An 81,588-nucleotide genomic window follows, 5' to 3' on the forward strand; every position below is an offset into this window, starting at 1 on the left:
ATCGCCGGTGGCCTATCCCCCAGCGGCCCCCGATGCACTGGCAGCCGATGCCTTGCGCCGGGCGTTGCGGTTGCAAGGGGCCGGAAAGCCGGTTGTTGCCCTGCCGGACTCAGCGGCTGCCGTGCTGAATGGCAATATGAAGGCGGCACGGGAAGCGTGTGAGAAGCGCCTCGGCCAGCCCTTGATCCTGAAACCCGGTGCCGCCAAATTGGATGTCAGATTGGAGCGTGATCCCGCATGATGGACCCTGACAGACCCCGCATCGACAAGCATAACAAACAGAAATGCCCGATCTGTGGCAAACCCTCGGCCACCGATACCAAGCCGTTTTGTTCCGGGCGCTGTCAGGATGTGGACCTGCACCGCTGGCTGGGCGGCGTCTATCGCATCGAAACGGACGAGGGCCCCAATGACGCGGTCTCCGGCGAGGACCCGGATCGCACCGATCAGGACTGAGAATATCAGGTGCTTAAGGGCGAGGACATTTTCACGCCTTTGCTCCAAACAAGGCTTGTCAGACCGGTGCAATTCTCATAGAACCCTCTGCATTCCGGTGGAACAAGACCGACCCACCAAGCGCGTGCCCGGGTAGCTCAGTCGGTAGAGCAAGCGATTGAAAATCGCTGTGTCGGCAGTTCGATTCTGTCCCCGGGCACCATTTTTTTTAAAATGGTGCCCTTTGTTTAGATGATAGGTTCGAACGAAGTTTGAACCGGCGCACCATTTTTCACTGAATCATTGTCATACCTGGTCACGCCCGCGCAGGCGGGTATACAGGGCCACAGGCACAAAACTAAACCCGCCGCCCTGGATCCCGGATCAAGTCCGGGATGACATAGTATTAGCCAAATGCGCCCTCACCCTGAGGGGCGCAGCGTCTCGAAGGGTGGCCTTCCTGTAACCACCCCACTTACAGCCCCTCCTTCGAGACGGCGCTAACGCGCCTCCTCAGGATGAGAATGGACCCCTAAACCGTCGTCTCTCCCGCGCAGGCGGGAGTCCAGGGCTACAGGCACCAATCGCGCTTGTTGCTCTGGACCCCGGATCAGGGTCCGGGGTGACGAAAAAGTGCACGCTTCTGCCTCTCTGGGTCCTCTGCGCCTTCTAAGCGTCCTTTGCGGTAAACCTTCAAGAGCGGCAAGGCTCACACCCTCGTCTCTCCCGCGTAGGCGGGAGTCCAGGGCGGCCAGCGCATACGAATATGATACCGCAATAAATCAAACATTTCAATAATTTATACATTAATTTATAATTTGTTCTTTTTATATATTGACAATTTTTAGTTTTTTGTAAAATAATATGCAACTTCTGTAACGCATGGTGTGACAGATGCCGTTTTGAAGAGAAGGGCAGGGGGTCTTTCTCATACTACAAATTGGAACAAAAGTGGGGTAAATATGTTTGGTTTCAAATTGAACAACGTCTTGCGGTCGTCCTCTGCCGCCAATGGCGATGATGTGCTGAATATGAAACAAGGTCTGAACAAGCTGGGCCATTATGAGGCGCCCGCCTATGGCATGACACCATACCCAGACACGCCAATGTTCGATGGGATGAAGGCGTTTCAGAAAAGGAATGGCCTGACGGTTGACGGCTATGCCCGACCGGGCGGCCCGACGGAGAAGACGCTCAATTCCCATCTTGCAAACACGGCACATGATTTGGTCCAGAGGAAGGATCTGAACCAGTATGAATATCCCGACAAGTCCAAACGCCCTGGGAAGGTTTCCACTTTATTTGCCTATGATCCAGAACTGACGGACCCTTTTTACACGCCAAAGCCTAAGGTTAAGACAGCCATCCAGAAAGTTGACTGGAATGGCCGCCCGCTGCGTCTGGGGGGCGGCGTGGGGCAGGGGCAGGTCAATCGGGGCCAGGATGTTGTCGGCTTGAAGAATGCGCTGGCCTGGACCGGCCATTACCCGGTTGAAAAGGCCCATCTAGGGAACCCGACGACCGACGAAGATCTGAATTGGGGGCTGAGAGGCTTTCAACGGGACTTCGGCCTGAAGACCGACGGTTTCTCTCGTCCGGGCGGAGAGACCGAGGTGCGACTGAACGACCTGATCTCTCCCTTGATCAAGAGGGCCTCGGCGACGACAAGCGAATTTCGACCAGATGAACCGACAACTGGCGCCAATCTGCTGATGCAGACTGGAATGAGTACCGATGCCAGAACGGAGGATGCAAAGTCTGGCTCGGTGCAAGTGTCGGACGCTTCGGGCTATCGACCATCAGGGTGGCAAAATCCAACGAAATGGGCGTTGGAGGAGGCGGGAAAACAGACTCAAGGCGCAGCGGAGGAGTTGGTTGGCGATGTCAAGCACGCGGCGAATGAAGTCGGGGATAGAGTGAGAGGTGGCGCCCTGGATGCGGCCGAAGGCGTACTGCGCCTCGGTGCCGACGCGGGCCGCGCCGCTGGCCTGGACAACGCCGCCGACAACCTTGATCACTTCCTCGACGGAACCGGAAAAGATCGCACTTACTCCCGAGACAAAGCCCGTGAACGCCCCTTCATCCGAGAGGCGGAACAGAAGAATCAGGAACGGTTCGTGGATAGCCTTACAAGAGATAAAACAGTTGCTTTGGACGACGGCACGACAATAAAGTACAACTATCGGCAGCAACTTTTAGGCCTGAAGGATGGAGATGTGCGTCAGATAGTCCCGCAAAAGCCTAAAGGTGCATTTGGGTCAGCTGACCGTTGGACAAGAAACACCTCAACGTTTGATCATGTTTTGGAAGGAAACCTCGATGAGGCGCTTGCATTTGGAACGAACAAAGTGTCTTCGGATATCAAAGACGGTTTTACTGCTTCTAGACATGGTGACGCATTAACTGTTACCGGCGTCATCAATCATAACTGGAATGATCGATATGACTTTGATGGAGAATCATCTCCCGATCCAATAATGAACGCACTAACAGATGAAGGTCGGGCGGCAGAGTACGATAGTAAAGCTGCTTGGGCTCAGAAGATGACAGTAAAGTTTCGAATTGTCGGTGGGGATTTAGTCCAAGAGAATGTCGAATGGCAGGATTTAGAACCTGAGTACGGTCCGTGAAAAACCCCTTCTTGATCCTCAAACGAAGTGCAGTCGCGATTATCGTGATCGCTCTTGTTTATGTTGCGTGGGGGCCGGTCTGGCGCGGCATGAGTTGGGCCGCTTGGAACTGGATTGAGGTCGATTTTATTGCGACATGTCGTGTCTTTGAACATGATTTTCGCGAGAAGAATAACGACTTCGAACTTCTATACGGCCTGTATTCCAAGGAATTTCTGCGAGAAGTTGCACTTTTATGGGACGAAAGATATCCAGATATAGAACTCCAAGTTCGTAAGGACGGGACATTGGCGGTGCCCCTTGGATTCTATCTGCCGTACGCGGATCCATTTTGGTCAAAATTCACAGGCAGCGGTGCGGAAGTGGGGGGACGCGGCTACATTGTATCCGCACAAGCAGCCTACAGGATTTTCCATCGTCGCCTCTTGGACGGTCAAAACATGTCCGATTTTCGGCAATATGCAGAACGCGTTCGGGATTGGGAGGTATCTGATCAACAGAGCAAACTACACTCAGACACATGCGGGTTCATGGAGGAGGTCATCACGGTGGGCGGCAAGCTTGCATCGGATGATGCCGATACCCTGCAGTGATGAGACGATTTCTGGGATTTGGCGCAGGGCCATTCTGAACGTGTAAACCTGACCTGACATGAAGATCCCTATAAGCCCAAGCGCCCTGCGAAGGCGTCCGCTCCATTTGCCTATGATCCAGAACTGACGGACCCTTTTTACACGCCAAAGCCTAAGGTTAAGACAGCCATCCAGAAAGTTGACTGGAATGGCCGCCCGCTGCGTCTGGGGGGCGGCGTGGGGCAGGGGCAGGTCAATCGGGGCCAGGATGTTGTCGGCTTGAAGAATGCGCTGGCCTGGACCGGCCATTACCCGGTTGAAAAGGCCCATCTAGGGAACCCGACGACCGACGAAGATCTGAATTGGGGGCTGAGAGGCTTTCAACGGGACTTCGGCCTGAAGACCGACGGTTTCTCTCGTCCGGGCGGAGAGACCGAGGTGCGACTGAACGACCTGATCTCTCCCCTGATCCAAAAAGTCTCAGCCAATGCTGCCGAACCTCGCTCTGCCGCGCCCACTTTTGATGCGCCTGAGGCAAAAGTGGCGGCAGCGAATTCTCCTGACCCATCAAACACCCCGAGCCCAGTGCAACTTGCACAGGCACAAACTGCACCCTCTGGAAATGCAGGGGCTCCAGGAACAAGCCCAAGCACGCTGCCACGGATACCAACTTATAAGGGACCTTCCGGCACCCCCTCAACGCGGGTGACGCAATCCGATTGGATTGGTTTTCATTCCGCATTAGATGCGCAGGGGATTACAGATCCCCTGGAGAGAGAAATCTACGGTTCTATATATTCCGCAGAAGGTGGGGGAAAGCGCGATGGCACCACGGTCGCTGGGATCACGGCTGATACGCTTAACAAGTTTCAAGAACGTGTAAAACTAGACCCTAAACTGAAATGGGTAGGCCCTCGCCTCCAAGCGGCTGGTATAAAGCCTGGAATGACCCCTGATCAGCTTTCATCGGAACAGCAAGTCGCCTATTACAAGATTTATATAGACAGTGCTGTCGGTCCATCTAAAGCATCGGATGGAAAAATCAGTGGTGCAGAAGTCTTTAAAACTACGATTGGAGACAAGAGCACAGTCATCGCCGTTGCGGACACCGTGTTCCGAGAAGGAGGGCCAAACGGCACAAAACTAATCCAAGAGGCAATAAACAAGACTTATCCGGAGCAAGGTCGCCAGAAATCTGTGGTTGAAGATTCAATATTGGGGTCCGAGTCGCTCAAAGCGATGGGCGACTTGGCAAAGGACCCAGCGACACGGAAACAGTTCATCGACAATTTGATGGATGGTAGGAGTGCTTTCCGCGCCACGGATCCCAATATTAATGGCGAGAATGCGCGACTGGATAGTTATCGGCTTCCCTAAAAGCGAGACTTCATCCCGGGTAGAACGGATGGATAGACTTGTGCGTACCATTCATCCAGCTTGGGCCAGGGCTTACCTGATGAGCCCTGTTGCCCCACGTCGAAAAAATTCCCGACATACCACTCCTCTTTGTCCGGGCGTTTTCGGGCAAATAATACTTCGGCTTCCAAAGTGCCATCCCAGCACTGTGACAACGGACTATTGTTCCGGGGGTAAAGAGGGATGTCATCCGTTTTATTTTTTGAAAGCAATGGGCTTTGAGTCTCGCATATCACCATGAAAGCAATGATAGCAGTATCATCAGGCCGAAGATGAAATAAATTGCCCCCCCAAAGGTGGTAGGGAAGATCAGGATCAATCAGCCAGGTTCGATCAACAACCCGCTGGTCAGTTTTATAGTAGATCATCCAGTTGTCGGGATCAAAGCCTGGTCCAGTGAACGTTGCAATGCCAACCCCAGGTTTGCCAGGATAATTCTGCAATGCATGGCAGATTGGGTGATTGAAGACCTCTTCCGCGTCGGTTTCGGAGGGCCATCCAGCGTCGAGATCGGACCAGGCACCGCAGGCCATCATGGTGTCGACTAGGCATTGTGGGGAGCGCAGTTTACCAATGCAGGCGCTGGAGAACTTCTTGCCGTCCCCCGATACAAAGTTCCACCCGTCGCCCGGTGGTGTACCAACCGGATAGCGTCCATCAAACTCCGTTGGCCACCCCCCGATTTTGCCATTTTGATTTAAAGGTGTGTCTTCTGCCCAAGACACAGACAGCCCAATGCATTGAACCAACCCGATCAGGAACAGAGCAAGGCAGGTACGTCCAAGTGTCATCGTCATACTTCCTATGATTGCAGGCAGGTCATCTTTGCAAAAGTATCTTCCGGTGTGAACATAAAACTGTGCTGAGGGATCAATCGCCAAAGATGCCATAGCGACTTCTCCAAAAACGGGTTAGAACTTTCCCCTATAGTCTTCGCGCTGGGCCATCACCCGTTTCAGAACCTCTTCATAGACTTTTGAGAGCATGTTGTTATGAAACGACTGAAAGAAGTGGCCACAGGATGGAAAGGAACAGGCCCGGTGTTCATTATAGAGGCTCCAATACAATCCTCCTATAGCGTAACGGGTCTGGTTCATCTTTCCTTCAATTTCACTCCGGGTCATAGAGTTTGGATCGATAAAGTCCGATGCGTAGTCAATGATAGCATTTTCTAAACACAAAGCGGTATCGAGATGACCAGCCCGTATTGCTTCCGTGTTTGGTTTTGATCGAAGTTCAAGCGAGATCGCCCAGCAATGTTCAATGATTTCATCTGCCGTTAGGTCCGGCAGTGGCTCATCAGCGGAGGCAGGTATCGTAGAAGCGCACAGGTTCATTAGAAACGCGGTGAGGATGGTAATACGTCTGAAGGTCAATGGTTGGGTTCCAAGACTAGTAAGACTGCGCCGGAAGGATTGCAGGAAGAGTGTAGGCTGCTTTGCAAAACCTGTCACCCGGCCCACATACGGAAAGATGGTGTTTTGAGCAGGATAGAGCTTTAGTCTCTGTTGCCACATTGCAGACTGATCCGTCCTTAGAGGCTGATGTCGTTCATGATGCCATCGAACCCACCGTGTCATGGGATCAGTGCGGGTGTTGATGTTGACGTGTTTTCTCGACGGGGAGAAAGGGTGAATGAGTTGCAATAACGTTCTGAGGCAGCAAACCAAGCGTCTTAAGATTTCAAACACACTGGGTGCTGCGACGCTGGCTATTGCAGCGATGTTTCAGCCAGCGCCAGATAAGGCACTTGCCGAACCCCCGCCAGACCCCGATGCGCGGATTATGTCGGATATGTTCTTTCGGTATATACCAGAAGGGACGGTTGCAGATTGCCTTGTAACCTTCACCTATGACAAAAGTCGGTCAGATCCAGATGCTGACTTTTCCGACTTGGGGAAATTCGTTTTTCAAGCTGTGTTCGACTTTGCCCGGCATGACGATTTTCGTGTGATTGGTCAAATGTCAGGGCGGGAACAATACGAAAGTTATATCTTCCCTTCAGATTGCGCAGAGTCCACCTCGAAGGCTCAAGCCATTGCGGATCGAGCAAACACGATGCAAAGCGAAGTTCACATTGTTTTGACCACCCCAGATGCCACGCTTCTTGCAAATTTTGGAGATCGTCCGATGTGGGAGTGGGAAGGCTTCAAACCAGATGAGTTGAGACTTCGTAAAGCAGCGATGGCATCGCCTTGCCGTTCTGATGGCTGGCGTCACGTCGCCTCATGGTACTCAAACGAGTCGACCCAATCGCCTATCGATAAGAATAGGAAGAGTGATCTTTTAAACCGCTCCAAATTAATGTCCGCTCTTGCGGCTGTCTTGGCGGGTGCAGACATGTCCAAAACCGTTTCCTCGGCTTATGACTCAGCCAAAGAGCAGGCTTTCGTTGAGGCAATGCTTTACGCACAACTCTCTGCAACAGAATGCGATTAGTTGAATGAGAGACACAAGCGTAGTGCGGTCCTTGCTTTAGCTCTTCTTCACGAATTCGGATTTCAGGCCCATGGCACCGATGCCGGGGATTTTGCAGTCGATGTCGTGATCGCCCTCAACCAGGCGGATGTTCTTAACCTTGGTGCCGACCTTAACGACAGAGGACGAGCCTTTGACCTTCAGGTCCTTGATGACCGTGATGGTATCGCCATCCTGTAATTCATTGCCATTGGCATCGCGCCAGACTTTTGATGCGCCGGTGCTGGCATTGGCGGACCATTCATGGCCACATTCCGGGCAGTTGAAGAGGCCTTGAGCCTCATAGGTGTAAGTGGACGCACAGGCGGGGCAGGGGGGCAGGTCGCTCATAAGATCAGATTTCCGATATAGAAGATGAGATTGAGGGTCTCTATAGCGGCATTCGCCTGCGGTTGACCACCCGGTCGGGCAATAGGTCGCAAGGGTCGTTCTGTTGAGATTGACCAACGGCATAATTGGAGTAGGAATAGCCTGTTCTTCCATACCGGGTTTTTCAGGAGCATCCCATGGTGATTGAGCGTGGATTTCAGTTTTTGTTGAGCCCTGGTCCGACGCCGGTGCCTGATCGCATTCTGAATGCGATGCATCGTCAGTCCGTGGACTTTTCCGGTCCTGAATTCATTGCCCTGTGTGACGCGGTTTTTGAGGATGTGAAGGCGATTTTCCAGACCAAAGGGATCGTGCATCTGTATGGGGCCAATGGTCATGGGGCCTGGGAAGCGGCATTAAGCAATATTCTTTCACCCGGCGACACTGTGCTGATCCCGGAAGTGGGTGTGTTCTCAGAGGCTTGGCGAGCGATGGCGCAGGCCTTGGGGCTGGTCTGTGAAACGGTTCCAAACAGCTGGCGCAAAGCCATTGATGCGAATGCGATTGAAGCGGTTCTGCGCGCGGATAAAGCTCATAAGATCAAGGCCGTGCTGTTCGTGCATGTCGATACCGCCACCAGCCTGAAAAGCGATGTGCTGGCGGCGCGCAAGGCGATTGATGCGGCAGGGCATCCGGCCTTGTTCTGTGTCGATACGATTGCCTCTCTTGGCACGACGGCCTTTCCAATGGATGACTGGGGCGTGGATGTCACGGTCGCGGCGTCTCAGAAAGGGTTGATGATGCCTGCAGGCTTGGCGCTGGTCGCGGTCAATGACAAGGCAATGGCGGCGGGTAAGTCAGCAAAGATGCCCCGCCGCTATTGGGATTGGCAGGAACGGGTCGCGGGTGAGCATTATCAGCGATTCTGTGGCACGGCGCCCGAACATCACATTTTCGGATTGCGCGAAGCCCTGAACATGATTGCGGAAGAAACCCTGGACGGTGTGATTGCGCGCCATGCAAGGCTGGCGCGATGCGTTAGGGCGGCGGTTTCTGTCTGGTGCGAGGCAGGGGGCATGCGCTTCAATGCAGAAAATCCGGCTGATCGCGCGGATTCAGTCACGGCCATTCTGACGCCAGAGGGGATTGATGCAGAAGAAATCCGTGCCACAGGCCGGGACATGAACCTGCATATCGGGTCCGCCATTGGGCCCTATCGGGGCAAGGGCTTCCGCATTGGTCATATGGGTAATATTAATGAGCCGATGATCCTGGGCGCGCTGGCGGGGATTGAAACCGTGCTGCGCCGCCATGGTGTGCCTTTGGGTCAGGGTGCAATGGATGCCGCAATCGCGTCCCTGAACAGCCCTGTTGCTGATACCCTGTCTCAGGCTGCGGAATAGCCCCGACAACACGATTTCAATCGGTCGAATGCAGGGCTTTCTCTTTTTTCTTTGCCTTTTCGGCGGGATTGTAGGGTCGGGTGATGGTTTTTGTCAGGCCGCCGCGCAGTGGGATTTTGACAAAGTTACCCATTAATTCCAAACGTCCCGTGATCTCCCGGCGCATCCGATAGGTTTCGCCCTCTGTGAAGGTATCCCCGATCATATAGACTGGTACGATATCGGTGTGGTTCTGGCGGGGTAGCAACAGGTCCATCACGCCATCGCCATTCCAATCGACCGTTAGCGCAATGTTGAGCATCGTTGATCCAATTTTGTGGGTGGAATAGCCAGATTTTCGGCCCCGCTCGACAATCTTTGGTGAGGTGCCATCCCAATGATACAGGATCAGGATGCCCCCGATATGTGGGGTTTGTATGACTGCGATATCCGGGTTGCCATCCCCATCATAATCCGCAACCCCCGCCGGGTTCAGCCATCGATTGGAAGTGCCGATGGGGGCTGCTTCTGCCAGGGGTACCAGCGTATCGTCCTGGATGCCATACAGGGCAATAGTGGACCCGCTGGTCAGGTAGGATTTGATTGTCAGGATTTCCAGTTGCCCATCGCCATTGGCATCAACAAGGCGCGGCGTCAGATCCTCAAATACGCTGTCATCGGGCAGGTCATAGCGATAGGTCTTGCCGTCCCGCTCTGCAATCAGGCTTCCGGCCTCAATCGCATCATCCAGAATACCATGGGCATAGCGTTCTGTCGGTTCGGCATACCACGCCCGCAGGCCGGTTGCTTCCGCGACACCGCCGCCGGGCAGGCGCTCTTGGGCCACTGCTGTCATGGGCAACAGTATCACCATGAGGATGAAAGGTAAGACTGACTTCATACGCCAAGCTTAAGCAGCGTTTTGCTGTCCGTCACTTGCTTCTTTTGCAGGTTCGGTCTTCATCGCCTCAATCTTCCGAATGAAGCTGCCGATCCGGGGGCAGATATCTTCGCGCCAGCGCCGACCGTTGAAGATGCCATAATGCCCGACATTCTTCTGCAACATATGATCGCGCAGAGACTCCGGGATATTGGCACAGATATCATGAGCGGCTTCGGTCTGATCCGGGGCGGATATGTCGTCCAATTCCCCTTCAACCGTCAGCAGGCCAACCGTCGTGATTGCCTCTGGCTTCACCAGGCGATCATTCCACATTATCGTTCCCGTGGGCAGGGAATGGCGTTTGAAGACATGCTCTACCGTTTCCAGGAAGAAATCCGCATGCACATCGGCAACAGACATGTATTCATCATAGAAAGCCTGTGTCCGCTCGGCAGACTCATCGTCACCTTTGCGCAACTGATTGAACATTTTCACATGCGCGCCCGCATGGCGGGCCGGGTTCATGGACCAGAAGGAATGAAGCTGTAAAAAGCCAGGATAAACCTTGCGATTAGCACCGGGATAGCGGGCCGGCACGCGGTGGATCATGTTGCGTTCGAACCATGCCATTGTGCGGTTTTCCGCAACGCGGGTGACAGCCGTTGCCGCCGCCCGTGTGTCGATGGGACCGCCCATCAGAATCATGCTGGCGGGCAGGGTGGGGGATTTTTCTTCTGCCAACAATGCGACAGTCGCCAGGACCAGCGGGGCTGGCTGACAGACTGCCATGATATGGACAGGCGCGTCGCTTTCCTGATGCAGATGGGACAGGAAATCGCGCAGATATTGAATATAGGTGTCGACGCCAAAGCGCCCTTCCTCAACCGGAATATCAGCGGCATCGCGCCAATCTGTGATCCAGACATCGTTTTCAACGATCAGGGCGCGCACGGTATCGCGCAGCAAAGTGGCATGGTGACCGGACATCGGGGCCACCAGCAGAATCCGGGGCTGACCCTTGAACTTTGCAGGCTTGCTGAAATGAACCAGATCGCCAAAGGGCGCTTCCAGGTCTGGTTCGATGGTGACAGGCACATCCTGGCCGTCAATTTCAACGGTGTCGATCCGCCATTCCGGCTTGCCACGAATAGCAATAAGACTTTCCAGCACTGTGGAGCCTGCGGCCAACATCCGGCCAACGGGAGTCCAGCTCATCGGGTGAAACGGGCTGTCGAAGGTGATGCGCGTTGCTTCCGCCATCCACCGAAGCGGCATTAGCGCGCGAGACCGCGCATCATGGAATGAATAGAGCATCAGGTGTCCTTAGTAACGATTAGAACGGTCCCTATGATATAGGTTTATGCTGCAGGTGCGAAAGGAAAAAATATTATCCTGAAATAACAGCGCTTTACCTCAGAAAGTGAGGGATTTTATCTGTTTGATCTGTGGCAGTTCCTGAAGTTTTGTCAGCAGGTCCGGTGTCAGGGCCTCATCAATTGAAATCAGCGCGATGGCATCGCCGCCGGCATCCGCCCGGCCCAGATGGAATGTGGCAATATTCACCCCGGCATCGCCCAGAATGGAGCCAATGCCCCCAATCAGGCCCGGCTTATCATGATTGGTGATATACAGCATATTGGGGGACAGTTCTGCTTCTATTGCAATGCCCTTGATATTGACCAGCCGCGGCAGTTTCCCGCCAAACAGCGTGCCCGATACGGATCGTGTAAACCGTTCTGTTGTCAGGGTCAGCCGGATCAGGGTCTGGTAATCGCCGGGGCGGTCATGAATGACTTCAGACACGTCTATGCCGCGTTCCCGGGCAAATACCGGGGCATTGACCATGTTAACCGCTTCGGAAAAGGGCTTCATCACCTCCGCCAGGGCCGCCTGAACCAGGGGCTTTACATTCAGCTTGGCGACATGGCCTTCAAATTCCATCGTAATCGCTTTAATCGCTGATTCGGTGACTTGCCCGGCAAAGGCCCCCAATTGACAGGCCAAAGCCATGTAGGGCTGAAGGCGCGGGGCGTCTTCGGCAGAAATTGAAGGCATATTCAGCGCATTGGTGATCGCGCCGGTCAGCAGGTAATCTGACATCTGCTCCGCGACCTGCAGGGCGACATTTTCCTGGGCCTCTTCTGTCGCAGCACCCAGATGCGGGGTGGCAACGACATTTTCCAGGGCAAACAGCGGATTATCCCGCGCGGGTTCCTCAACAAAGACATCCAGGGCGGCCCCGGCAACCTTGCCGCTTTCCAGGCCGTCTTTAAGTGCTTTTTCGTCAACAATACCGCCCCGCGCGCAGTTGATGATGCGAACGCCTGTTTTGCATTTTTCCAGGGCGGCGGCGTCAATCAGATTGCGGGTTCCATCGGTCAGTGGGGTATGCACCGTGATGAAATCGGCACGACCCAGCAATGTGTCCAGATCAACTTTTTCGACCCCCAGATCACGGGCGCGCTGGGGCGATAGGAAGGGATCAAAAGCCACGACCTTCATTTTGAGGCCCTGGGCGCGGTCTGCAACGATGGCACCGATATTCCCGGCCCCGATCAGACCAAGGGTTTTGCCAAACAGCTCCACCCCCATGAATTTGGACTTTTCCCACTTCCCGGCCCGGGTGGATGCATCGGCGGCGGGGATTTGGCGGGCCAGAGCCATCATCATGGAAATGGCATGTTCTGCTGTGGTAATGGAATTACCAAAGGGCGTGTTCATCACCACCGTGCCAAAGCGGGTGGCGGCGGCCAGATCGACATTATCGACGCCAATGCCCGCGCGCCCGACGACCTTTAACCGGCCATTCCCTGCCGCCAGCACAGCGTCTGTCACCTTTGTGGCGGACCGGATCGCCAGGCCGTCATAATTCCCGATGCGGGTCAGCAAGTCTTCAGCGGACAGGCCTGGCTCAAAATCAACCTCGATCCCCCGCTGACGAAAGATATCGACGGCGCGGTCGCTTAACTTATCGGAAATCAGGACTTTCGGCATGGGGTCAGCCTTCCTTTGTGATCATGGCATAGGCCCAGTCGAGCCAGGGCATCAGCGCAGCGGTGTCGCTGGCTTCCACAGTGGCACCGCCCCAGATCCGCAGCCCGGCCGGGGCATCGCGATAGCCATTGATATCCTTTGCGACATTCTCCTTGTCCAACAGGCTTGCCATCCGCTTGGGGGCCGTGGCGCGGGCTTCCCCCTCCAGCGGGCACAGGTCTGACAGTTTCAGGCAGATCGACGTGTTCGAATAGGTGGCGGGGTCCACTGGCAGGAATTCGATCCAATCGGTCTTTTCAACCCAGTCCTGAATGACCGCCAGATTGGCCTGGGAGCGGTCGATCATGCCCTGTGCACCACCAACGCTTTCTGCCCAGCGCAGGGCGTCCAGCGAGTCCTCAACACACAGCATAGAGGGCGTATTGATGGTTTCCCCGATGAAAATCCCGTCGATAAGTTCACCGCCCTTGGTCATGCGGAAGATCTTTGGCATTGGCCAGGTGGGTGTATGGGTCTCCAGACGCTCAACGGCGCGCGGCGACAGCACGATCATGCCATGGGCCCCTTCACCGCCCAGAACCTTCTGCCACGACCAGGTTGTGACATCCAGCTTGTCCCAGGGCAGGGACATCGCAAAGGCCGCAGAGGTCGCATCACAGATCGTCAGTCCACTGCGGTCCTCAGCAATCCAATCCGCATTAGGGACACGCACCCCACTGGTCGTGCCGTTCCAGGTGAAAACGATATCCCGATCCTTTGCCGTTTTGGTCAGGTCCGGCAGAAGGCCATAATCTGCTTCAATGGCCTGGACATCGCTCAATTTCAATTGCTTGATCACGTCACTGACCCAGGTTTTGCCAAAGCTTTCCCAGGCCAGCATATCAACGCCGCGCGGCCCTAACAGGGACCACAGTGCCATTTCCACCGCGCCGGTGTCTGACGCAGGCACAATCCCTATTCTGTAGTCTGCCGGAATGTCCAGAATGGCGCGTGTGCGGTCAATGACCTCTTTCAGCTTTGCCTTTCCTGGACCGGATCGATGGGATCGCCCGACCAGGGCATCTTTCAGCGCGTCAGGGCTCCATCCCGGACGCTTGGCGCAGGGGCCAGAAGAGAAATTGGGATTAGCGGGGCGGGTATTTGGTTTCTGGGTCACAGGCGGGGTCTCCAAGGACGGGCAAGGCGGGATCGTTGCTGATGACTGTCACGGGCAAAACCCTCATGCCAATCAGCTGCGCGAAAGCTAGGCACGCCGTGGCGCGTCGTCAATGCCCAATGTGTCGCAAAATAAGGAAAATATGTCGCATATATTCTCAGCGCTGTATCGCCGCGATCAAGGCCTTATACAGGCGCAGTTGGGCTGGCTTTTGTGGCATATATTCTGGATGCCATTGGACGCCGACCATGAATCGATCCCCGGTATGTTCAATCGCCTGTGTCACCCCCCGCGGGTCCTGGGCGACGATACGCATCCCATCGCCAGGGGCGTTGATCGATTGGTGATGCAGACTGTTCACCCGCAGGGATGACCGCTGAAGGATGGATTGCAGTTTTGTATTTTCCTGGACAGTAATGCTGAGTTTCGGGAAGACGGTTCGAATGCGTGGCAGGTCCGGATAATGGGTATAAATATCCTGAATCAGGTTGCCACCACGCCATAGGGCCAGCATTTGCGCGCCCCGACAGACGCCCAGAATGGGCAATGGCTGGTCTGTGGCCGCTTCCAGCAGCGCGCGCTCTAATGCGTCCCGTTCCGGGTCGTACCTGATTTTCAGATCCAGGGTGCCGCCATACAGGGTCAGGTCGATATCGTCTCCTCCCCCGATCACCAAACCATCCAGACTTGAAATACAGTCTTTCGGGTTCGGGACACGCGATGCCGTCAGCCGCTTGGCCCGGCCCCCGGCTCGCCAGATCGCCAAGCGCTGAAATTGCCAGGAACGCCATCCGCGCAAGTGACTGGTCGTGACCCCGATGATAGGGCGCGTCATGGGCAATAGGCCTTCGCCAGGTCAGTAGAAAAGACTTCGACGTCATCTGTCAGGGGAAGCGGGGACAGGTCCTGAAAAGATTCACATGCCTTATCCAACCCATCAGAATCCGCAGCAAGGCGTTCAACTGTCACCCAGCGTGACCACTCTGCAAGTGGCCCCGCCTCCTGGCCACTGAACAGCGCATTTGGCAATCGCCAATGATAGGCGGGTCGTGCCTTGATGCGTGGGTCATCCACGGCGCCAGAAACCCGCGCCGCACGCAGATGACTAAACAGGGGTAACATGTCCAATTCGCGGTTTCGCGTTGGATTGAAAGACAGATAATCACCAATCATTGCATTCAGATCCGGCGTGTAATCTGGGGCGCATACCCGCTTGATATAACTTGACGGGAAGGGGTCTATATAGGGGAAAATCCTTCTGGTTCCGTCAACTTGTATAGCACTTCTCAACCAGGGGCTTAATAACAGATAGGCCTTTAGTGTCGGCAATATATGCCCAACGGTCGTGCCGCTGGTTTCCACATTCATGTGCAGTCCAAAGGCATACAGCAAACCTTCATCGGTTCCAGCCGCCCCAGCCTTGTGCAAGGCGCGATAAAGATCTTCTATTTGGTTCAGCTCCGTCCAGGGAATGGGGGGGCAAACCACTTCGCACGGTATCAGGTCCCCGCCCAGATCACCGATCAACCGGCTGGCTTCGGTATCCAGGTCCCGCAGCCAGTTGGCCATTTCGGAAAGCCAGGGCTTGCGCTTTTCGACATCACTCAGCTTCTCATTTGGATGTGCGTATTGAGCATCCAATTCGACCAGGAAAACCCCATGGCGGCCTTCCTGAATTTCATAGCGATGGGGATCTACTTCGACCACTTTTCCGCCAAATCGCTGTGTGACAAGCGTGGCAGCATCGCGTGGTTTTAAGGCGGCGAATTCGATTTCAATTCCCACACGCCGATCCTGTATGCCGTCAGAGGTGCGACAGGGGGGGGCGAGGGCGGATTTCATGGTTTGGTTCACTATCATCTCTGCACCATCTTACAGAATGTGCTGGTGATTTAAAGATCGAACCAGAAGGGCGCAAACAGGCTAAAGGCCAGCCAGCACAAGATCAACAAGGGTGCGCCAGCCTTCAGAAAGTCCTTAAACTTATATCCGCCAGGGGCCATGACCAGAAGGTTTGTCTGATATCCAACCGGGCTGGCGAAGGAACAGTTAGCGGCAAAAACCACTGCAACTGCAAAGGCTTCCGCTGGAACGTTAATGGTGTGCGACACAGCAACCGCAATCGGGGTGAACAGAACCGCCGTGGCCTTCGTCGATAGCACATTGGCCAGAATTGCCGTCAGCAGAAAGAAGCCGGACAGGACAATAGCGGGGCTTGTTCCGCCCAGCACATAGACCAGCCCCTGAGCCAGGAAACTCGCCCCGCCACTTGCCTGCATCGCAGCGCCCAGCGCCAGGGCCGCGGCGATCAACAGAATGATCTTATGGTCAATGGCCCGGATCGCTTCTTCTGCTGTCATCGCACCACAAATCACCATCGCCGCCGCCCCGGTCAGGGTGGCAACCTCTGTCGGCAGAATGCCGGTTGCTGCGGCGGCAATCGTGGCCAGGAAGATCGCCCCGGCGCGTTTCGCGTGATGCGGCTGGGGCAGGTCTTCGGCAGACCATTCCATCAAAACCACTTCCTGGCTGCCGCGCAGGGCCTCAATATCCGACCGGCGCCCTTGGATCAGGAGAATATCGCCTGGCTCCAAAGGGATTTCAGTGGGTCTGGTGCGTGCCATGCGGCTGCGCCGTTCCACCCCCAGCACGACACAGTCATGGCGATATCGAAACCCGATCGTATCCAGTGTCCGCCCCACCATGCGGGATGCCGGGGTGACCATGACTTCCGCCACCGACTGCGCGCCTGATTTCCAGGGGGCATCGGCATCAATCATGCGGGCAAGACCGCTGCGCATCATGATGTCGGGGGTGATCGCACCGGGATTTTCCTTATGAAACTGCAACAGCCGGTCGCGTGTCGCCGCAACGATCAGCACGTCATCGGGCTGTAGCGGGATTTCATCATAAGGGGGAAGGCGAACCTCGCCTTCGCTCTCAACCGACAGAACCGTGATATTGTTCAATTCTGGAAAGAATCCGGCAGAAGGCGTCATGCCGTCCAGTTTGCCATGATGTCGCACAGTGATCTGTGCTTTGAACTGTTTTGCCTCGCGTTGCGATGCCTCAATCTTGCTGGCGCGCTCCGGCAACAGCTTGGGCAGGATGAAAACAACATAGACCATGCCGACTGCAGCTACGACCAGTCCGGGAACCGTGAAGCTGAAAAAGCTAAATCCGGGCTCCCCCAACTCGATCATCGCGCTGGACACCAACAGGTTGGTGGACGATCCGACCAGCGTGGTCATGCCCCCCAGAATAGCCGCGAAGCTGAGCGGCATCATATATCGGCCAGACGGTCGGTCTGAGCGTACCGCAAGGGCCTGCATGATCGGTATGAACAGGACGACAACGGGAATATTGTTCAGCACCGCCGAGACACTGCACACCATCAACAGCGTCAAACCAATGGCGGCAATCGGGCGTCCCTGAGATACGGCATTGACCAGTTTCGCAGCACTGTCCAGCGCGCCTGTCCGGTTCAATCCTTCGCCCAGAATCAGCAGCGCCAGCACCGTCAGCATGGCCGGATTGGCAAATCCGGTCAGCAGGGATTTTGCGCTTAGCAGGTTCTTCCCGTCCGGGCCTGGAACCGGCAACAGGTGGAACACCACCATCAGCGCACAGATCACCGCCAGCGACGTCACCTCCAGCGCCAGCTTTTCCGTGGCATAGAAGTATAGGGCACCCCCAATAAGAATGAAGACCAGGATCATTTCCAGCGTCTTCACATCGGTAAAATCCATAAACCAATTCCCCTTTGGGTCGTTCCTGGCGTGAATGCCATCGGCACGGCGCTGCACCTTAAAGCCTAGCGTTATGTCCCAGCATGGACAATCGGTACGATGCGGCCTGAAGTCCGTGAATGAAATCTATCGCATCCCGGAGCAAGGGTCGCATATTAGTCACTGGGTGTCGCATCTGGGAAATTTATATTGACCCAGCTTTGACTCCGTCTATCCTTTTATAAGCATCATCATGCCTTTCAGCTGTGCTGTATCGGGCAAGTGTGGTTAAGAATGGAAGGGGCCCCCAATGGCGAAGTTCAGAACGCATTTTGAATTGGATATCCAGGATATCGATTTCATCGAAGTGTCCCTGACCCGGCGTGTGGGTGATTTGACCCGCCGTGTCATGAATGCCCGTCAATCCGACTCGGAAGAGGGCACGAGTTCCGCTGACCTGATGCAGGAAATTCAGCAGATTCGCGGCCTGTTGGGGAAAATTCACGAACAGAAAATCTGGTTCGACCCGAAAGTCTATCAGCCACGCGGCTAGACGGGTCTCAACCCGCCCCGAATCCTTTTCCGGGGGTGGAATGCTGGTCCATTTTGCAAAGTGAGAGGCTTGGGTCCCCGGCACCATAAATGCTAGGGTGACGCATAGGTTCAGCAATGAGGATGGCACAGTATGGTTCGGTTGATGATTTGGGTTGTGATTGCTCTGCTGTCATTTTCCACGGCCCAGGCTCAAACGACGTCCACTGCACAGAAGGAACGTGTGGTTGGGCAATTCGGAGATTGGAGGATCCTTTGCGATTCCGCCGATAACAGCGATTGCTACATGGTCCAGAACGGGTCAGATGCCACTGGAAAACCCATCGTGGAATTTAGCCTGATCCGGCTGCAATCCGACCCCAATATTCCAGCCGGGGGTACGGTTATTGTGCCCTTGGGCACGGCCCTGCCGGAAGGGGTCGCCCTGCAAATCGATCAGGGGGAGCGGTTGCGCTATGTCTATGAATTTTGTGCCCCGGCGGGGTGTGTTGCCAATATGGCCCTGACCATTGAGCAGATTCAGTCGATGCAGGCGGGCGCGCGGGCAACCATCACTATTGCCAGGGCCGCCAACCCGGATACACCGATTGCGATCCCGATCTCGCTGAACGGGTTCACGGCTGCCTATAAGGCCTTGTCGCAGTAATCCTTCACCCGCGCCCGCGATAGGGGGGAACCCCCTGATCGGGGATCCAGACCCCTTCCGGGGCGGGCCCAGTCTGATAGAAGACATCGATGGGAATCCCGCCGCGCGGATACCAATATCCTCCGATGCGCAGCCAGACCGGTTGCAGGAACTCCACTAAGCGCCGCGCAATTCAGCACACGCGCCGCCCTTCAATGCCGTTAGCATGGCGAAGGACAAATGGGCACATATCAGCGCCTCGCTTTCTATATGTCTATTATTTCTCGCAAGCCATCAAAACCAAATCTATCGGGTTTAGCGCTTGGTGTGTTTACACGCGCCATACAATTATTCAGATTACAAGCTTGATTTTGAGTGGAATGAAAAATACGCTATGTTTATTAAAAATAGTAAATTGAGGATACTATGATTAAACTAACTGTTGGAGCTATTGCTCTTTTTACATTGATAGGCGCGTCAATTGTTTCAGCCCAGAATCTGACCGGCCCTCAGAAAAATGCTGTCAGGTCTGCAGAGTCTTATCTAAGAATCGGAGGGTTTTCTCGTGAAGGCCTTATACAGCAATTGGCGTCTTCATATGGTGACGGATATGAAGTTGCTGATGCCACGGTGGCGGTTGACAGCCTTTCTATTGATTGGAATGAGCAAGCAGTTAGATCGGCCAAACAATACCTAAGTATGATGGGTTTCTCATGCAACGGCCTAATCGAGCAACTTTCGTCATCTGTGGGTGGTAAGTTTACAAGAAGCCAAGCAACGCATGGAGCAGAACAAGCCGGTGCCTGTTGAGGCCTATGTGATTTACATACTACGTTGAGGTTTCTGGTGATTAACTTTTGATGAACCAAATCGAACGAAGGAACCCCCACCACGTTATGGCGTGTCAATTATCGCCAGCGACGCACGCAGCATAGCTGCCGTCAAGCATATTAGAGAAAGCGAAGCCCTGACGGGGCTAAATGAAACTTTCAAATCCCAAAACTAGTGCTTCAGAAGAACTTCGTCAAAAGCGTTAGCATTGTTGTAGCTGATTTGGGCCGTAGCTTAGGCCAAGGGAAAAGTGGCGTGCTTATGCGCGCACCACTGCCTCAGCTTCTTGGGCATCGTCGAATGGCAGTTTCAGAATGATCCACCCAACAGTCAGACAAGTTTCAAGGTAGAATTTGCAGCCTTTGCCAGGGCCGCCAACCCGGATACACCAATCGTGATCCCCATCTCGCTGAACGGGTTTACGGCTGCCTATAAGGCCTTGTCGCAGTAATCCTTCACCCGCGCCCGCGATAGGGGGGAACCCCCTGATCGGGAATCCAGACCCCTTCCGGGGCGGGCCCAGTCTGATAGAAGACATCGATGGGAATCCCGCCGCGCGGATACCAATATCCGCCGATGCGCAGCCAGATCGGTTGCAGGAAGTCCACTAGGCGCCGCGCAATGCTGACCGTGCAGTCCTCATGAAACGCCCCGTGATTGCGAAAGGCACCCAGATAGAGCTTCAGCGACTTGCTCTCCACCAGCCAATCGCCGGGCACATAGTCAATCACCAGATGCGCGAAGTCCGGCTGGCCCGTCATCGGACACAGCGAGGTGAATTCCGGTGCCACAAACCGCACCGCATAGGTAACCCCTTGCTGTGGATTAGCCACCCGCTCCAGCTCAGCCTCGTCAGGAGACCCTGGCAAAGCCACCTTCTGCCCCAATTGTGAAAGGTCTTTGTAGATATCATCGTTTGCCATGGGATCACCCAATCCATACCAGCCTAAATGGCCGATCCAAGAATACGAAAAGTGAGAAAAATGGTGCTGTCGCAGGGAATTGAACCCTGGACCTCTCCCTTACCAAGGGAGTGCTCTACCCCTGAGCTACGACAGCGTTATCGTGGCGGCGGGCGATGTCTCGCCCAAGCGGGGCGGTGTATGCCATAAGGTTCGGACCGGTGCAAGCGCTACGGACACGGACTTGACTCAACCGCCGCCACCCGGCATTTCCTGCGCATGGCGACAGACAACAAGACATCGGAACGAGAGCGCGCGCGCCTTCAGCGGCAGGCGGCGACCCTGCGTGCGAATTTGTTGAAAAGAAAGGCGCAACAACGCGCGAGACGCTTGGAAAACCAGGCCGAATCATCGGATGTTGAAGACGGGTCCAAAAACACCTGACTTTTGCCTTAGTCTCGCCTTTTGATATCAGCATTGTTCCCGAAGTAAGGGCTGACTGTTTCCGTCCTGAAACCCTGTCGATCCGCCTGTCTGGTTTATCCTGTCCTTTTGCCCAATTGAGAGGTTTGCATGTCCCCCCATGATCTAAATAATAGCCTGAATGAGTCGGCCCTGATGGCAGGGGTGCCGCATCCGGCAGAAGGAAAGACATCCGGCATGGACAAGGTTCGCATTATCGGCGGCACACCGCTGAAGGGGGAAATCCGGATCAGTGGCGCAAAGAATGCTGCCCTGAAACTGATGTGTGCGTCGATCCTGTCAGATCATGCCCTGATCCTGGACAATGTACCGCGCCTGGCCGATATCCGCACCACCGCGCAATTGCTGGACAGTCTGGGTATTGGCGTAAAGTTTGAAGCGCCGGAAGGGGAAGCAGGCGCACAGCGACTGACCCTAACGGCGGGCAGCCTGAACAACACGGTCGCCGATTATGACATCGTGCGCAAGATGCGGGCCGGTATCCTGGTGCTGGGGCCGCTATTGGCGAAATATCACAAGGCGCGGGTTTCTCTGCCCGGTGGCTGCGCCATTGGCACCCGCCCGGTTGATCTGCACCTGAAGGGGCTGACCCAGTTGGGGGCAGAAATCGAGTTGGAGAGTGGCTATATCGTCGCTGCTGCGCCCCAGGGGCTGGTCGGTGCGGATGTGACTTTCCCTTTTGTGTCGGTCGGGGCAACGGAAAACCTGATGATGGCGGCCACCCTGGCTAAGGGGCGCACGCAATTATTCAATGCGGCGCGGGAGCCGGAAATTGTTGATCTGGCCAATTGCCTGATCGCGATGGGGGCCCAGATCACCGGGGCCGGGACCGACCGCATTGTGATTGAGGGCGTTGATGCCCTGCACGCGGCACAGCACACGGTCATGGCCGACCGGATTGAGACCGGCACCTATGCGATGGCAATTGCCGCCACGCGCGGGGATGCGACCCTTGTGGGTGCCTTGCCGGAAACATTGGGCGCGGCGATTGAGGCGATGCAGGCCGCTGGGGTGATCATCGATGCCGTCCCCAATGGCATGCGCATCCGCTGTGGCGCGCTGGTTGGGACCGATGTGATGACGGAACCCTATCCGGGCTTCCCCACCGATTTACAGGCCCAGATGATGGCGCTGATGACGACCGCCCAGGGCGCGTCGATGCTGACCGAAACAATTTTTGAGAATCGCTTCATGCATGTGCCGGAACTCAGCCGCATGGGGGCCAATATCAATCTGCATGGGCGTTCTGCCATGGTGCGGGGCGTTACCCGCCTGACCGGCGCGCCGGTCATGGCAACCGATCTGCGTGCCTCTGTCGCCTTGGTGATCGCAGGACTGGTGGCTCAGGGGGAAACCTTTGTGAACCGCATCTATCACCTGGATCGCGGTTATGAGCGGCTGGATCTGAAACTGGCTGCCTGTGGGGCGCAAATTGAACGCATGGCGGGATAAGGTGCCGGATTTGGGGAGGGGGCTATGGGCCATCTGATTGCCAGCCTGCCGCAATATGATCTGCCCTTCCTGCAGGCCGATACGGATGCGTGGTGGCAGGGCATCGCCCGTCACCTGCGCGATCAAGGCCTGCCAGATGTGCCGGACCACCTGACCCGCATTGAGGATAATGAGCGCAATTGGCGCAATCCGAACCTGCTGGTCACGCAAACCTGCGGCTATCCCTTGATGACGGAATTGCAGCAGGACCTGCGGGCGGTGGCGACGCCGGTCTTTAACTGTGAAGGCTGTGCGGGCGGCACCTATTCCAGTGCGGTGATTGTTCATGCACATTCGGACTATCAGGACCTGACGGATCTGCGCGGGCATCGTGTCGCGATCAACAATTGGAATTCCCATTCCGGCATGAATGCCCTGCGCCACTCTATTGCCCCTCTGGCGGAGGGAAAGGCGTTCTTTTCACAGGTTCTTGTGTCTGGCGGGCATGTCCTGTCCATTCAGGCGGTTGCGGCCGGGCGGGCGGATGTTGCCGCGATCGATAGCGTCACCTGGGCCTTGATGCGGCGTTATCATCCGGAGGCGTCGAAGATTCTGCGCATTCTGACCTGGACCGCCCCCGCCCCCTCGCTGCCCTATGCGGTGCGGATTGAGGCGGATGAACACACCTTTCAGAAGGTACAAACGGCCCTGATCGCAGCGGGCGCAGACCCTGATCTTGCCGCAGTGCGGGATCGCTTGCAGTTGAAGGGATTCATTCCCTGCGACACGCCGGATTATCAAACCATGCTGGATTTTCGCAGCCAGGCGGAGGCGCTGGGCTATCCGGTCTTGGCCTGAGGCGGCCCCCGTGACAGACTTTTCGCGACATGATTACCGATAGGATGACAATGCGCCCTTGGGCTGATCTGACGACAGAAGAATTTGATGGGCTGGACCTGGCGCGCACCATTGCCGTGCTGCCGCTGGGGGCGACGGAACAGCATGGCCCGCATCTACCGCTATCGGTCGATACCGACCTGGCCCAGGCCGTGCTTGTGCGGGCGGCAGATAAGGTCGATCCGGCCTTGACCGTTCTGACCCTGCCGGTTCAGGCCATCGGGCGCAGTGTGGAACATGAACGCTTTGCAGGCACGCTCAGCCTGTCTGCCGAAACCACGATCCGCGTCTGGATGGAAATCGGGGCCTGTGTCGCGCGGGCGGGGGTTAAGAAGCTGGTCCTGTTCAACGGCCATGGCGGCAATGTGTCGGTTATGGACATCGTTGCACGGGACTTGCGGGCCCAGCACGGCCTGCTGACCGCCCACACCTCCTGGTATGCCCTGTCGGGACAGGAAGGGGTGTTGGATGCCCAGGAACTGATCCATGGCATCCATGGCGGTCAGATGGAAACCAGCGCCATGCTGGCCACCCATCCAGACCGTGTAAAAATGGCCAAGGCCCAGGATTTCCCGTCCAAAGGCGCAGACTGGGCGAAGACCCACAGTCATGTCGGTGTCGGCGGAAAGCCCGTCAAACTGGGTTGGCTTATGGGGGACCTGAACAAAGACGGGGTTGCGGGAAATGCCAAAGCCGCCAGCGCAGAACTCGGCGAGACCCTGCTGACCACCGCCGCCACCCGCTTCGCCGAATTCCTCTCAGAATTCGATGCGATGGACGCAATTTTGTAGTTGAACAATTGTATTGGTCGAATATCAGTCAAAATTTACCCTAACTTATCTATTGTTAAATGATACCAAGGTATTTTAATATCATCTATAGGTGGTGGTCTGGTGAGGCTGTGTCATTCCTTCTAGCCAGAGTATTCAGAGGGTTGTATGGCGCAAATTCGATTGCCGGATGGAAATTTAAAAGAAACTTGCAAGATATGTGGTGCTGCGTCTCCTCTTTTCGATGTGGTTGATTTTAGCAAGAGTTGCCAAGAACTAGAGAGCAAGTTTTTTGCCCGCTCTGGAATTCCAATTTACTATAATTTTTGTCCCAATTGTGGGTTCTTGTTCACAAGGGCGTTTGATTCTTGGACGAATGAAGATTTTTTAGACACCATTTATAATTCTGATTATTCGCTGGTTGATCCAGATTTTTCCGATACAAGACCAATTGCGAATGCCAAATTGGTAATAAGAATGCTTAACAAAGCAGATAAGTCGCTATCAATCTTGGACTTTGGTGGTGGAAATGGAAGATTTCGCGATGCCATGCGCGAAGGGGGATTTGAAAACACTTATAGCTACGATCCATATCAGGCTGAGTCGCATTGGCCACATGCGACCTACGATCTGATTACAGCCTTTGAAGTAATTGAACATGCAGTCTCTCCTATGGAGACATTGCGGACCATGTCTAGCTTGTTGAAGCCGCAAGGAATTGTTTTGTTCTCCACATTGTTGCAGCCAAAGGAAATTCACTCTATCCGTTTGAATTGGTGGTACGTTGCCCCACGGAATGGGCATATATCGCTGTTTTCGGCTGTGGCATTAGAACATGCTTGGCAGAAAATCGGTTACAATGTACGAAAATCAAAAGGTCATCTTATGATGGCATGGCAAGATTTTCCTAGTTTTGCCCATGACTGGATGATGCCAAACTGAAGTGGCGCAATCGAATTTCGATAACCTATATAGTTTTAACCCAGTAAACCGCCCTACACGCCCTACCTCAAAACAACGATAACTGATCCGTTGGCTTTTTCTTTGGGGCGGGGTCTGGTTCGGGGATTTCGTCCAGGGTGACGGGGTCGGTCAGGCTGGAATCGTCGTTGCGGACGTCGTTGAGCGCGCGGGAGATGGGGTGGTAGGTCAGGATGCGGGGCCCGGTATAGGGCTGCATCGTGGCGGCAGCGGCGTCTTCCGGGCCGCTGAGCCAGGTTTCGAACAGATCGCTGTCCAGGATGACCGGCATGCGGTGGTGCAGGTCGGCCAGGGTGGCGTTGGCCTCTGTGGTGACGATGCTGCAGGTCTCCACATCCGATCCGTCCGCGCCCTGCCATCTTTCCCACAATCCGGCAAAGGCGAAGACAGTGGCGTCTTCAAAGGCAATGCGGAAGGGCTGTTTTGCGCCACCAATGGTTTTCCATTCATAAAAGGCGTCCGCAGGGATCAGGCAGCGGCGGCGGCGGAAGGCGGTTTTAAAGGATGGCTTTTCCTGAACCGTCTCCGCCCTTGCATTGATCATCTTCGCGCCAATGGAGGGGTCTTTGGACCAACTGGGGATCAGGCCCCAGCGGGCCATAAAGGCACTGCGCCCCTGATCATCGCGGCGCACGGCCAGCACTGCCTGGGTCGGGGCGATGTTATAGCGGGCGGGCAGGTTCGGGATCTGGCTGAAGCCGAACAATTTCCGAATGCCGTCCACCGGCGTGGTCAGGGAATAACGCCCGCACATGTCAGCCTGTCTCGCCTTTTACAGTTTTGATGGGGGGCAGCATAGTCGATCGATCCCTTACCGCACCATAATTTGTGCCAGATCGACCAGATCATTGGCGACCACGTCCCAGTTTGACTCAGCCTTCAAATCGCCCTTCTGTCCGGGGCCATATTCGACTGGCCTTGGAAAGAAAGCGGTTTTCAGACCGGTCGCGCGGGCTGCGGCCAGATCGCCATTATGGGCGGCCACCATCATGACCTGATCGGGCGGTAGGTCCAGGGCAGCGGCGCTGGCAAGATAGACCTTGGGGTCCGGCTTATAACCCTGGGCAATCTCCGCCCCCAGAATATGATCCCAGGGCAGGGACCCAAATTTTGCCAGATTGGTCATCAGGCTGACCGAGCCATTGGAGCATGTCCCGATGGTGAAATGCCGCTTCAGCGTGTTCAGGCCCAATACACTGTCCGGCCAGGGCGGCAGCTTTTCCCAGCCGCGGTTTAGATTGGCCTTTTGCGCGGCGCTGAGATCTTTCTGCAGGCCAAAATCCGCCAGGGTCGATTCCAGGTTTTCCAGATGCAGGATGTCCAGTGCGACATAGGGGCGATTGCCGCTGCGCACTTCCTGCATCTTGGGCTGATACTTGCCGCGCCAGGCATCGGCAAAGGCCAGCGGGTCCACGGGCAAACCGGCATCCCGCACGGCATTGGCAACCCCGTTGCGCCAGTCCACAACGGTTCCGAAGACATCAAAGATCAAAGCTTTTACCACGGGGGGCGGTCCTTATACGATAACACCCTGTGAGTATGAGAGGGGCAGGGCCTATCGACAAGCGCTGCTGCCTATTGGTCTGGGAAATATTCGATATGGGTTTCGGCGGTGCGCCCGATATACAGCGCGCGGCGACCGCAGAATGACACGATATACCCAGCGCAGCCCGCCATGGCGGCCTTTTCACAGAATCCCTGATAGGTATAGCCGGGAACCTGTTGCTGTGCGTCGCGGATCGCAGCCTGCATGCGGGTGGTATCGAATGCCGGTGCGATTGCTGAATCGACCCTGTGTGTTGGCAGTTCGATGCTCTCCCCATTGGGCAAATAGTAGGTTGCGGTCGCCCGCCGGAAGTCGATCGCATAGCTTTCAAATCCAGCGTCACTCAAGGCTCCCACGATCTGTGGAAAGGCCATGGTGTTTCCTTCCGCCGCCTTAAGGCAGGTTTGGGCAATGGTTTTGTGGTGTTCGTTCATATCGGGGTCTCGGAAAGAGGGGGTATTGTGCTTATTTAATCGGAATGATGGTCATCTGGCCGCGTTGAGCCAGGCTTTTCAGCAAACGGATCAGTGTTTCGCGTTCCTCCAGGGTTAGCGCGTCAAAGAATTCTGCATCATTGAAATCCGCAAGTGCCGCCAGATCCGGCACCAGGGCGCGACCCTCTTCGGTCAGGGCAAGGGTTTGTGCGCGGCCATCCTGAGCACTGGCCTGACGCAGGATCAGGGATTTTGCAATCAATCGGTCGGCAAGCTTGGTGATCGCGCCCCTGGTCAGTCCCATCGTTTGCGCCAGGTGGCTGGGGGCCATCGATTCCGTATCATACAGCGCGCGCATGACACACCATTCAGCAACAGTTATCCCCTTGTCCGCCAGTTTGGCCGCGAAGGCGGCAGAGACATGATTGGACACCATACGCAGCCAGTAGCCGATATGCGCGGTAAGGTCTGAAATAGGGCGCGTGGGGGGCATAAAATCTCCATTAATTGACTAGGAAACTACATCAATATAGTTTCCTAGTCAACTAGAGCAATATCAGGTCATTCATGGTCACTCTGACCGAGATGTTTTAAGGCTGGATTAGGAGCAGCTTGCTGCGCGTAGCGGGGCTACGGGCAAGAGCTGCGACGCAGGCCAGCCTTAAAACATCCGGCCGGAACGGTGACTTTCGGCGGACTGCTGCTGCGTTACCCGCCTTGCGCGATGCCCCGCATCGCTCTGTGGCGGGTGCCTCGCATCGTCCTCGCCGAAAGACATCAGAGTGACCATGAATGACCTGATATTGCTCTAACATCAGTAGGGTCTGTTTTTGATATGCCGCAAAGAAAAAACCCTCCCGATTGGGGAGGGTTTTTCTTAAAGAGAGCGCAAGCTGATTACTGGCAGCTCAGGCATTCCTCGTAATCCGGCTGGACGGCCTTTGGCATATCGCCAGCATTCACAAATCCGGCGAAGGGGAGGGAGACGGTGCCAGATGCCTTGATACGCACCGTATCATCCGCCTCTGCCCGCTGGATTGATTTGGAGCGACAGTAATACAGGCTTTTGACACCTTGTTTCCAGGCCCGCATGTGCAATTGATGCAGGTCGCGCTTATGGATGTCCGCCGGCAGGAACAGATTCAGCGATTGTGCCTGACAGATATACTGGGACCGATCACCCGCGTGATCCACCAGCCAGCGCTGATCAATTTCAAAGGCTGTCTTATAAACATCCTTTTCTTCGTCGGTCAGGAAGTCCAGATGCTGGACAGAGCCTTCATTGATGGAGATGGAAGACCAGGTATCGTCGTCATCCTTGCCCTTTTCCGCCAACAGGGCCTTCAAGTGCCGGTTGCGAACGGTGAAGGAGCCGCTGAGCGTTTTATGGGTGAAGCTGTTCGCCGCAATCGGCTCGATTCCGGGCGATGTGCCGCCACAGATGATGGAGATCGACGCCGTGGGCGCAATCGCCATCTTGTTGGAGAACCGTTCCATAATGCCAAATTCGGCGGCATCGGGGCAGGCTCCGCGTTCTTCTGCCAATTGCTTGGAGGCTGCATCGGCCTGAATGCGGATATGTTTGAACATGCGGGTGTTCCATACCTTGGCCATAACGCCTTCCATCGGGATTTTCATCGCCTGTAGGAAGGAATGGAAGCCCATCGTGCCCAACCCGACAGAGCGTTCACGCATCGCGGAATATTTCGCCTTTTCAAACTCGGATCCGGCATTGTTGATGAAATCCTGCATCACATTGTCCAGGAAGCGCATCACGTCGGGGATCAGCATCTCTTCATCCTGCCAATCCAGGAATGTTTCCAGATTGAGAGAGGAGAGGCAGCAGACAGCGGTGCGATCCTTGCCATGATGGTCGATGCCGGTCGGCAGGGTGATTTCTGAACACAGATTTGAGGTTTTGACCGTCAATCCTGCCAGCTTTTGCTGTTCGGGCAGGTTCCGGTTCACGTGATCGCCATAGACGATATAGGGTTCGCCGGTTTCGATGCGTGCCGTCAGGATGCGGATCCAAAGGTCGCGGGCGCGCACCATGCGGACCATCTTCTGATCCTTAGGCGAAACCAGCTTCCATTCTTCATCATTCTCAACCGCGCGCATGAAGTCGTCGGTAATGACGATTCCGTGGTGCAGGTTCTGTGCCTTGCGGTTGGGATCGCCACCGGTCGGGCGGCGAATTTCGATGAATTCTTCGACTTCGGGGTGCCAGATCGGCAGATAGACGGCCGCAGAGCCCCGACGCAGAGAACCCTGGCTGATCGCCAGCGTCAGGGAATCCATGACGCGGATGAAGGGCACGACACCGGATGTCTTACCATTGCCGCCGACGGTTTCACCGATAGAGCGCAGATTGCCCCAATAGCTGCCAATGCCGCCGCCACGGGCCGCCAGCCAGACATTTTCGTTCCACAGGCTGACAATGCCTTCCAGGCTGTCATTGCTTTCATTCAGAAAACAGCTGATCGGCAGGCCGCGTTTGGTCCCGCCATTGGACAGGATCGGGGTGGCGGGCATGAACCAAAGTTTGGAGATATAATCATACAGACGCTGGGCATGGGCGGAGTCATCCGCATAATGCATCGCGACACGGGCGAACATGTCCTGATAGCTTTCGTCCTGCATCAGATAGCGGTCTTTAAGGGTCGCCTTGCCAAATTCGGTCAGCAAGGCATCACGGCTGCGATCCACATGAACCTGGATGCCGCGCTCGTTCTGCTTAAGATCGCGCATCTGGATACCCAGATCGCCTTCTTCCTGCTCTTGGGCTTCCTGCTGCGGGGCTTCCTGCTGTGGGGAGGGGGCGCGCGTATTCTGCGCGGCCTTCTTCAGCTTGGCGTCGAGGTCTTCGAACAGAGCGTCGTCTTGTGACGCTTTCATGGATCCGTCTGGCACGTGTCTTACCCCCAAGTCATTCGGTCCGATGCGACCATCTCGGTTCAATCTGTTATCCCCAGCTTGTCGTCCCCCCAAAGGGTCTGCCTGAACCCGCTAAATAGCATAGGGTTAGGCCAAACTGCAGGACGCTTTTGCTCCCGTTATTCACAGGCTGTGGACTGAATTCCTGTGGATATTAACGATATTACCCACAAGATATCGACCTTCTTTGCTGCGAGACACAAGATATAGCGAACCGCGAGTCCGTGTCAAAGGCAAAAATGACAAGTTTGAGACTCAATTGAGGCTCATGCGTTCTACATCGGAAAGCGGGGGAAGTTAAAGCGGGGGAAGTTATTGTGATTCTATTTGGAAGACAGGCGGCTAAAGAAAGGGATGACGCTTGTTCACATCGCCCGATGCCGACAGGATGATGGCAACGGGGCGGGTCGCAGCGAAATTGGCGCAAACGATCATGGCAATAACCATGAAGGGCATTGATAAAACCATACCCACAACGCCCCAGATCTGGCCGAATATCGCCAAGGACAACAGAATGACTAGAGGGCTGAGATTCAAGGACCTGCCCATCAGGCGCGGCTCGATCAAATTGCCGACAGCCAATTGAACGCTGGTCAGCACTGTTCCCGTGACAACAAAAGGAATCAGCGAGTCGAACTGGACCAGGGTTAAAAGTGCTGGGAAGGCAACGCCCACCAATGAGCCAATATAAGGAATAAAGTTCAGGATGAAGATCAGCACGGCCCAAAAGCCGGCAAAATCCACCCCGACCGCCGCCATGACGCCATAGCTGAATATGCCGGTGATCGCGCTTACAAAGGTTTTCAGTCCGATATAGGTTTGGATGTCCTTTGTGATCTCTTCGATCATTTCTTGTGCGCGCTTGCGATCATCTGTCTTTTGGAACAGGGCTTTTACCTTCTTCCCGAATGTCACCTGTTCCAACAGAATGAAGATGATATAGAATAATACCGTCATCATGTTGCCGGTGATTGCGGCGACAGCACTGACGGTGCTGCCCAAGGTTTTCCCAACATCGATCTGTTTGATAAGTTCCTGCACGCTGGGAAGCTCCCGCACACCAAAAAAGGCGAGGCTGTTATCCAGCATTGATCGGATATTTTCTTCATAACCCGGCAGGGCTGCGGTGACGTCGGCAATATTGCTGCGAATCAAATTCGCCAGGAAGATGAAACCGGCGATGAAAACAAGAATGGAAATCGTCATGCCTGCCCAGGTCGGAAGATGGCGACCGAAAAAGGATGTTTTGGTCAACCGGATCGCAAGGGAATCCAATAAGATTACGACGAAAACTGCGATGACAAAGGGAAGCAGGATCGCTTCTGCAACGACCATCAGATAAATGAATAGGGCGACAATGGAAAAGGCCGCGAAAACAGTGATGACCCTGAAATTTGTCCGGGGTCCGCTTGGGGCAGGGGGCTCTTCCGACATCGCAGCCTTTTCCTAGAGCAAATTTTACGTAAACAGACTCATTTTCGACGGTACAGTTTGGTTTAAACGAAACACTAAGTCATCTGACTAGCATATGCGCGCGCATGGCGCGCTCCCTGTGGGACCGGATACACGGATCAACTCTGTGCATCCGGTCGACCAGGGTGTCTGTTACGCGGACGTTGTGGCCGCAGAATTGTTGCTCGATGCGCCATCATCCTTGCGGCGATACGCGACCCCGCAATGCGCCTGGCAATATGGCTTGCCCGGCACTGCGCTTTTGCCACAGAAGTGGAATTCGTCTGTGCCTGGATGACCAATCGGCCATTGGCAGTGACGCTCTACAACATTGGGAATCGGCAGCGGGGTGTGTCGTTTCACCTGTTGCGGCCTGGATGACAGACCCAGACGGTGCGCTTTTCCGATTACCGCATTGCGCGTAACACCGCCAAGTTTCTCAGCGATTTGGCGTGCGGTGTATCCATTCGTCCACATTCCCTTGAGGAGGGTGACGCGATCATCTGTCCATTCCATGGTGCACCTCTTCGTGTTTTCGCCGGACCTCCCCCCGTAGGGCGTCTCGCCTGGCCGTTGGTCGTGATGCTGGCCGAATTCGGCGTAGCTCTCCCGCGCGCACGGAATCTTCCCCCGTCCGCTAAACCAATAGATATTGTGGTCTATTTGCTTGCCAGCACAATATACGGCTATTTTTTGAGTCTCAAGAAGAAAAAACGATTCGAGTGAGATTCTCTGCGGAGCGTGGCGATTCTATGGGAAGGTCAAGTCTTCACGGGGCGAAAATTTGGTCAATTATGCTCAGAATCGTGGACTCATGTCGGTTAGAATCGCCGTTATTTTCACGTTTCCGCAGCGAATCGGGTCGAAATTGAGGACACAATATCTTGTGTTCCTATCAACTCAACTATGACGGGCAACCTGTCCCAGAGAAGGCCAGTTTGGTCGTGTGGCGATATCTTTGCTGCCACAGCCGGAGCAGCGAAGCCGGGCCCCGATCTCCGGCACCGGAATGGTTGGGCCAAACCGCGCAACCAGAACCGCCGTTGCGACAACCGCATTGTGGCCACAACGATTGCACCAACAGAAGATATCAATCGCGTCTTGGGTCAGATCCCCGAGAACGGTTTGGACACGGTGAGATTCTTGTCGGCGCAGATCGTTTTCTTTGATACGGCCCATTACACACTCATTTGTTCGATTAAATACCATTATTTGTTCTCTTAATGATCTTTTGTAGCATCAAGAGAAAATCAGAACAAGATAAGAATATATGAATGCGATGAGTCTTGATATCTATCGGGGGGCGCTGATGTCACCGATTAGAAATCACGGGGCCTCTTTTAATATTCCGTGATTTCAGCAGGGCTGCCGTCCAGGGGATAGACATGAAGCATGCGCGGCGTTTGGCGGCGCGCGGTCTGAATATCAGGGAAGCTGAATTTCTGAAGTGTTATGCCGATAAGACCCAGCCGATTGTTGCTGTGATCCTGCAGCGGCATTAGAAGCCGCTCGCCCATCGCAGGCTGAGGGCGTTCGCCAAACAGAATGCCTTTCAACAGCACCAGAGACGGACGCTCGATACAAGCCCGGAAATAGACATTTACCCGCGGGAGTGCTTCTGCGGGCGTTATCTCGTCCAGATACCTTCCGATGATCCCATTTTGATAGCGGCTGTTAATTTCTTCGCCTGCCAGTCGATAGCGCAGGCGGTCTGTTGCCGGCTCTGCTTCAATCAGGAACACATGCGGCAGGGCCGTGGTAAAGGCGATAGGATCGACCGCTCTGCGGTCTGGAATCCTCGGAGTCTCGTCCTGCCACAGGCTGCCCCAATGGGAGAGTAAAAGGATGCATTGTTCATTCGACAGTTCGGCCTTTACTCCGTCGAATGCGGTTTTCCAGTTCGGAAACAGACCCTGCATTTCGCCTTACAACTCCGATGCTTCAAGGGCTTTATGGAAGGCTTTGACGGCGGCATCCGGACCATTGGGATGGGACCAGACGGCCGATACAGCACAGATAAATTCACAACGCGTTTCCAAAACAGATGCCAGATTCTGGGGCGTCAGGCCACCAACCGCCACGCAAGGAACTTCCATCATCTCTGCCCACCAGGTCAAGGTGTCCAAGGCACCAGCAGCGGCTGGCAGATCCTTCGTGCCAGTGTCAAAGATTGGCCCGAAGGACACATAATCCGCGCCCGCTTCGGCCACATCCATACTGGTATGGCGCGACGTTCCGCAACTAACCCCGACAATGGCATCATCGCCCAGGATCTTTTTCGCCGCCTTGACGGATTTCACATCGGGCGTGTCCAGATGCACACCATCGCATCCCAGATACGCTGCCAGTTTGGCATTCCCATTTAACAGAAAGGCCGTGTCATGAGATTTGACCTCCGCCAGGACCAGAGTCGCTGCAGTGCGGATTTCATCCTCTGTCGCATCAGGCATCCACAACTGAAGACAGGCCACCGGCCCGCCCTGCAATGCCGCCCGAACCTGGGCGGCAAACGCTTCCGGTTCGAATCGGGGCGGGCTGACCAGATACAGCTGAGGCGCAACCGGGTCGGTCATGCTTTGCCTTGATAGATCTTGATGATCTGGTCCAGCATCGCCAGAGCTTCTGCGCGGGGGCGCTGGAACGTATTGCGCCCGATGATGGAGCCATTGGCCCCCCCGTCGCGCAGACCGCGGATTTCTTCGTACAGCCCATCCAGACCCTTCGCGGCCCCGCCGGAGAAGACGACAATGCGTCGGCCATTGAAGGACGATTGCATCACATGTTCAACCCGTTTCGCCAGGGTGGAAATGTCAATCTTCTGGGCTTCATAAACCTTCTTGGCGTCGGCCTGTTCCAGATGTGCCGTGGGCGGTTTCACCTTGATGATATGAGCACCCAGTTGTGCGGCCAGATGGGCGGCATAGGCACAGACATCCATCGCAGTCTCGCCCTCTTTCGACAAATCCCCGCCGCGCGGATAGGACCAGATCACAACGGCCAGGCCAACGGATTTGGCTTCTTCCGCCATTTCGCGAATCTCTTCGATCAGCTCATTGGCATAGTCAGAGCAGGGATAAATCGTAAAGCCGATGGCGGCGCAGCCCAGCTTCAGGGCATCGCCCACCGATGCAGTAATCGCCTGATCCTTGGTCGTTGCCCAGCTGTTAGAGCTGTTGACCTTCAGGATGGTTGGGATTTGGCCGGCAAAGGTATCAGCACCAGCTTCCAACTGTCCCAGGGGCGCGGCATAGGCGTTCAGGCCCGCATCAATCGCCAACTGGTAATGATAGTGCGGGTCATAAGCCGCCGGATTTGGCGCAAAGGATCGCGCCGGGCCATGCTCAAACCCCTGATCAACAGGCAGGATCACCATCTTGCCGGTCCCGGCCAACCGACCCTGCATCAGGATCGAGGCGATATTGCGCTTCGTGCCCGGCGTGTCGCTTTCGTAATAGGACAGGATTTTCTTAACTTTTGGGGTGATTTTCATGGTTCCGACCCTTTTGATCTTTGGCGCAGATTGGCAAATAAGCTGGCGCGGGTTGTGCTTAGAAGTCGGGATAGGCAAATACACGCAAGAGGCCTGATATGCAACGCTTCTGGCACCGAGGACCCGGAATTGAGCGCCTTTTGATTATCTGAAGCCAGGTGCAGATTTGAAAATCTGCGTTATGGCCTCAATCGCGGCGCGGATCAGCGGTGTTTTCGCCATATCGCGATGCATCAACAGCCAATGTTTCTGGGCAAGGTCTGGAAGTGAGTCCTCAAGTCTGACCAGATTCGGATTTTGATACCCCAGAAAATCTGGCAGCACCGTTCGTCCACTCCCCGCTTCACATATCGTCATGGCAGAAAGTTCATTGCCCGCCAGATAATGTGGCACAGATTTGCTTTTGTCCTCAATCCAGCGCCGATTCAGGCTGAAATTTGTTTGGCCCGCATCGGGGGCAATCCAGCGAATGGGACCATTTCCTTTAGACAGGTCCGCCTCATATTGCGCCGTGCTGTATACAGCATAAGTGGCTGTGCCCAGTCCCTTGGACAACAGATTTGCACTGTCGGGCAGGCATTGCCTGATCAACAGGTCTGCCTCCATTCGCATAAGATCTGCGGAGTTTTGTGAGGCATCCAGGGAAAATTCTGCATGGGGTAACGCTGACTGCAAATCTGGCATGCGACGGGCCAGCACATGACCGATCGACAGATCACAGGAAATCCGCACGCGCCCGGTCATTCCTGTATCCAGCGCCGCGCTTTGGCGCAGAAAGGCTCTGGCCTCCCGCTCTGTTGATTCTGCAACCGGCAACAGGTCCGTACCCGCCCGCGTAAGAAAAAAACCTTCCGGCAGGCGGTCAAACAGACGGGTATTCAGGGCAGATTCCAGGGCTTTTATACGACGCCCAGCGGTGGGCTGGCTGATGGCAAGACTGCGCGCGGCTTGGGACAAAGACCCTTCTCTCGCCACAGCCAGAAAAACGCGGATGTCATCCCATGACATTTTATACATCGCCACCATGACGTCATTCTATCAAAGACCACGGCGACCGCACCATTCATTTTTGAATATCATTCATTCAATCATGAGGATCCCAAGACATTTCTGAATGTCCATAGTGCGCCATCGAAAAGGCGAAAGGATCATGATGGATGGTACAGGTAAATCAGGGGGCACCGGGCTGGATGCTGCCGCCTCATATACGGGCATATTTGTGGGCGTTGCTCAGTGGCGTATTGTTTTCTCTGGTCTTTGCCTTTCCCAGGTTGGCGGAGTCGGCCCCTGCCATCGCCTGGATTGTGTTTATCCGGTATTTTGGGGGCTTCCTGATGATTCTGCCGGTGGGAATTTGCTATCGCAGGCAGCATGGTAGAATTCGACAATCCGGGCTGTTGGGGCATTTAGCGCGCGCCGGGGCAGGGCTGGGGGCCGCCTTCTTTCTGTTCTACGCGGTGCAGGTGGTTCCGATGGCGACCGCGATCAGTGTGTCTATGACCGATGGGGCGATTTGTCTGGTATTGGCGTCACTGATCTTGAAAGAAAAGATCGGCCCGCGTCGCGCCGTGGCGGTCGCTGTGTCCCTGGCGGGCGCGATTGTGATTATTGATCCATCCGTTGGAGCGATAACAGCCTCTGCCGGGACACTGGGGGCCTTGGCGGCCCTGGCCGCTGCAGTATTCATTGCATTTGAAAGCATCACGTATCGGTATCTGGCAACCCGTGAGTCCGCCCTGTCGATTGTGTTGCATCTTAATGGCATTTCAGCCCTGATCGCCTTTATCGTTGCCCTGAATTTTGAGTTTCCACTGTCTATCGGGGATTATTGGCCGATCCTGTTCATGGGACCACTGGGGGCGTTGGGTCAATTGGCCAATGTCCGCGCCTATGCCTTGCAAGAGGCAAGCTTTTTGGCACCGATTCACTATGCAGGACTGATATTCTCGGGATTGATCGGCTATTTCTTCTTTGCCGAGATACCGACGATGCAAAGTTTTGCCGGAATGGCATTGATCCTTCTGGGCGCAGCAATCGTGCTGTATGTGAAGGCACATCCAAGGCACCCCAATCCTTAAGGGATGCCTTGGACATGTCATCTTATCAGGGAATCTAGAGTCGGCCCGTTAACATCAAGACAACAAGGACAATCAGAACGACGCCCAAAACGCCGATGCCGCCATGACCAAAACCATAGCCATAGCCACCAAAGCGTCCACTGAAACCGCCAAGCAGGAAAATTATAAGCAGGATGATTAGAATCGTACCCAAAGACATATGATACCCTCCAAAAATCCGACAAGGTCGTAGTCAGGATTACAGGACATTCTTGTCGGAATGTTAAAATTACGGAACTGCATGCGGCAGATATTGGTGCCCGCCCACAGTTCTCGCTGCCAACGAATTGGCAGTGATCGATTTTTTTAGAACTTGAAAATATCACGCACTAACGCAGATATACGGTTTCTCATACCGTTGGCGTTACGTTAGGAGATTGATTGTCGCCTGGGCGACTTTTGTGCGGCCACTGGTGAAATCGAGCAAATCCTGGCGACGGGCAGAGGTGTAGTCCGTGGCGCGCACCGTCACAAAGCCACCAACAATTTCCAGATGGAATGGCGTTTTATTCTGAATGTGTTCAGCCGCCTGACGTTCCCAATCCGCCTTAAAGATATTCTGATCTTCGCGCGTGGCCTTCAGGAATTCCGGGATGATGTGATAATCGGCCGCCCCGCTTTGCTGATAGGCCGGCTGGGTTGTCGATACGCTGCGACGATCTGTGTTGCGGCGCACCACGACTTCGTTGTTTTGGTCGACGTCCAGATAATAATCGTCGCCTTCCACTTTGTTGCCCAGCGCAGCATAATGCCAGTTTTCCGTGGCGCTTTTTGCGCCAGACAGGATGTTTTTCAAGTCACGGCTGGCATTTTGCAGGATCTCGCGCTTGGTCGGATCTTCCACATAGTCGAAATTTGAATTCAACTGATCGATGGCTTTTAATTCCCCGCCTGCGGTCAATCCAATCATTACAGGCTGCCCCAGCTTTCTGTACAGATTGTAGTCGCGTTCCCACTGTTCCTGAGGGGGCGAAAACTGTTGCAACTCCTTGATACGACTGACCGCACCAGAAAGCTCATTGCGCAGATTTGCCTTTGTATTCACCGTATCGACCGCTATCCGAACCTCGTCCAGGCGTTCAAGTGCTTTTCGCATGAAGGTGCGCTGGCCTGGTGTCACGAAGGACAGGTCGTCGGTTGATTGAGGCTGAACCTCTACCTGGCCGGACTGGTCCACGGAATAGGTAAAGGGTTGGCCCGTCAGGGTCAGGAACCCGGCGGTCTTTTCCCAGATTTCTTTAGGCTCCACCAGGCCTTGTGCGATACCGCGAATGCGCAGCGACGCAGCAGACATGATCTGCTGGCGGTTGGCGTCCAATTTTGCAGAATCCAGGATTTGTTGAATTTTTTGGGCGGGATCACCACCGGTGCCAGCTTTTTTTCCAGAACTGCCAGCCAGAATCATTGACGCGCCAGACGCTCCAGAGAACGTCCCGCTGATAGATGATCTTAATACGTCAAAGATACTCATTCCGGTGGCCTCTTTACTTTCTGTGGGCAGGCGATGCCCGTATCGAAGTCAGTATTCTACTGATCCAGATAGCATGATAATAGCACGGCGAGTCGGAACTGTCATCTGGATTTAAATCTGGTCATGCAAGGCCTATGCCGCAGGGCGGGGTATTCTGCGCCATCGCAGCACCCGGCCGTCAATGGCAGCCAGGCCCAGGCTGATCATCGCCATGCCTATGATATGTGCGCCCTCCAGCCGTTCCCCCAGGAACAGAATGCCCAGCAGGATCGCGGTCACGGGGATCAGAAACGTCACCAACATCAGGTTGGTCGCCCCGGCTGTGGCCAGCACACGAAAATATAGAATATAGGCGACCGCCGTGCACAGGGCCGCAAGACCGATCAGCGAGAAGACAACGCCTGCCGACGGCATTGCCAGCGTCCAGGGCTTGTCGATCATCATCATCAATGGGATCAGGATGCAACTGGATGCCGTGACCTGTCCTGTGGCCGTGGCAAGCGGGGATATCCCCATGCGCCGAAACCGTCGCCCAAACACGCCTGCAAAGGCATAGGACAGCGCCGCGCCCAGACAGGCCAGTTGGGCTGCGATATCAACACCAATCTGGTCCAGGACGTCGCCTCCGATCATCAGGATCACCCCCAGAAACCCAATGATAACACCCCCCAGCCGGGCCGGGGTGATCCGTTCGTCCTGAGTAAATAAATGCGCGACAATCACGGAAAACAGCGGTGTCGTTGCATTCAAGATCGATGCCAGGCCAGAGGCGATATGGCTTTGGCCCCATACGATCAGGGAAAAGGGGATCGCGTTGTTCAGCAGGCCCATCAGAAAGAACGCGCCCCACAGGGCTGGACTGGTTGGCATGCGAAGGCCCCAAACGGTCATCACCATATACAGGATGACAGCGGCCAATCCGACGCGACATACGACAACGGTGAAGGTCGGCAATTCCCGCACGGCGACTTCACCAAAGAAGAACGCCCCGCCCCAGATGATGGAAAGCGTGATGATCATCAACCATTCCATCAATGTCATGGTGGCGCGTTGCGGTGCAGGGGGCATTGGTTACTCCTTAGTGTGGGGCCTCGATACTTTCGTGGAAGAGGGCACGGCACCACCCGTTTCTTGCGATTGAAGTCCCCCATGGATCAATAAAAAAACAGCCCCGCCAGGGGCGAGGCTGCTTTATATCCATTCAAGAATTGGGTCTTAACCCAGTTTGCCAATCGCAACTGCCGTGTCGGACATGCGGTTGGAAAAGCCCCATTCATTGTCGTACCAGCTCAAGATACGAACCAGGGTCCCATCAACGACCTGGGTTTGCGTCAGGTCGAAAATGGAACTGGCCTTGTTGTGGTTGAAGTCTGTGGATACCAGCGGCTCATCATTGGTGGCCAGAATGCCTTTCAGCGGGCCTTCTGATGCGGCAGCGATGATGGCAGCATTGATGCTTTCCGCATCCGTCTTGTTCGTCGCATCGAATTTCAGGTCGATCAGCGAGACATTGGCGGTTGGCACGCGGATGGAGGTCCCATCCAGTTTGCCCTTCAATTCCGGCAGTACCAGGCCGACAGCCTTTGCCGCGCCGGTGGAGGTCGGGATCATGGACAGGCTGGCGGCGCGGGCCCGACGCGGGTCGCTGTGCAGGGTATCAACCGTGCGCTGATCACCCGTGAAGGCGTGGATGGTTGACATAAAGCCCCGTTCGATCCCAACCGCCTTATTCAACACGGCGGCCACCGGCACCAGGCAGTTTGTCGTGCAGGATGCGTTCGAGATTACCGTGTCAGAGGCCTTCAGGGTCCCGTCATTCACGCCATAGACGATGGTCGCATCCGCATCGGTGCAGGGGGCGGAAACCAGAACACGCTTTGCGCCCGCAGTCAGATGGGCGGATGCGGTGTCTTTGGAGGTGAAAATCCCGGTACATTCCAGGGCGACATCGATGTTTAATTCTTTCCAGGGCAATTCAGCCGGATTGCGGATCGACGTTACCTTGATCTTGCCCATGCCCAAATCCATCCAGTCATCCCCGGTGGTGATTGTGCCGGGGAAGGGGCCATGAACGCTGTCATATTTCAGCAATTGTGCGTTGGCTTTGACCGAGCCTAAATCGTTGATGGCAACAAATTCGATATCCTTGCGCCCGGCTTCCATCGCCGCCCGCAGAACCAAACGGCCAATCCGACCGAACCCGTTAATCGCAACCCGAACAGCCATACTGAAACTCCTTCTTTTTGATGTGCGTTTCCTTACAGCCGCTTTAACGCCGCTGTTACCACCGCATCTGCGGTTATCCCAAAATGCTGATACAACTCTTCTGCCGGGCCGGAAGCCCCAAAGCCTGTCATGCCGATGAATTCACCATCGATGCCAAGATATTTGTCCCAGCCCTGGCGGATGGCTGCTTCGATGCCGATGCGGATCGCGCCATAGCCCAGCACGCTGTCGCGATAGCTTCGGTCCTGTGCATCGAACAGTTCAAAGCACGGCATTGAGACAACCGCGGTCCCAACCCCTTTGGCTTCCAGCGCATCCCGGGCGGCAATCGCGATTTCCACTTCGGATCCGGTGGCGATCAGGGTCACCTGACGCGGGCCACAGGCGGCTTCGAACATGACATATCCGCCACGGGCACACAGATTTTCATCCTGCGGCAAGGTGCGGATCGTCGGCAGTCCCTGACGGGTCAGCGCCAGAATGGACGGTGTTTTCTTGGTATTCAGCGCCAGGGCCCAGCATTCGGCTGTTTCCACCGCATCGCACGGGCGGAAGACATTCAGATTGGGAATGGCGCGCAGGGCGGCCAGATGTTCGACTGGCTGATGCGTTGGTCCATCTTCACCCAGGCCGATGGAATCATGGGTCATGACATAGGCAACCCGCAGGCCCATCAAGGCGGACAGGCGGATTGACGGGCGGCAATAATCAGTAAACACCATGAAGGTGCCACCATAGGGAATAATACCCCCATGCAGCGCCATTCCATTCATGATGGCCGCCATGGCATGTTCGCGCACACCATAATAGATATAGCGACCGGAGAAATCCTCCGCCGAAACCGGTGTCGTCGCCGGGGTCTTTGTATTGTTTGACCCGGTCAGATCCGCAGACCCACCGACCATTTCAGGAATGCTGGCGGTCAAAACTTCCAGTGCCTTTTGAGAGGAGGTACGGGTTGCCAGTTTTGGCGCGTCTTCGGACAGTTTCTTTTTGTATTTGGTCAGGGCGACTTCCCAGCCATCGGGCAGGTCGCCTGCCATGGCCCGCAGGAAGGTCTTGCGTTTGGCAGCATCGGTCTTTCCAAGGGTCGCATCCCAAGCTTTGCGGGCCTTTGCGCCCCGTGCGCCAATCTTGCGCCATTCCTTCAGAATATCGTCTGGAATGTCATAGGGGGCATGGTCCCAGCCCAGCGCGGCGCGGGTTCCGGTGATTTCATCCTTGCCCAGGGGCGCGCCATGACTGCCCGCCGTGCCGGCCTTCTTCGGTGCACCATAACCAATCGTCGTTTTACAGGCGATCAGGGAGGGTTTGTTGGATCGCCTGGCAGCGCGGATGGCCTTTTCAACCGCGGCGGCGTCATGACCATCGACGCTGCGCACATCCCATCCGCTGGCCTTGAAGCGCGCGGCCTGATCGTCAGAAACCGACAGGGATGTCGGACCATCGATGGAAATGCCATTGTCATCGAACAGGACGATCAGCTTGGACAGTTTCAGATGACCGGCAAGAGAGATTGCTTCGTGGCTGATCCCTTCCATCAGGCATCCATCGCCCGCGATGGCATAGGTGTAATGATCTACCAGGTCTGACCCATATTGTGCTGCGGTCAGCTTTTCCGCCATGGCCATACCAACGGCATTGGCCAGACCCTGGCCCAGGGGCCCGGTGGTGGTTTCAATGCCAGATGCGTGACCATATTCCGGGTGACCAGCGGTCTTTGCCCCCAATTGGCGGAAGTTCTTCAGATCATCCAGGCTCATATCCTCATAGCCGGTCAGATACAGCAGCGCATACAGCAGCATGGATCCATGCCCGGCCGACAGGACGAAACGATCCCGGTCGGGCCAGTTGGGTGCCTTGGGATCAAATTTCAGGAATTTGCTGAACAACACCGTCGCAACATCTGCCATGCCCATCGGCATTCCGGGATGGCCGGAATTTGCGCGCTCTACACTGTCCATCGCAAGCGCCCGGATGGCATTGGCCATGGGGGAGATTGTCGGGGTCTGTTTGGCTTTCTGGGCGGTGGTCGTGTTTTGTGCTGTTGGCATATCGCGTGCTCGTGTCCTAGCATGAGGGGCGGGAAGCGGCGGCAACATGCCCAGACCGGCCCATCGGGTCAACCGATTCGTGGCGGAAATCTGCATCAAACCGCCTTTGCGGCGCAGTTGACGGTCTGCTAAGAGATAGCCTAGGGTCCAACAGCGACCGTGCAGGTTTGAACAAAGGTTATTTTTATGAGTGATAAAAGTCTTCCAGCGTCCCTGGAATCTGCCTTGCAGCGCCTTGAAAAGGCTTTGGAATCTCGCCCAGCCGGTCCAATGGGTGAGACTGGGGATGACGCACAGGTCGCAGCCTTGCGCGCAGAACTGGCGGATGCCCAGGCGGAAATTGAACATTTGCGCGGGGCCTTGAACCAGGCGAATGCCAGACGGGCGGCGGCGTTGAAAAAAGTCGATCATGCGGTCGGGCAGGTGGATGATCTGTTGGCTGGTATTGAGCCAAAGGCAGGATAGGCGAAAATGGCACAGGTAACGATCACGATTAATGGCCGCCCCCATGTTGTTGGATGTGAGGATGGTCAAGAGCCGCGCCTGATGGAATTGGCGACACAATTGGACAAAGAGGTGCGCGGTATTGCAGGCGCGATGGGACAGATTGGCGATTCCAGATTGTTGGTTATTTCCGGCCTGTCCCTAGTGGATCGCCTGAATGATGTTGAATCGGAACTGGCAAAGGCGAAAACTGACACGCCTGCACCACAGTCTGAGACGGCATCGCCCACCCCGTTCCCCGATCTTTCAGCCGATCTGGCCCAGGCAGAAGAACGCGCAAATGCGGCAGAAGAACGCGCCAAAGCCGCCGAAGCCCGCGCGGCTGAGTTGGCCCAAGCGCTTGAAGCCCAGGCGATGGCGGCAACAAAACGTATCGACGCTATTGCCGCGCGGCTGCAAGAAGCCTAAATATCACTCGGGCGCGCTCTGTACCGCGCGTGGAGTCGATATTGTGTCCCGGGGGCTATAATCTCCTCTTGGGAGCTGCCTCTGCTGGGATCTTGGTCTCAGTATTGCGGCGCCCACCTACACTTGTAGGCTCCAGAGGAACAAAGAGTCGGCCACGGCGGCCGCGGACGCGCCCACCTGTTTCGGTTTACCTGTATCTATCGCGGATTGCTTGACTGCCGCATTTTTTGGAATTGGATTGGCATTCTTATGGCCCGACCGGCACTTGTTGAGACGGAAGAACTGGTCGCGGCAAAAGTTCTGGCGCGCAAGCAGGCCATGGCCGCCCGGAAAGTGGCAAAAGCCGATGCCGGGTCGGATGCGGGCCAAAAACTGGCGGACCATTTTCAAACTTTAATCTCTCCACCTGCGGGCACGATTATCTCTGGCTTTCTGTCAATTGGCAGCGAAGTTGATGTCGCGCCCACTTTGAGTGCGATGGCTGGGCGCGGATGTCAGATCTGCCTGCCCTGTGTCATTGCGCCCAGGACCCCTTTGGTCTTTCGCTTATGGAAGCAGGGGGATGCGTTGATCGAAGAATCTTTTGGCACCCGCGCCCCGGCCGCGACCGCGGCAGAGGTACAGCCCGATATTCTGATCGTGCCCTTGCTGTCGTTTGACCGCGCAGGATATCGCCTGGGCTATGGCGGTGGATTTTATGATCGCACGCTGGAGATGCTGCGCAAGACCAAGCCTGTCCTGGCGGTTGGTGTTGCCTATTCCGGGCAACAGGTTGATGCCGTGCTGCGCGGCCCCTATGACCAGCCGCTGGATTGGATACTTACTGAATCAGGCGGATTTCAGCCCGATAGAGAAGGTGCTGTCTGATGAAATTGATGTTTCTGGGCGATATTGTCGGCAAGGCGGGGCGTGATGTTGTCGTGGCAGAAGTGCCGCGCCTGCGCGAACAATTGGGGCTGGATTTCGTTGTCGCCAATGGGGAAAACGCCGCCCACGGCTTTGGCATTTCGCCAAAAATCTGTGAAGATTTATTCGATGCGGGCGTCGATGTGATTACAGGGGGCAATCACAGTTGGGATCGTCCCGAAATCCTCTCCTATATCGATGAAGAACCGCGCCTGCTGCGCCCGGCAAATTTTCCCTCCGGCACGCCGGGCAAGGGGGTCAGCCTGTTTGACAGTCGCGATGGAAAACATCGCGTGCTGGTCATCAATGTGATGTGCCGTCTGTTCATGGAACTGTTGGACAATCCCTTCGATGCCCTGGAAAAAGCCTTGCCCGAAGGCGACCCGGCGGCCGCAGGTTTTGATTGCGTCCTGGTCGATATGCATGGGGAGGCAACGTCAGAGAAATATGGCATTGGCCATTTCTGTGATGGACGCGCCAGTCTGGTTGTGGGCACCCATACCCATGTTCCAACCGGCGATGCGCATATTCTGGAACATGGCACCGGCTATCAGACCGATGCGGGCATGTGCGGCGATTACGACAGCGTCATTGGCATGCAGAAGGAAGGGTCGCTGGACCGTTTCCTGAACCGCCTGCCCAAACCCCGTATGCAACCCGCCGAGGGGGAGGCCACCCTGTGCGGAACGGTCATCGAAACCGATCCAAAGACCGGCCTTGCCAAACGCGTTCAGCCAATACGCATCGGCGGCAAACTCAGTCCCACCTGGCCAGGCTGAAGCGCCGTTTCGTAGGATCCGTTAATTCGGGTTATGGGTTGCTGAAAAACCAATAGAGTCCACAATCTGCTCTGGGGTTGCAGAATGCATGAACATGAATTCCAGCAAAGTGAGCCGTCGCGTCGGGTTGGTCGAAATCTCTAGAACACCCCCCTGATTGAGGAATTTCTGAAGCGGTTGACCAATCGCAGCATCCCAATTTGGCGACAGGTTAAAAGACTGTAGAATATTCACCAGAAACAGCCTCAGCGTTGGCTTACCATCCAAAATCTTTGGGGCCTCCCATGGCGTCTTGTTTTCTGCCCGGATCGACATGCCCCCAATCTCAACCCGCATGGTATCATTCTCATTTGGGGTCTGATCCTCTTTCAGTGCATTAAAGACACTGACAACGTTGCGGATATCGAATTCCACATCAATCTGTGTTTCAAGCCATGAATCATAGGACGAATTTAACAGGCTCAGGCGATCCTGTTGTGTATCCAAAGCATATGAAAAGCTGCCTTTGCTTATGACGTTGTCTGGCAGGTCCACATGAATTTGCGATCCGACGCTGTTTAACAGATCCCGCCGGATATCGTCCGTAATCGGTGTGTTTAGATTGTCATACGTGGCGGTCAAGGCGGTTGGTATGCCGTCGCTATAGACGATATCAGAAATCGTAAAACCGCCGAGACCCATTTGTGGCTGTCCGTCAGGTGTGGCGATCAGGTCAGACACTTCAATACGCTGCAGATGCAGGGCTTTGATGACGTCCCTGGCGGATGGCTCCCAACGCTCGTCCTGTTCCATTCGTTGCGTCAGTTTCATGGTTTCACCAGCATTCAGGCCATTCAATAGGATTTCGCCGATCGTCACTGTGGCGCCGTCAACCGCTATTGAGAGATCCCTGAGTGCGGTCTCTCCAATCATGCCGTTGTGAATGTCCGAAAGCTGAATCTGAGCAATGGGAATATCAATGCCTTCCTCTGTATCTTTTAGTGTCACCGCTTCCATCAACAGGGTGTCGGCTGAAACCTGATTAAAAATGTCGATATCGTCTGGTGTGCTGAAAGCGAAATCGGTCAAATTTCCAGTCAAATTGGATAGGGTAATAATGCCTGCCGATGTTGTGATCGTCTCGGTCTTCGAGATCGATGAAATGTTCAGAAACTGTGCCTGTTTTACAGAATTGACCCGTGTGAGCAGCAGGAAACTGTCAACTGTAACCTCAGCGCGCTGTATCGTGGTGGTTTCATCTTTGGTATCGAAGGATAGGCCATGTATGATGATTTCAGATGTCAGCGGTCTTGCTTCCAAAGTCTGATACGAGAATGTCGCATCTGGATGTCGCGCATTTTCCACCGTGACCCAATTGGCGATCTGGTCTTCGACATAGTTTGTGTACAGCGGGTAGGCTGCGGCTGCGCCGCCAACGAGAATGATCAGCGACAAAACGAAAATCACAAAATTTTTCATGTTAAACACCTTTGGCACATGCAGGGCGACGCTGCTTAAAGCTTATGGCACGCGGATTAAATTATTAGAATAAATTTTTTAAATTTCTATTTATGCTTGTCCATGTATTTTTGCACAGCCAGTTCCAAACTGTCGGCGATTTGTGCGCCAAGGGGGCCGCCTGTGCCCCGGACATTGTTTTGCAGAATGGCGCGCATGGCATTCACATGGGCCATACAGATATCAAGGGCGCCCTGATCGACTGATGTCAGGCCTTCAACAAATCGGCAGAAGGAATTGGCAATCCGGGTCATCAACGGAAAGCCGAAGCTGCCGCCCTGGCCCCGCATGTCGTGGGCCAGCTTAAACGCATCGCTCATCTGCTCGCGTCCATTCCCGACCCCTGGTTTGGCATCCAGGATCAGCTTTTCCAGGTTCTGAACATCTTCCATTGCCCAGCCTGGATAGTCATCAGACATTTTAGCTATCGCGGCCTGTGCCTTGGCCAACATTTCCGGGGTGGGACCGCCGCTGCCAGACACTTTATCTTTGATCGGATGCGGTGGTTTTATGATTTCGACTGCATCTTTATCATCATTATCATCGCCTGACTTGTCACTGGTGGTCATACGAAACCCATTCTCCAATATTCTTGAACACGTCTAAATGTGACTATTTCGCGGGATTCTGCAACCAGCTTACCGTAAATTCTTTGGTTTTCGAGGAATGCGCCCTAGATCGCCAGGGTGCTATCCTGTGGCGATCCCTTGCGTCGATTCGCACCGCCAATATCTTGCTGACGCCGCCGTCGACTGGGCCCCAGATACCGATCTGTCTTGATAAACGGCCTGGGGTTTTCAACAACCGACTTGATGCGGGCATATACGCCGTTCGCGGTAACGGGTTTCGCCAGAAACTCGGTAACCCCAGCATCTCTGGCTTCGACAATACGGTGCATTTCCGTGTGGCCGGTCAACATGATAATCGGGATAAAGGGATTGGGGCTGGTGGGATCCATTCGAACCGCACGGGTGAATTCCAGACCATCCATTGGCTCCATCATCCAATCCATGAAGATAATGTCTGGTTGCCAATTCTTTAAAAGGGCCAGGGCGTCGGAACCATCCTTGCATTCCTGTATTGTGCTGACCCCGAATTGGATCAGAATCTCCCGAACCATCACCCGCATATGGGAATTGTCTTCGGCGATCAGGACTTTCAGTCGACTAAGATTTAACGGCATAATTTTCCATTCACAGAATTAACTTTCCGTTATCATTATACACAATTTGAATATTTCAAATAGACTTAAATAATTGCTTTCGGTTGGCCTATGGGAACATCGCGTGGACGATGAAGATTGGGGTCGGGCACTGCGTCCCGTGTGGCCGGGATTGCAAAATCCGTTGGAAACGCCTAATCACAGGCGCAAAGTTCCGGGTCGCCTGTGACGGCGATTATCTGGAACTGCGCATCCTTGGATAAACAGGGTTCTGCCTCCTCATCGAAGGTGACCCATTGTATAGTATGGTGGAAGCATGGCCGGTCATTCAAAATTTAAAAACATTATGTATCGCAAAGGCGCGCAGGATCGCAAACGTGCTCAGCTTTTCGCGAAATTGGGCAAGGAAATCATGGTCGCGGCCAAAATGGGCGGCAATGGCGACCCGGATACAAATTCACGCCTGCGCCTGGCGATCCAGACCGCCAAGACGCAGTCTATGCCCAAAGATAACATAGAACGCGCGATTACAAAGGGTTTGGGCGGCGGTGAAGGCACCGATTACGAAGAAATCCGCTATGAAGGCTATGGTCCTGGCGGGGTGGCGGTCATTGTTGATGTGCTGACCGACAACCGCAATCGCTCTGCGGCCGATATCCGCTCCATCTTCAACAAGAGTGGCGGTAATCTGGGGGAAACCGGGGCGGTGTCCTTCATGTTTGATCGCGTGGGCCAAGTGGTTTTGAGCGCAGATGCCGGAGATGCCGATACGGTTTTTGAGGCTGCGCTGGAAGCCGGTGCACAGGATGTTGTCAGTTCCGATAGCGGTCACGAGATTGTCTGTGAGATTGAAGATTTAAATGAGGTATCCAAGGCGCTGGAGGCGCGGTTTGGAGAGCCTGAAGAATCAAAAATGATCTGGAAGCCACAGACATTGATTTTTGTTGAAGGCGACACAGCAGAATCACTGTTTAAACTGCTGGACAACTTGGATGACAATGACGACGTTCAGAATGTCTATGCCAATTATGATGTCTCTGACGAGACGATGGCGTCCCTGTCCGATTGATGGGGGTGATTGGCCGAAGGCATAGGATGACCGTCCGAACAGCAGTTTGGTAGGAGCGATTAACGCAATGCGCATTCTAGGCCTCGATCCGGGGCTTCGGCATACGGGCTGGGGCATTGTGGACAGCAAGGCCGGGCATTTGCAGTTTGTGGCCTGTGGCACAATCCATCCGCCTGCTGATGTTTCAATGGCTCAACGGCTTAAGGCCTTGCATGACGGCATCGGCCAGGTCATTCGGGAATGGACGCCCGATGAGGCAGGAGTTGAAGAAACTTTCCTGAACAAGAATCCGGGTACAACCCTGAAGCTGGGGCATGCAAGGGGCGTTGTACTATTGGTCCCAGCCTTGTTTGGGTTACCCGTTGCTGAATACGCTGCCAAGACTGTGAAACAGGCGGTCGTAGGCACGGGTGGGGCCAGCAAGGATCAGATCGGTGTCATGGTGCGCATGCTGTTGCCGGGCTGTGATCCGTCCGGCGAAGATGCAGCAGATGCCCTGGCTGTGGCGATCTGTCATGGACATCATGCCGATACCGGGCGGCAATGGGCCGCCGGGCGCGTTGGATAAGGGGATAATCGGTGTTCGCACGCTTAACAGGCACATTAGACGAAGTGGGCGAGGATACCGTTATTCTGGATGTCGGTGGCGTAGGCTATTTGATCTATTGCTCGGGGCGCACGCTGAGTGCCTTGCCTGGGCGGGGCGAGGCATTGCGGTTTGAGATCGAAACCCATGTGCGGGAAGACCACATTCATCTTTATGGGTTCCTGGAAAAATCAGAACGGGACTGGTTCCGTCTGTTGACCACAGTGCAAGGGGTGGGGGCGCGCGTCGCCCTGGCCATATTAAGTGTACTGACACCGGAATTGCTGACCCAGGCGGTTGCGGCCCAGGATAAGGCTGCTGTCGTGCGTGCCAATGGCGTTGGTCCGAAACTGGCCCAGCGCATCGTTTCTGAACTGAAAGACAAGGTCGGCGGTATGGCACTGGGCCCCAACACAGCAGCACAAGGCGGCAAAGCCGGAGAGTCGCACAACGCCGATGCGGGCATAGCGGAAGATGCGGTTTCTGCCCTGGTCAATCTGGGCTATGGCCGCAGCGACGCCTTCACCGCCGTTGCCAAGGCCACCCGCAATGGGGAGGCCAATGACGTTGGCGGCCTGATCCGACTGGCATTGAGGGAGCTCAGTAAATGAGTGATCCCACACACTATTCGCCTGACCGTGTTGTCAGCCCCGAGGCGGGGACCGAAGATCAGCGCGACAGCACGGTGCGCCCCTTAACCTTGTCCGAATTTGTCGGGCAGGGCGCGGTGAAGCAGAATTTGAGCATCTTCGTGGAGGCGGCGCGGGGACGGGGCGAGGCAATGGACCATGTCCTGTTTTATGGCCCGCCCGGTTTGGGCAAGACAACGCTGGCCCAGATCGTCAGCCGTGAATTGGGGGTTGGTTTCCGTGCGACATCTGGTCCTGTGATCGCCAAAGCAGGCGATCTGGCGGCGTTGTTGACCAATCTACAGCCCCGCGATGTCCTGTTCATTGACGAGATTCATCGTCTGTCCCCCGCGGTTGAGGAAATCCTGTATCCCGCGATGGAGGATTTTCAACTGGATCTGATCATTGGGGATGGCCCGTCGGCGCGCTCCGTTCGAATTGATCTGCAGCCATTTACGCTGGTTGCCGCAACGACAAGGGCCGGATTGATCACAACGCCGTTGCGGGAACGGTTTGGCATTCCGCTGCATATGAATTTCTATACTGAAGATGAATTGACCGAAATTGTGCGCCGTGCGGCGCGGGTTCTGTCGATGCATGTCACGGATGATGGTGCGCGCGAAGTCGCCCGCCGCAGTCGGGGCACGCCGCGGGTTGCCAATCGGTTGCTGCGTCGGGTGCGGGATTTTGCCTCTGTCGATGGAAATTCCGCGATCACCGCGAAATCCGCAGATGCCGCCCTATTGCGGCTGGAGGTGGATGCGCGCGGGTTGGACGCGATGGACCGCCGGTATTTGACCTGTATCGCGGAAAACTATGGCGGCGGGCCTGTCGGGGCGGAAACCCTGGCGGCGGCTTTGGGCAATGAACGCGACGTGTTGGAGGAAGTGGTGGAACCTTTCCTTATCCAACAAGGATTGGTTCAGCGCACGCCGCGCGGTCGTATGCTTGCCCGCCAGGGCTGGTCCTATATCGGTCTGGACATGCCAGCGACAACGGCTGCGCAACTGGATCTTCTGCAAAAGGCGACGGCACCGCCCGGGGGGGATGATGACCCGTCTTAATGCGCCCCATGTCACAGACATTCGCGTCTATTATGAAGATACGGATGCTGGCGGGATCGTCTATTACGCAAACTATCTGAAATTTGCAGAGCGGGGGCGTACCGAATTCCTGCGGGATTTGGGATTTGGTCATCGCGATTTGCAGGCAAGTGATGGCGTGGGTTTTGTGGTGCGGCGCTGTGTTGTGGATTATCGAAAACCCGCAAAGTTGGATGATGCATTAAGCGTCGAATCTGATTTGCTTGCCGTGTCTGGTGCGCGCTTTGAAATGGCACAACGTGTCCTTAGAAATGCCACGATCTTGTGTGATTTAACCGTCACCTTGGGATGCGTGGATGGATCCGGTCGGCCCGTGCGCCTGCCTCAATCGGTCCGGGTGGCCTTGGATGGTTGGGGTTTGATGCCAACGTGATACGTGTCGGCAGGAATTGTTACTGTGTGTTTGGTAAATCAAATCAAAGATTTGGGGCGGTTGGTCCGGTAATCGGACCTGATTAGGAAGAGAAAAGGGCAGACTATGGAACAGCAAACGGGGGACGGCCTGACAACCGGCCTCATGGATACAGTGATTTCCGGTCAGATGATGGCGCATGGTGGGGAATTATCAATTATCTCCCTGTTTCTTCAGGCGGATATTGTCGTGAAAATCGTGATGGTACTGTTGATCCTTGCCTCGGTCTGGACCTGGGCCATCATCTTTGAAAAGTCGATGCGCCTGCGCAAGATGCGTCGTCTGGCGTCGCGCTTTGAAGATGCCTTCTGGTCCGGTGGATCGCTGGAGGAACTTTATGGGCGCATCGGTCAATATCCGGCCGATCCGATGTCGTCGGTCTTTTCCTCTGCGATGCGGGAATGGGAACGCTCTGCCGGGCGCGCCACATCAGGGGCGTCATTGGGTCTGCAACAACGCATTGAACGGGTGATGCAGCTATCCATGAACCGGGAGATCGACAAGCTGGAGCGATATTTGCCGTTCCTGGCTTCTGTCGGATCAGCGGCACCCTTTGTGGGGCTTTTCGGGACGGTATGGGGAATCATGAATTCCTTTGCCTCCATCGCCGCAACGAACCAGACAAGCCTGGCCGTCGTTGCGCCTGGGATCGCAGAGGCCCTGTTTGCCACGGCATTGGGGCTTGTCGCGGCCATACCAGCGACATTGGCATACAACAAATTGTCTGCGGATCTTGGACGCTATGCCGGGCGGCTGGAAAGCTTTGCCGGTGAGTTTGGCGCCATCATCTCACGGCAATTGGATGACAGGACCTGAATCATGGGAATGCAGCTAGGATCCGACGGCATTCGACCGGGTTTGCGCAGCAAGCGCTATAAGCCTGTGTCGGAAATCAATGTGACTCCATTTGTCGATGTCATGCTGGTGCTGTTGATTGTGTTTATGGTCACAGCCCCATTGCTGTCAGTCGGGGTTCCGGTTGATCTGCCCAAGACTGAGGCGGCTAGTCTGAATGACAGCGATGAGCCGCTTGTTGTCACGGTCAATCGCGATGGCGATGTGTTCCTGGATGAAGAACCTACAGATCTGCCCCGTCTGGTGGCGACACTGGTCGCCAGTCATGGGGCCAATCCGGATATTCGGATTTTCGTGCGCGGGGATGAGCAGATCGCCTATGGCCGTGTCTTGGAAGTGATGGGCAAGATCAGCGCGGCTGGATTTAAGAAGGTCGCCCTTCTGGCGCGTCTGCCTTCACAAACGGGGGATGCACCCCCGGCGGCATCCCCCAAATGACCCAACGGCGTGAACGCGGTTAGAGGACCCAAGTAGAGACCTATGCGCGGCCCCTTCATCTTTTCAATACTGTTTCATATCGCGATTGTCGTCGCGGCCTTGATTGATTGGCCCGATAGCAGTCGCGAGTTGGTTGAATTGGGCGGACAGCAAAGCTTCGAGGTCGTCTCTGAAGAGGAATTGGCGCAATTACAGACGCCAGCGGAAACGCCGAAACCGGAAGAAAAACCGGAAGAGCCCAAGCCAGAGGAACCCAAGCCGGATCCTGCGCCTGCTCCGCCGCCACCACCGCCGGAGCCAACGCCGCCGCCGCCGCCCCCCCCACCTCCGCCAGAGCCGGTTCCTGCGCCGCCAGAACCTGTGCCTGAACCAGCGCCGGAACCCCCGCCGCAGGAGCCACCGCCTGAGCCCAAGCCGGAACCTGTGCCCGAGCCAAAGCTGGAGCCGCCGCCAGAGCCTAAGCCGCCGGAACCGAAGCCGGAGCCGCCAAAGGCTGCGACCGCGCCCCCCGTGTTTCAGCCGCCCAAAAAGCCCAAGGAGCCTAAAAAGCCCGAGGAGCCTAAGAAGGATTTTGCCTCTTCCGTGCTGAATACCTTGGCGGATGTGAAGGATGCGCCACCGCCACCGCCCAAGCCGGAAGAAAAGAAAGAAGTCACGACGCTGAACGAAGCCGTTGCCGCTGCCCTGGGGCAACGCCCACAGCCCAGTGCTCAGGCGTCCAGTCGGTTATCCTCACAAGGCATGACGGATTCTGAATTGGCCATCGTGCGGGATCAGATCGTGCGCTGCTGGAATCCTCCGGTTGGGGCCGCGAATGTGAAAGATATGCTGGCCGTGGTGGAAATAGAGATGAATCAGAACAAGTCTGTGAACAGTGCGCGGGTGACGGAACTGTCATCCTCTGCGACGCAACAATATGGTGAAAGCGTCTTGCGGGCCGTGCAATTGTGTTCGCCGCTGAAGTTACCTGACGGCAAATATGCCGAATGGAATAAGATCATCCTGACCTTCTCGCCAAGAGACATGGTGTTTTAGGATTTTGGGAATGAACCGGTCATTAGGACCAAACCGACTGAATGCAAGCGAGGCTTAAGATGAAACGCGTTATCGCATTTTCGACGATCCTGTTGCTCTGTGTTGTAACCCTTGGTGCGGCGTCTCCGGGCGCCCGGGCTGAGGTTCGCATCGACATTACACGGGGCAATGTTGAGCCTTTGCCCATTGCCATTCCTGAATTCTTTGGTCTCAGCGCCGCTGAATCAGAATTGGGCCGAAATATTGCCGATGTGATTCAGAATGACCTGGTAAATTCCGGGCTTTTCCGCGCTGTGGATCGCGCGGCATTCAATCAGGATTCTCAAAGCCTGGCTGTGCGCCCCCGGTTTGAATCCTGGCGCAAGATTGACGCCCAGGCCCTGGTCAGCGGTAAGATTTCCGTTGAACAGGATGGCCGTGTCACGGTGGAATTCCGGTTATGGGACGTCTTTGCGGCAGAACATATGCTGGGGCGTCGCTATTCTGCGGATTCAAATACCTGGCGCCGTGTTGCCCATGTGGTTGCGGACGCGATCTATAAGCGGATTACCGGGGAAGATGGGTACTTTGACAGCCAGATCGTCTATGTCGCCAAAAGCGGGCCAAAGGACAATCGGACGTACCGATTGGCGATCATGGATCAGGACAGCGCCAACCATCGCTATCTGACCGATGGCAGCAGCATTGTTGAAAAGCCCCGGTTTTCGCCTGCGCGTAAGGAAATCGTTTATCTGGATTTCTTTAACAACATGCGCCGTGTGTATTTATTCAATCTGGAAACAGCCCGTCGCGAACTTTTGGGCTCTTTCGATGGCATGACATTTTCGCCGCGTTTCTCGCCCGATGGAAACCGGGTCGTGATGACGTTCGAACAGAACGGAAATTCTGAGATTTATTCGATGGATCTGCGGACAAGGCAATCATCCCGCTTGACCAATGAACCAGGGATCGACACCTCTCCCAGCTATTCTCCCGATGGCTCGCGGGTGGTTTTTGAATCGGATCGTGGTGGTGTGCAACAGATTTATGTGATGAATGCAGACGGGTCTGACGTCCAGCGTATCAGTTTCGGGGATGGTCACTATGCGACACCGGTATGGTCGCCACGCGGCGATTTGATCGCCTTTACGAAAATCTATAAGGGAGAGTTCTATATCGGCGTCATGCGACCCGATGGAACCGGCGAGCGCCTGTTGGTCAATGGCTATCACAATGAGGGTCCAACCTGGTCCCCGAATGGCCGTGTTCTGATGTTTTATCGCGAGACGCGTGGGGACAAGGGTGAATCCTATCTCTATTCCATCGACATAACCGGCTATAACGAAAGACGAATTCCAACTCCAGGCTACGCCGCTGATCCGGCGTGGTCCCCCCTTAATCGGTAAAGTTGGGGCTGTGATATCGCATATCTGCCACTACTCGGGTCAAATAATTGATAAATATTGAGGTAGATGTCCCGTATCGGCGCAGATTCAGTTGAAAAGCGTGTAAAGGCATGTTTATTATTGCACCGCCGAAGGATTAGGGTGGTTCGCATCCTCGTCCCGCGTCGGAGTGACACGAGATTTACACGTCGCCCTATTTTGAGGCGACTGCGTAGGGGGTACCTCAATGCGCTTACAAGTTATTGCCTTGCTGGCAGCCGTTGCCTTGGTGTCGGCATGCTCTTCATCCGGCGACGAAGCTGCGATGACCGAGAACACTGGAACACAAACACAGGCCGTCGCGCCACCACCTCCTCCTCCGGCACCTGCTGGTCCGGTTGCAGGTTCTATTGAGCAGTTCATGCAGGTTGCTGGCGACCGCGTGTTCTTCGCAACAGACCGCTCGGATCTTTCTGATCAAGCACAGGCAGCTTTGGATGCACAGGCCAAATGGCTTGCCGCGTTCCCGGCTGTGGTCGTGACGATCGAAGGTCATGCTGATGAGCGTGGGACGGATGATTACAACTTGGCTCTGAGCGCACGCCGCGCTGCTGCTGCCCGCGATTATTTGATCGCAAAGGGTGTTTCAGCCAGCCGCATTCAGACCTTGGCGTTTGGCGAAAGCCGCCCGGTTGCTACCGGTTCGAATGAGGCCGCTTGGGCTCAGAACCGCCGTGCAGTGACTGTTTTGACGGGTGGCTATAACAGCTAACCCATCGCGTAGAAGTGTTTTAGGCGGTCGTCTGGAAATCCCTGACGGCCGCCTATTTTTTTGGTGCTGCCAAAATTTTGCCACGATGTAAGCGCAAGAGTTAGATCATGAAAAAGACAAATCTTCGTATTCTGCCGTTGTCCGTAACCCGTCAGGCGCTGGCCGTTGTTGTGGGCCTTGTTCTGGCTGTTGCTGGCTTGGCCTCCGTGCCGGCTCAGGCCCAGGATGTCGCGCGTGAATTGCAGAACCTGAAGCGGGATTTGGCGACACTTCAGCGCTATGTCTACAATGGCAAGTCCGGGCCGGTTCCGACACTCAGCGAGGATACCGCGTCCAGTGCGGGGGCGGGTTTGCCCTCTGACGCAGCGGCGCAGATCCAGATCAAGCTACAGGAAATGGAGCGGCAGTTGCGCGTATCCACCGGCAAGCTGGAGGAAACCGAGTTTAAACTGCGCCAATTGGATCAGCGTCTTGATACCGCCCTGGCGGATATCGACTATCGCCTTACAAAGCTGGAAGGGGGCAATCCCAATGCACCCCAACAGACCGGTTCCTTGAGCGGCAATGCGGCTGCGTCGTCAAATCAACCGCAACAAATTATTCCCGTACCGGGGCAGTCATCGACAACCGTAATCTCTTCGGAAGGGTCACAAGGCCCCGGCTCGACCTCTGGAAACGCGACTGCGGGCAAACCAGGCACATTGGGCACATTGATTGTAGACGGGCAGGGTAATGTGATCGGGGGGCAAGCCTCTGCCTCCGCGACCCAAGGGTCCAGCCCGATGTCTGCATCGGGATCCAACACAACAACGCCCAGTGTCCCGCAAGCCGCCCCCAGTTCCGGGCCGGTTGCGGGCAGCGATCTTTCCACCGTCAGCCAGGCGGATACCGCGTCGCTGCCAACGGAACCGCAAGCCCTGTATGATTACAGCCTGGGTCTGATGCGGCAGGGAGATTATGCGGGGGCGGAGTCTGCGCTGAAGGTCTTCCTGGACAAACATTCGGACTCACCGCTGGTCAGTTCCGCGATTTATTGGTTGGGCGAAACCTATTACGTGCGCGATAACTATCGTGATGCAGCCTTTTCCTTTGTGGATGTCTATTCCAAACACCCAAAAAGCAACAAAGCGCCCGACAGCTTGTTGAAACTGGGTATGTCCCTGTTTGCCCTGGGCAATAAGTCTGAAGCCTGCACCGCCTTCCAGACCTTGAAGTCTGATTATCCGGATGCGCGGCGCGCAGTTCTGAAACTGGCGGAAGACCGTTCCGCGCAATATGGGTGCTGATCCAGGATTACTGGAACAGCAGCAGACAGGTTTGCTGCGGGGAAGGATCCCGATGCCTGTAACACCGATGACAAATCAAGAATTTTCGAATCAATTGATCAGTTTGGCCTATCCGGGAACAGCACCGCCGCTGGTGGCCTGCTCGGGCGGGCCAGACAGCATCGCGCTGGTTTTTCTGGCGGATCAATGGGCTCAGACTCAGGGGATGCGCGCCCGGGCAGTCTGTGTCGATCATGGCTTACGGGCTGAGGCTGGCGCGGAAGCGCAGGGGGTTGCGCGCGCCCTGAACGAATATGGTGTTGTAACCACTGTCTTACGTCATGAAGGACGCAAACCGGTTCGCGATATTCAGGCGGCGGCGCGGCAGATTCGGTTTCGGTTGCTGACCGATTGGGTTCAGGCGAGCGACCAGGCATACAAGCATATTTTTCTGGCGCATCATCAGGATGATCAGGCGGAAACGGTCCTGTTGCGATTGGCGCGGGGCAGCGGCGTTGATGGGCTTGCGGCGATGGCACCGGTAACTCAGCGCGATGGCATGACATTGCTGCGTCCGCTGTTGTCCTTTCCCAAGGCACGATTGCTGGCGACCGCACAGGCATCGGGCCTGCCCATCGTGACAGATCCATCCAATGGCGATCGGGCGTTCGCCCGTGTTCGAATGCGCCAAATGCAGGAAAGTCTGGCTGCGGAAGGTCTGACGCCTGAGCGATTGGGAAAAACGGCGGAGCGTATGGCCAGGGCAGGCGCGGCGCTGACCGAGGCCCGGGATCGGTTTTTGAACGATCATGTGGTCTGTGATCCTGCGGGATTCGCGACATGCAATGCGGCAACCTTATGCGACCTTCCCGAAGAGATTGCCTTGCGCTGTCTGTCCCATAAGCTGCGCATTCTGGGGGGCAATGACTATCCACCCCGGGAAGAACATGTCATTGCCCTGCACCGCGCATTGGCTCAGGACCCCATGGCTTTGACGGGGTTGCAAGGGGGGCGCACCGTCTCTGGCGTCCGGATTATGCCATGGCGAGACCATGTGCTGTTTTGTCGTGAATCTGCGGGCATGACTGGTGATCGGGCAATTGCCAACCGGACTTTGTGGGATAATCGCTACGACTGCCGGTTCGCGCCGCAGGCTGTTGCCGACCCTGGTTTCACCATTGGTCCGCTTGGGCGGGATGGTCTGGCCTGGGCGCGGGAGCGTGCGCCACAGGCTTTGGCGGCCTTGCCCGGCGCCGTCCGGGTGACCCTGCCGGCGCTTCGGCATAGCGCAGACCTGGCCGCCATTCCCCATCTGGGGCTGACGACAGGTGAGTCTGCGCCCCAAGACTATCCCATTGGTACGATTGGCTATCGGTCGGTATCGCCGGCCTGGGGTGAGGCATTTAGGCAGCGGTTCAGCTTTTCACACTGATTGGGCGATTTAGACCGGGCCCGCCCTTTTCAAATGCTGCGTGACGTCCTATGTAACATCACAATGACAATTGAGCGCGTGTCTGGGAGCAACTCTGCTGGACGGAACGGTGTTTTCTCGCTTTAATGAGGAAATACGCGGTGCTCAATCCCGCATTTATGGCAAAAGGGGCCGCTGTTTGGCAGCCTCGACGGAAGGACGACTGCAACCGTGAACTTTTTCGGCAAGAATCTGGCGCTCTGGATTGTCATCATTGTTTTATTGCTGTTCCTGATCAATCAGTTTGATAGCGGACGCAATCAGGTTCAGGCGGAAAGCACCGCATATTCTGAATTCTTGAAGCAGGTCGATTCCGGTTCCGTGCAAAGCGTGCGGATGAATGGTCAGGAAATCACGGGTAAATACACCTCCGGTCAGGATTTTAAAACCTATGCGCCGGATGATCCAAACCTGGTCTCTACGCTGACCAGCCGCGGTGTGCGTGTTGAAGCCATTCCCCCGGATAACAGCATTTCTCTGACTTCGATCCTGTTGAATGCACTGCCAATCCTGCTACTGATCGGGTTCTGGTTCTTCATCTTCCGCCAGATGCAGGGCGGTGGTGGCAAGGCTATGGGCTTTGGTAAGTCCAAGGCGAAGCTGCTGACCGAAAAGCACGGTCGGGTCCTGTTTGAGGACGTCGCCGGTATTGATGAAGCAAAGCAGGAATTGCAGGAAGTTGTCGAGTTCCTGCGCGATCCCCAGAAATTTCAGCGCCTTGGGGGTAAAATTCCTAAAGGCGTGCTGCTGGTCGGTCCTCCCGGCACGGGTAAGACACTGACGGCGCGGGCTGTCGCGGGTGAGGCCAATGTGCCGTTCTTCACCATTTCTGGTTCTGATTTCGTTGAGATGTTCGTCGGCGTTGGCGCCAGCCGCGTCCGGGACATGTTCGAACAGGGCAAGAAAAACGCACCCTGCATCATCTTCATCGATGAAATTGATGCGGTGGGTCGCCATCGTGGTGCCGGCCTGGGTGGCGGTAATGACGAGCGCGAACAGACCCTTAACCAGTTGCTGGTTGAGATGGACGGCTTTGAGGCCAATGAAGGTGTGATCCTGATCGCCGCAACGAACCGTCCAGATGTGTTGGACCCCGCTTTGCTGCGCCCTGGTCGGTTTGACCGTCAGGTTGTGGTCCCGAACCCGGATATTCTGGGTCGGGAGAAGATTCTTAAAGTGCATCTGCGCAAGGTGCCGATGGCACCCGATGTTGATGCTAAGGTTATTGCACGTGGTACGCCCGGTTTCTCTGGTGCTGATCTGGCCAATCTGGTGAACGAGGCGGCCCTGCTGGCCGCGCGTCGCAATCGTCGCGTTGTGTCGATGCAGGAATTGGAAGACGCCAAGGACAAGGTCATGATGGGCTCTGAACGCCGGTCTATGGTGATGTCTGAGGAAGAAAAAACGCTGACGGCCTATCACGAGGCCGGCCATGCCCTGGTTGGCATTCATGTCGCGGGTAATGATCCGCTGCACAAGGTCACCATCATCCCGCGTGGCCGGGCGCTGGGCGTGACGATGAACCTGCCAGAGCGGGACCGCCTGGGCTATAAGAAGCTGGAAATGCATGCCAAGCTGGCCATGATGTATGGCGGGCGCGCGGCAGAAGATATCATCTTCGGCCCGGAAAATGTTACCACCGGGGCGTCCAACGATCTGCAACAGGCAACCGGTCTGGCACGGCGCATGGTCACCGAATTTGGCATGTCGGACAAGCTGGGGCGTCTGCGCTATTCAGATAATCAGGAAGAAGTCTTCCTGGGGCATTCCGTTGCGAAGACCCAGAATATCTCAGAGAAAACCGCTCAACTGATTGACGAAGAAGTGCGTCGCATCTGCGAAGAAGCGGAAACCCTGTGTTACGATGTTCTGCGTAAAAATCAGGATGAATTGCACACGATCGCAAAGGCCCTGTTGGAATATGAAACCCTGTCTGGGGCGGATGTCCACAAGCTGTTGCGCGGCGAGTCGATTGAACGTCCGGAAGATGATGAGCCAAGCCCGAAAAGTGGGGGGCGTGCCTCTGTGCCGACCACGGGTAAACCTCTCTCGCCATCCGCATCTGCGGATCCAGAGCCGGGTCCTGCGGAATAGTTGGAGCCTGATCAATGTGGGTATGGTCCCTACATTGATCTTGGTTTGACCATGCCGAACCAATCTGACGATACATTCTATCCAGACCTACCATATTTCGAAGAATTTGGCGCCTTCACGGACGAGACATTGTTTCGATCCGTGCCGGAGGATTGGCATGTCATCATTGCCGATATTCGGAATTCAACCCGTGCCGTGGCGGAAGGTCGCTATAAGCATGTCAATATTGTTGGCACGGCTTGTATAACGGCATCTTTGAATGCGGTTCGGAAAGCTGCGGGCGAGACCACGGAAATTCCCTATAGTTTCGGTGGGGATGGCGCGACCCTCCTGGTACCGGATATCTTGCTTTCTTGCGTGCGCAAGGCGCTGATGGCTTCCGCCTTGATGGCACAAAGGGAGTTTGGCTTTGATTTGCGCATCGGGTCTGTTTCCGTAAAGGAAATTCGTGCCCAGGGCCGCGATGTCACTGTGTCCAAACTGCGTCTCAGCCCGGGCAATGAACTGGCCTTGTTTGGCGGCGGCGGCATTTTTTTGGCTGATTCTCTGATCAAAAGTGATGATCTTGGAGAAAACGGGTATCTCTTTGTGTCCGATGGAGATGAGGGGGAAGCAGATATGACAGGATTGTCCTGTCGTTGGGAGCCCCTGAAATCCCGCAATGGACAGGTATTAAGCCTGATGCTTTATGCGACTTCCGAAAGCGGGGCGCAGCGCCGAAAGATATATGATCGGGTTTTGGCGAAAATAAGTGAAATTCTGGGGGGGGATTTGAAATCCGCCAGCCCGGTGACTGCAGATACAATGCGGTTCAAATGGATTCCGCAAGGTCTGCGGATGGAGGCCCAATTGACCCGGGGGGCCCAATCCTTTGCCCGTCGTTTGATGTTTCTGCTGTATCAGAGCTTTATTCAATACATTCTGGAACGGTGTAATCTGGCGGTCGGCGATTATAATGCGCCGACCTATCGTGAGGAAGTACGGGCAAATTCCGACTATCGGCGGTTTGACGATGTCCTGCGATTTGTTTTGGACTGTAGCCAGACGCAGATACAGGCGATTGAGGATCTGCTGACGAAGGAACGTCAGGCCGGCGCCATCGCCTATGGCCTGCATAAATCAGACACCGCTCTGATGACCTGCCTGGTGTTCAACCTGGAACAGAGCGAACATCTGCATTTCATCGATGGCGGCGATGGCGGCTTCACAAAAGCCAGCGTCCAATTCAAACAGCAGTTGAAGGCGGGATAGGGCCGTCAGCCGCAATCCTTGTCTATTGGGCGACTCCGCCGCATAAATACGGACATTCTTTTATATGCGAGGGACTATGACGCGGCGTTATTTTGGCACGGATGGGATTCGCGGAACCGCCAATCAGGCCCCGATTGAGGTCGATACCGTTCTGCGCCTTGCCCTGGCTGCAGGAGCTCATTTTCATCGTGGCGGGCATCGCCACCGGGTGGTGATCGGTAAGGATACGCGCCTGTCTGGCTATATGCTGGAAAGCGCGCTGGTTGCCGGGTTTAGTGCCATGGGCATGGATGTCATGCTGTTCGGGCCACTACCAACACCGGCCGTGGCGATGCTGACACGCTCCATGCGGGCCGATGTCGGGGTGATGATCTCCGCCTCTCACAATCCCTATCGCGATAATGGCATCAAACTGTTCGGGCCGGACGGATACAAGCTGTCGGATGAGACCGAACTGGAAATAGAGCGTCTGATGGATGAGGGCGTGTCTGAGCGTGCGGCACCGGAAGACATTGGCCGTGCAACCCGGATCGATGATGCGCCGGGCCGCTATATCGAGGCGGTGAAGCGCACCTTCCCGGAAGATTTGAGCCTGGAATCCCTGAAGATCGTGGTCGATTGCGCCCATGGTGCTGCCTATAAGGTTGCCCCCATCGTGCTGCGTGAATTGGGGGCGACGGTTGTGCCCATCGCGGTTGCCCCCAATGGCAAGAATATCAATGCCTTCTGTGGTGCCACCGATCCGGCCGCCATGTGCGAGGCCGTCAGCGCCCATGGGGCCGATATCGGTCTGGCGCTGGATGGCGATGCCGACCGCCTGATCGTCTGTGATGAGACAGGGTATGTTGTCGATGGCGACCAGTTGATGGCGCTGATTGCCAATTCCTGGGCCAAGGCGGGTCATCTGCGGGGCGATGTTGTCGCGACGGTCATGTCCAATCTGGGGATGGAGCGGTATCTGGCCGATCAGGGAATCGGGCTGGTTCGCACCAAGGTTGGGGATCGCTATGTCGTCGATGCGATGCGCAATCGGGGCTGTAACCTGGGCGGGGAACAGTCCGGCCATATCGTCATGAGCGATTATGCGACCACCGGCGATGGTCTTATCGCCGCGCTGCAGGTGCTGGCCGTCGCTGTGCGTGACGGTGCGCCCATGAGCCAGGTTGGCAAGGTCTTTACCCCTGTTCCCCAACGTCTGCACAATGTCCGCTATTCCGGTGGAAAACCGTTGGAATCGGCTGCAGTGAAGAAGGCGATTGCCTTAGGGGAGGCGCAATTGAACGGGTCTGGCCGTCTGGTAATCCGCCCGTCTGGCACAGAACCGGTGATCCGTGTGATGGCGGAAGCCGATGATCCGGGCCTGATCGACAGTGTGATTGCTCATATTTCTGACGCGATCGAGGCGGCCGCCTAGAGAAATCTGTCCTGGGGTTTGCCCTGGGGTTTGACAGGGCGTCATAAATCCTTATAAGTCCGCTCGCTTTCTGGGAATGTGGATGGCCCGTGGTGTTGGAACAAAGTTTCCGCACATGGACGATCCCGCCACCCGACTGAGGCTTTTGGGCATCAGGCCGGGATGGACTACCGGAACAATTTGGAACAACACCGTGAACCAACGGGAGAGTAAATTATGTCTAAGCGTATTAATGCGAAACACAAGATTGACCGACGCCTTGGCGTCAACCTCTGGGGTCGCCCCAAGAGCCCGTTCAACAAGCGCGAGACCCCTCCGGGTCAGCACGGCCAGCGCCGCCGCAAGCCCTCTGATTTCGGTATCCAGTTGATGGCGAAACAGAAGCTGAAAGGCTATTACGGCAATATCGGCGAGAAGCGCTTCCGGAAATATTACGAAGAAGCCCAGCGTGTGAAAGGCGACACCGGTGAAAACCTGGTGGGTCTGTTGGAACACCGCCTGGATGCCATCGTCTATCGCGCGAAATTCGTACCCACCGTATTTGCCGCGCGTCAGTTCGTCAGCCATGGCCACGTTCTGGTCAACGGTCGCCGCATGACGGTTTCTTCCTATACCGTGAAGATTGGCGACAAGATCGAAGTCCGCCAGAAATCCCGCGAAATGCCGCTGGTCCTGGAAGCCATTCAGAGCGCCGAGCGTGACATTCCAGAATATCTGGAAGTCGACCACAACAAACTGACTGCCAACATCATCCGCACGCCGAAACTGGAAGAAATTCCCTATCCGGCGAAGATGGAACCAAACCTGGTCGTCGAGTTCTACTCACGTTAACCCGCGTTTGGACTGCAAGATTTCAGAAAGGCCCTGCCAACTGGCGGGGCCTTTTTCTGTATGTCTTGAGTGGTCCTAGTGAGTTACTTCCCGCTGGGCTTATAGTGCGGGATCTCTTCGCCGTCCGCCTCATCATCGTGGCCGAAGACGGCTTCCAGGCTTTCTTCGATCTCCGGCCCGGCGGAGCGGGGGTTTAGCTGGGAGATTGCGACAGAGCTGGCCGGGACGTTGACATAGGCACCGGTCGGCGCGGGAGCACTGCGCTGGGTCATGCGATAGATCGCAAAGCCTACGAAAATGCCGTTGAACAGGATGGTGTGATACAGCAATCCGTCCGGCCCCAGCCATTCCATCGCCGTACTGCCCGTCAGGGGGCCCAATGTCATGCCAAAGGCGAAAGACAGCATCAGGGTCGCACACAGCGGCACCATCTGCTTCTGCTCCACAAAGTCTCCCGCATGGGCGACGATGATGGGATAGATCGAAAAGCCCAGCCCCCCGATCAACAGCACAAAGAAGGCGTATCCCCACAGCGGAAGAGCGGGCAGGGCAATCAATACGGCAGAGACCACCGCCATGGTGGCGATGCCGAAAATCATCACCAGCCGTCGGTCAATCCGATCCGACGTCCATCCCAAGGGCCATTGCAGGAACAGCGCACCGAATTGCAGCACGGAACTTAAGACAACGGCCCCGTTGACATCCAGGCCTTCCGCCAGGCCATACAGGCCGATCAGGTTCCCAAGGGCGCTGTTGGATGTGGCGATACACAGACAGCCGACAATCGCCAGGGGGGTCTTCCTGTAGACCTGCACGATCCCCATACGATCATCACTGGGCGGTGTCGGGTTGCCACCATGACGCAGGGCGACCGGTAACAGTGATAACGAGAAGAAGGCACTGACCAGCATGAAATGCCAATTGCCCGAAATGGTGGCGACGGTCAGCATTAAAGGACCGCCAGCCTGGGCGACCTTGTAACAGATCATATAGACGCTCATCACCCGCCCGCGCACGGATCGATCCGTCTCCCCCGATATCCAGCTATCCGACGTGGTCAGCAAGCCGGCGTAACAGATGCCAGACAGCAGGCGTGCACCGGTCCACAGATACAGGTCTGTGTCGATTGCCAGGGCCAGGGTCAGCGTGGACAGGACGGTTGCCAGGGCTGAAAAGGCACGGATATGACCGATCCGGCGGATTAAGGTGGGGGCCAGGATACAGCCCAACAGGAAACCGCCTGAAAACCCGGCAGACATGACCCCGATTTCAGAGGAAGAGAAACCAGCCTCCTGCATGCGCAACGGCAGCAGGGCGCTTAATAATCCCATTCCGCATTGCAGCAGAACAACGGCATTGATGATCGCGCCTACGGCGAGGATCGGGCTCATATGACCAACGGGTTCTGTGACGTCTAAGAACGAATATCTACACTGACGTCTTATTCCTTACCCGGCGTATGGTAAAGCGGACAAAACTGTCCCCTGTGAGACTCTTGTCGGTTTAGGTTCAGCAGGGGCATGTTTCCTCACCCCGGACGTGATCCGGGGTCCAGGGCGGCAGGCGCGATTGGTGCTTGTGGCCCTGGATACCAGCCTGCGCGGGTGTGACGGGGATGGTAAAGATTAACCGCAAAGAGCGCAGAGAAGGCGCGAAGGACGCTGAGGGGGTGGTGCGTTGTGGGGTTGCACGTCTGACCTTCCGCTTCATTCTCATCCTGAGGAGGCGCGATAGCGCCGTCTCGAAGGATGCGCTGTAAGTCCGGTGCTTACAGGAAGGCCACCCTTCGAGACGCTGCGCTCCTCAGGGTGAGGGGGTATTCGGTAATACTACATCGTCACCCCGGACCTGATCCGGGGTCCAGGGCGGCAGGCGCGATTTGTGCGTGTGGCCCTGGATACCCGCCTGTGCGGGTATGACGAGAAGGTAAAGATTAACCGCAGGGCGCGCAGAGAAGGCGCGAGGGACGCTGAGGGGATGGTGCGTTGTGGCGTTCCAGGTCTGACCTTCCGCGCCATTCTCATCCTGAGGAGGCGCGACAGCACCGTCTCGAAGGAGGGGCTGTAAGTCCGGTGCTTACAGGAAGGCCACCCTTCGAGACGCTGCGCTCCTCAGGGTGAGGGGGTATTCGGTAATACTACAGCGTCATCCCGGACCTGATCCGGGGTCCAGGGCGGCAGGTGCGATTGGTGCTTGTGGCTCTGGATACCCGCCTGCGCGGGTGTGACGGGGATGGGAGGCCCCATTCTCATCCTGAGGAGGCGCGGTAGCGCCGTCTCGAAGGAGGGGCTGTAAGGGGGGTGCTTACAGAGGGCTCCCCCTTCGAGACGCTGCGCTCCTCAGGGTGAGTGAGCATTTGTCTGATACTTCGTCAGCCCGGACGTGATCCGGGGTCCAGGGCGGCGGGTGCGACTGGTGCTTGTGGCTCTGGATACCCGCCTGCGCGGGTATGACGGGGATGGGAGGTCCCATTCTCATCCTGAGGAGGCGCGATAGCGCCGTCTCGAAGGATGCGCTGTAAGGGGGGTGCTTCCAGCGGGCACCCCCTTCGAGACGCTGCGCTCCTCAGGGTGAGGGTACATTTTTTGATACATCGTCACCCCGGACGTGGTCCGGGGTCCAGGGCGGCAGGCGCGATTGGTGCGTGTGGCCCTGGATACCCCCCTTGCGCGGGTATGGCGGGTGTGGGCCAGACATTGCGCCTATTTACTCGGTCCATGGCTCCATGGGGATGAAGCCGGGTAGGGCGGCGATGCGGTCGAGCCATAGTTGGATATTGGTGAACTTTGACAGATCAAACCCGCCTTCCTGTGCGACGCTGGTATAGGAATACAGCGCGATATCGGCGATGGAAGGGTTGGATCCAACAAGCCAGTCGGATCTTAGAAGCTGGGTGTCCAGGGCTGCTAAAGCTTCATATCCTTTGACATGTTTCTCTGCCAGTTGAGCCTTTCGCTCTTGTGTCATTTCCAGATGATGACACCAGAATCGTGCCACGGCGACGGTGGGTTCATGCTGATATTGCTCAAACATCATCCAAGCCAGCACCCGCGCGCGTTCCCATCGATCTGTGGGAATAAAACCCGTTCCTTCCGCCAGATACCAAAGAATGGCATTCGATTCCGGCAAGGTCCGATTATCAGCCAATTGTAAGACAGGGATGCGCCCAGCCGGGTTCAACGCCAGAAACTCCGGGGTGCGCGTCTCGCCCTTATGGATGTCTTTGAACACCAGTGTGTAGTCGATATTCAGCAGGCTCAACAACAGTCGAACCTTATGGCCGTTCCCACTTTCGGGATGATCATACAGGGTCAGGCCGTCCATATCGCAGTCTCCCATGGTTGATGGACCGGCAGTTTGCCAAACCCCGTCTATTGGGCAAGCGCGATTTGCGCGGCCTTTGGGCAAGAATTTCTTACGCTGCATACAGACGAAAGCGCATCGGGGCTTTCCCCGATGCGCCTCTGCTCACGTCAACGATTACGCTGTGCGATCAAGCGTTAGGCGGCTTTCTTTTCCAGCGCCTTTTGCTTGGGTTTTGCCGTCGTGGTGATGCTCACCGTGCGCGGCTTTGCTTCTTCCGGCACTTCGCGTTTCAGGGCGATGTGCAGCAGGCCGTGTTCCAGTTTCGCTTCGGCCACTTTGATATGGTCGGCAAGGCTGAAGCGACGCTCAAACGCACGCTCTGCTATGCCGCGATGCAGGAAGTGACGCTCCACGGTTTCATCGCTCTGGGCGATCTTGCCGGTCACGGTCAGCGTGTTTTCCTGAACGGTGATGTCCAGGTCGTCTTCCGAAAAGCCTGCCACGGCCATGGAAATGGCATAGGCGTCGTCGTCCAGCTTTTCGATGTTGTAAGGGGGATAGGTTGGAACCTGTTCGCTGGCCAGGGAATCCATCGTCCGGGCCAGACGGTCAAAACCAACAGTGGTCCGCAACAGCGGGGTCATATCGAATGCACGCATGTCTAAGTCTCCTCAAGTTAGAGCGAGAGTGATGTTAGAACCGCCCCAGATCAGGCGACGGTCCGCTATGCCGTCTTAAGGCTGCGCCTGTTTGTGAACCCCAATCGGGCGTTCGACAGGACTGCCTCTCGACAGGTTAAATTTGGGGTGACGATTTTAGGCGTTCAAGAGGGGGAGGGTTAAAAAAATTGGGGCGACCCGAAGATCGCCCCAATATCGTCTGACCCAAAGAAAACCTGATTAGGATTTCAGGCCGAAATTCGCAAAGCGCTTGTTGAAGCGATCCAACTGACCCGACGCCATCAGCTTGCCGGTACCGCCAGTCCAGGCCGGGTGGCCGGTCGGGTCGATGTCCAGGCGCATTTCGTCGCCTTCCTTGCCCCAGGTAGAGCGCGTCTTATAGGTCGTTCCATCGGTCATGATGACGGTGATGGTGTGGTAGTCTGGATGGATATCCTGTTTCATCGCGCGTAAGCTCCAAAGCCGTTGAGGACGCGCCACGGCGCGAAAACCCTCTGAAAAAAGTTCGTATCAGGCGCGGCTTTTACCCTTCGACTCCCGGCAATGCAAATGATTTCTGTCGAATTGCCCATCGACGCGGTCTGCGGTTCGGCGCTAGACTGTCGTGGGGAGGCGGCAACCGCTTGTCACATTTTGCTAAAGGAGTAGGAGTCATGACGCATTTCCTTGTTTCCGAAGAAAAGCCCGACGGCCATCGGTTGGAAGATTTGCTGCGGATTGTTCGCAAGGATGTTTTGCTCCGATGCACGAAGATCACAGATGATACCCGCCCGGAAGCTCAGCTGGTTCTTTCCAACAATATCAAAGTGCTGGAGCATCTGTCAGAGGCGATCAAACTGGCTGAATCTTCGACACATATCTTAGATAAGGCCTTTGGCCCCAGTCAGGCTTCCCAGGGGGGGCCTCCTCGCATTGGGACCTGATTACAAAATTGCCACCCCCGCAGGGGATTGCGCGGGGGTGGGGTTACTAAAGGGCGGGGGTGATGATCAGACGTTCAGTAACAGGTTTTCGCGTTCCCACGAGCTGATAACCCGTTGATACAAATCGTATTCATGGTTTTTAACGTCCATATAGGCGCGGGCGAAATGCTCGCCAAGGGTTTCTTTCAAAGGCTTTGAGTAGTTCAGCTTTTGCAGGGCATCCCCCTGATGGCGCGGCAGCGCAAAAGCAAAACGATAGGCATCGCCTTCCACCGGATTGGATGGCTCAATCTTCTCCTTAATTCCCAAATATCCGCAGGCCAGGGTCGCCGCCATGGCCAGATAGGGATTTGCATCGGACCCAGCCAGCCGATTTTCGATCCGTCGTGATTCGGGCGAAGAGTCCGGAATGCGCAGGCCGCAGGTGCGGTTGTCATGCCCCCAATGCACATTGATCGGCGCATCGGAATAGCGCGCGATACGGCGATAGCTGTTCACATTGGGTGCCATCAAGGGCATTGCGGCCGGCAGATAGCGCTGGAGCCCCCCAATGTAATGCAGCAGTGTTTTCGAATCTTTTCCGGTCTTTGTGGAGAAGACATTTTTGCCCGTATACATATCGACCAATGACTGGTGGATATGCATGGAGGAACCGGGCTGATTCTGGTGCGGCTTTGCCATGAAGGTCGCGTAGATGTCGTGACGCAGGGCGGCTTGTCGGACCAGGCGTTTGAACAGAAAGACCTGATCCGCCAATTCCAATGGATTGCCGTGATTGAAGTTGATTTCCATCTGCGCGGCCCCAGCCTCATGCGCCATGGTGTCGACATCCAGTTCCGCAGCCTCGCAGAAATCATAAATGTCTTCGACGATGGGATCGAACTCGTTGGCGGCTTCGATACCATAGGCTTGGCGACCAGATTCCTGGCGGCCCGACGCCCCAATGGGGGGTTCCAGGGGATAGTCAGGATCCAGGTTCTTTTTCACAAAATAGAATTCTAACTCCGGCGCAACGATTGGCTGAAGGCCCTTTTTGGCAAAAAGTTCCAGGATATTCTTTAGCACAAAACGCGGTGAGAAACTGACCGGTGAGCCATCCAGATGATAGGCGTCGCAAATCACTTGGGCGACAGGGTCAGGATACCAGGGCACGATGCGAATGGTGTTGTTATCGGGGACCATTGCAATGTCACGATTGGTGTCTGCAACGGCTTCGGTATCCAGCACAAATTCACCGGTGACAGTCTGAATGAAAAGACATTCTGGAACACGCAGGCTGCGGTCTTCCAGGCTTTTCAGAAACTTGTTTGAGGGCAGAATTTTGCCCCGCGCGATGCCGGACATGTCGGGCAGAAGACATTCAACCTCGTCCACATTTCGCGATTTTAGCCATTCACTTAAATTGGTCACGTTAGCCTCACTATCCATACGGATCAGTTTTCTAGAGATTAATAGTTACCACAAAAACACATCCGTCCCTGATTCGGTGTGAATCACACGCCTTACTGGATGAAAAAAGCATGGCGCTGCGATTGTGATCACATTTTTTATGCCTTATACTTCTGGCTATCCGCAAGCGCTAATCAATTCTTATCCACAAGGTTTCACGCGTAACCAAGCGATATATGAAAGCAGATATTAAAATGACCAGTTGGCTCAGCAAACAGGAAGTGGACGCCTTTGTCGAAGCGAATCCCGGCTTGAAAGGGGTCGATATGATCGTGCCGGATATGTGTGGTATCCTGCGCGGCAAACGCATCGGCGTGGAAGCGATCGACAAATTGTATGAGGGTGGGATTGCTCTTCCTGGATCTACTTATCTGCTGGATTCCACCGGGCGCAATTGCGAAACCATTGAATATGGCACACGGGATGGGGACCCCGATTGTAACTGTCTGGGCGTGGCGGGCACGTTGAAACCCGTGCCCTGGGCCAATGCGCCAACCGGACAGGTGATCGCGTCGATGGTCACGCAGGACGGCGATCCGTACTTTGCAGATCCGCGCTACATTCTGGCGCGTGCAGCCCAGCCTTTGGTGGATATGGGGTATACGCCCGTGACCGCTATCGAATTGGAATTTTATCTGTTGGATGGAAAACTGGACGCTAAGGGCTGTCCGGAAATGGCGACATCGCCAACCACGGGCCAGCGTCAGACCACCACTCAGGTCTATGGCATTGATGAATTATATGAATTCGAAGACTTCCTGACCGATGTGGAAGACGCCTGTGTGGCGCAGGATGTGCCGGCCGATACCGCAACGGCAGAATACGGGCCGGGGCAGTATGAAATCAATCTGCACCATGTGGATGATCCGATTAAGGCCTGTGACGATGCTGTATTATTAAAACGCATCATCAAGGGCGTTGCGCGCAAGCATGGTATGATCGCGACCTTCATGGCCAAGCCGTTTTCGGAATTGGCGGGATGTGGCATGCACATCCATATCAGCCTGCTGGACAAGAACGGTAACAACATTTTTGCGGGTCCCATGGATCCTGAAATCGGCCTTCCAGCGTCTAAGGCGTTGCGCCATGCAATCGGGGGACTGGCGAAGACGACGGCTGATGGCATGGCGGTCTTTGCCCCGAATGCAAACTCGTATCGGCGCTTTCAGGCAAATTCCTATGCCCCCATCAATACCGCCTGGGGGGTTGATAATCGCACGGTATCACTGCGCATTCCCCGCGCGGATGCAAAGGGGATGCGGGTGGAACACCGTATTGCCGGGGCAGACGCCAATCCCTATTTGACGATGGCGACCGTTCTGGCAGGTATCCATCACGGGCTGACCAATAAGATCGATCCGGGCCCGATTGAGCGCAACAATGCCTATGACAAGCCGGTAACGGATTTGCCGTTACGCTGGTGGCAGGCGTTGCAGACATTCTCGGAAAGCAAGGTGCTGCCGAAATATCTGGGTGCCCATTACTGTGAAATGTTCGCCGCCGCCCGAAGCTTTGAAAATGATGCGTTTCAGGCGCAAATTCCCCCACTGGATTACGAGTGGTACCTTCGCACTGTTTAATAGTTAGGTCTAAGCACATGGCAAAATTTGACGATACCCGGTCCTATTATCGCGCGACAGCCCATGCCGCGCCATCTCACCCGCAATTAGAGGGGGAGATTAAAGCCGATGTTGCCGTTCTGGGGGCGGGCTATACGGGATTGTCCGCCGCATTGGAACTGGCCGAGGCGGGCTTGTCCGTTGTGATCGTGGAGGCTGAAACCGTCGGCTTTGGCGCATCCGGGCGCAACGGCGGACAGATCTGTACGGCTTATAACAAATCCATGGCGACGATCCGCAACCGGTTTGGCGAAGAAACGGCGCGTGCCGCGTGGGATATCGCCGATGCCGCCCCGAAACTGGTTGGGGAGCGGATCAAGAAATACGGCATCGATTGTGATTTGAAATGGGGATATATGCATGCCGGTGAAAAAGCCAGCCATGTAGAAGATTTAAAAGAAACCCAGGCGGAATGGGACCAGTATGGCTATACCGGGTCCAAACTTCTGGAAGGCGCTGACCTGCGCGATAAAATCGGTTCAGAGCGATACAAGGCCGCGTTGTGGGAGCCTGGCGGCGGACATGTACATCCGCTGAATTACTGTCTGGGATTGGCACAGGCTGCCCTGAAGGCTGGGGTGAAAATCTATGAACACAGCCGCGCTATCCGTTTGGATACGGACGATAACCCGGCCATTCACACAGAAAAGGGCGTTGTTCGCGCCGATTACATGGTCCTGGCAGGAAATGCCTATCTGCGCGAAACACAGCCCTATCTGTTTCGACGCCTGATGCCGGTGGGCAGTTACATCATCGCAACGGAACCTTTGGGGGAAAATCGCGCGAAGGGCCTGATTTCGGGCGATGAAGCCGTCACCAATTGCAGCTTTATCGTCGATTATTTTCGATTGAGCGGTGACAAGCGTATGCTGTTTGGCGGGCGCGCGACCTATTCGGGGCTTGAGCCCAATGACCTGGGGGGATTTGTCCGCCCGCGTATGCTGCATGTCTTTCCGCAGTTGGAAGATGTTAAGATCGAGCATGTCTGGGGCGGCTATATTGGGATTACCGTAGACCGGATGCCGCATGTTGGTCGCATTGGGTCGCGCACCTATTTCAGTCAGGGATATTCCGGACACGGGCTGGCATTGAGCAATATGTGTGGCAAGATATTGGCGCAGGCGATCCGTGGTCAGGCGGAACAATTTGATGTCATGAGCAGATTCAAACATCCAATCTTTCCCGGTGGTAAATTCCGCACCCCACTGCTGACATTGGGAATGTTTTGGTATCGCATCAAGGATGCTTTGGCGTAAGGTGTTCCGGCACGATTCCTGCACAGAATTCTTCAGGCAGGAAGATGCAAGGAAACCGTTATGTTCAGCCGATTGATGAGTATCATTAAACCCGGCGATCGCCGTAAGGAGCGGCGTGTCAAAGTGCGCCTGCCTGCTGAATTGGGGGGCATTGGCGGCCGTTTGACTGATTTAAGCCTGGGGGGATTCGGCTTTTATCCGGATGCTGAAGGGCTGGAAATTGGTGATGAACTGATGGCGGTGCTCGCGCCTGATAATCTGCCGGAAATTGAAATCCCCTGTCGAATTGTTGGGGGAGATCAAGAAGGGATGGTTCTGTGTGTTGCCTTCATTAAGGTGAAGCCGGAACATTTTGAACCCCTGCAATCCATCATCATGACGCAAACCGTCGGGCAGGGCGAAAAAACGGCGGAGTAGCGACCTGTCGGCAGTTCAACTTTTAGCCTAGTCTGGTCGTTAGAATCTTCAGACCCGCAGCCCCGAATGCCAGTGCAAATCCAGCTTCAAACCAGCGCCGCATCTTCGTATAGACCGCGACCAGTGCGGGGCGGGAGAAGAGCAGGGCATAGCCATGAAAGATGATCATGCTTTGCAGTCCAACGGCGACGATGATAACGGCCAGAGAACTGGGGGTGGCATTGGCGGGCACACCGATGGCAAACAGTGACCCGAAGAATAATATTGCCTTTGGATTGGTCAGGTGAAGGGCCAAACCCTTCCCGAAGGCCGCACGCTTTGATGTAATCGTCATTGCGGTTGTCTGGGTCTTTGCCCCACGCCAGGCTGAGATTCCGGATTTCGCGGACAGAAACAAAAGATAGCCCGCCCCGAAATATCGCAGCACCTCAAAGGCCCAGGCATTGGCTTGCATGATTGCGCCCAGCCCGGCCGCTGCCATGATGGACCACATCCACGACCCTGCTGTAATGCCAGAGGCAACAGCAAGGCCCAGCCCCCGGCCGGACGCCATAGACGTCCCGGCAATCGCCAGGGTCGCAGGACCTGGACTGCCAGCCGCCAGTAGGGCTGCACCCAGTATCAAAGGCAGGTTTATATCATCCATCATGGCGTCAATCCTGTTGGACGCCCGCCCGGTTCACAACCGCAACTTTTTCACAGGTCTTGTTCAGGTCTATCCTCAGTACGGAATACCCAGCGCTTCTTCGGGCGCAGTGAAGGGCAGATCATGGGCCTCGGCAACCGCCTTATAGGTGATTTGACCCTTATGAACATTCAGACCCTGGCGCAGATGCGTGTCATGGGCCAGGGCACTGCGATAGCCATGATTGGCCAGCGCCAGCGTGAAGGGCAGGGTTGCATTGTTCAGGGCAAAAGTGGATGTCCGCGCCACGGCGCCTGGCATATTAGCCACACAATAATGCACGACACCTTCTTCGATAAAGATCGGGTCGGCATGAGTGGTGGGGCGGGATGTTTCCAGGCAACCGCCCTGATCAATGGCGATATCGACGACGACAGATCCGTCCAGCATGGTTTGCAGCATCGCGCGGGTGATCAATTTTGGTGCAGCCGCGCCGGGCACCAGAACCGCGCCGATGACCAAGTCAGAATCCTGCACGCTGCGTTCAATGGCATCGACGGTTGAATATAAGGTCTTCAGGCCGGTTCCTCGAAACTCATCATCCAGTTGTGTGATGCGGGCAATGTTCCGCTCCAGGATTGTCACCTCTGCCCCCATGCCAAGCGCGACCCGCGCCGCATTGGTTCCAGAAACACCGCCGCCAATGACCAGAACTTTGGCTGGCAGAACGCCCGGCACGCCGCCCATCAGAACACCGCGCCCGCCTTGCGCCTTTTCCAGGCAATGCGCGCCAGCCTGGGCGGCCATGCGCCCGGCGACTTCGCTCATCGGGGCCAAAAGGGGGAGGCCGCCGCGCGGGCTGGTCACGGTTTCATAGGCGATCGCGATACAGCCGGACTCCATCAATCCCTTGGTTTGCGGCAGATCGGGGGCCAGATGCAAATAGGTGAACAGCAATTGATCTTCCCGCAGCATCTTGCATTCGGTGGCTTGGGGTTCTTTGACCTTCACAATCATTTCGGCTGATTTGAAGACGTCCTCTGCGCTGCCAAGGATTTTCGCGCCGGCTGCCTGATAGTCCTTGTCGCTGACCCCGATGCCTTCTCCGGCTTGGGTTTCCACAACGACGTCATGTCCGTTGTGACACAATTCCCGAACCGCAAACGGGACCAGCCCAACGCGAAACTCGTTATTCTTGATTTCCTTTGGCACACCAATGCGCATGATTGTTTCCCCTTCGGTCTTATCGGGATTGTGGCTTATCGGGATTGTGGCAGGTCCCGCTGATTTTGATGCGTGATCCTACGCTTGTTCGATGGAAATGTACTTGCGAACACGTTGGAATTTTACGATGCTTTTGCATAATTTATGCAGAATAATGAATTAAAATGCAGGATTATTCGAGAATGAAGCTGGACGCCGTAGATATCGCCATTCTGGCCGCGATGCAGGAAAATGCCCGTATCACCATTTCCGACCTGGCGGATCGGCTGCATGTCGTTGCCTCAACCTGTCAGCGTCGATTGACCCGGTTAGAGGAGAACGGGGTCATTCAGCAATATACCGCGCTGTTGAATGAAGACGCATTGGGTTATGAAGCGGGCGTGGTGGTGCAGATCGCGCTGGATAGCCAAAGCGAGACTGCATTGAATGCCTTTGAATGCGCCGTGGTGGAAATCCCGGAAGTGGTGGAATGCCATTTGATGGCAGGGGAGTCTGATTATCTGGTGCGGCTTGTCGTGCGCGATATGCGGGATTTCGAGCGGATTCATAAGGCGCATCTGTCCAGGCTGCCGCATGTCACGCGCATTCAGTCCAATATGGCGCTGCGTCGGATTGTCCGCAAATCGCCGCCCCTGCCGAATGCTGTTGAATGACGAATACGGGTCGGAAGGGTGCAGTGGGCATGGGGTCGCATGAATGATAAATTGCGGCGCAAGGCGATGCGCCGGTCACTTTCGGCTGGTGTCTTTAGACAGGATGCTTGATCAAGCCATATGATCGCTGTACCGCTGCGATATCTGTTCATTTTGTTCCTGCCTTTAGGAGTTTGCTATGCCTCGCGGACCGTTTTCTGGTGTTTTATCGCCAACGATTTCCCCTGTTGCTGCAGATGGCAGTGTTGATACCATCCGTTTTCAGGCCTTGTGCAAATGGCAATTGGCCAATGGGCTGGACGGGTTGGCGATTTTTGGCACGACCAGTGAGGCCAACAGCATCGCCTTAAAAGAGCGAATGAAACAGACCGAGGCTTTGGTGAAAGTTGGCGTTCCTGCTGAAAAATTGATGCCGGGAACCGGAACCTGTTCCCTGATGGATACTGTTGCCCTGACCAAACAAGCGGTGGAATTGGGGGCAGGGGGTGTATTGTTGCTGCCCCCGTTTTTCTATCGCGCGGCGACCGATGACGGGCTTTTTGCCTATGTGTCCGAAGTGATCCGTCTGGTCGCCGATGATCGACTGAAAATCTATCTGTATCATATTCCGCCTTTCGCGATGGTGGGCTGGTCGGTGCCGTTGATCCAACGATTGGTTCAGGCATTTCCCAATAGTGTGGTAGGCTTGAAAGATAGCTCCGGTGATTGGAAAAACACCAAGGCGATCCTGGACAATGTGCCTGACTTTGATGTTTTTCCGGGATCGGAACTGTTCCTGTTGGATGGATTCGACAATGGGGCGGCAGGGTGCATCAGTGCGACCGCCAATGTGAATCCGACTGGCATTCGAACCGTGATCGACGCCTATCACGCCGGGGACAAGGACACGCTGGACACCGCAAATGATAAAATGCGCAAGGTTCGCAAAGTCTTTCAGAATCATGGATTGATCACGGGTGTTAAAGCAGCCGTTGCCCATTATTCCCATAACGATATATGGAGCGTTGTCAGGCCGCCATTGGTGGGGTTGGACACAGATGCGACAGGGCGTCTGGTTGCGGATCTGACAGCGGTTGATTTCAGCATCGATTTTCAAGGCAGTTTGGGGTGAATTATGGCTGTTGAAGGGCGTTACAAGGATTTGAATGCACGGGTCCTTGCCATTGCAGATGGGGAAACGGATCTGATCTCATTGATGGCGACGACCGTGTGCGAATTATACCACGCCGATGATCGTTTTGACTGGGTTGGATTCTATCGCAATGTTGGCGATAACATGCTGAAGATCGGTCCCTATCAGGGTGGACATGGCTGTCTGGTGATTCCTTTCTCCAGGGGGGTCTGTGGCGCCTGTGCCACTACAGGGCAGGTTCAGATGGTACCCGATGTAGACGCTTTTCCGGATCATATCGCCTGTGCGTCTTCCACACGGTCTGAATTGGTTCTGCCGGTTTGGAACGCGAAAGGGGAATTGATTGCCGTCTTGGATATCGACAGCGATCAACCCGATGCGTTCGATGTAGAGGATATCGCGTCCCTGGAGACACTGATGCGCGACCTGTTCTCGCGCGCGCAATAGGCTTGGCCTCTTGCAAACCGGTCATTCGGGCGTATAGTGCGTCGCGTCAGGAAATCCAGCGATTGATTGTAATACAATGACCGTCTTTTGCATCATCATCGACATTATTATTTGCGGCTGTCGCATTGCGCGGCGGTCGTCGGTGATGCTGACCTGATTTCTCTTTGAAATGGTGGCAGTGAAACGATAGACCCCGCGGCAGGATCTCCCCTTCCGCGGCACCTCGTCATGACAAAACAGGATTGAAGAACACAATGGATTTAAAGATTTACGATACAAGCCGACGCGCCAAGGTCATTTTCGAGCCTCGTGAAGCGGGCAAGGTTGGCCTGTATGCCTGTGGTCCGACGGTCTATGACCGCATCCATATCGGCAATGCGCGCCCGCTGGTCGTGTTCGATGTCCTGTCCCGGTTACTGCGCACACTCTATCCGACCGTCACCTATGTTCGGAACATCACGGATATCGACGATAAGATCAATGCGCGTGCGAAGGAGCGGGGCATTGATATTCGCGAATTGACGGAAACCACAGTCGCACGCTTTCGGGAGGATTGCGAAGCCCTGAACTGCCTGCCCCCGGATCATGAACCGCGCGCGACAGAGACCATTCCAGAGATGGTTGCGCTGATTGAAAGACTGATCGACCAGGGGCATGCCTATGCGCTGGACGATGGTCATGTGCTGTTCGATGTGCCGTCCTGGGAAGAGTATGGCAAATTTGCCAATAAGGACCGGGATGAACAGATATCGGGCGCCCGCGTAGAGGTTGCCAGTTACAAGCGCGATCCGGCGGACTTCGTACTGTGGAAGCCCAGTGATGGCGATACGCCTGGCTGGCCCAATCCGTGGTGCGAAAAGGGTCGGCCCGGCTGGCACATTGAATGCTCTGCCATGTCGGAAAAGTTCCTGGGCCCCGATTTTGATATTCATGCTGGGGGCATCGACCTGGTTTTCCCCCATCACCAGAACGAAATCGCCCAAAGCTACTGCGCCCATGCGCCAACGGACCGTCAGGACCGCTTTGCGCGCTATTGGATGCACAATGGGTATCTGATGAGTGAGGGCGAGAAAATGTCCAAAAGCCTGGGCAATTTCTACACCGTCGCGGAATTGCTGGAGGAATTTCCAGGGGAGGTCCTGCGCCTTGTCCTGTTGAAGACTCATTACCGCTCCCCCCTCGATTTCTCTAAGGATAAATGCCGGGAGGCTAAGGCGGAACTGGATCGTCTCTATACATTACTGCGCGATACCCAGTCTGAACCGTTCGTCTATATTTCAGACGACGATCCGGAATGGCAGGGATTGGTCGCGGCCCTGTCCGATGATTTGAACACGGCAGAAGCCCTGAAACATTTCTTTGCCAGTGCCCGGCAGCTCAGTGTTGCTGTGCACAAATCCATGAAGCGGGACGCAAAAGCCCATATCGGTGAACGCTCAATCTCTGAAGATCGGGCGCGATTGCTGCAACTGGGCAATGCTCTGGGCCTGCTGGAACAAGATCCGCAAGCCTGGTTCAAGGCCGGCACCCCAACAGACGGCCCGACCGAAGCAGAAATAGAGGTCCAGATCGAGGCCCGAAAGGAAGCCAAGGCCTCAAAGGATTTCGCTAAAGCGGATCAGATCCGGGATGACCTTCAGGCACAGGGCGTCATTCTGGAAGACAAGCCAGGCGGCATCACCGAATGGCGCCGGGCTTGATCAAACAGTGTCATCCCCGCGCAGGCGGGTATCCAGGGGCGGCGGGTGAGGGGAGTGCGTGTTGCTCTGGGCCCCGGATCAGGTCCGGGGTGACGGATGAAGGAGTATAGGATGAAGATTTCTGCGGCACAGGGCGGGTTTGTCTACATCATGGCATCGGACCGGAATGGAACCTTGTATGTCGGCGTAACATCCAATCTGCCGCAGCGTGTAGCGCAACACCGGGAAGAGCTCCTTGATGGTTTCACTAAGAAATATGCTGTTCATTTACTGGTGTATTTTGAAGCGTGTCCAGATATGGAATCCGCAATCCAGCGGGAAAAGGCGTTAAAAAAGTGGCGACGAGAGTGGAAGTTAAAACTGATAGAAGAGAAGAACCCATATTGGAGAGATCTATACAACGATCTGTTTGAATAGTCGGGTTTTTTGCACTCATCCCGTCATACCCGCGAAGGCGGGTATCCAGGGGCGGCGGGTGAGAGGGGTGCGTGTTGCTCTGGACCCCGGATCAGGTCCGGGGTGACAATATTGAGCCCTACCCGCAAAGGCGAGACTTTGAGGGGTGGCGGTGAAAGTACCGCGTCATACCCGCGAAGGCGGGTATCCAGGGCGGTGGGTGAGAGAGGTGCGTGTTGCTCTGGACCCCGGATCAGGTCCGGGGTGACGATGCGGAGCCATACCCGCAAAGGCGAGACTTTGAGGGGTGGCGGTGAAAGTACCGCGTCATACCCGCGAAGGCGGGTATCCAGGGGCGGCGGGTGAGAGGGGTGCGTGTTGCTCTGGACCCCGGATCAAGTCCGGGGTGACGATATTGAGCCCCGCCCGCAAAGGCGAGACTTTGAGGGGTGGCGGTGACAATACTGCGTCATACCCGCGAAGGCGGGTATCCAGGGGCGGCAGGTGAGGGGAGTGCGTGTTGCTCTGGACCCCGGATCAAGTCCGGGGTGACGATACTGAGCCATACCCGCAAAGGCGAGACTTTGAGGGGTGGCGGTGAAAGTACCGCGTCATACCCGCGAAGGCGGGTATCCAGGGGCGGCAGGTGAGGGGAGTGCGTGTTGCTCTGGACCCCGGATCAAGTCCGGGGTGACGATACTGAGCCATACCCGCAAAGGCGAGACTTTGAGGGGTGG

84 protein-coding genes, 2 tRNA genes and 1 pseudogene (1 of these 87 only partly in view) are annotated in these 81,588 nt (G+C 55.5%); 47 read left to right on the top strand and 40 right to left on the bottom strand.

Annotated elements, in window-relative coordinates:
* The 6 genes from ACOSDR_RS16895 to ACOSDR_RS16920 all read left to right on the top strand — a co-directional run.
* Positions 1 to 241, top strand: the 3' portion of a protein-coding gene (locus tag ACOSDR_RS16895; protein ID WP_420731974.1) for a ribonuclease E/G. It extends 1,145 nt beyond the left edge of the window; the window shows 241 of its 1,386 coding nt (coding positions 1,146-1,386); its start codon lies off the left edge, out of view; its stop codon occupies positions 239 to 241.
* Entirely contained in the window at positions 238 to 456 is a 219-nt protein-coding gene (yacG, locus tag ACOSDR_RS16900) for a DNA gyrase inhibitor YacG (RefSeq protein WP_420731975.1), read from the top strand. Before ACOSDR_RS16895 ends, yacG begins: the two co-directional genes overlap by 4 nt.
* 126 nt (positions 457 to 582) lie before the next feature.
* Positions 583 to 658, top strand: a tRNA-Phe gene (locus ACOSDR_RS16905).
* Positions 659 to 1,397: 739 nt separating this feature from the next.
* A complete protein-coding gene (locus tag ACOSDR_RS16910) occupies positions 1,398 to 3,065 on the top strand; it encodes a peptidoglycan-binding domain-containing protein (RefSeq protein WP_420725982.1) in 1,668 nt (555 codons plus the stop codon).
* Complete coding sequence (locus ACOSDR_RS16915) at positions 3,062 to 3,658, top strand: hypothetical protein (protein ID WP_420725983.1); 597 nt, start codon at positions 3,062 to 3,064, stop codon at positions 3,656 to 3,658. Before ACOSDR_RS16910 ends, ACOSDR_RS16915 begins: the two co-directional genes overlap by 4 nt.
* 258 nt (positions 3,659 to 3,916) lie before the next feature.
* Entirely contained in the window at positions 3,917 to 5,014 is a 1,098-nt protein-coding gene (locus tag ACOSDR_RS16920) for a hypothetical protein (RefSeq protein WP_420731976.1), read from the top strand.
* On the opposite strand, the gene ACOSDR_RS16925 is transcribed toward ACOSDR_RS16920, so the two are convergent.
* Positions 5,011 to 5,943: a hypothetical protein gene (locus ACOSDR_RS16925; RefSeq protein ID WP_420731977.1), complete on the bottom strand. Its 933-nt coding sequence runs from the start codon at positions 5,941 to 5,943 to the stop codon at positions 5,011 to 5,013. The two genes, ACOSDR_RS16920 and ACOSDR_RS16925, sit on opposite strands and share 4 nt — an antisense overlap.
* Positions 5,944 to 5,964: 21 nt before the next feature.
* Positions 5,965 to 6,570 carry a hypothetical protein gene (locus ACOSDR_RS16930; protein ID WP_420731978.1) on the bottom strand — a complete coding sequence of 202 codons (606 nt, stop codon included), beginning with the start codon at positions 6,568 to 6,570 and terminating at the stop codon, positions 5,965 to 5,967.
* 118 nt (positions 6,571 to 6,688) lie between these two features.
* Here ACOSDR_RS16930 and ACOSDR_RS16935 point away from each other — a divergent pair, with 118 nt between their 5' ends.
* The gene (locus ACOSDR_RS16935; RefSeq protein WP_420731979.1) at positions 6,689 to 7,492 is read left to right on the top strand and encodes a hypothetical protein; all 804 of its coding nucleotides are present in this window, start codon (positions 6,689 to 6,691) and stop codon (positions 7,490 to 7,492) included.
* 36 nt (positions 7,493 to 7,528) lie between these two features.
* Here the strand turns inward: ACOSDR_RS16935 and ACOSDR_RS16940 are convergent, their stop codons facing one another.
* On the bottom strand, positions 7,529 to 7,861 hold the full coding sequence (locus ACOSDR_RS16940; RefSeq protein WP_420731980.1) for a zinc ribbon domain-containing protein YjdM: 333 nt from the start codon (positions 7,859 to 7,861) through the stop codon (positions 7,529 to 7,531).
* A gap of 176 nt (positions 7,862 to 8,037) precedes the next feature.
* Between ACOSDR_RS16940 and ACOSDR_RS16945 the strand changes: the two genes are divergently transcribed.
* Complete coding sequence (locus ACOSDR_RS16945) at positions 8,038 to 9,243, top strand: pyridoxal-phosphate-dependent aminotransferase family protein (protein ID WP_420731981.1); 1,206 nt, start codon at positions 8,038 to 8,040, stop codon at positions 9,241 to 9,243.
* A gap of 16 nt (positions 9,244 to 9,259) precedes the next feature.
* Here ACOSDR_RS16945 and ACOSDR_RS16950 read toward each other — a convergent pair whose 3' ends face one another.
* The 7 genes from ACOSDR_RS16950 to ACOSDR_RS16980 form a co-directional block, all read right to left on the bottom strand.
* Positions 9,260 to 10,078, bottom strand: a complete 819-nt coding sequence (locus ACOSDR_RS16950; protein ID WP_420731982.1) for an FG-GAP repeat domain-containing protein — start codon at positions 10,076 to 10,078, stop codon at positions 9,260 to 9,262.
* 54 nt (positions 10,079 to 10,132) lie between these two features.
* Positions 10,133 to 11,419 (bottom strand): polyhydroxyalkanoate depolymerase, encoded by a 1,287-nt coding sequence (gene phaZ / locus ACOSDR_RS16955; RefSeq protein ID WP_420731983.1) that lies wholly within the window; start codon positions 11,417 to 11,419, stop codon positions 10,133 to 10,135.
* 99 nt (positions 11,420 to 11,518) lie between these two features.
* A complete protein-coding gene (serA, locus tag ACOSDR_RS16960; protein ID WP_420731984.1) occupies positions 11,519 to 13,099 on the bottom strand; it encodes a phosphoglycerate dehydrogenase in 1,581 nt (526 codons plus the stop codon).
* A 4-nt stretch (positions 13,100 to 13,103) separates the two neighbouring features.
* A complete protein-coding gene (locus tag ACOSDR_RS16965; RefSeq protein WP_420731985.1) occupies positions 13,104 to 14,255 on the bottom strand; it encodes a phosphoserine transaminase in 1,152 nt (383 codons plus the stop codon).
* Positions 14,256 to 14,412: 157 nt separating this feature from the next.
* Complete coding sequence (locus ACOSDR_RS16970; protein ID WP_420731986.1) at positions 14,413 to 15,090, bottom strand: gamma-glutamyl-gamma-aminobutyrate hydrolase family protein; 678 nt, start codon at positions 15,088 to 15,090, stop codon at positions 14,413 to 14,415.
* The gene (locus ACOSDR_RS16975) at positions 15,087 to 16,097 is read right to left on the bottom strand and encodes an amidoligase family protein (protein WP_420731987.1); all 1,011 of its coding nucleotides are present in this window, start codon (positions 16,095 to 16,097) and stop codon (positions 15,087 to 15,089) included. Before ACOSDR_RS16975 ends, ACOSDR_RS16970 begins: the two co-directional genes overlap by 4 nt.
* Positions 16,098 to 16,147: 50 nt before the next feature.
* Complete coding sequence (locus ACOSDR_RS16980) at positions 16,148 to 18,004, bottom strand: SLC13 family permease (protein WP_420731988.1); 1,857 nt, start codon at positions 18,002 to 18,004, stop codon at positions 16,148 to 16,150.
* 289 nt (positions 18,005 to 18,293) lie between these two features.
* On the opposite strand from ACOSDR_RS16980, the gene ACOSDR_RS16985 reads away from it, so the two are divergent.
* Both ACOSDR_RS16985 and ACOSDR_RS16990 read left to right on the top strand, forming a co-directional pair.
* Positions 18,294 to 18,536, top strand: coding sequence for a hypothetical protein (locus ACOSDR_RS16985; protein ID WP_420725999.1), 243 nt, complete (start codon positions 18,294 to 18,296; stop codon positions 18,534 to 18,536).
* 132 nt (positions 18,537 to 18,668) lie between these two features.
* Positions 18,669 to 19,181 (top strand): invasion associated locus B family protein, encoded by a 513-nt coding sequence (locus tag ACOSDR_RS16990; protein ID WP_420731989.1) that lies wholly within the window; start codon positions 18,669 to 18,671, stop codon positions 19,179 to 19,181.
* A 4-nt stretch (positions 19,182 to 19,185) separates the two neighbouring features.
* Here ACOSDR_RS16990 and ACOSDR_RS16995 read toward each other — a convergent pair.
* Positions 19,186 to 19,353 (bottom strand): annotated as a pseudogene (locus ACOSDR_RS16995) (NADPH-dependent 7-cyano-7-deazaguanine reductase QueF); the annotation flags it as partial.
* Positions 19,354 to 19,586: 233 nt separating this feature from the next.
* On the opposite strand from ACOSDR_RS16995, the gene ACOSDR_RS17000 reads away from it, so the two are divergent.
* Both ACOSDR_RS17000 and ACOSDR_RS17005 read left to right on the top strand, forming a co-directional pair.
* A complete protein-coding gene (locus tag ACOSDR_RS17000) occupies positions 19,587 to 19,970 on the top strand; it encodes an Ltp family lipoprotein (protein ID WP_420731990.1) in 384 nt (127 codons plus the stop codon).
* Between the two features lie 271 nt (positions 19,971 to 20,241).
* Positions 20,242 to 20,442 (top strand): hypothetical protein, encoded by a 201-nt coding sequence (locus tag ACOSDR_RS17005; RefSeq protein ID WP_420731991.1) that lies wholly within the window; start codon positions 20,242 to 20,244, stop codon positions 20,440 to 20,442.
* A gap of 4 nt (positions 20,443 to 20,446) precedes the next feature.
* Here the strand turns inward: ACOSDR_RS17005 and queF are convergent, their stop codons facing one another.
* The gene (gene queF / locus ACOSDR_RS17010) at positions 20,447 to 20,914 is read right to left on the bottom strand and encodes a preQ(1) synthase (RefSeq protein ID WP_420731992.1); all 468 of its coding nucleotides are present in this window, start codon (positions 20,912 to 20,914) and stop codon (positions 20,447 to 20,449) included.
* A gap of 61 nt (positions 20,915 to 20,975) precedes the next feature.
* A tRNA-Thr gene (locus tag ACOSDR_RS17015) sits at positions 20,976 to 21,050 on the bottom strand.
* 122 nt (positions 21,051 to 21,172) lie between these two features.
* Between ACOSDR_RS17015 and ACOSDR_RS17020 the strand changes: the two genes are divergently transcribed.
* From ACOSDR_RS17020 to ACOSDR_RS17040, 5 genes are all read left to right on the top strand, one after another.
* Positions 21,173 to 21,337 (top strand): hypothetical protein, encoded by a 165-nt coding sequence (locus ACOSDR_RS17020; protein WP_420731993.1) that lies wholly within the window; start codon positions 21,173 to 21,175, stop codon positions 21,335 to 21,337.
* Between the two features lie 216 nt (positions 21,338 to 21,553).
* Positions 21,554 to 22,828, top strand: coding sequence for a UDP-N-acetylglucosamine 1-carboxyvinyltransferase (gene murA / locus ACOSDR_RS17025; RefSeq protein WP_420732032.1), 1,275 nt, complete (start codon positions 21,554 to 21,556; stop codon positions 22,826 to 22,828).
* Between the two features lie 24 nt (positions 22,829 to 22,852).
* Entirely contained in the window at positions 22,853 to 23,665 is an 813-nt protein-coding gene (locus tag ACOSDR_RS17030; protein WP_420731994.1) for a phosphate/phosphite/phosphonate ABC transporter substrate-binding protein, read from the top strand.
* A 50-nt stretch (positions 23,666 to 23,715) separates the two neighbouring features.
* Positions 23,716 to 24,495: a creatininase family protein gene (locus tag ACOSDR_RS17035; RefSeq protein WP_420731995.1), complete on the top strand. Its 780-nt coding sequence runs from the start codon at positions 23,716 to 23,718 to the stop codon at positions 24,493 to 24,495.
* A gap of 147 nt (positions 24,496 to 24,642) precedes the next feature.
* The gene (locus ACOSDR_RS17040; protein WP_420731996.1) at positions 24,643 to 25,416 is read left to right on the top strand and encodes a class I SAM-dependent methyltransferase; all 774 of its coding nucleotides are present in this window, start codon (positions 24,643 to 24,645) and stop codon (positions 25,414 to 25,416) included.
* A gap of 67 nt (positions 25,417 to 25,483) precedes the next feature.
* On the opposite strand, the gene ACOSDR_RS17045 is transcribed toward ACOSDR_RS17040, so the two are convergent.
* The 12 genes from ACOSDR_RS17045 to ACOSDR_RS17100 form a co-directional block, all read right to left on the bottom strand.
* Complete coding sequence (locus tag ACOSDR_RS17045; RefSeq protein ID WP_420731997.1) at positions 25,484 to 26,209, bottom strand: SOS response-associated peptidase; 726 nt, start codon at positions 26,207 to 26,209, stop codon at positions 25,484 to 25,486.
* 57 nt (positions 26,210 to 26,266) lie between these two features.
* Positions 26,267 to 26,959, bottom strand: a complete 693-nt coding sequence (locus tag ACOSDR_RS17050) for a haloacid dehalogenase type II (RefSeq protein WP_420731998.1) — start codon at positions 26,957 to 26,959, stop codon at positions 26,267 to 26,269.
* A gap of 71 nt (positions 26,960 to 27,030) precedes the next feature.
* Entirely contained in the window at positions 27,031 to 27,435 is a 405-nt protein-coding gene (locus tag ACOSDR_RS17055) for a DUF1398 domain-containing protein (RefSeq protein WP_420731999.1), read from the bottom strand.
* Positions 27,436 to 27,466: 31 nt separating this feature from the next.
* Positions 27,467 to 27,928: a MarR family winged helix-turn-helix transcriptional regulator gene (locus ACOSDR_RS17060; RefSeq protein WP_420732000.1), complete on the bottom strand. Its 462-nt coding sequence runs from the start codon at positions 27,926 to 27,928 to the stop codon at positions 27,467 to 27,469.
* A 404-nt stretch (positions 27,929 to 28,332) separates the two neighbouring features.
* On the bottom strand, positions 28,333 to 30,183 hold the full coding sequence (locus ACOSDR_RS17065; RefSeq protein WP_420732033.1) for a ribonucleoside-diphosphate reductase subunit alpha: 1,851 nt from the start codon (positions 30,181 to 30,183) through the stop codon (positions 28,333 to 28,335).
* A gap of 528 nt (positions 30,184 to 30,711) precedes the next feature.
* Positions 30,712 to 31,803 carry an AI-2E family transporter gene (locus ACOSDR_RS17070; RefSeq protein ID WP_420726010.1) on the bottom strand — a complete coding sequence of 364 codons (1,092 nt, stop codon included), beginning with the start codon at positions 31,801 to 31,803 and terminating at the stop codon, positions 30,712 to 30,714.
* Positions 31,804 to 31,974: 171 nt separating this feature from the next.
* Positions 31,975 to 32,337: a GcrA family cell cycle regulator gene (locus ACOSDR_RS17075; RefSeq protein WP_420732001.1), complete on the bottom strand. Its 363-nt coding sequence runs from the start codon at positions 32,335 to 32,337 to the stop codon at positions 31,975 to 31,977.
* Between the two features lie 384 nt (positions 32,338 to 32,721).
* Positions 32,722 to 33,000, bottom strand: coding sequence for a hypothetical protein (locus tag ACOSDR_RS17080; RefSeq protein ID WP_420726012.1), 279 nt, complete (start codon positions 32,998 to 33,000; stop codon positions 32,722 to 32,724).
* Positions 33,001 to 33,161: 161 nt separating this feature from the next.
* A complete protein-coding gene (locus ACOSDR_RS17085; RefSeq protein ID WP_420732002.1) occupies positions 33,162 to 33,740 on the bottom strand; it encodes a PAS domain-containing protein in 579 nt (192 codons plus the stop codon).
* Positions 33,741 to 33,746: 6 nt separating this feature from the next.
* The gene (locus ACOSDR_RS17090) at positions 33,747 to 34,394 is read right to left on the bottom strand and encodes a thiamine phosphate synthase (RefSeq protein WP_420726014.1); all 648 of its coding nucleotides are present in this window, start codon (positions 34,392 to 34,394) and stop codon (positions 33,747 to 33,749) included.
* On the bottom strand, positions 34,391 to 35,311 hold the full coding sequence (locus tag ACOSDR_RS17095; RefSeq protein WP_420732003.1) for a class I fructose-bisphosphate aldolase: 921 nt from the start codon (positions 35,309 to 35,311) through the stop codon (positions 34,391 to 34,393). Before ACOSDR_RS17095 ends, ACOSDR_RS17090 begins: the two co-directional genes overlap by 4 nt.
* Positions 35,312 to 35,455: 144 nt before the next feature.
* The gene (locus ACOSDR_RS17100) at positions 35,456 to 36,319 is read right to left on the bottom strand and encodes a LysR family transcriptional regulator (RefSeq protein ID WP_420726016.1); all 864 of its coding nucleotides are present in this window, start codon (positions 36,317 to 36,319) and stop codon (positions 35,456 to 35,458) included.
* Positions 36,320 to 36,468: 149 nt separating this feature from the next.
* Here ACOSDR_RS17100 and ACOSDR_RS17105 point away from each other — a divergent pair, with 149 nt between their 5' ends.
* Complete coding sequence (locus ACOSDR_RS17105; RefSeq protein ID WP_420726017.1) at positions 36,469 to 37,389, top strand: DMT family transporter; 921 nt, start codon at positions 36,469 to 36,471, stop codon at positions 37,387 to 37,389.
* Positions 37,390 to 37,423: 34 nt separating this feature from the next.
* Here ACOSDR_RS17105 and ACOSDR_RS17110 read toward each other — a convergent pair whose 3' ends face one another.
* The 5 genes from ACOSDR_RS17110 to tkt all read right to left on the bottom strand — a co-directional run bounded on the left by ACOSDR_RS17110 (position 37,424) and on the right by tkt (position 43,179).
* Positions 37,424 to 37,588, bottom strand: a complete 165-nt coding sequence (locus ACOSDR_RS17110; protein ID WP_420726018.1) for a DUF3309 family protein — start codon at positions 37,586 to 37,588, stop codon at positions 37,424 to 37,426.
* A gap of 204 nt (positions 37,589 to 37,792) precedes the next feature.
* The gene (locus ACOSDR_RS17115; RefSeq protein WP_420726019.1) at positions 37,793 to 38,899 is read right to left on the bottom strand and encodes a hypothetical protein; all 1,107 of its coding nucleotides are present in this window, start codon (positions 38,897 to 38,899) and stop codon (positions 37,793 to 37,795) included.
* Positions 38,900 to 39,031: 132 nt separating this feature from the next.
* Positions 39,032 to 39,967, bottom strand: coding sequence for a DMT family transporter (locus ACOSDR_RS17120; protein ID WP_420732004.1), 936 nt, complete (start codon positions 39,965 to 39,967; stop codon positions 39,032 to 39,034).
* Between the two features lie 147 nt (positions 39,968 to 40,114).
* On the bottom strand, positions 40,115 to 41,125 hold the full coding sequence (gap, locus tag ACOSDR_RS17125) for a type I glyceraldehyde-3-phosphate dehydrogenase (RefSeq protein WP_420732005.1): 1,011 nt from the start codon (positions 41,123 to 41,125) through the stop codon (positions 40,115 to 40,117).
* Between the two features lie 32 nt (positions 41,126 to 41,157).
* Complete coding sequence (gene tkt / locus ACOSDR_RS17130) at positions 41,158 to 43,179, bottom strand: transketolase (protein ID WP_420732034.1); 2,022 nt, start codon at positions 43,177 to 43,179, stop codon at positions 41,158 to 41,160.
* 186 nt (positions 43,180 to 43,365) lie between these two features.
* Between tkt and ACOSDR_RS17135 the strand changes: the two genes are divergently transcribed.
* From ACOSDR_RS17135 to ACOSDR_RS17150, 4 genes are all read left to right on the top strand, one after another.
* On the top strand, positions 43,366 to 43,644 hold the full coding sequence (locus ACOSDR_RS17135) for a hypothetical protein (protein ID WP_420732006.1): 279 nt from the start codon (positions 43,366 to 43,368) through the stop codon (positions 43,642 to 43,644).
* Positions 43,645 to 43,650: 6 nt separating this feature from the next.
* Entirely contained in the window at positions 43,651 to 44,091 is a 441-nt protein-coding gene (locus tag ACOSDR_RS17140; protein WP_420732007.1) for a cell division protein ZapA, read from the top strand.
* 249 nt (positions 44,092 to 44,340) lie between these two features.
* Entirely contained in the window at positions 44,341 to 44,958 is a 618-nt protein-coding gene (locus ACOSDR_RS17145) for a 5-formyltetrahydrofolate cyclo-ligase (RefSeq protein ID WP_420732008.1), read from the top strand.
* Complete coding sequence (locus ACOSDR_RS17150; protein WP_420732009.1) at positions 44,958 to 45,776, top strand: TIGR00282 family metallophosphoesterase; 819 nt, start codon at positions 44,958 to 44,960, stop codon at positions 45,774 to 45,776. Before ACOSDR_RS17145 ends, ACOSDR_RS17150 begins: the two co-directional genes overlap by 1 nt.
* A gap of 21 nt (positions 45,777 to 45,797) precedes the next feature.
* Here ACOSDR_RS17150 and ACOSDR_RS17155 read toward each other — a convergent pair whose 3' ends face one another.
* From ACOSDR_RS17155 to ACOSDR_RS17165, 3 genes are all read right to left on the bottom strand, one after another.
* Entirely contained in the window at positions 45,798 to 47,234 is a 1,437-nt protein-coding gene (locus ACOSDR_RS17155) for a hypothetical protein (protein ID WP_420732010.1), read from the bottom strand.
* Between the two features lie 86 nt (positions 47,235 to 47,320).
* Positions 47,321 to 47,842, bottom strand: a complete 522-nt coding sequence (locus ACOSDR_RS17160; RefSeq protein WP_420726028.1) for an Hpt domain-containing protein — start codon at positions 47,840 to 47,842, stop codon at positions 47,321 to 47,323.
* Positions 47,843 to 47,946: 104 nt separating this feature from the next.
* Complete coding sequence (locus ACOSDR_RS17165) at positions 47,947 to 48,456, bottom strand: response regulator (protein ID WP_420726029.1); 510 nt, start codon at positions 48,454 to 48,456, stop codon at positions 47,947 to 47,949.
* Positions 48,457 to 48,751: 295 nt separating this feature from the next.
* Between ACOSDR_RS17165 and ACOSDR_RS17170 the strand changes: the two genes are divergently transcribed.
* From ACOSDR_RS17170 to rpsD, 16 genes are all read left to right on the top strand, one after another.
* Positions 48,752 to 49,504, top strand: coding sequence for a YebC/PmpR family DNA-binding transcriptional regulator (locus ACOSDR_RS17170; RefSeq protein WP_420726030.1), 753 nt, complete (start codon positions 48,752 to 48,754; stop codon positions 49,502 to 49,504).
* A 67-nt stretch (positions 49,505 to 49,571) separates the two neighbouring features.
* Positions 49,572 to 50,072: a crossover junction endodeoxyribonuclease RuvC gene (gene ruvC / locus ACOSDR_RS17175; RefSeq protein ID WP_420726031.1), complete on the top strand. Its 501-nt coding sequence runs from the start codon at positions 49,572 to 49,574 to the stop codon at positions 50,070 to 50,072.
* An 11-nt stretch (positions 50,073 to 50,083) separates the two neighbouring features.
* The gene (gene ruvA / locus ACOSDR_RS17180) at positions 50,084 to 50,701 is read left to right on the top strand and encodes a Holliday junction branch migration protein RuvA (protein WP_420726032.1); all 618 of its coding nucleotides are present in this window, start codon (positions 50,084 to 50,086) and stop codon (positions 50,699 to 50,701) included.
* Positions 50,698 to 51,783, top strand: coding sequence for a Holliday junction branch migration DNA helicase RuvB (ruvB, locus tag ACOSDR_RS17185; RefSeq protein WP_420732011.1), 1,086 nt, complete (start codon positions 50,698 to 50,700; stop codon positions 51,781 to 51,783). Before ruvA ends, ruvB begins: the two co-directional genes overlap by 4 nt.
* Positions 51,767 to 52,195: a tol-pal system-associated acyl-CoA thioesterase gene (ybgC, locus tag ACOSDR_RS17190; RefSeq protein WP_420726034.1), complete on the top strand. Its 429-nt coding sequence runs from the start codon at positions 51,767 to 51,769 to the stop codon at positions 52,193 to 52,195. The genes ruvB and ybgC overlap by 17 nt, the downstream gene beginning before the upstream one ends.
* A 105-nt stretch (positions 52,196 to 52,300) precedes the next feature.
* Positions 52,301 to 53,050 carry a protein TolQ gene (gene tolQ / locus ACOSDR_RS17195; RefSeq protein WP_420726035.1) on the top strand — a complete coding sequence of 250 codons (750 nt, stop codon included), beginning with the start codon at positions 52,301 to 52,303 and terminating at the stop codon, positions 53,048 to 53,050.
* A gap of 3 nt (positions 53,051 to 53,053) precedes the next feature.
* Complete coding sequence (gene tolR / locus ACOSDR_RS17200; RefSeq protein WP_420726036.1) at positions 53,054 to 53,527, top strand: protein TolR; 474 nt, start codon at positions 53,054 to 53,056, stop codon at positions 53,525 to 53,527.
* A 42-nt stretch (positions 53,528 to 53,569) separates the two neighbouring features.
* The gene (locus ACOSDR_RS17205; RefSeq protein WP_420732012.1) at positions 53,570 to 54,562 is read left to right on the top strand and encodes a hypothetical protein; all 993 of its coding nucleotides are present in this window, start codon (positions 53,570 to 53,572) and stop codon (positions 54,560 to 54,562) included.
* A gap of 59 nt (positions 54,563 to 54,621) precedes the next feature.
* Positions 54,622 to 55,947 (top strand): Tol-Pal system beta propeller repeat protein TolB, encoded by a 1,326-nt coding sequence (tolB, locus tag ACOSDR_RS17210; protein WP_420726038.1) that lies wholly within the window; start codon positions 54,622 to 54,624, stop codon positions 55,945 to 55,947.
* A gap of 226 nt (positions 55,948 to 56,173) precedes the next feature.
* Positions 56,174 to 56,698: a peptidoglycan-associated lipoprotein Pal gene (gene pal / locus ACOSDR_RS17215; protein ID WP_420726039.1), complete on the top strand. Its 525-nt coding sequence runs from the start codon at positions 56,174 to 56,176 to the stop codon at positions 56,696 to 56,698.
* Positions 56,699 to 56,805: 107 nt separating this feature from the next.
* On the top strand, positions 56,806 to 57,984 hold the full coding sequence (ybgF, locus tag ACOSDR_RS17220; protein WP_420726040.1) for a tol-pal system protein YbgF: 1,179 nt from the start codon (positions 56,806 to 56,808) through the stop codon (positions 57,982 to 57,984).
* Positions 57,985 to 58,036: 52 nt separating this feature from the next.
* Positions 58,037 to 59,395 (top strand): tRNA lysidine(34) synthetase TilS, encoded by a 1,359-nt coding sequence (tilS, locus tag ACOSDR_RS17225; RefSeq protein WP_420732013.1) that lies wholly within the window; start codon positions 58,037 to 58,039, stop codon positions 59,393 to 59,395.
* A 210-nt stretch (positions 59,396 to 59,605) separates the two neighbouring features.
* Entirely contained in the window at positions 59,606 to 61,528 is a 1,923-nt protein-coding gene (ftsH, locus tag ACOSDR_RS17230; protein WP_420726042.1) for an ATP-dependent zinc metalloprotease FtsH, read from the top strand.
* 51 nt (positions 61,529 to 61,579) lie between these two features.
* The gene (locus ACOSDR_RS17235; RefSeq protein ID WP_420726043.1) at positions 61,580 to 62,779 is read left to right on the top strand and encodes a DUF3095 domain-containing protein; all 1,200 of its coding nucleotides are present in this window, start codon (positions 61,580 to 61,582) and stop codon (positions 62,777 to 62,779) included.
* Between the two features lie 76 nt (positions 62,780 to 62,855).
* Positions 62,856 to 64,193 (top strand): phosphoglucosamine mutase, encoded by a 1,338-nt coding sequence (gene glmM, locus ACOSDR_RS17240; protein ID WP_420732014.1) that lies wholly within the window; start codon positions 62,856 to 62,858, stop codon positions 64,191 to 64,193.
* Positions 64,194 to 64,409: 216 nt separating this feature from the next.
* Entirely contained in the window at positions 64,410 to 65,024 is a 615-nt protein-coding gene (gene rpsD, locus ACOSDR_RS17245) for a 30S ribosomal protein S4 (RefSeq protein ID WP_420726045.1), read from the top strand.
* A gap of 83 nt (positions 65,025 to 65,107) precedes the next feature.
* Here rpsD and ACOSDR_RS17250 read toward each other — a convergent pair whose 3' ends face one another.
* The 4 genes from ACOSDR_RS17250 to rpmE all read right to left on the bottom strand — a co-directional run bounded on the left by ACOSDR_RS17250 (position 65,108) and on the right by rpmE (position 69,454).
* Positions 65,108 to 66,415, bottom strand: coding sequence for an MFS transporter (locus ACOSDR_RS17250; RefSeq protein WP_420726046.1), 1,308 nt, complete (start codon positions 66,413 to 66,415; stop codon positions 65,108 to 65,110).
* Positions 66,416 to 67,730: 1,315 nt separating this feature from the next.
* A complete protein-coding gene (locus tag ACOSDR_RS17255; RefSeq protein WP_420732015.1) occupies positions 67,731 to 68,348 on the bottom strand; it encodes a glutathione S-transferase family protein in 618 nt (205 codons plus the stop codon).
* A gap of 176 nt (positions 68,349 to 68,524) precedes the next feature.
* A complete protein-coding gene (locus tag ACOSDR_RS17260) occupies positions 68,525 to 68,989 on the bottom strand; it encodes an Hsp20 family protein (RefSeq protein WP_420726048.1) in 465 nt (154 codons plus the stop codon).
* Positions 68,990 to 69,229: 240 nt separating this feature from the next.
* Positions 69,230 to 69,454 carry a 50S ribosomal protein L31 gene (rpmE, locus tag ACOSDR_RS17265; RefSeq protein ID WP_420726049.1) on the bottom strand — a complete coding sequence of 75 codons (225 nt, stop codon included), beginning with the start codon at positions 69,452 to 69,454 and terminating at the stop codon, positions 69,230 to 69,232.
* A 209-nt stretch (positions 69,455 to 69,663) separates the two neighbouring features.
* Here rpmE and ACOSDR_RS17270 point away from each other — a divergent pair, with 209 nt between their 5' ends.
* A complete protein-coding gene (locus ACOSDR_RS17270; protein ID WP_420726050.1) occupies positions 69,664 to 69,933 on the top strand; it encodes a hypothetical protein in 270 nt (89 codons plus the stop codon).
* A gap of 66 nt (positions 69,934 to 69,999) precedes the next feature.
* On the opposite strand, the gene ACOSDR_RS17275 is transcribed toward ACOSDR_RS17270, so the two are convergent.
* A complete protein-coding gene (locus ACOSDR_RS17275) occupies positions 70,000 to 71,361 on the bottom strand; it encodes a glutamine synthetase family protein (RefSeq protein WP_420726051.1) in 1,362 nt (453 codons plus the stop codon).
* A gap of 215 nt (positions 71,362 to 71,576) precedes the next feature.
* Here ACOSDR_RS17275 and ACOSDR_RS17280 point away from each other — a divergent pair, with 215 nt between their 5' ends.
* The 3 genes from ACOSDR_RS17280 to ACOSDR_RS17290 are packed head-to-tail and all read left to right on the top strand — an operon-like array spanning position 71,577 to position 74,674.
* Positions 71,577 to 72,962: a glutamine synthetase family protein gene (locus ACOSDR_RS17280; RefSeq protein WP_420726052.1), complete on the top strand. Its 1,386-nt coding sequence runs from the start codon at positions 71,577 to 71,579 to the stop codon at positions 72,960 to 72,962.
* Between the two features lie 17 nt (positions 72,963 to 72,979).
* The gene (locus tag ACOSDR_RS17285; protein ID WP_420732016.1) at positions 72,980 to 74,257 is read left to right on the top strand and encodes an NAD(P)/FAD-dependent oxidoreductase; all 1,278 of its coding nucleotides are present in this window, start codon (positions 72,980 to 72,982) and stop codon (positions 74,255 to 74,257) included.
* Positions 74,258 to 74,317: 60 nt separating this feature from the next.
* Complete coding sequence (locus ACOSDR_RS17290) at positions 74,318 to 74,674, top strand: PilZ domain-containing protein (protein ID WP_420726054.1); 357 nt, start codon at positions 74,318 to 74,320, stop codon at positions 74,672 to 74,674.
* Positions 74,675 to 74,696: 22 nt separating this feature from the next.
* On the opposite strand, the gene ACOSDR_RS17295 is transcribed toward ACOSDR_RS17290, so the two are convergent.
* Positions 74,697 to 75,323, bottom strand: coding sequence for a LysE family translocator (locus ACOSDR_RS17295; RefSeq protein ID WP_420732017.1), 627 nt, complete (start codon positions 75,321 to 75,323; stop codon positions 74,697 to 74,699).
* A 72-nt stretch (positions 75,324 to 75,395) separates the two neighbouring features.
* A complete protein-coding gene (gene ald, locus ACOSDR_RS17300) occupies positions 75,396 to 76,523 on the bottom strand; it encodes an alanine dehydrogenase (protein ID WP_420732018.1) in 1,128 nt (375 codons plus the stop codon).
* Between the two features lie 182 nt (positions 76,524 to 76,705).
* Here ald and ACOSDR_RS17305 point away from each other — a divergent pair, with 182 nt between their 5' ends.
* The 5 genes from ACOSDR_RS17305 (at position 76,706) to ACOSDR_RS17325 (ending at position 80,872) form a co-directional block, all read left to right on the top strand.
* Complete coding sequence (locus tag ACOSDR_RS17305) at positions 76,706 to 77,176, top strand: Lrp/AsnC family transcriptional regulator (protein ID WP_420732019.1); 471 nt, start codon at positions 76,706 to 76,708, stop codon at positions 77,174 to 77,176.
* A 178-nt stretch (positions 77,177 to 77,354) separates the two neighbouring features.
* Positions 77,355 to 78,287, top strand: coding sequence for a dihydrodipicolinate synthase family protein (locus tag ACOSDR_RS17310; protein ID WP_420732020.1), 933 nt, complete (start codon positions 77,355 to 77,357; stop codon positions 78,285 to 78,287).
* A gap of 3 nt (positions 78,288 to 78,290) precedes the next feature.
* Positions 78,291 to 78,755 (top strand): GAF domain-containing protein, encoded by a 465-nt coding sequence (locus tag ACOSDR_RS17315; protein WP_420732021.1) that lies wholly within the window; start codon positions 78,291 to 78,293, stop codon positions 78,753 to 78,755.
* 254 nt (positions 78,756 to 79,009) lie between these two features.
* Positions 79,010 to 80,455, top strand: coding sequence for a cysteine--tRNA ligase (cysS, locus tag ACOSDR_RS17320; protein WP_420732022.1), 1,446 nt, complete (start codon positions 79,010 to 79,012; stop codon positions 80,453 to 80,455).
* Positions 80,456 to 80,566: 111 nt separating this feature from the next.
* On the top strand, positions 80,567 to 80,872 hold the full coding sequence (locus ACOSDR_RS17325) for a GIY-YIG nuclease family protein (protein WP_420732023.1): 306 nt from the start codon (positions 80,567 to 80,569) through the stop codon (positions 80,870 to 80,872).
* The last annotated feature ends 716 nt before the right edge of the window (positions 80,873 to 81,588 follow it).

The organism is Hwanghaeella sp. 1Z406 (assembly GCF_048892425.1).
Classification (GTDB): Bacteria; Pseudomonadota; Alphaproteobacteria; order UBA8366; family Aestuariispiraceae; genus Pacificispira.

Excerpts from the sequence above, each read along its gene's own strand:
- yacG (WP_420731975.1), top strand. The coding sequence starts at position 238 with ATGATGGACCCTGACAGACCCCGCATCGACAAGCATAACAAACAGAAA.
- ACOSDR_RS16910 (WP_420725982.1), top strand. The coding sequence starts at position 1,398 with ATGTTTGGTTTCAAATTGAACAACGTCTTGCGGTCGTCCTCTGCCGCC.
- ACOSDR_RS16925 (WP_420731977.1), bottom strand. The coding sequence starts at position 5,943 with ATGGCATCTTTGGCGATTGATCCCTCAGCACAGTTTTATGTTCACACC.
- ACOSDR_RS16930 (WP_420731978.1), bottom strand. The coding sequence starts at position 6,570 with ATGTGGCAACAGAGACTAAAGCTCTATCCTGCTCAAAACACCATCTTT.
- ACOSDR_RS16935 (WP_420731979.1), top strand. The coding sequence starts at position 6,689 with ATGAGTTGCAATAACGTTCTGAGGCAGCAAACCAAGCGTCTTAAGATT.
- ACOSDR_RS16940 (WP_420731980.1), bottom strand. The coding sequence starts at position 7,861 with ATGAGCGACCTGCCCCCCTGCCCCGCCTGTGCGTCCACTTACACCTAT.
- ACOSDR_RS16945 (WP_420731981.1), top strand. The coding sequence starts at position 8,038 with ATGGTGATTGAGCGTGGATTTCAGTTTTTGTTGAGCCCTGGTCCGACG.
- ACOSDR_RS16950 (WP_420731982.1), bottom strand. The coding sequence starts at position 10,078 with ATGACAGCAGTGGCCCAAGAGCGCCTGCCCGGCGGCGGTGTCGCGGAA.
- phaZ (WP_420731983.1), bottom strand. The coding sequence starts at position 11,419 with ATGCTCTATTCATTCCATGATGCGCGGTCTCGCGCGCTAATGCCGCTT.
- serA (WP_420731984.1), bottom strand. The coding sequence starts at position 13,099 with ATGCCGAAAGTCCTGATTTCCGATAAGTTAAGCGACCGCGCCGTCGAT.
- ACOSDR_RS16970 (WP_420731986.1), bottom strand. The coding sequence starts at position 15,090 with ATGACGCGCCCTATCATCGGGGTCACGACCAGTCACTTGCGCGGATGG.
- ACOSDR_RS16975 (WP_420731987.1), bottom strand. The coding sequence starts at position 16,097 with ATGAAATCCGCCCTCGCCCCCCCCTGTCGCACCTCTGACGGCATACAG.
- ACOSDR_RS16980 (WP_420731988.1), bottom strand. The coding sequence starts at position 18,004 with ATGGATTTTACCGATGTGAAGACGCTGGAAATGATCCTGGTCTTCATT.
- ACOSDR_RS16985 (WP_420725999.1), top strand. The coding sequence starts at position 18,294 with ATGGCGAAGTTCAGAACGCATTTTGAATTGGATATCCAGGATATCGAT.
- ACOSDR_RS16990 (WP_420731989.1), top strand. The coding sequence starts at position 18,669 with ATGGTTCGGTTGATGATTTGGGTTGTGATTGCTCTGCTGTCATTTTCC.
- ACOSDR_RS17000 (WP_420731990.1), top strand. The coding sequence starts at position 19,587 with ATGATTAAACTAACTGTTGGAGCTATTGCTCTTTTTACATTGATAGGC.
- queF (WP_420731992.1), bottom strand. The coding sequence starts at position 20,914 with ATGGCAAACGATGATATCTACAAAGACCTTTCACAATTGGGGCAGAAG.
- ACOSDR_RS17020 (WP_420731993.1), top strand. The coding sequence starts at position 21,173 with ATGGCGACAGACAACAAGACATCGGAACGAGAGCGCGCGCGCCTTCAG.
- murA (WP_420732032.1), top strand. The coding sequence starts at position 21,554 with ATGGACAAGGTTCGCATTATCGGCGGCACACCGCTGAAGGGGGAAATC.
- ACOSDR_RS17030 (WP_420731994.1), top strand. The coding sequence starts at position 22,853 with ATGGGCCATCTGATTGCCAGCCTGCCGCAATATGATCTGCCCTTCCTG.
- ACOSDR_RS17035 (WP_420731995.1), top strand. The coding sequence starts at position 23,716 with ATGCGCCCTTGGGCTGATCTGACGACAGAAGAATTTGATGGGCTGGAC.
- ACOSDR_RS17040 (WP_420731996.1), top strand. The coding sequence starts at position 24,643 with ATGGCGCAAATTCGATTGCCGGATGGAAATTTAAAAGAAACTTGCAAG.
- ACOSDR_RS17045 (WP_420731997.1), bottom strand. The coding sequence starts at position 26,209 with ATGTGCGGGCGTTATTCCCTGACCACGCCGGTGGACGGCATTCGGAAA.
- ACOSDR_RS17055 (WP_420731999.1), bottom strand. The coding sequence starts at position 27,435 with ATGAACGAACACCACAAAACCATTGCCCAAACCTGCCTTAAGGCGGCG.
- ACOSDR_RS17060 (WP_420732000.1), bottom strand. The coding sequence starts at position 27,928 with ATGCCCCCCACGCGCCCTATTTCAGACCTTACCGCGCATATCGGCTAC.
- ACOSDR_RS17065 (WP_420732033.1), bottom strand. The coding sequence starts at position 30,183 with ATGCGCGATCTTAAGCAGAACGAGCGCGGCATCCAGGTTCATGTGGAT.
- ACOSDR_RS17070 (WP_420726010.1), bottom strand. The coding sequence starts at position 31,803 with ATGTCGGAAGAGCCCCCTGCCCCAAGCGGACCCCGGACAAATTTCAGG.
- ACOSDR_RS17075 (WP_420732001.1), bottom strand. The coding sequence starts at position 32,337 with ATGGAATGGACAGATGATCGCGTCACCCTCCTCAAGGGAATGTGGACG.
- ACOSDR_RS17080 (WP_420726012.1), bottom strand. The coding sequence starts at position 33,000 with ATGGGCCGTATCAAAGAAAACGATCTGCGCCGACAAGAATCTCACCGT.
- ACOSDR_RS17085 (WP_420732002.1), bottom strand. The coding sequence starts at position 33,740 with ATGCAGGGTCTGTTTCCGAACTGGAAAACCGCATTCGACGGAGTAAAG.
- ACOSDR_RS17090 (WP_420726014.1), bottom strand. The coding sequence starts at position 34,394 with ATGACCGACCCGGTTGCGCCTCAGCTGTATCTGGTCAGCCCGCCCCGA.
- ACOSDR_RS17095 (WP_420732003.1), bottom strand. The coding sequence starts at position 35,311 with ATGAAAATCACCCCAAAAGTTAAGAAAATCCTGTCCTATTACGAAAGC.
- ACOSDR_RS17100 (WP_420726016.1), bottom strand. The coding sequence starts at position 36,319 with ATGTCATGGGATGACATCCGCGTTTTTCTGGCTGTGGCGAGAGAAGGG.
- ACOSDR_RS17105 (WP_420726017.1), top strand. The coding sequence starts at position 36,469 with ATGGTACAGGTAAATCAGGGGGCACCGGGCTGGATGCTGCCGCCTCAT.
- ACOSDR_RS17110 (WP_420726018.1), bottom strand. The coding sequence starts at position 37,588 with ATGTCTTTGGGTACGATTCTAATCATCCTGCTTATAATTTTCCTGCTT.
- ACOSDR_RS17115 (WP_420726019.1), bottom strand. The coding sequence starts at position 38,899 with ATGAGTATCTTTGACGTATTAAGATCATCTATCAGCGGGACGTTCTCT.
- ACOSDR_RS17120 (WP_420732004.1), bottom strand. The coding sequence starts at position 39,967 with ATGCCCCCTGCACCGCAACGCGCCACCATGACATTGATGGAATGGTTG.
- gap (WP_420732005.1), bottom strand. The coding sequence starts at position 41,125 with ATGGCTGTTCGGGTTGCGATTAACGGGTTCGGTCGGATTGGCCGTTTG.
- tkt (WP_420732034.1), bottom strand. The coding sequence starts at position 43,179 with ATGCCAACAGCACAAAACACGACCACCGCCCAGAAAGCCAAACAGACC.
- ACOSDR_RS17135 (WP_420732006.1), top strand. The coding sequence starts at position 43,366 with ATGAGTGATAAAAGTCTTCCAGCGTCCCTGGAATCTGCCTTGCAGCGC.
- ACOSDR_RS17140 (WP_420732007.1), top strand. The coding sequence starts at position 43,651 with ATGGCACAGGTAACGATCACGATTAATGGCCGCCCCCATGTTGTTGGA.
- ACOSDR_RS17145 (WP_420732008.1), top strand. The coding sequence starts at position 44,341 with ATGGCCCGACCGGCACTTGTTGAGACGGAAGAACTGGTCGCGGCAAAA.
- ACOSDR_RS17150 (WP_420732009.1), top strand. The coding sequence starts at position 44,958 with ATGAAATTGATGTTTCTGGGCGATATTGTCGGCAAGGCGGGGCGTGAT.
- ACOSDR_RS17155 (WP_420732010.1), bottom strand. The coding sequence starts at position 47,234 with ATGAAAAATTTTGTGATTTTCGTTTTGTCGCTGATCATTCTCGTTGGC.
- ACOSDR_RS17160 (WP_420726028.1), bottom strand. The coding sequence starts at position 47,842 with ATGACCACCAGTGACAAGTCAGGCGATGATAATGATGATAAAGATGCA.
- ACOSDR_RS17165 (WP_420726029.1), bottom strand. The coding sequence starts at position 48,456 with ATGCCGTTAAATCTTAGTCGACTGAAAGTCCTGATCGCCGAAGACAAT.
- ACOSDR_RS17170 (WP_420726030.1), top strand. The coding sequence starts at position 48,752 with ATGGCCGGTCATTCAAAATTTAAAAACATTATGTATCGCAAAGGCGCG.
- ruvC (WP_420726031.1), top strand. The coding sequence starts at position 49,572 with ATGCGCATTCTAGGCCTCGATCCGGGGCTTCGGCATACGGGCTGGGGC.
- ruvB (WP_420732011.1), top strand. The coding sequence starts at position 50,698 with ATGAGTGATCCCACACACTATTCGCCTGACCGTGTTGTCAGCCCCGAG.
- ybgC (WP_420726034.1), top strand. The coding sequence starts at position 51,767 with ATGATGACCCGTCTTAATGCGCCCCATGTCACAGACATTCGCGTCTAT.
- tolQ (WP_420726035.1), top strand. The coding sequence starts at position 52,301 with ATGGAACAGCAAACGGGGGACGGCCTGACAACCGGCCTCATGGATACA.
- tolR (WP_420726036.1), top strand. The coding sequence starts at position 53,054 with ATGGGAATGCAGCTAGGATCCGACGGCATTCGACCGGGTTTGCGCAGC.
- ACOSDR_RS17205 (WP_420732012.1), top strand. The coding sequence starts at position 53,570 with ATGCGCGGCCCCTTCATCTTTTCAATACTGTTTCATATCGCGATTGTC.
- tolB (WP_420726038.1), top strand. The coding sequence starts at position 54,622 with ATGAAACGCGTTATCGCATTTTCGACGATCCTGTTGCTCTGTGTTGTA.
- pal (WP_420726039.1), top strand. The coding sequence starts at position 56,174 with ATGCGCTTACAAGTTATTGCCTTGCTGGCAGCCGTTGCCTTGGTGTCG.
- ybgF (WP_420726040.1), top strand. The coding sequence starts at position 56,806 with ATGAAAAAGACAAATCTTCGTATTCTGCCGTTGTCCGTAACCCGTCAG.
- tilS (WP_420732013.1), top strand. The coding sequence starts at position 58,037 with ATGCCTGTAACACCGATGACAAATCAAGAATTTTCGAATCAATTGATC.
- ACOSDR_RS17235 (WP_420726043.1), top strand. The coding sequence starts at position 61,580 with ATGCCGAACCAATCTGACGATACATTCTATCCAGACCTACCATATTTC.
- glmM (WP_420732014.1), top strand. The coding sequence starts at position 62,856 with ATGACGCGGCGTTATTTTGGCACGGATGGGATTCGCGGAACCGCCAAT.
- rpsD (WP_420726045.1), top strand. The coding sequence starts at position 64,410 with ATGTCTAAGCGTATTAATGCGAAACACAAGATTGACCGACGCCTTGGC.
- ACOSDR_RS17250 (WP_420726046.1), bottom strand. The coding sequence starts at position 66,415 with ATGAGCCCGATCCTCGCCGTAGGCGCGATCATCAATGCCGTTGTTCTG.
- ACOSDR_RS17255 (WP_420732015.1), bottom strand. The coding sequence starts at position 68,348 with ATGGACGGCCTGACCCTGTATGATCATCCCGAAAGTGGGAACGGCCAT.
- ACOSDR_RS17260 (WP_420726048.1), bottom strand. The coding sequence starts at position 68,989 with ATGCGTGCATTCGATATGACCCCGCTGTTGCGGACCACTGTTGGTTTT.
- rpmE (WP_420726049.1), bottom strand. The coding sequence starts at position 69,454 with ATGAAACAGGATATCCATCCAGACTACCACACCATCACCGTCATCATG.
- ACOSDR_RS17270 (WP_420726050.1), top strand. The coding sequence starts at position 69,664 with ATGACGCATTTCCTTGTTTCCGAAGAAAAGCCCGACGGCCATCGGTTG.
- ACOSDR_RS17275 (WP_420726051.1), bottom strand. The coding sequence starts at position 71,361 with ATGGATAGTGAGGCTAACGTGACCAATTTAAGTGAATGGCTAAAATCG.
- ACOSDR_RS17280 (WP_420726052.1), top strand. The coding sequence starts at position 71,577 with ATGACCAGTTGGCTCAGCAAACAGGAAGTGGACGCCTTTGTCGAAGCG.
- ACOSDR_RS17285 (WP_420732016.1), top strand. The coding sequence starts at position 72,980 with ATGGCAAAATTTGACGATACCCGGTCCTATTATCGCGCGACAGCCCAT.
- ACOSDR_RS17290 (WP_420726054.1), top strand. The coding sequence starts at position 74,318 with ATGTTCAGCCGATTGATGAGTATCATTAAACCCGGCGATCGCCGTAAG.
- ACOSDR_RS17295 (WP_420732017.1), bottom strand. The coding sequence starts at position 75,323 with ATGATGGATGATATAAACCTGCCTTTGATACTGGGTGCAGCCCTACTG.
- ald (WP_420732018.1), bottom strand. The coding sequence starts at position 76,523 with ATGCGCATTGGTGTGCCAAAGGAAATCAAGAATAACGAGTTTCGCGTT.
- ACOSDR_RS17305 (WP_420732019.1), top strand. The coding sequence starts at position 76,706 with ATGAAGCTGGACGCCGTAGATATCGCCATTCTGGCCGCGATGCAGGAA.
- ACOSDR_RS17310 (WP_420732020.1), top strand. The coding sequence starts at position 77,355 with ATGCCTCGCGGACCGTTTTCTGGTGTTTTATCGCCAACGATTTCCCCT.
- ACOSDR_RS17315 (WP_420732021.1), top strand. The coding sequence starts at position 78,291 with ATGGCTGTTGAAGGGCGTTACAAGGATTTGAATGCACGGGTCCTTGCC.
- cysS (WP_420732022.1), top strand. The coding sequence starts at position 79,010 with ATGGATTTAAAGATTTACGATACAAGCCGACGCGCCAAGGTCATTTTC.
- ACOSDR_RS17325 (WP_420732023.1), top strand. The coding sequence starts at position 80,567 with ATGAAGATTTCTGCGGCACAGGGCGGGTTTGTCTACATCATGGCATCG.